The 113,852-nt window shown below is 40.2% G+C and carries 128 protein-coding genes, 2 tRNA genes and 1 other RNA gene (2 of these 131 only partly in view); 34 read left to right on the top strand and 97 right to left on the bottom strand.

The genetic code is table 11. The features are described 5' to 3' along the window. The 8 genes from CXM95_RS05320 to dnaE form a co-directional block, all read right to left on the bottom strand. Window positions 1-272: the start of a HAMP domain-containing sensor histidine kinase gene (locus CXM95_RS05320; protein WP_034872519.1), read on the bottom strand. The gene continues 1,234 nt to the left of window position 1, outside the view; the window shows 272 of its 1,506 coding nt (coding positions 1-272); the start codon lies at window positions 270-272; the stop codon falls past the left edge of the window. 14 nt (window positions 273-286) lie between these two features. Next, entirely contained in the window at window positions 287-973 is a 687-nt protein-coding gene (locus tag CXM95_RS05315; RefSeq protein ID WP_005229193.1) for a response regulator transcription factor, read from the bottom strand. Between the two features lie 139 nt (window positions 974-1,112). Further along, complete coding sequence (gene gndA, locus CXM95_RS05310; RefSeq protein WP_005229192.1) at window positions 1,113-2,534, bottom strand: NADP-dependent phosphogluconate dehydrogenase; 1,422 nt, start codon at window positions 2,532-2,534, stop codon at window positions 1,113-1,115. 183 nt (window positions 2,535-2,717) lie between these two features. Next, a complete protein-coding gene (gene rpmF / locus CXM95_RS05305) occupies window positions 2,718-2,897 on the bottom strand; it encodes a 50S ribosomal protein L32 (RefSeq protein ID WP_005229191.1) in 180 nt (59 codons plus the stop codon). A gap of 56 nt (window positions 2,898-2,953) precedes the next feature. Then, on the bottom strand, window positions 2,954-3,514 hold the full coding sequence (locus tag CXM95_RS05300) for a YceD family protein (protein WP_016619881.1): 561 nt from the start codon (window positions 3,512-3,514) through the stop codon (window positions 2,954-2,956). 195 nt (window positions 3,515-3,709) lie between these two features. Then, a complete protein-coding gene (gene pyk, locus CXM95_RS05295) occupies window positions 3,710-5,494 on the bottom strand; it encodes a pyruvate kinase (RefSeq protein ID WP_008377816.1) in 1,785 nt (594 codons plus the stop codon). An 84-nt stretch (window positions 5,495-5,578) separates the two neighbouring features. Continuing rightward, complete coding sequence (gene pfkA, locus CXM95_RS05290) at window positions 5,579-6,541, bottom strand: 6-phosphofructokinase (RefSeq protein WP_005237177.1); 963 nt, start codon at window positions 6,539-6,541, stop codon at window positions 5,579-5,581. Window positions 6,542-6,702: 161 nt separating this feature from the next. Next, window positions 6,703-10,014: a DNA polymerase III subunit alpha gene (gene dnaE, locus CXM95_RS05285; RefSeq protein ID WP_086299274.1), complete on the bottom strand. Its 3,312-nt coding sequence runs from the start codon at window positions 10,012-10,014 to the stop codon at window positions 6,703-6,705. A gap of 147 nt (window positions 10,015-10,161) precedes the next feature. Here dnaE and CXM95_RS05280 point away from each other — a divergent pair, with 147 nt between their 5' ends. Beyond that, window positions 10,162-10,344, top strand: a complete 183-nt coding sequence (locus CXM95_RS05280) for a YjzD family protein (RefSeq protein ID WP_008377814.1) — start codon at window positions 10,162-10,164, stop codon at window positions 10,342-10,344. Between the two features lie 47 nt (window positions 10,345-10,391). On the opposite strand, the gene CXM95_RS05275 is transcribed toward CXM95_RS05280, so the two are convergent. Both CXM95_RS05275 and CXM95_RS05270 read right to left on the bottom strand, forming a co-directional pair. Then, window positions 10,392-11,597, bottom strand: a complete 1,206-nt coding sequence (locus tag CXM95_RS05275) for a multidrug efflux MFS transporter (protein ID WP_016619879.1) — start codon at window positions 11,595-11,597, stop codon at window positions 10,392-10,394. Between the two features lie 100 nt (window positions 11,598-11,697). Beyond that, window positions 11,698-13,137: an NCS2 family permease gene (locus CXM95_RS05270; RefSeq protein WP_005237180.1), complete on the bottom strand. Its 1,440-nt coding sequence runs from the start codon at window positions 13,135-13,137 to the stop codon at window positions 11,698-11,700. Window positions 13,138-13,398: 261 nt separating this feature from the next. Here CXM95_RS05270 and CXM95_RS05265 point away from each other — a divergent pair, with 261 nt between their 5' ends. After that, the gene (locus tag CXM95_RS05265; protein WP_005229159.1) at window positions 13,399-14,202 is read left to right on the top strand and encodes a Cof-type HAD-IIB family hydrolase; all 804 of its coding nucleotides are present in this window, start codon (window positions 13,399-13,401) and stop codon (window positions 14,200-14,202) included. 54 nt (window positions 14,203-14,256) lie between these two features. Here the strand turns inward: CXM95_RS05265 and asnB are convergent, their stop codons facing one another. Next, entirely contained in the window at window positions 14,257-16,152 is a 1,896-nt protein-coding gene (gene asnB, locus CXM95_RS05260) for an asparagine synthase (glutamine-hydrolyzing) (protein ID WP_061054487.1), read from the bottom strand. Between the two features lie 465 nt (window positions 16,153-16,617). Here asnB and CXM95_RS18820 point away from each other — a divergent pair, with 465 nt between their 5' ends. Beyond that, the gene (locus CXM95_RS18820; protein ID WP_199559935.1) at window positions 16,618-16,767 is read left to right on the top strand and encodes a hypothetical protein; all 150 of its coding nucleotides are present in this window, start codon (window positions 16,618-16,620) and stop codon (window positions 16,765-16,767) included. Between the two features lie 59 nt (window positions 16,768-16,826). Here the strand turns inward: CXM95_RS18820 and CXM95_RS05255 are convergent, their stop codons facing one another. Continuing rightward, window positions 16,827-17,015: a hypothetical protein gene (locus CXM95_RS05255; RefSeq protein ID WP_034872503.1), complete on the bottom strand. Its 189-nt coding sequence runs from the start codon at window positions 17,013-17,015 to the stop codon at window positions 16,827-16,829. Between the two features lie 229 nt (window positions 17,016-17,244). Between CXM95_RS05255 and CXM95_RS05250 the strand changes: the two genes are divergently transcribed. Then, window positions 17,245-17,904 carry an Ltp family lipoprotein gene (locus CXM95_RS05250; RefSeq protein WP_086299273.1) on the top strand — a complete coding sequence of 220 codons (660 nt, stop codon included), beginning with the start codon at window positions 17,245-17,247 and terminating at the stop codon, window positions 17,902-17,904. Window positions 17,905-18,109: 205 nt separating this feature from the next. Here the strand turns inward: CXM95_RS05250 and CXM95_RS05245 are convergent. Continuing rightward, window positions 18,110-18,197 (bottom strand) — tRNA-Ser (locus CXM95_RS05245). A gap of 84 nt (window positions 18,198-18,281) precedes the next feature. After that, complete coding sequence (locus CXM95_RS05240) at window positions 18,282-18,848, bottom strand: TetR/AcrR family transcriptional regulator (RefSeq protein ID WP_086299272.1); 567 nt, start codon at window positions 18,846-18,848, stop codon at window positions 18,282-18,284. A 277-nt stretch (window positions 18,849-19,125) separates the two neighbouring features. Here CXM95_RS05240 and CXM95_RS05235 point away from each other — a divergent pair, with 277 nt between their 5' ends. The 4 genes from CXM95_RS05235 to CXM95_RS05220 all read left to right on the top strand — a co-directional run bounded on the left by CXM95_RS05235 (window position 19,126) and on the right by CXM95_RS05220 (window position 23,112). Next, the gene (locus CXM95_RS05235) at window positions 19,126-19,884 is read left to right on the top strand and encodes a threonine/serine exporter family protein (RefSeq protein WP_016619873.1); all 759 of its coding nucleotides are present in this window, start codon (window positions 19,126-19,128) and stop codon (window positions 19,882-19,884) included. Continuing rightward, window positions 19,881-20,351: a threonine/serine exporter family protein gene (locus CXM95_RS05230; RefSeq protein ID WP_005237187.1), complete on the top strand. Its 471-nt coding sequence runs from the start codon at window positions 19,881-19,883 to the stop codon at window positions 20,349-20,351. The genes CXM95_RS05235 and CXM95_RS05230 overlap by 4 nt, the downstream gene beginning before the upstream one ends. A 188-nt stretch (window positions 20,352-20,539) precedes the next feature. After that, on the top strand, window positions 20,540-21,139 hold the full coding sequence (locus CXM95_RS05225) for a TVP38/TMEM64 family protein (RefSeq protein ID WP_005229140.1): 600 nt from the start codon (window positions 20,540-20,542) through the stop codon (window positions 21,137-21,139). A 170-nt stretch (window positions 21,140-21,309) separates the two neighbouring features. After that, on the top strand, window positions 21,310-23,112 hold the full coding sequence (locus CXM95_RS05220) for a glycerophosphoryl diester phosphodiesterase membrane domain-containing protein (protein WP_086299271.1): 1,803 nt from the start codon (window positions 21,310-21,312) through the stop codon (window positions 23,110-23,112). A gap of 61 nt (window positions 23,113-23,173) precedes the next feature. Here the strand turns inward: CXM95_RS05220 and CXM95_RS05215 are convergent, their stop codons facing one another. The 3 genes from CXM95_RS05215 to gdhA form a co-directional block, all read right to left on the bottom strand. Then, window positions 23,174-23,383 carry a hypothetical protein gene (locus CXM95_RS05215; RefSeq protein WP_016619871.1) on the bottom strand — a complete coding sequence of 70 codons (210 nt, stop codon included), beginning with the start codon at window positions 23,381-23,383 and terminating at the stop codon, window positions 23,174-23,176. Window positions 23,384-23,745: 362 nt separating this feature from the next. Continuing rightward, window positions 23,746-25,092: a glucose-6-phosphate isomerase gene (locus CXM95_RS05210; protein WP_005229134.1), complete on the bottom strand. Its 1,347-nt coding sequence runs from the start codon at window positions 25,090-25,092 to the stop codon at window positions 23,746-23,748. 102 nt (window positions 25,093-25,194) lie between these two features. Then, window positions 25,195-26,544 carry an NADP-specific glutamate dehydrogenase gene (gene gdhA, locus CXM95_RS05205; protein ID WP_086299270.1) on the bottom strand — a complete coding sequence of 450 codons (1,350 nt, stop codon included), beginning with the start codon at window positions 26,542-26,544 and terminating at the stop codon, window positions 25,195-25,197. 160 nt (window positions 26,545-26,704) lie between these two features. Between gdhA and CXM95_RS05200 the strand changes: the two genes are divergently transcribed. Beyond that, the gene (locus CXM95_RS05200; RefSeq protein ID WP_016613916.1) at window positions 26,705-27,967 is read left to right on the top strand and encodes an NAD(P)/FAD-dependent oxidoreductase; all 1,263 of its coding nucleotides are present in this window, start codon (window positions 26,705-26,707) and stop codon (window positions 27,965-27,967) included. 139 nt (window positions 27,968-28,106) lie between these two features. Continuing rightward, the gene (locus tag CXM95_RS05195) at window positions 28,107-29,144 is read left to right on the top strand and encodes a tagatose 1,6-diphosphate aldolase (RefSeq protein WP_005237193.1); all 1,038 of its coding nucleotides are present in this window, start codon (window positions 28,107-28,109) and stop codon (window positions 29,142-29,144) included. Window positions 29,145-29,199: 55 nt separating this feature from the next. On the opposite strand, the gene ybaK is transcribed toward CXM95_RS05195, so the two are convergent. From ybaK to CXM95_RS05180, 3 genes are read right to left on the bottom strand one after another with little or no spacing between them, the layout of a single operon-like run. Continuing rightward, a complete protein-coding gene (gene ybaK, locus CXM95_RS05190; RefSeq protein WP_008377655.1) occupies window positions 29,200-29,691 on the bottom strand; it encodes a Cys-tRNA(Pro) deacylase in 492 nt (163 codons plus the stop codon). A 50-nt stretch (window positions 29,692-29,741) separates the two neighbouring features. Then, window positions 29,742-30,494, bottom strand: coding sequence for a type I 3-dehydroquinate dehydratase (gene aroD, locus CXM95_RS05185; RefSeq protein WP_008377653.1), 753 nt, complete (start codon window positions 30,492-30,494; stop codon window positions 29,742-29,744). Window positions 30,495-30,499: 5 nt separating this feature from the next. Continuing rightward, a complete protein-coding gene (locus CXM95_RS05180) occupies window positions 30,500-31,669 on the bottom strand; it encodes a class I SAM-dependent rRNA methyltransferase (protein ID WP_010749701.1) in 1,170 nt (389 codons plus the stop codon). Window positions 31,670-31,906: 237 nt separating this feature from the next. Between CXM95_RS05180 and CXM95_RS05175 the strand changes: the two genes are divergently transcribed. The 3 genes from CXM95_RS05175 (at window position 31,907) to CXM95_RS05165 (ending at window position 35,361) form a co-directional block, all read left to right on the top strand. Further along, complete coding sequence (locus CXM95_RS05175) at window positions 31,907-33,991, top strand: LTA synthase family protein (RefSeq protein ID WP_016613914.1); 2,085 nt, start codon at window positions 31,907-31,909, stop codon at window positions 33,989-33,991. Between the two features lie 180 nt (window positions 33,992-34,171). Then, a complete protein-coding gene (locus CXM95_RS05170; RefSeq protein WP_086299268.1) occupies window positions 34,172-34,909 on the top strand; it encodes a hypothetical protein in 738 nt (245 codons plus the stop codon). Beyond that, window positions 34,888-35,361 carry a hypothetical protein gene (locus CXM95_RS05165; RefSeq protein ID WP_005237198.1) on the top strand — a complete coding sequence of 158 codons (474 nt, stop codon included), beginning with the start codon at window positions 34,888-34,890 and terminating at the stop codon, window positions 35,359-35,361. The genes CXM95_RS05170 and CXM95_RS05165 overlap by 22 nt, the downstream gene beginning before the upstream one ends. A gap of 117 nt (window positions 35,362-35,478) precedes the next feature. Here the strand turns inward: CXM95_RS05165 and CXM95_RS05160 are convergent, their stop codons facing one another. The 3 genes from CXM95_RS05160 to CXM95_RS05150 are packed head-to-tail and all read right to left on the bottom strand — an operon-like array spanning window position 35,479 to window position 37,983. After that, on the bottom strand, window positions 35,479-36,939 hold the full coding sequence (locus CXM95_RS05160) for a sensor histidine kinase (protein WP_005237199.1): 1,461 nt from the start codon (window positions 36,937-36,939) through the stop codon (window positions 35,479-35,481). Further along, window positions 36,939-37,652 (bottom strand): response regulator transcription factor, encoded by a 714-nt coding sequence (locus tag CXM95_RS05155; protein WP_005237200.1) that lies wholly within the window; start codon window positions 37,650-37,652, stop codon window positions 36,939-36,941. Before CXM95_RS05155 ends, CXM95_RS05160 begins: the two co-directional genes overlap by 1 nt. After that, a complete protein-coding gene (locus CXM95_RS05150) occupies window positions 37,633-37,983 on the bottom strand; it encodes an SdpI family protein (RefSeq protein WP_005237201.1) in 351 nt (116 codons plus the stop codon). The genes CXM95_RS05155 and CXM95_RS05150 overlap by 20 nt, the downstream gene beginning before the upstream one ends. Window positions 37,984-38,128: 145 nt before the next feature. Between CXM95_RS05150 and CXM95_RS05145 the strand changes: the two genes are divergently transcribed. The 5 genes from CXM95_RS05145 to CXM95_RS05125 all read left to right on the top strand — a co-directional run bounded on the left by CXM95_RS05145 (window position 38,129) and on the right by CXM95_RS05125 (window position 40,330). Beyond that, on the top strand, window positions 38,129-38,899 hold the full coding sequence (locus CXM95_RS05145; RefSeq protein ID WP_016619858.1) for a Cof-type HAD-IIB family hydrolase: 771 nt from the start codon (window positions 38,129-38,131) through the stop codon (window positions 38,897-38,899). Window positions 38,900-38,961: 62 nt separating this feature from the next. Next, window positions 38,962-39,325: a transfer-messenger RNA gene (gene ssrA / locus CXM95_RS05140) on the top strand. Between the two features lie 268 nt (window positions 39,326-39,593). Next, complete coding sequence (locus CXM95_RS05135; protein ID WP_086299267.1) at window positions 39,594-39,884, top strand: DUF5960 family protein; 291 nt, start codon at window positions 39,594-39,596, stop codon at window positions 39,882-39,884. 1 nt (window position 39,885) lies between these two features. Then, window positions 39,886-40,152, top strand: a complete 267-nt coding sequence (locus CXM95_RS05130) for a hypothetical protein (protein WP_228079028.1) — start codon at window positions 39,886-39,888, stop codon at window positions 40,150-40,152. Further along, window positions 40,073-40,330 (top strand): hypothetical protein, encoded by a 258-nt coding sequence (locus tag CXM95_RS05125; RefSeq protein ID WP_086299265.1) that lies wholly within the window; start codon window positions 40,073-40,075, stop codon window positions 40,328-40,330. The genes CXM95_RS05130 and CXM95_RS05125 overlap by 80 nt, the downstream gene beginning before the upstream one ends. A gap of 717 nt (window positions 40,331-41,047) precedes the next feature. On the opposite strand, the gene CXM95_RS05120 is transcribed toward CXM95_RS05125, so the two are convergent. From CXM95_RS05120 to CXM95_RS05015, 22 genes are all read right to left on the bottom strand, one after another. After that, window positions 41,048-41,326 carry a hypothetical protein gene (locus CXM95_RS05120; RefSeq protein WP_086299264.1) on the bottom strand — a complete coding sequence of 93 codons (279 nt, stop codon included), beginning with the start codon at window positions 41,324-41,326 and terminating at the stop codon, window positions 41,048-41,050. 671 nt (window positions 41,327-41,997) lie between these two features. Next, the gene (locus CXM95_RS05110) at window positions 41,998-42,885 is read right to left on the bottom strand and encodes a peptidoglycan amidohydrolase family protein (protein ID WP_086299262.1); all 888 of its coding nucleotides are present in this window, start codon (window positions 42,883-42,885) and stop codon (window positions 41,998-42,000) included. Window positions 42,886-42,973: 88 nt separating this feature from the next. Further along, window positions 42,974-43,354, bottom strand: a complete 381-nt coding sequence (locus CXM95_RS05105; RefSeq protein WP_086299261.1) for a transcriptional regulator — start codon at window positions 43,352-43,354, stop codon at window positions 42,974-42,976. A 45-nt stretch (window positions 43,355-43,399) separates the two neighbouring features. After that, a complete protein-coding gene (locus CXM95_RS05100) occupies window positions 43,400-44,182 on the bottom strand; it encodes a C40 family peptidase (protein ID WP_086299302.1) in 783 nt (260 codons plus the stop codon). 37 nt (window positions 44,183-44,219) lie between these two features. Continuing rightward, the gene (locus CXM95_RS05095; RefSeq protein WP_086299260.1) at window positions 44,220-44,465 is read right to left on the bottom strand and encodes a phage holin; all 246 of its coding nucleotides are present in this window, start codon (window positions 44,463-44,465) and stop codon (window positions 44,220-44,222) included. An 11-nt stretch (window positions 44,466-44,476) separates the two neighbouring features. Further along, window positions 44,477-44,941 (bottom strand): hypothetical protein, encoded by a 465-nt coding sequence (locus tag CXM95_RS05090; protein WP_086299259.1) that lies wholly within the window; start codon window positions 44,939-44,941, stop codon window positions 44,477-44,479. A 94-nt stretch (window positions 44,942-45,035) separates the two neighbouring features. Continuing rightward, window positions 45,036-45,176, bottom strand: a complete 141-nt coding sequence (locus tag CXM95_RS18735) for a CD1375 family protein (RefSeq protein ID WP_176285403.1) — start codon at window positions 45,174-45,176, stop codon at window positions 45,036-45,038. A gap of 13 nt (window positions 45,177-45,189) precedes the next feature. Next, window positions 45,190-45,468, bottom strand: a complete 279-nt coding sequence (locus CXM95_RS05085) for a hypothetical protein (protein ID WP_233499093.1) — start codon at window positions 45,466-45,468, stop codon at window positions 45,190-45,192. 11 nt (window positions 45,469-45,479) lie between these two features. Continuing rightward, window positions 45,480-48,656, bottom strand: coding sequence for a hypothetical protein (locus CXM95_RS05080; protein WP_101698910.1), 3,177 nt, complete (start codon window positions 48,654-48,656; stop codon window positions 45,480-45,482). Between the two features lie 11 nt (window positions 48,657-48,667). Continuing rightward, entirely contained in the window at window positions 48,668-51,259 is a 2,592-nt protein-coding gene (locus CXM95_RS05075; protein ID WP_101698909.1) for a metallophosphoesterase, read from the bottom strand. Beyond that, window positions 51,256-52,770, bottom strand: a complete 1,515-nt coding sequence (locus CXM95_RS05070; RefSeq protein ID WP_101698908.1) for a distal tail protein Dit — start codon at window positions 52,768-52,770, stop codon at window positions 51,256-51,258. Before CXM95_RS05070 ends, CXM95_RS05075 begins: the two co-directional genes overlap by 4 nt. Then, complete coding sequence (locus CXM95_RS05065) at window positions 52,767-57,092, bottom strand: phage tail tape measure protein (protein ID WP_233499092.1); 4,326 nt, start codon at window positions 57,090-57,092, stop codon at window positions 52,767-52,769. The genes CXM95_RS05070 and CXM95_RS05065 overlap by 4 nt, the downstream gene beginning before the upstream one ends. A gap of 204 nt (window positions 57,093-57,296) precedes the next feature. Further along, entirely contained in the window at window positions 57,297-57,674 is a 378-nt protein-coding gene (gene gpG / locus CXM95_RS05060) for a phage tail assembly chaperone G (RefSeq protein ID WP_101698907.1), read from the bottom strand. A gap of 62 nt (window positions 57,675-57,736) precedes the next feature. Beyond that, window positions 57,737-58,345, bottom strand: coding sequence for a phage tail protein (locus CXM95_RS05055; RefSeq protein WP_101698906.1), 609 nt, complete (start codon window positions 58,343-58,345; stop codon window positions 57,737-57,739). A 33-nt stretch (window positions 58,346-58,378) separates the two neighbouring features. After that, window positions 58,379-58,774, bottom strand: a complete 396-nt coding sequence (locus tag CXM95_RS05050) for a hypothetical protein (protein WP_101698905.1) — start codon at window positions 58,772-58,774, stop codon at window positions 58,379-58,381. Continuing rightward, window positions 58,771-59,169, bottom strand: coding sequence for an HK97 gp10 family phage protein (locus tag CXM95_RS05045; RefSeq protein WP_101698904.1), 399 nt, complete (start codon window positions 59,167-59,169; stop codon window positions 58,771-58,773). The genes CXM95_RS05050 and CXM95_RS05045 overlap by 4 nt, the downstream gene beginning before the upstream one ends. Continuing rightward, window positions 59,166-59,537 (bottom strand): phage head-tail adapter protein, encoded by a 372-nt coding sequence (locus CXM95_RS05040; RefSeq protein ID WP_194185611.1) that lies wholly within the window; start codon window positions 59,535-59,537, stop codon window positions 59,166-59,168. Before CXM95_RS05040 ends, CXM95_RS05045 begins: the two co-directional genes overlap by 4 nt. Beyond that, window positions 59,527-59,805 (bottom strand): hypothetical protein, encoded by a 279-nt coding sequence (locus CXM95_RS05035; protein ID WP_101698902.1) that lies wholly within the window; start codon window positions 59,803-59,805, stop codon window positions 59,527-59,529. The genes CXM95_RS05040 and CXM95_RS05035 overlap by 11 nt, the downstream gene beginning before the upstream one ends. A 3-nt stretch (window positions 59,806-59,808) precedes the next feature. Further along, on the bottom strand, window positions 59,809-59,931 hold the full coding sequence (locus CXM95_RS05030; protein ID WP_101698901.1) for a HeH/LEM domain-containing protein: 123 nt from the start codon (window positions 59,929-59,931) through the stop codon (window positions 59,809-59,811). A gap of 17 nt (window positions 59,932-59,948) precedes the next feature. After that, window positions 59,949-61,130, bottom strand: a complete 1,182-nt coding sequence (locus CXM95_RS05025) for a phage major capsid protein (RefSeq protein ID WP_101698900.1) — start codon at window positions 61,128-61,130, stop codon at window positions 59,949-59,951. A gap of 3 nt (window positions 61,131-61,133) precedes the next feature. Next, window positions 61,134-61,838, bottom strand: coding sequence for a head maturation protease, ClpP-related (locus tag CXM95_RS05020; RefSeq protein ID WP_101698899.1), 705 nt, complete (start codon window positions 61,836-61,838; stop codon window positions 61,134-61,136). Further along, complete coding sequence (locus CXM95_RS05015) at window positions 61,825-62,994, bottom strand: phage portal protein (RefSeq protein WP_101698898.1); 1,170 nt, start codon at window positions 62,992-62,994, stop codon at window positions 61,825-61,827. The genes CXM95_RS05020 and CXM95_RS05015 overlap by 14 nt, the downstream gene beginning before the upstream one ends. A gap of 83 nt (window positions 62,995-63,077) precedes the next feature. Between CXM95_RS05015 and CXM95_RS05010 the strand changes: the two genes are divergently transcribed. Beyond that, a tRNA-Phe gene (locus tag CXM95_RS05010) sits at window positions 63,078-63,164 on the top strand. 33 nt (window positions 63,165-63,197) lie between these two features. Here the strand turns inward: CXM95_RS05010 and CXM95_RS05005 are convergent. The 25 genes from CXM95_RS05005 to CXM95_RS04885 all read right to left on the bottom strand — a co-directional run bounded on the left by CXM95_RS05005 (window position 63,198) and on the right by CXM95_RS04885 (window position 78,066). Beyond that, window positions 63,198-64,880, bottom strand: a complete 1,683-nt coding sequence (locus CXM95_RS05005) for a terminase TerL endonuclease subunit (RefSeq protein ID WP_101698897.1) — start codon at window positions 64,878-64,880, stop codon at window positions 63,198-63,200. Beyond that, window positions 64,877-65,188, bottom strand: coding sequence for a P27 family phage terminase small subunit (locus CXM95_RS05000; RefSeq protein ID WP_010736761.1), 312 nt, complete (start codon window positions 65,186-65,188; stop codon window positions 64,877-64,879). The genes CXM95_RS05005 and CXM95_RS05000 overlap by 4 nt, the downstream gene beginning before the upstream one ends. Window positions 65,189-65,369: 181 nt before the next feature. After that, complete coding sequence (locus CXM95_RS04995; RefSeq protein ID WP_101698896.1) at window positions 65,370-65,684, bottom strand: HNH endonuclease; 315 nt, start codon at window positions 65,682-65,684, stop codon at window positions 65,370-65,372. Then, complete coding sequence (locus CXM95_RS04990) at window positions 65,681-66,010, bottom strand: hypothetical protein (RefSeq protein WP_101698895.1); 330 nt, start codon at window positions 66,008-66,010, stop codon at window positions 65,681-65,683. The genes CXM95_RS04995 and CXM95_RS04990 overlap by 4 nt, the downstream gene beginning before the upstream one ends. Before the next feature lie 73 nt (window positions 66,011-66,083). Beyond that, window positions 66,084-66,863 (bottom strand): hypothetical protein, encoded by a 780-nt coding sequence (locus CXM95_RS04985; protein WP_233499091.1) that lies wholly within the window; start codon window positions 66,861-66,863, stop codon window positions 66,084-66,086. A 166-nt stretch (window positions 66,864-67,029) separates the two neighbouring features. Then, window positions 67,030-67,269 (bottom strand): hypothetical protein, encoded by a 240-nt coding sequence (locus CXM95_RS04980; RefSeq protein ID WP_101698894.1) that lies wholly within the window; start codon window positions 67,267-67,269, stop codon window positions 67,030-67,032. A gap of 343 nt (window positions 67,270-67,612) precedes the next feature. Then, window positions 67,613-68,083, bottom strand: coding sequence for a hypothetical protein (locus tag CXM95_RS04975; protein WP_101698893.1), 471 nt, complete (start codon window positions 68,081-68,083; stop codon window positions 67,613-67,615). Window positions 68,084-68,246: 163 nt separating this feature from the next. Then, entirely contained in the window at window positions 68,247-68,447 is a 201-nt protein-coding gene (locus CXM95_RS04970) for a hypothetical protein (protein ID WP_101698892.1), read from the bottom strand. Continuing rightward, window positions 68,437-68,922 (bottom strand): hypothetical protein, encoded by a 486-nt coding sequence (locus tag CXM95_RS04965; protein WP_101698891.1) that lies wholly within the window; start codon window positions 68,920-68,922, stop codon window positions 68,437-68,439. The genes CXM95_RS04970 and CXM95_RS04965 overlap by 11 nt, the downstream gene beginning before the upstream one ends. A 298-nt stretch (window positions 68,923-69,220) precedes the next feature. Continuing rightward, window positions 69,221-70,009 carry a DNA adenine methylase gene (locus tag CXM95_RS04960; protein ID WP_101698890.1) on the bottom strand — a complete coding sequence of 263 codons (789 nt, stop codon included), beginning with the start codon at window positions 70,007-70,009 and terminating at the stop codon, window positions 69,221-69,223. 1 nt (window position 70,010) lies between these two features. After that, entirely contained in the window at window positions 70,011-71,249 is a 1,239-nt protein-coding gene (dcm, locus tag CXM95_RS04955) for a DNA (cytosine-5-)-methyltransferase (RefSeq protein WP_101698889.1), read from the bottom strand. A gap of 38 nt (window positions 71,250-71,287) precedes the next feature. After that, the gene (locus tag CXM95_RS04950) at window positions 71,288-71,476 is read right to left on the bottom strand and encodes a hypothetical protein (RefSeq protein WP_101698888.1); all 189 of its coding nucleotides are present in this window, start codon (window positions 71,474-71,476) and stop codon (window positions 71,288-71,290) included. 141 nt (window positions 71,477-71,617) lie between these two features. Next, on the bottom strand, window positions 71,618-71,812 hold the full coding sequence (locus tag CXM95_RS04945; protein ID WP_101698887.1) for a hypothetical protein: 195 nt from the start codon (window positions 71,810-71,812) through the stop codon (window positions 71,618-71,620). Beyond that, window positions 71,799-72,395 carry a hypothetical protein gene (locus tag CXM95_RS04940; protein ID WP_101698886.1) on the bottom strand — a complete coding sequence of 199 codons (597 nt, stop codon included), beginning with the start codon at window positions 72,393-72,395 and terminating at the stop codon, window positions 71,799-71,801. The genes CXM95_RS04945 and CXM95_RS04940 overlap by 14 nt, the downstream gene beginning before the upstream one ends. Before the next feature lie 21 nt (window positions 72,396-72,416). After that, window positions 72,417-72,623, bottom strand: coding sequence for a hypothetical protein (locus CXM95_RS04935; protein ID WP_101698885.1), 207 nt, complete (start codon window positions 72,621-72,623; stop codon window positions 72,417-72,419). Beyond that, window positions 72,623-73,084 (bottom strand): DUF1064 domain-containing protein, encoded by a 462-nt coding sequence (locus tag CXM95_RS04930; protein ID WP_101698884.1) that lies wholly within the window; start codon window positions 73,082-73,084, stop codon window positions 72,623-72,625. The genes CXM95_RS04935 and CXM95_RS04930 overlap by 1 nt, the downstream gene beginning before the upstream one ends. Window positions 73,085-73,087: 3 nt before the next feature. After that, a complete protein-coding gene (locus CXM95_RS04925) occupies window positions 73,088-73,927 on the bottom strand; it encodes an ATP-binding protein (RefSeq protein WP_101698883.1) in 840 nt (279 codons plus the stop codon). Window positions 73,928-73,940: 13 nt separating this feature from the next. After that, window positions 73,941-74,735, bottom strand: coding sequence for a GntR family transcriptional regulator (locus tag CXM95_RS04920; protein ID WP_101698882.1), 795 nt, complete (start codon window positions 74,733-74,735; stop codon window positions 73,941-73,943). 13 nt (window positions 74,736-74,748) lie between these two features. Beyond that, window positions 74,749-75,579: a PD-(D/E)XK nuclease-like domain-containing protein gene (locus tag CXM95_RS04915; protein ID WP_101698881.1), complete on the bottom strand. Its 831-nt coding sequence runs from the start codon at window positions 75,577-75,579 to the stop codon at window positions 74,749-74,751. Then, on the bottom strand, window positions 75,542-76,558 hold the full coding sequence (locus tag CXM95_RS04910; protein WP_101698880.1) for a recombinase RecT: 1,017 nt from the start codon (window positions 76,556-76,558) through the stop codon (window positions 75,542-75,544). Before CXM95_RS04910 ends, CXM95_RS04915 begins: the two co-directional genes overlap by 38 nt. 2 nt (window positions 76,559-76,560) lie before the next feature. After that, on the bottom strand, window positions 76,561-76,755 hold the full coding sequence (locus CXM95_RS04905; RefSeq protein ID WP_101698879.1) for a hypothetical protein: 195 nt from the start codon (window positions 76,753-76,755) through the stop codon (window positions 76,561-76,563). A gap of 11 nt (window positions 76,756-76,766) precedes the next feature. Further along, window positions 76,767-76,991 carry a hypothetical protein gene (locus CXM95_RS04900; protein ID WP_003127764.1) on the bottom strand — a complete coding sequence of 75 codons (225 nt, stop codon included), beginning with the start codon at window positions 76,989-76,991 and terminating at the stop codon, window positions 76,767-76,769. A gap of 423 nt (window positions 76,992-77,414) precedes the next feature. Further along, entirely contained in the window at window positions 77,415-77,609 is a 195-nt protein-coding gene (locus CXM95_RS04895) for a hypothetical protein (protein WP_101698878.1), read from the bottom strand. A gap of 4 nt (window positions 77,610-77,613) precedes the next feature. Further along, the gene (locus CXM95_RS04890) at window positions 77,614-77,847 is read right to left on the bottom strand and encodes a DNA-binding protein (RefSeq protein ID WP_101698877.1); all 234 of its coding nucleotides are present in this window, start codon (window positions 77,845-77,847) and stop codon (window positions 77,614-77,616) included. Window positions 77,848-77,862: 15 nt separating this feature from the next. Next, entirely contained in the window at window positions 77,863-78,066 is a 204-nt protein-coding gene (locus tag CXM95_RS04885; protein ID WP_101698876.1) for a hypothetical protein, read from the bottom strand. A gap of 290 nt (window positions 78,067-78,356) precedes the next feature. Between CXM95_RS04885 and CXM95_RS04880 the strand changes: the two genes are divergently transcribed. From CXM95_RS04880 to CXM95_RS04850, 7 genes are all read left to right on the top strand, one after another. Further along, entirely contained in the window at window positions 78,357-78,668 is a 312-nt protein-coding gene (locus CXM95_RS04880; RefSeq protein WP_101698875.1) for a helix-turn-helix domain-containing protein, read from the top strand. Window positions 78,669-78,752: 84 nt separating this feature from the next. Next, complete coding sequence (locus tag CXM95_RS04875; RefSeq protein ID WP_228079050.1) at window positions 78,753-79,088, top strand: ImmA/IrrE family metallo-endopeptidase; 336 nt, start codon at window positions 78,753-78,755, stop codon at window positions 79,086-79,088. A gap of 92 nt (window positions 79,089-79,180) precedes the next feature. Then, window positions 79,181-79,777: a DUF4352 domain-containing protein gene (locus tag CXM95_RS04870; protein ID WP_101698874.1), complete on the top strand. Its 597-nt coding sequence runs from the start codon at window positions 79,181-79,183 to the stop codon at window positions 79,775-79,777. Window positions 79,778-79,876: 99 nt separating this feature from the next. After that, the gene (locus CXM95_RS04865; protein WP_101698873.1) at window positions 79,877-81,013 is read left to right on the top strand and encodes a tyrosine-type recombinase/integrase; all 1,137 of its coding nucleotides are present in this window, start codon (window positions 79,877-79,879) and stop codon (window positions 81,011-81,013) included. A 249-nt stretch (window positions 81,014-81,262) separates the two neighbouring features. Beyond that, entirely contained in the window at window positions 81,263-82,093 is an 831-nt protein-coding gene (locus CXM95_RS04860; RefSeq protein ID WP_101698872.1) for an acyltransferase, read from the top strand. 44 nt (window positions 82,094-82,137) lie between these two features. Next, complete coding sequence (locus tag CXM95_RS04855; RefSeq protein ID WP_101698871.1) at window positions 82,138-83,196, top strand: acyltransferase family protein; 1,059 nt, start codon at window positions 82,138-82,140, stop codon at window positions 83,194-83,196. Between the two features lie 669 nt (window positions 83,197-83,865). Next, window positions 83,866-84,966 carry a mandelate racemase/muconate lactonizing enzyme family protein gene (locus CXM95_RS04850; protein ID WP_005237206.1) on the top strand — a complete coding sequence of 367 codons (1,101 nt, stop codon included), beginning with the start codon at window positions 83,866-83,868 and terminating at the stop codon, window positions 84,964-84,966. 53 nt (window positions 84,967-85,019) lie between these two features. Here CXM95_RS04850 and CXM95_RS04845 read toward each other — a convergent pair whose 3' ends face one another. Together CXM95_RS04845 and CXM95_RS04840 are read right to left on the bottom strand one after the other, a co-directional pair. Then, entirely contained in the window at window positions 85,020-86,435 is a 1,416-nt protein-coding gene (locus CXM95_RS04845) for a glycoside hydrolase family 1 protein (RefSeq protein WP_101698870.1), read from the bottom strand. Between the two features lie 15 nt (window positions 86,436-86,450). Beyond that, complete coding sequence (locus CXM95_RS04840) at window positions 86,451-87,755, bottom strand: PTS sugar transporter subunit IIC (protein WP_086299222.1); 1,305 nt, start codon at window positions 87,753-87,755, stop codon at window positions 86,451-86,453. Window positions 87,756-87,925: 170 nt separating this feature from the next. On the opposite strand from CXM95_RS04840, the gene CXM95_RS04835 reads away from it, so the two are divergent. Next, window positions 87,926-88,627, top strand: a complete 702-nt coding sequence (locus tag CXM95_RS04835; protein WP_034872495.1) for a GntR family transcriptional regulator — start codon at window positions 87,926-87,928, stop codon at window positions 88,625-88,627. Window positions 88,628-88,676: 49 nt separating this feature from the next. Here the strand turns inward: CXM95_RS04835 and CXM95_RS04830 are convergent, their stop codons facing one another. The 4 genes from CXM95_RS04830 to CXM95_RS04815 form a co-directional block, all read right to left on the bottom strand. Then, window positions 88,677-89,444 carry a serine hydrolase gene (locus CXM95_RS04830; protein WP_086299221.1) on the bottom strand — a complete coding sequence of 256 codons (768 nt, stop codon included), beginning with the start codon at window positions 89,442-89,444 and terminating at the stop codon, window positions 88,677-88,679. A gap of 36 nt (window positions 89,445-89,480) precedes the next feature. Then, the gene (locus tag CXM95_RS04825; protein ID WP_176285399.1) at window positions 89,481-90,392 is read right to left on the bottom strand and encodes a C40 family peptidase; all 912 of its coding nucleotides are present in this window, start codon (window positions 90,390-90,392) and stop codon (window positions 89,481-89,483) included. Between the two features lie 21 nt (window positions 90,393-90,413). Further along, the gene (locus tag CXM95_RS04820) at window positions 90,414-91,487 is read right to left on the bottom strand and encodes a dipeptide epimerase (protein ID WP_086299219.1); all 1,074 of its coding nucleotides are present in this window, start codon (window positions 91,485-91,487) and stop codon (window positions 90,414-90,416) included. 182 nt (window positions 91,488-91,669) lie between these two features. Then, complete coding sequence (locus tag CXM95_RS04815) at window positions 91,670-93,331, bottom strand: peptide ABC transporter substrate-binding protein (protein ID WP_086299218.1); 1,662 nt, start codon at window positions 93,329-93,331, stop codon at window positions 91,670-91,672. Window positions 93,332-94,052: 721 nt separating this feature from the next. Here CXM95_RS04815 and CXM95_RS04805 point away from each other — a divergent pair. Then, window positions 94,053-94,388: an antibiotic biosynthesis monooxygenase family protein gene (locus CXM95_RS04805; RefSeq protein ID WP_061053883.1), complete on the top strand. Its 336-nt coding sequence runs from the start codon at window positions 94,053-94,055 to the stop codon at window positions 94,386-94,388. Between the two features lie 74 nt (window positions 94,389-94,462). On the opposite strand, the gene CXM95_RS04800 is transcribed toward CXM95_RS04805, so the two are convergent. The 15 genes from CXM95_RS04800 to rpsP form a co-directional block, all read right to left on the bottom strand. After that, a complete protein-coding gene (locus CXM95_RS04800) occupies window positions 94,463-95,236 on the bottom strand; it encodes a hypothetical protein (protein ID WP_086299216.1) in 774 nt (257 codons plus the stop codon). A 168-nt stretch (window positions 95,237-95,404) separates the two neighbouring features. Continuing rightward, window positions 95,405-95,632 (bottom strand): hypothetical protein, encoded by a 228-nt coding sequence (locus CXM95_RS04795; RefSeq protein WP_005237217.1) that lies wholly within the window; start codon window positions 95,630-95,632, stop codon window positions 95,405-95,407. Window positions 95,633-95,813: 181 nt separating this feature from the next. Then, window positions 95,814-96,275: a GAF domain-containing protein gene (locus CXM95_RS04790; RefSeq protein WP_008377623.1), complete on the bottom strand. Its 462-nt coding sequence runs from the start codon at window positions 96,273-96,275 to the stop codon at window positions 95,814-95,816. Window positions 96,276-96,441: 166 nt separating this feature from the next. Next, complete coding sequence (locus tag CXM95_RS04785) at window positions 96,442-97,092, bottom strand: NAD(P)H-binding protein (protein ID WP_086299214.1); 651 nt, start codon at window positions 97,090-97,092, stop codon at window positions 96,442-96,444. 130 nt (window positions 97,093-97,222) lie between these two features. Further along, a complete protein-coding gene (locus CXM95_RS04780; RefSeq protein WP_061053880.1) occupies window positions 97,223-97,654 on the bottom strand; it encodes an Rrf2 family transcriptional regulator in 432 nt (143 codons plus the stop codon). A gap of 191 nt (window positions 97,655-97,845) precedes the next feature. Continuing rightward, window positions 97,846-98,250 (bottom strand): VOC family protein, encoded by a 405-nt coding sequence (locus CXM95_RS04775; protein WP_005237221.1) that lies wholly within the window; start codon window positions 98,248-98,250, stop codon window positions 97,846-97,848. A gap of 267 nt (window positions 98,251-98,517) precedes the next feature. Then, window positions 98,518-99,237: an AraC family transcriptional regulator gene (locus tag CXM95_RS04770; protein ID WP_176285408.1), complete on the bottom strand. Its 720-nt coding sequence runs from the start codon at window positions 99,235-99,237 to the stop codon at window positions 98,518-98,520. Window positions 99,238-99,338: 101 nt separating this feature from the next. Continuing rightward, complete coding sequence (adhP, locus tag CXM95_RS04765; RefSeq protein ID WP_086299213.1) at window positions 99,339-100,352, bottom strand: alcohol dehydrogenase AdhP; 1,014 nt, start codon at window positions 100,350-100,352, stop codon at window positions 99,339-99,341. 771 nt (window positions 100,353-101,123) lie between these two features. Further along, a complete protein-coding gene (gene rplS, locus CXM95_RS04755) occupies window positions 101,124-101,471 on the bottom strand; it encodes a 50S ribosomal protein L19 (RefSeq protein ID WP_002357176.1) in 348 nt (115 codons plus the stop codon). Window positions 101,472-101,637: 166 nt separating this feature from the next. Then, the gene (trmD, locus tag CXM95_RS04750; protein ID WP_005237230.1) at window positions 101,638-102,384 is read right to left on the bottom strand and encodes a tRNA (guanosine(37)-N1)-methyltransferase TrmD; all 747 of its coding nucleotides are present in this window, start codon (window positions 102,382-102,384) and stop codon (window positions 101,638-101,640) included. Further along, entirely contained in the window at window positions 102,374-102,898 is a 525-nt protein-coding gene (rimM, locus tag CXM95_RS04745; protein WP_061053876.1) for a ribosome maturation factor RimM, read from the bottom strand. Before rimM ends, trmD begins: the two co-directional genes overlap by 11 nt. A gap of 155 nt (window positions 102,899-103,053) precedes the next feature. Beyond that, the gene (locus CXM95_RS04740; protein ID WP_034878719.1) at window positions 103,054-103,878 is read right to left on the bottom strand and encodes a hypothetical protein; all 825 of its coding nucleotides are present in this window, start codon (window positions 103,876-103,878) and stop codon (window positions 103,054-103,056) included. 86 nt (window positions 103,879-103,964) lie between these two features. Continuing rightward, window positions 103,965-104,222, bottom strand: a complete 258-nt coding sequence (locus tag CXM95_RS04735) for a hypothetical protein (RefSeq protein WP_005228919.1) — start codon at window positions 104,220-104,222, stop codon at window positions 103,965-103,967. Window positions 104,223-104,334: 112 nt separating this feature from the next. Then, on the bottom strand, window positions 104,335-104,580 hold the full coding sequence (locus tag CXM95_RS04730; RefSeq protein WP_005228918.1) for a KH domain-containing protein: 246 nt from the start codon (window positions 104,578-104,580) through the stop codon (window positions 104,335-104,337). Window positions 104,581-104,591: 11 nt separating this feature from the next. Further along, entirely contained in the window at window positions 104,592-104,867 is a 276-nt protein-coding gene (gene rpsP, locus CXM95_RS04725; RefSeq protein ID WP_005228917.1) for a 30S ribosomal protein S16, read from the bottom strand. Between the two features lie 254 nt (window positions 104,868-105,121). On the opposite strand from rpsP, the gene CXM95_RS04720 reads away from it, so the two are divergent. Then, on the top strand, window positions 105,122-105,673 hold the full coding sequence (locus tag CXM95_RS04720) for an NADPH-dependent FMN reductase (RefSeq protein ID WP_016613846.1): 552 nt from the start codon (window positions 105,122-105,124) through the stop codon (window positions 105,671-105,673). Between the two features lie 83 nt (window positions 105,674-105,756). Here the strand turns inward: CXM95_RS04720 and CXM95_RS04715 are convergent, their stop codons facing one another. Both CXM95_RS04715 and CXM95_RS04710 read right to left on the bottom strand, forming a co-directional pair. Next, a complete protein-coding gene (locus CXM95_RS04715) occupies window positions 105,757-106,290 on the bottom strand; it encodes a dihydrofolate reductase family protein (protein ID WP_005237235.1) in 534 nt (177 codons plus the stop codon). Between the two features lie 6 nt (window positions 106,291-106,296). Continuing rightward, window positions 106,297-106,875, bottom strand: coding sequence for a DNA-3-methyladenine glycosylase I (locus CXM95_RS04710; RefSeq protein ID WP_101698869.1), 579 nt, complete (start codon window positions 106,873-106,875; stop codon window positions 106,297-106,299). 100 nt (window positions 106,876-106,975) lie between these two features. Between CXM95_RS04710 and CXM95_RS04705 the strand changes: the two genes are divergently transcribed. Genes CXM95_RS04705 through CXM95_RS04695 form a run of 3 tightly spaced genes read left to right on the top strand, consistent with a single transcriptional unit; the run spans window position 106,976 to window position 109,413 of the window. After that, window positions 106,976-107,362: a GntR family transcriptional regulator gene (locus tag CXM95_RS04705; protein WP_008377404.1), complete on the top strand. Its 387-nt coding sequence runs from the start codon at window positions 106,976-106,978 to the stop codon at window positions 107,360-107,362. Then, window positions 107,359-108,240, top strand: coding sequence for an ATP-binding cassette domain-containing protein (locus CXM95_RS04700; RefSeq protein ID WP_005237238.1), 882 nt, complete (start codon window positions 107,359-107,361; stop codon window positions 108,238-108,240). The genes CXM95_RS04705 and CXM95_RS04700 overlap by 4 nt, the downstream gene beginning before the upstream one ends. 12 nt (window positions 108,241-108,252) lie before the next feature. Further along, window positions 108,253-109,413 carry an ABC transporter permease gene (locus CXM95_RS04695; RefSeq protein WP_005237239.1) on the top strand — a complete coding sequence of 387 codons (1,161 nt, stop codon included), beginning with the start codon at window positions 108,253-108,255 and terminating at the stop codon, window positions 109,411-109,413. Window positions 109,414-109,459: 46 nt separating this feature from the next. On the opposite strand, the gene CXM95_RS04690 is transcribed toward CXM95_RS04695, so the two are convergent. From CXM95_RS04690 to CXM95_RS04675, 4 genes are all read right to left on the bottom strand, one after another. Beyond that, entirely contained in the window at window positions 109,460-109,660 is a 201-nt protein-coding gene (locus CXM95_RS04690) for a CsbD family protein (RefSeq protein WP_008377398.1), read from the bottom strand. A 398-nt stretch (window positions 109,661-110,058) separates the two neighbouring features. Next, the gene (gene ffh / locus CXM95_RS04685; RefSeq protein WP_005228902.1) at window positions 110,059-111,477 is read right to left on the bottom strand and encodes a signal recognition particle protein; all 1,419 of its coding nucleotides are present in this window, start codon (window positions 111,475-111,477) and stop codon (window positions 110,059-110,061) included. A gap of 14 nt (window positions 111,478-111,491) precedes the next feature. Beyond that, the gene (locus tag CXM95_RS04680; RefSeq protein WP_005228897.1) at window positions 111,492-111,830 is read right to left on the bottom strand and encodes a putative DNA-binding protein; all 339 of its coding nucleotides are present in this window, start codon (window positions 111,828-111,830) and stop codon (window positions 111,492-111,494) included. Further along, window positions 111,820-112,293, bottom strand: coding sequence for a DUF523 domain-containing protein (locus CXM95_RS04675; protein ID WP_086299211.1), 474 nt, complete (start codon window positions 112,291-112,293; stop codon window positions 111,820-111,822). Before CXM95_RS04675 ends, CXM95_RS04680 begins: the two co-directional genes overlap by 11 nt. 150 nt (window positions 112,294-112,443) lie before the next feature. Between CXM95_RS04675 and CXM95_RS04670 the strand changes: the two genes are divergently transcribed. Together CXM95_RS04670 and pnpS are read left to right on the top strand one after the other, a co-directional pair. Further along, entirely contained in the window at window positions 112,444-113,148 is a 705-nt protein-coding gene (locus tag CXM95_RS04670; RefSeq protein WP_005237242.1) for a response regulator transcription factor, read from the top strand. After that, on the top strand, window positions 113,148-113,852 hold the start of the coding sequence (gene pnpS, locus CXM95_RS04665; RefSeq protein WP_086299210.1) for a two-component system histidine kinase PnpS. 1,017 nt of this gene lie beyond the right edge of the window; the window shows 705 of its 1,722 coding nt (coding positions 1-705); it begins with the start codon at window positions 113,148-113,150; its stop codon lies beyond the right edge, outside the window. Before CXM95_RS04670 ends, pnpS begins: the two co-directional genes overlap by 1 nt.

Raw genomic sequence — 113,852 nt, 5'->3', positions numbered from 1 at the left:
CGATCATAAATGCTCGTCGTCCCCGCATCATTTTTGGTTAAATTACGATACGTTCGGACCAATGTTAGTTCTTGATCCGAATTGGCTAAACGAGAAGCAACCTCTGACATCGTCCGCTCCACATTGTTTTCTTCTTTAGCGACGATCAAATTCACCGATGTTTTATAGGTGATCACGGCAAAGATCGTAAATACGACGAATATAAAGAAAGAACTTGCGAAGGCCCACTTTACAGTTAAAGAAGGCCCCTTCAGTTCTTTTAATTTTTTCATTCTTTTTTTAAGGTTCACGACCGCATCACATAACCTGTACCACGAACGGTTTGGATATAGCTTTCCTCCCCTGGTACATCAATTTTATTCCGTAAGTAGCGGATGTAAACATCGACAACGTTGGTTTCAACTTCTGTCTCATAGCCCCAGACTTTGTTTAATAAAACATCTCTGGCCAAAACGACATTAACGTTTTCCATTAAAGTCAACAATAGCTCATATTCGCGTTTCGTTAGTTCAATGACATCTGTTCCGCGACGAACGACACGATTTTCTTTTTCAATCGTTAGGTCTCGGTATGTGATCGTGGTTTGTTTTGCAACGTTTTTGTCCCCTTCGATATCGATACGGCGAAGCAACGCACGTAAGCGTGCCAGCAATTCTTCAATTGCAAAAGGCTTCACAATATAATCATCAGCACCATGATCCAAACCTGATACTCGATCAATCACGGAATCTCGTGCGGTCATCATGATGATCGGGGTGTTCTTCGATTGACGCACGCGGCGGCAAACTTCTAACCCATTTAACTCAGGAAGCATCAGATCCAATAAGATCGCATCCCATTCATTATTCAGCGCCGCATCCAGTCCCGTCCGTCCGTTATAATGAACTTCAGTATTATACCCTTCATGCTTCAATTCTAATTCCACAAATCGAGCTAAGTTCTTTTCATCTTCAATGATTAGAATATTACTCATTATTGATAGCCCCTTTATTGATTATTCTGCCTTTAAATTAGACATTATCTGTCTTATTTTATCATGTATCTAAAAAATAAAAAAGAGATTGACCGAAAGTTCTCACTTTCGGTCTTTCTCTTTTGGATTCTCTTAAAGCTTACGCTTCATCATACCATGAATAATGGAAAATTCCCTCTTTATCTGTCCGTTCATACGTATGCGCTCCGAAGTAATCCCGTTGTGCTTGGATCAAGTTCGCTGGCAAACGATCAGAACGATAAGAATCGAAGTACGCGATCGCAGATGAGAACGTCGGCACAGGTACTCCTGCTTGGACAGCTAGTGCAACTACTTCACGTACAGAAGATTGATAACGTTTCGTAATATCTTTGAAGTAGTCATCTAATAGTAAGTTTTCAATGTCGGCATTCTTGTCATAAGCATCCGTGATTTTTTGTAAAAATTGAGCCCGGATGATACAGCCTGCACGCCAAATTTTGGCAATTTCACCAAAAGGAAGATCCCAATCATACTCTTTTGATGCTGTACGTAATTGCGCGAATCCTTGTGCATAGCTCATGATCTTACTGAAGTATAATGCTTCGCGGATCTTATTGATAAACTCTTCTTTGTTTCCTTCAAAAGCAACTGCTTCTGGTTTTGGTAAGACTTTGCTGGCATTGACCCGTTCTTCTTTGTAAGCCGAGATATAACGGGCAAAAACAGATTCAGTGATCAATGGTAGTGGTACGCCTAGGTCTAAGGCACTTTGGCTTGTCCATTTCCCAGTTCCTTTATTACCAGCAGCATCTAAAATCACATCAACGATTGGTTTGCCTGTACCTTGATCGTCTTTGCGAGTCAAAATATCCGCTGTGATCTCAATTAGATAGCTGTCTAATTCGCCTTTGTTCCATTCAGCAAAAATATCAGCCATTTCATCAACAGATAGACCTAATATGTTTTGCATCAAGTCATAAGACTCAGCAATCAGCTGCATGTCCCCATATTCGATCCCGTTATGAACCATTTTTACGTAATGGCCTGCACCGTTTGGTCCAATATAAGTCACACAAGGTGTTCCATCTTCGGCTTTTGCAGAAATTTGTTCCAAGATTGGCGCAACCAATTCATACGCTTCTTTTTGTCCTCCTGGCATGATCGAAGGACCTTTCAAGGCGCCCTCTTCCCCACCAGATACACCTGTACCGATAAAGTTGATTCCTGAGTTTGCCAACTCTTCGTTACGACGAACCGTATCTTTAAAGAAGGTATTTCCGCCATCGATCAAAATATCGCCTTTGTCTAGATGAGGCAATAATTCTTGGATCGTTGCATCTGTCGCAAATCCTGCTTTTACCATTAATAAAATACGACGTGGTTTTTCAATAGATTGAACAAATTCTTCTATCGTATAGGTTGCTTTAAAATTTTTATCTGGATGTTCTTTTACTACTTCTTCTGTCTTTGAACCAGTACGGTTAAATAAGGCAACTGAATAACCGCGGCTTTCGATGTTCAACGCTAAGTTTTTGCCCATAACAGCCATACCGACAACGCCGATTTGTTGTTTTGTCATCTTTCATCCTCCTAAGATTCAATTATCTTTTTCATTATAGCGCAAATGTACCTGCTTTTGAACTATTCTCTTTCGCTGGACAAAAAATATTTCTGAAAAGTTCCATATTCGTCAAAAAAACAAAAAAACCTCAGGCTCCATGGTTAGCCTAAGGTTTTAGAATCCTCTTTCTGAAAAAAGGAATTATGCTTCTTTTGTTGCTACGTCTTTGCCATCGTAATGACCACAGTTTGAGCAGACATGGTGGCTTTTTTTCATTTCACCACAGTTTGCACATTCGTTCAAACCGTTGATTGTCAATTTGTAATGTGTACGACGTTTTGCCTTCTTCGCTTTCGAAGTTTTTCTAGCTGGTACTGCCATTTTGCTACACCTCCTTGTTAATGAACGCAACCTTGAGGCTGCAATTTATTCCAATCCTACGCGTTATCGTCATCTGATTCAGTGAATAATTCGGATAATTTTGCAAGACGAGGATCAACTTGTTGAGCTTGCGCTTCTTTTTGATTTGCAAAGTCTTCTTCTGACAAAACAGCCCAATCGTTGCCAGATGGCATTGCTGAACCTTGCTTTTCTTCTTCTGTCAGGACTTGCAAAGGAATCGCAAGTAATAGGTTATCAGCGACAGATTCATCTAAGCTGATGGTTTGACCTTCAACGATCAAAACTTCTTCTTCGACGATCATTTCATCGCGACGCTGAAATTGCTCTGGTGTCATGAAGTGTTCATCCACTGAAAAATCAAAAGGAATCGCTACAGGTGTCAAAGAACGAGTAGATGGCAATGTCATCGTCGTTTCTACTTGATAGTGCAGCAAGTATCCTTGCTTATCAACACTCATCAGCCCTTTTACTTTTACAGGAGACAAATCAATGATCTGTCCATCGCGTTTTATCAGTTGACTCTTTAAGTCAAGTGTTTCTTCAAACATCAGCGGTGTCTCTTGGTATTTTTTTAATTCCAATAAAGACCATTTCATTTTTATCACCCCTAAGCAACAAAAGCAATTATACAGGGCTTCTGAGGCTTTGTCAATGAAATTTTCTTGACACCTTTTTCATTTTTGATCGTGTCATTTTAATGCCCTTTCTCAAGGGATTTCGACCCTCTCAAAAAAACAACAGGAAGCGCACAACGTGCACTTGCCTGTTGCTTGATCAATCGTTAAAAATCATTAGATCGCTGTTGTTTCTCCACGATAAACGATACCGCGACGAGAATCAAGAGTAACCAATTCGCCATCTTTGATGGTTGTTGTTGCGTCTTTGGCACCAACGATGACTGGTAGATCTTTCGCGATTCCGACAACTGCTGCATGAGAAGTCAAGCCGCCATCTTCAACAACTAAAGCTGCTGCTTTTTCGATTGCTGGCATATATTCTTTATCTGTTGTTGGTACAACTAAAATCATGCCATCTTTTGCTTTCGCAATTGCTTCTTCGGCACTGTGAGCGATCACGGCATTGGCAACAACTGATTTTTCACCAATCCCTTGCGCTTCAAGCAATTTTGATCCGATCAATTGGATCTTCATGACGTTGGTTGTTCCGCGTTCACCAACAGGAACACCGGCTGTGATCAAGATTAGATCGCCTTCTTTAGCAAAGCCTAAATCCACTGCTTGTTTTGCTGCTAATTCAAACATTTCATCAGTTGTTGATGGTTTTTCAGCAACGGTTGGGTAGACACCCCAGTTAAGCATCAAGCCGCGTTTTGTGCGTTCGTCAAATGTGACAGCTAAAATGTCAGCATCTGGACGATATTTAGAGATCATTTTCGCAGTGTAGCCAGATTCAGTCGCTGCAACGATTGTTTTAACCCCTAGGTTTTTCGCCGCACGAGCAACAGATAAACCGATTGTTTCTGTTACATCTGTTTTATCGAATTGGTTGATTTGGAATGTGCTGTTTTCTGATAAAGCTTTTTCAGCTTCAATGTCGATCCGTGCCATTGTTGCTACTGCCTCAACAGGGTAGTCACCGTTTGCTGATTCACCAGAAAGCATTGTTGCATCGGTACCATCAAAGACAGCATTGGCAACGTCAGAAGCTTCTGCACGGGTTGGACGTGGGTTTTGTTGCATTGACTCTAACATTTGTGTTGCTGTGATAACTGATTTACCAGCAGCGTTACATTTTTTAATGATGCTCTTTTGAACCATTGGTACTTCTTCAGCAGGGATCTCAACACCCATGTCACCACGGGCAACCATGATACCATCAGAAACTTTGATGATTTCATCGATATTATCGATACCCTCTTGTGATTCGATTTTAGAGAAAATTTGCACATGAGTCATGTCTTTTTCTTCTAAAATTTCACGAATTTCTAAAACGTCTTGCGCTTTACGTACAAATGAAGCGGCAATGAAGTCGATATCGTTATCAAGACCAAAACGGATATCTTCTGCATCTTTTTCAGTAATACCAGGTAAGCTGATTGATACACCAGGAGCGTTGACCCCTTTACGTGATCCTAACATTCCAGCATTTTTAACAACAACCACTAATTCGCGGGTTGCTTCGTCTTTTTCTTTGATTTCCATGTCGATCAAACCATCATCAAACAAGATGTGTCCGCCCACATGAACATCTTCAAATAAACCAGGATAAGTTACAGCAATTTTTTCTTTTGTTCCTTTGTGTTCTGGATCCATTGAAATGCGTGTTTCATCGCCAACGTTAAATTGGATGTATCCAGCACGACCAAAGTCAGCTTCTGTCGTATTTTGTACAGTTGTACGGATTTCAGCACCTTTTGTATCTAAAAGGATACCGACATCTTTACCAGTTTTCTTCACGGCTTCACGAACCATTGTCATACGCGCTAATTGTTCTTCATGATCTCCATGAGAGAAGTTAAAGCGGAAGACATTCGCACCGGCTTCAATCAGTTGAGAAATAATTTCCACACTGTTACTTGCTGGTCCTAATGTACTTACGATCTTTGTTTTTTTCATTACTAAACGCTCCTATTCATTTATTTAAAATAGCTAATAAGCTTTTTTTACAAAATTACTGTTGCGTTGCTCTAAAAAATCTCTTTAGAATGAGATTTCTTTGTTCAAGTTATACAAGCTAAGATCTGGTTTGTGACGATTGTTTTCAAGGGTTTCGATAATATCAGAAGCAATCATTTCATTGTTTTCGATACCGATACATAGACCGCCTTTGCCTTGTTGCAATAATTCAACGGCATATGAACCAAATTTACTTGCTAACACACGGTCACGAGCGCTTGGTGAACCACCACGGACAACGTGTCCTAGAATTGATACACGGGTATGGAAATCGCCGTATTCAGAAAGTTTGTCAGCAAAATCATTTCCGCCCATCACGCCTTCGGCTAAAACGATCAAGCAATGTTTTTTCCCGCGGTCGCGTCCTTCACGGATACGATCAGCAACAACTTGCATGTCAAAATCATGTTCTGGGATGATGATTTCATCCGCACCACCGGCCACACCTGACCATAAAGCGATATCGCCAGCACCACGTCCCATTACTTCGATCACAAATGTGCGGACATGTGATGTCGCTGTATCACGGATCCGGTCAATCGATTCTAAGACAGTATTGATCGCTGTATCAAAACCAATCGTGAAATCTGTTCCTGGAATGTCGTTATCGATCGTTCCTGGAATCCCGATTGCTGGGAAACCGTGGCGAGTAAGTGCCATCGCACCATGGTAAGATCCATCTCCACCAATCACGACTAGCCCTTCGATGCCAAATTTCTTTAATTGCTCGATTCCTTTTAATTGCCCTTCTTGTGTCGCAAATTCTGGATAACGTGCTGAATATAAGAATGTTCCACCACGTTGAATTTTGTCACCAACATCAGCAACATCTAAGCGACGAATGTCGCCTGCGACTAGTCCGGCATAGCCATAGTTGATTCCGTATACTTCAAGTCCGTCAAAAATACCCTTTCTGACAACTGCGCGAATCGCTGCGTTCATTCCTGGTGCATCGCCGCCACTGGTTAGAATTCCAATGCGTTTCATTATTCTTTCACCTCATCAAAAGATTTTGTTTAGGGAAGCCCCTGTTTGCTAGTTTTCAAGTAATAACCACGAGACATATTCTACCATTATTCCATGAAAATGTCTTGAAATAGTGGGAAAAAGTTGAAAAAAGTGTAAGTTGAATTATCGTTTTCGGAAAATTACTTGAAAATTACATTTCCATTTCCTAATAATGCCTTCAGTTGTGTGACAAAGTTCGGCTCATCCGTTACCCAGTTTTCTTCTGCTAATAACACTTTTTTGCCACTACTTTCATAAAACATCACCACTGGAATATTTCCTTGATGCTGCTTCATTTCCTTCGACAATGCTTGCAGGTGCGACGTTTCGGCTTCAGCAGAAATCTTTAAGTAGCAAGTTTGTGACGCAATTTTATTTTGAACGTTTTCTGCTAAGTCTATTTTATCAGCAATGAGTTGGATTTCACCATTGTAACGACTTACCTCGACCTTTCCTTCAATATAGAGAACAGCATTTTCTTCGATCAAGGAACGCACTTGTCGATAAACGATGGGAAAAATCGTTACTGAAACTTCTTTGCTAGCATCCGTTCCTTCAACAAATGCCATCTGTTCGCCTTTTTTTGTACGTATCTCCCGAATCTTGCGGACATACAAAAGGATGCGGACCCGTTCATTCGGAACCAGATCGGCAATATCGGTGATTTGTTTTAATTGATGCAATTTTTGAAACTGTTCTACGGGATGGCCAGACAAATAAACACCTAAGTATTCTTCTTCCAAAGCCAGTTTCTCTTCCAGTTTGTAATCAGCAACGGCTTCTTCTTTTAAAGCCATGGTTTCTAAGAGATCCAAACTGCCGCCACTATAAGTAATATTTTGGATTTTCCCTTCTAGTTGGATCAATGCTTGTTTTCGATTAGGCGCAATCACATCGAATACACCGATGCTCAAAAGCGGCAATAAATAGTCCAACTTTAACCACTTGCTGTTCCGCTGATTCAAGCGAAGTAAAAATTGATCCATGGACGTGAAATTGCCATGCTCTTTTCGTTCTGTCAAAATGTCTTGGATCATGTCGCGCCGAATCCCTTTGATACTGCTGAACCCAAAGCGGATTTGTTTCTCATTTTGCAGTTGAAAACTAAACCCACTGGTATTGATCGATGGTGGCAATACTTCTACGCCATAACGTGCGGCTTCATTTAAGTATTCTTTCATTTTGCTTGCAGTATTGCGTACCGAGTGCAAGATCGAAGCAAAAAAAGGTGCCGGATAGTGCACTTTCAAGTACGCCATTTGAAAGCCGATAAAGGAATAGGCAAACGCATGGGAACGGTTAAACCCATAGTTGGCGAAGCGCTCAATATAGTCATAGACCAAATTGGCGGTCTTCTCGTCATAATGATTGGCCAACGCACCTTGCACAAAATGGCGACGTTCTTCATCCAACACGTCTTTTTTCTTTTTACTGATTGCTCGCCGCAAAATATCTGCCTGTCCTAGGCTAAAACCAGCCATTTTGGAAGCTACTTGCATGATCTGTTCTTGATAAACAATGATTCCGTAAGTGTTTTGCAAGATTGGAATCAAGCTGTCATCCGGATAAGAGACCCGCTCTTGTCCTTTTTTCCGCTTGATAAAAGTATCAATATTTTGCATCGGTCCCGGGCGATACAAGGCATTGACTGCAGCAATGTCTTCGATACTTTCTGGCCCTAGCTTGCGCAAGACATTGCGTATTCCCGCTGATTCAAATTGGAAGATCCCTGCCGTCTCCCCTTTTTGAAACAAACGCAATGTTGCTGGATCATCAAGAGGAATCTCTTTTTGGGTTACGATTTGTTGGCTGATTCGTTTGATACCTTTCAAGGTATTATCAATGATCGACAAGTTTCTCAAACCTAAAAAATCCATCTTCAATAGGCCAATGGCTTCCACGTCATTCATGGTAAACTGGGTCAGCCAAATCCCATCGCTGCCTTCTTGCAAAGGCACCAAATCAAGCAGATTCTTGTCACTGATCACCACACCGGCGGCATGGGTCGATACGTGACGGGGCAGTCCTTCTAAGATTTTGGCGACTTGAAACATTACTTGATTCCGCTCATTGAACGAAACCAGCTCTCGCAGCTGATTGGATTGTTCATAAGCAAGATCTAAGGTCATTTTCAAGGCATTGGGGATGGCTTTTGACCAGCGATTAGCTTCACTTTGCGAGAGACCAAAGACCCGAGAAACATCTCGCAAAACCATTTTGGCCGCCATGGTACCAAACGTGGCAATCTGTGCCATATATTCTTGCCCATATTTTTGGCGCACATACTGTAAAATCTCGTCTCTGCGATTGTCAGGAATATCTAAATCAATATCAGGCATCGTGTAACGTTCTGGATTCAAGAATCGTTCAAACAAAAGATCGTATTTGATTGGATCTACGTCGGTGATCGATAAAACATATGCCACCAGTGCTCCAGCAGCCGATCCCCGTCCAGCGCCGGTAACGATCTCTTGTTGGTGGGCAAAGTCCATGACGTCCCAAATAATCAAGAAATAGTCATCAAAGCCCATCTTATGGATAACGGACAACTCATAATCCAAACGCTGTTCGTACGCCGATGTAACGTGGGCAACACGCTGAGGCAGACGCTCAAAACAAATTTTCCGCAAATAGTCCGCAGCACTTTCTTCGGCTGGTAGCGGGTAATGAGGCAACAGCCGCTGATGCAGCGGCAGCTCGACGGCGCATTCAGCTGCAATCCGCTGATTATTCATCAATGCCTGCGACGCTTCGCCAAATGACGCAGTCAATTGGTCTGCCGGTTGTAAAAAAAGCTGCGTAGTCGCTTGCTCTTTTGCCTGACGAAAGTCTTCAATTTGCGAACCATCTTTGATATGGGTCATCACTTTGACTGCAAAGGCTTCTTCTTGTGCTAAAGCCGCGATGGGTTGATACGCACATGGTGCAATGTTTTGCTCGTTAAACCAAGCGATCGTTTCTGGATCTAGCCCTTTGCTAGTAATCCCTAAAAACAAGCTCTCAGAATCAAATTTATGGCTGATTGCTCGCAGTGCTTCTTGATTGGCTTCTAGATCATCGTGCTGAGAAGGCAGAAACCCCTCGCCTTCAGGCAGCAAACCAAAGAGATCCTGCAAAGAATCACAAGCAGCTAAATTCAACTGCTCGGTGATCATTTTTTCACTTGATAAACGCATCAAGGTTTGATAGCCCTTGAGGTTTTTGGCAAATACGTACAATGGAAAGGACATTGATCCCTCTCCGAAGGTACAGTCGAACAAAGCGCCAAAAATCGGCTTGATGCCCTGTGCTAGGCATTGTTGATAAAACTCGACCGCGCCATAGAGAACATTATGATCGGTCAGCCCCAATGTCTGATAGCCCATCTTTTTGGCTTGCTCTATATAGTGAGGAATTTTGATCGTACTTTGCAGCAACGAATAGGCGCTTAAGGTGGTGAGCTGTGAATACATTGAAATCCCTCCAAAAATGAAAATTCTCTTTCTTTCTGCTAGTAAATAGATTTGAAAAACAAAATGAAAAAGTGAAAATCTTTACAATAAATATTTTTGTGATAAACTAAAGTCGAAATGGAAGATACGCAGAAAAGAGGTGTCGTCATGCGTTACCTAGTCACTTTATTTTGGACTTTTGTATTAGGTCAAGTCGTTGGCTATCTAGGCAGCTCACTTGCTGGAGCAACTTATGATTTTCAATTAACTTCAATCATCTCTTTGGTCACAGGTGTGGTGATCATTCTTGTTGGTATTATCGCACCAGCGCCTGAAAAGACAAGCCATTAAAAAAAAACCAGTTACCTTTATTGTAACTGGTTTTTTTTTCTTTTCAACTATTCACTGATGTCCGTTTTACGTAAGCTTTTACGGAAATTAAATCCTGAGATAAAAATATTGATCAGTACAAACCCACTAGTTACCCAAAAGACAGCGGGATAACCAAAACCAGCTGCCACCGTTGAACCGACCATCGGACCTAACACTTGCCCAAAGTTAGAAAACATTTGGTTGTAGCTGTAGATGCGGCTGACCCCTTCCATCGGGGTGATCTTGCTGATCAGTGTATTGATGGACGGCATCAAGGCACCGGTAGAAAAACCAAGCAAGAAGCGTAACACGCCTAATTGAAACGGAGTAGAAACAAAGCCCATCGGAATGAAACAGAAAAATGATAGCACTAAGCCCCCCAATAGTACTTTGTGATTGCCATAACGATCACCGATTTTGCCTAAAAACGGCGAGGAGATAATCGCTGAAACACCGGCAACAGAGACGATCAATCCGCTGACGAACAAAATATTGCCCGTATCCCCGCTTAAATCACGAATATACAATGTGAGGATCGGACTGATGCTCGTTACACCTAGCTGTAAAATCAGGGAAGTAATAAACAAGCCAACAAGCAACTGCATATTTTTGATTTGACCAAAAATTTCTTTAATGGAAAGCAGATCGCCCTTTTCAACTGGCTCAAAATCTTCTTGAACGAGAAAAATCGTAAGCAACAGCGTGATTAGTAGAACAACGCCTGTGATAATAAAGACATTTTTCATGCCAAACCATTGCGCCAACGCCCCACCCATCGAAGGACCAATCAAATTCCCTGCGATGGCTCCTGTAGCCAATGTCCCAAGCGCCCAACCGCTTTTTTCTCGAGGCGCCTGCGAAGCGATCAACGCAGTCGCATTTGGAATATACCCCGATAAAATTCCGGTAAAGAAACGCATGATCAATAACCAATAGACATTCGGTACAAAAGCCAAAGAACCCATCGTCACTGTCATCCCCGCAGCCGCGCGAATCATCATTAAACGACGACCTTTTTGGTCTGCTAGATTTCCCCAAACTGGAGCAATGATAGCCGCCGCAAACGCCGTTACTGAGATTGCTAATCCAGAAAACAACTCAATTTGACTCTCTGGAGCGCCTAACTCTTCTATATATAAGGGAATGAATGGCATGACAAGACTAAAACTGGCACCCGTAAAAAAACAACCTACCCATGAAATCAGTAGATTTCGTTTCCAATCAATCTTCATTTACAAACCTTCTTTCACAAATACTATACCGTATCGTGAGTAATAATCAAATAAAAAATCTTTCTGCATTTAAAATACAGAAAGATTTTCATCATTAAACTTAACTGATCAAAGCCAAAATGACAAAGTTCAGGATAAACAACGCATTGACGACCCAGATGATCGGAGACACTTCGTTGGCTTTTCCTTTCACTACTTTCACTAATGCATAGAAAATGAAACCAACAGCGATCCCATTTGAAATACTGTAAGACAAGCCCATAAAAATGGACGCGAAGAAGGCTGGAACTGCTTCTTCTAGATCAGTCCACTTGATGTCCGCAAAAGAAGCCATCATCATTACCCCAACCAAGATCAACGCCGGTGCTGTCGCTTGTGCGGGAACGATTGAGATCAGTGGAGAAAAGATACTGCTGATCGCAAAGAGTGCTGCCACCACAACGGAAGTCAAGCCCGTGCGTCCACCAGCACCGATGCCAGCTGCTGATTCCACATAAGTCGTTGTATTTGAGGTCCCTACGATGGCCCCTACAGAAGTGGCTACGGCATCTGCAAAAAGAGCCTTATCCATCTTCGTATTCAACCCATTACTGTTTTCAACCGCTTCTTCATCTTTTTTCGAAAAGATCCCAGTACGACGTCCGGTCCCAATAAAGGTACCGATCGTATCGAAGACATCTGATAAACTAAACGCTAAAATCGTCATGATTACTTGAGGGATTTTGGCAGAATCACTGAATAGTGAGCCCATTCCTTCAGAGCCAAATGCAGCGCCAAATGTGATTCCTAGTTCGCTGATGGAACTTCCTAATGAATTCCCGTGCCAATCAATGGCACTTAAATCCACCACACCCATCAAAATACCAATGATCGTCGTTCCTAAAATACCAAAAATAATTGCCCCACGAACATTTTTCACCACTAATAAAGTAGTCACTACTAAACCAATCACTGCTAACAAAACAGGTGCATTATTGAAATTCGCCAAAGCTGGGACGATCCCCCCATTAAAATTGGCACTCACAATCGTCTCACCGTCGACAACTGAACCCGTCACTGCGGCAGTGTCTGCACTGAAGTTTAGCAAGTTGGCATTTTTGATCCCTACATAAGCCACAAAGATCCCGATCCCGCCGCCGATTGCATGCTGCATGCTTTCTGGAATCGCATGAATGATCATTTTTCTGATTCGAGTCACCGTGATAAAAATGTTGATCAGGCCGCAGATGAAAACCATCGCTAATGCTTGCTGCCACGTATACCCCAAACCAAAAACAACGGTAAAGGTGAAGAATGCATTAAGTCCCATTCCAGGCGCTTGCGCGTAAGGCACATTTGCAAATAAGCCCATGATCAGGGTACCAATCACTGAAGCGATGATTGTTGCTAAGAAAACAGCTTGAAACGGCATGCCTGCAGCAGATAAAATCGTCGGATTCACAAACAAAATATAACTCATCGCGAAGAAGGTGGTGACCCCAGCCATCACTTCTGTGGAAACCGTCGTTTTATTCTCCTTTAATTTGAAAAACTTTTCCATGTTATGTTTCACTCCTGAACGTTAATCGTTTCTATGAAAAGAAAAAATGAATAATTGCGCTTTTCATCGAACAATTACAAATTATAAGGGAATAATTTTCGCTTTTCAAACCTTTTTCCGAATAAAACGAACCAAAAACGTTTAATGTTCGTGTTTTGCTTTGTAACTATTATGAAAACTTATCGAAAACTTACTTGTATTGTGAAATGACAGAAATATGTTACACTTAAGCCACTACCATAAGAGAATGGAGCGAGTCTTTTGAAACCAAAAATCATCGCCATTGATTTAGATGGCACAACCTTAAATACTGAATCCCAACTTTCCCCTCGCACACGTGAGGTACTGGTTCGCGCCACCAAAGCGGGACACTTTGTTACCATCGCTACAGGAAGACCTTTTCGTATGAGCGATCAATTCTATAAAGAATTGGCGCTCACAACACCAATGGTCAATTTTAACGGTGGGTTGGTCCATAAACCTCGACAAGTATGGGCAAATGAAATGGAGCACTCGATCTCTCGAGAAATTGCGTTTGAGCTCATGGCACAAAAAGAGCAATTGGGGCTGACATTTGTCGCAGCAGAAAATCGCGAAACCTTTTTCATTGATGATTTAAGCGGATTTGATCAACACTTTTTCTTTTCGGGTAATGCTTCCGAAAAAAATCTATTAGCAAATTTAAAAACGGATCCCACTTCATTACTGGTGAAAACCGAAAATGAATTAGCAGAATCTGTTTCTTTACGTATCAAGGATCAATTTGACGATGCAGTCGATGTTCGCACGTGGGGCGGGCCTCAAGCCATCTTAGAGATCGTACCAAAAGGGGTCCATAAAGCACTTGGTCTTTCGGTGATCGCGGATTCTTTGTCTTTGGATCGGCAAGATATCATCGCTTTTGGTGATGAACACAATGATTTGGAGATGCTGGATTATGCGGGTTGGGGCGTTGCTATGGCAAATGGCACGCAACAATTAAAATCGATCGCCAATGATGTTACTGACAAAACCAATGCGGAAGATGGCATGGTCGATTACTTGGAAAAATATTTAGGTCTATAAAAAAAGCCGATGCGGGATTGTCCGCATCAGCTTTTTTTTGCTTCCATATTCAAATCAAAGTGTTTCATAAACGATTTCTTTGGCTTCGGGAATCGATTCATCAATAAAGAATACTTTGTACCAGGTCAAGAATGTAAAGATCGTCCAGATTTTTCGCTGAAGATTCGGTTTTCCTTGGCGATGGTCTTCTAGCATTTGCAAAATCGCTGTTTGATCAAAGAAGGTTGCTGCAAAGTCTGACTCAAAAAGGGCTTTAACTGCTTCATACCCTGTTCCTTCTTTCAGCCATGCCTTGATTGGTACAGGAAAGCCTAGCTTTTCACGGTTTGCCCATTCTTTTGGCAAATGACGGTTTGACGCTTGTCGAAACACATCTTTCGTATTGTTTTGATTGATCAAATATTTCGTCGGGATCGTTTGCGCCAGTTTTTGCATCTCGATATCCAGTAACGGAACCCGTAATTCTAAAGAACTCGCCATGGACATTTTGTCTGCTTTTAACAAAATATCCTTCGGCATCCATTGATGAAGATCCAAATATTGCATCTTGTTGACCTCGTCTTTGAGACCATTGACTTTCTCATAATGAGGCGCAACGATTTCAGCAACAGATGGTCCTTTTTGATACGTTGGTTTTAAAAGCTGTAGTGCTTCCTCTTCTTCAAAGACCAGGGCTTGCCCGATAAAGAAGTCTTGGGCAGGTGCCGTTGCTTCATAAAGATGAATTCGACCATGGAAGTTTTTCATTTTGCCGATTTGACGCCCTAAACGAAAGCGGATGTTTTGCGGCAGTTTTTTCAAGCCTTGGGCAAAAACGCGAACCGCTTTAGAGTTTGTGTGGAAGCCATAGGCAGCATAACCGGCAAATAATTCATCTGCCCCTTCCCCAGATTGAACGACCCGCACTTGCTGTGCTGCTAGGTTGGCTAAAAAGTACAAAGGGACACAGCTTGGGTTAGAATCCGGTTCGTCCAAGTGATACTGAATCAGCGGAAATGCCTCAAAGGACATTTCACCATCGATGACCGCTGCTGTGTTGTTCAAGCCGAGCTTTTCCGTCAATTTGCGGGCTTCGATCGCTTCGTTGTAGGTTTTGTCATCAAACCCAATTGAAAATGAGTGATCTGGGCGCAAGACCGAGGCCACGTAACTTGAATCGACACCACTGGATAAAAATGAGCCGACTTCAACATCACTGATTTGATGAGCGGCAATTGATTCTTGGACTGCTTGATCGATTTTATCGACCCATTCTTCTCTTGAATGATTTTCTTTCACTGAAAAATCTGCATCCCAGTACTGCTTGATCGTCAATCCCTGTTCATTAAACAGATAATAATGCCCTTCTTGCAAACGATGAACGCCTTTAAAGAAGGTTTCTCCGTTCAAAGGCGAGTATTGGAACGTCAAATAAGGTTTCAACGCCTCCTGGTTTAGTTCTTTCTTGAAATCTGGATGAGGCAAAAAGCTTTTGATTTCAGAGCCAAACATGAAACTGCCGTTCATTTGCGCATAGTAATACGGTTTGATCCCAAAGTGATCCCGCGCGCCGAAAAGCTCTTGTTTTTGAGTATCCCAGATGGCAAAAGCAAACATTCCCCGCAGGCGCTGCAACACATCAATGCCCCACTCTTCATAGCCATGTAAGACTACTTCGGTATCCGCATGGGTAGAGAAGACATGACCTGCTTGGATCAATTCCTCACGCAATACTTGAAAGTTGTAAATTTCACCATTAAAAATGATTACTTTTGTTCGATCCTCATTAAAAATTGGTTGTGAGCCACCTTCTAAGTCGATGATCGATAAACGACGAAACCCTAATGCCACTCGGTCGTCGGTAAATTTCCCTGAACTGTTTGGTCCGCGATGAACGATCCGGTCCATCATGCGTTCAATAATGATTTCTTTTTGGTCTTTTGAATTGACAAAGCCGACAATTCCGCACATATTTTCACATCCGTTTTCATAATCCATTTTCATTTTTCTAAAGTAAATCATACCATAGAATTCAAGAGATACGATCTCTTTTTCAAAAAAATACAATCAATATATTTTTGCACAAAACACAATTTGAAGATAAACCTTATGATATCAAGGTTTCCAATCATCTCATACTCTCAATCTTACAAATTTGTTATCTAAGAAAATAGCTATCCTCAAAATTCTTAAGAAATTTTTTATGAATTCTATTTTTCTGAAAATATACAAAGATACTTTTCCCGAATTTACTGACTCCAGCAAACTTCTTTTGCTTCCATTCTCAGCATTGATTTCCTGAAAATAATCAGTCAGATTTGTTCGTTTGATAGTTTTATTGGACTATTGTGAAAAAAAGTGTTATTCTAACTATGGAATTTCGTTATCAACTAACCGTTGCCTTTCAATGACAAGTTTTAAGAAAGGAGAATGACTATGACATTCTATAACACAGATCTACAATATCGTGTAACTCTGGATACCAAATTGAATTTATTTATCGTTTTCGATAAAAAAGATGCGAATCATTTTGCGACTGGAATTACGATCGAGCAAGCTGTACAAGAATTGAAAAAAAATGCATAAGGAGTTTATCCAAATGAAGGATACCGATTCGTACTGAAAGCACCTCGCTAAGGAAATAATTAGCTAGGTGCTTTCTTGTTTTTTGGCTCGCTTTTGTCTGTTGCAGCATCCACTTCTTGCTTCTGTCCACTTTGCTGTTCATCTAGCTGTAAGATTTCATCAACAGATCCTTGCGTAATAAACTTACTCAATCCCTGTGCCGCAACTTTTGTATAACGCATAAAATAATCTTTTTCTTCAAAATCCATCTTCTTGCCTCCTACTGATACAACTGTGCTTTTATTAAGTTTACCATCTATTTCACTAGTCATTCTTGAGCGTCATTCCTTTAATACTTATGAATGATCCATTAATAGCATACACGTTACATTTGTCAAATCATCCTTTTCCTCTATTCATGAAAAGACAAATCTGTTTTCTGGTACAGAACATAGTACTATTGTCTTTTCAGGAGACTTTTATTTAGGAGGAATTTTTATGGCTACGTTTTTCGCCATTTTGTTTTTCATTGGATTGTTCTGTTTCGTTTTTGGCATTGTCTTATTTTATATTGGGCTTGTAAAACAAAATTCAAAACGAGATCGAAACGTTTTGATCATTGTCGCTTCCGCTTTTATTGCCTTGTTTTCTTATGGTGGCTTGTCCTTCTACCAAGATGTGACATCTTTCGATAGCATCACTGCGCAATTAAGCCTTTCTTTACGTAACGAATCAAGGCAAAGCGAATCCTTTGGCGATGCCGCTGCTTCCATGGAACAACCACAAGGAGAACAAAAAGCTGGCAACAACGAAGCAAGTAGCGCACAACAAGAAGAACCCGCGAACAACGAGCAACATACACCTGAACTTTCTCGTGAAGAAAGAAATGCACTGAATCGTGCAGAAAGATACTTATCCAGCAATGCGTTTTCTCAGTCGAGCTTAAAACGCCAACTACTCTATGAAGATTTTTCTGAGAGCGCAGCAGACTTTGCCGTAGCCACCGTGGATGCCGATTGGAACGAGCAAGCATTGAAAAAAGCGATTCGCTACTCGCAAAATTTATCCTTATCGGATGAGCGTGTGGCGAGCCAACTTTCCTTTGAAGGCTTTACTTCTGAACAAATTGAATACGCCTTATCACGTTTGCCCGATTGATTCTTTTCGTTTGTTGCAGGACCACAAGCAAAAAAGATATCGGCAAGTTGACGGAACAATTATGCTGTTTTCTAGACCGAGTGTAGGTTAATCGCTTTTCAGATGGTTATCGATCAACCTCGGCAGTCATTTATATTCTTCTGCCCACAACAAACAAAAAAGCCTATCTCGAAAGATAGGCTAAACGCTCCAAAGCGTTGGTATAAGGAGAGTACAGGATTTGAACCTGCGCGCCGGGATGAACCGGGTCGGCGGATTTCGAGTCCGCTGCATTACCACTCTGCCAACTCTCCATAACAGTTATTTTCGCTAGTTTTACAAAAAATGTCAAGAAAAATCTGCATCCAAAATGGAAATGGATACAGATTTTTTGTTCTTTAATCGAAAATATAGTTTTCTTTCTTTTCGATTACGCCTGCGATCGTCTCGTTGATGATTTTGATGATCTGATCATCGGTGGGTGTGATGATACCCGCCGACATTAAGGAAGCCAAACCAGTCACAACGATCCATGCGCCATTATGTAGTGCATTTATCGCATCTTCGGATAGATCTGCATATTTTTCTTCTGATTTGATCAAGGATTTGAAATAGGTGGATGAAAAATCATGCATCAATTTCCCCCCGCCGTAGTCGTCGATAAAAAGGGCGATGTAGAGATTGTGCTGCTCTTGCGCGAAGCGTATATAATTCAGGCCTAAATCAACAAGTTTGTCTCCTGTTCGAACGACTGGAAAAACATTTTCCGATAAATCTTTGAAAACAGCCTCCACCAAGGTATTTTTTAAGTCCTGCATATTTTCGAACTCAAGATAAATTGGTTGAGTAGAAATTCCCATGTGCTTAGCGATATTCCGGGCCGTAAAGTTGCCAAAACCTTCTCTATTGATCAGTTCATAAGCGGCCTTCAAAATGTGTTCTCTTGTATAGACCTTCCTTCGCATCAATAAATCCCCCTTTTTATATTTATTTAATTGTAACCGAGATATTCATTTTTTAAAAATAAAACACTCCTTCCGTTATCTTATTTCTATTCACTTTGTTCACTAAAAACGAATGTTTAGTAATAGGAAATGTTCTGCTTTTTTCATTTATCACAAAAAATCCAACGGATGGCGTTCTAGTTATTTTTCAAATCTACTTTTCTTTCTTGTTGAAAACTCGCTGAAATTGTACACTAGGAGTGTAGCACGCAAATTCGATTGAAAAAGGGGTTTGGAAATGGCTGAATCAAAAGAGCTATTATTGGAGACCTGCTTATTAGCAGGGAAAATCATGATGGAAAACGGCTCGGAAGTGTATCGCGTGGAAGATACGATGAATCGAATTGCGGCAAACGCTGGAGAGCAAGGGAGTATTAGTTATGTAACAGCAACTGGACTTTTTATGGGCTTACGCAGTAGCCACTATGCACAAGTAGAAAATGTTCATGATCGAGTCATCAATCTCGAAAAAATTGTTGCCGTCAATGGGCTCTCTCGCGCCTATGCGGAAAAGAAACTTTCCTTAGCGGAACTGCATGAGGCATTAAAAAAGGTCAATCAGACAACACCAAGTTTTCCTTACTGGCTACAGGTTCTTAGTGCTGGCGTGGTCAGCAGTACCTTAATGATTATTTTTGGCGGTGCTTGGTTTGACTTTCTAGCGACCTTCGTCATTGGCTGCCTTGGCTTTTTGTGTGCGTATTGGGTCAAGAAACTGATCGACATTCGCTTTTTGGATATGTTTTGTGCCTCCTTACTGATCGGTACTTTGTCTGTCTTAGCGGTCTCTCTTCATATCGCACAAAACGTCGATAATTTGATTATCGGTGCCGTCATGCCCTTAGTTCCTGGTGTAGCAATCACCAATTCCTTTCGAGATATCTTGGCAGGCCATCTCATTAGTGGCACAGCTCGGGGAACAGAGGCCATCTTTACTGCTGCCGCGATCGGTGTCGGCATTGCCACGGTCTTCACCTTATTTGGAGGGATCTCATGACGATTTTTATTCACCTTTCCTTCAGCTTCTTAAGCACTGTAACCTTCGGCATCTTGACCAATATTCCTAAAAGAGCCTTAGTTGCCACAGGCATTGCTGGAACGGTTGGCTGGATGATCTATTGGTCATTGCAAACGATTGGCTACGGTCTAGGCAGTGCCAACTTCTTAGCCGCATTTGCCGTCGGTTGCGTCAGCATCTTTTTTTCCCGCAGAAAAAAAATGCCCATGATCATTTTTAACATTCCCAGCCTCGTTCCCCTCGTACCGGGTGGGCCTGCCTACAAAGCCGTTCGAGAATTCGCTTTGGGCGACAACTTTGTCGGTTTTGAAAATCTGATGATCGTTGTCATCACCGCTGGGGCGATTGCCGGCGGGTTCATGATGACGAGTGTGGTTGAAAAGATCGTCAATCGCTGGCAAGTGAAACGCACAAAAAAACGTCACCCGGATAAAAAAATCTCCTAAAACTATTGGCGCGCAGAAACTATAAATTTTTCTTATTTCAGACTTTAGTACAATGTTTTCTTTTCGGACTTCTTTTATAATAAAGGCATACCTTACAAAACTGTTTGACGTTTGTCATTTGTTTTACTGGATTTTTCTGGTCCCACCCCGTATAGTGAGATTATGAAACATAAAGGAGATGAAGTCCTGTGAGCATAGCAACTTCTCGTCGTATCATTAATACGATTTCTATTATTGGCTTAGGTTTATCGATCGCGTTAACCATCTATTTTATCAATCTAGGTGTTTTTAAAGATATTAATGCACTGCGAGGTCTAGTTGGAAATTCCGTTATCTTAGGACCAATCGTCTTTATCCTATTGCAGATCTTGCAAGTAGTAATCCCGATTATTCCCGGTGGTGTCTCCAGCGCTGCAGGTGTCTTGATTTTCGGTCCTTATCTAGGATTCGTTTATAACTATGTAGGAATCAGTATTGGTTCTGTCATTATTTTCCTGCTTGGCCGACGATACGGTAAACCATTCATTTTAAGTATGATCAGTGACAAAACTTACGATAAATATATCGGCTGGTTAGACAACCAAAGCCGATTTGAAAAACTTTTCGCCCTTGCAATCTTTCTACCGGTTGCCCCTGATGATGCCCTTTGTCTAATGGCTGGCTTGACCAACATGACAGTGAAGAAATTTACGTTGATTATTTTGTTGGCAAAACCTGCTTCAATTTTCTTGTACAGTATGGCATTGATTTACGGTGGAACATTCTTAACTGGTTTGTTAGGCGGATAAGAATCATATGTAAGAAAAACGATCAATTCAGCGAGCCGAACGTAAAGAAGCTGCTTTTCAAACAGGGAACTATGCCTGTGGCAAATGTGCTTCTAAAACTGTTCGGCTCTTTTTTACCGCCTTTCTAGAATAAATTGAACCACAATACTTACTTTGTTAGGATGACGACCATGAATTATTTAAAAAACAGCTTAGTCAACACGTGGGATTTTTTGAAAGACAGCAATGCCTACTTCCGTGATGTTTTATTGATGCACGGTGCCTTGTTGTTCTTAGTGATCCCGATATTATCAGCTTCCACCAAGTTCGTCTTAAAGCGCGGCGGCTTGCCTTATCTTTCTTTCGATAATATCGGTAGTATCTTTACAGATCACCCTGTTGTGTTGCTCTCATTAACCCTGATTTTGCTTTTGATCTTATTAGCCGTCTTTTTTGAATTTACTTTCTTACTGCTGAGTGTCTATTTTATCAAAAAGAAGCAGCCCATCAGCTTGCGGCAATTGTTACGAATGACTATTTTGCAATTGCGCAAATTACGGCCGATGACCTTTTTATTTTTCCTTTTTTACTTCTTACTGATTTTACCCATCGGTGGATTGAGTTTTAATTCGGATTTACTCGCAAAAATCAAAATCCCTGCTTTTATCATGGACTTTATTTTTGCCAATCGTGTCTTGATCATTGGGGCAGTGCTTTTGGTTTATGTTTTGTTGATTTACTTGGGGATTCGCGTGATCTTTGCCTTACCGGAAATGATTTTACGTGATCTGCCCTTTCGAAAAGCGATCAAAGAAAGCCTCCAAGTAACAAAACGCCGTTTTTTTGCCATCGTTGGTCAATTTGTCTTTATCGGTGGTAGTATCTTATTGATCACGACTCTGGGCTTCACGCTGCTGATTACCCTTCAAGCGGTGATTGAAGTTGTTACACCGGACTATGCGTTGTATAGTGCTGTTTTTATTATGACTTTCTTGCAGTTTATTTTGTTACTGAATGTCATTTTATCGACTGTGGCTATTTTTTACATCATCGTTGATTTCATGGATGATGAAGGCTTTTTACCAGAGATCCCTTCGTGGTTCCACCAAGAACCATTGAACCAGCGACATTTTCTAGGACTGAAAAGTTCCTTGTTTACCTTGGTCACGGTACTTTTTGGTGTTGGGGTTAGTCTGTATAATATGAACTATCTGACCTCAGCTGCTTCGATCCATCCGGTAACGATCTCCCATCGAGGGGTAAGCGACGGACAAGGGGTCCAAAATTCCCTTGAAGCGTTACGATTTACTAGTGAGAAATATCAGCCGGACTACGTGGAAATGGACGTCCAGCAAACAAGTGATGGTCATTTTATTGTCTACCATGATTTTTCTTACCGGCCTTTGACAGGCGGCAAAGGAAAACCCGAGCAATTGCCCTTGAGTTACGCCGAATCACTGACGGTTTCAGAAAACAACCAGACAGCCCGTATTCCAACTTTTGACGAGTACTTGGCGCTTGCCAATCAGTTGGACCAAAAATTACTGGTGGAGATCAAAACCCAACAAAAAGATACTGCGGCACTCGTAGATGCCTTCTTAGACCGATACCAAGAGGATTTAGTTGCAAATGGGCATATTATGCAAAGTCTCTCCTATACAGTTGTTGAAGAATTAAAAGAGAAGGCGCCTGAATTGACATCGGGATACATCATGCCTTTCAATGTCGTAGGGCCGCCACTGACCAGTGCCGACTTTCTGACAATGGAATACAGTACGATCAACCGCAACTTCATCGCTTCTGCCCGGACCGATGGCAAGGAAGTGTTCGTTTGGACCCCCAATGATGCGGATACTATCAGCCGAATGCGTTTTTACGGTGTAGACGGGATCATTACTGACCAAATGGGGATTTTAAATGAAGAGTTGAGTTTGTCGGAAGAAGACATGACTTATTCAGACAAACTATTGAATTTCGTGATTGGCGTTGGCTGATCTCACACAAAGAAAAATACTGCTCACGGTGATCCGTTGAGCAGCATTTTTTGCTAGTTGGTTAGGCAACGTTCGTTTGCGTACAAATTTTATTGAAACTGACGATCATCCGACGATTACAAGCTTCTACTTGTGCTTGATCTTCTTCTTCATAACTTGAAACGACGATCAACGCCGTATGTACGTATAGTTTTTCCACCACACCAATCACAGGCTTGCTCGCCCCGACAGGTCGGCAGACATATTTTTCACCGATCGTAATATTCTCCATATCCTCACCTCAACCGTTTTCTTTCATAAAGATATAATAACAAAAAAGCATCATATTGAAAACGTTTTATTTCAATTTATCACGCATTTGTCACCAAGAAATGACAGTTTCGTTCGTTCAAACGCACTGGTTTGTTCGTGCCACTTCTTAAAAAGCATTTTATACTAAAGAAAATCAAAAGGAGATGAGTCAAATGCCAATTATTCAAACCTGTATCTTTGGACTATTGTCTGCTGCGTTGCTTTGGGGATTAAAAGAAGACCGCTGATTTTTTGGATCAACTATCTAGTAACACAACAAACGCGAAAATAAAACAACGCCTTGAGCCAATCAGAACTGGCACAAGGCGTTTCTTTGTCGAATTATAGGCGTTCGTTCAATTCTTTTGCAAGATCTTCGAAACCTGGTTTGCCAAGTAAGGCGAACATGTTTTTCTTGTACGCTTCAACCCCTGGTTGGTCAAATGGGTTCACACCGTTTAAGTAACCAGAGATACCTACAGCGATCTCAAAGAAGTACATCGTGTAACCTAACGTGTACGCATCCATTGTAGGAATTTTTACTAACAGATTAGGTACATCCCCATCTGTATGGGCAAGTAACGTTCCTTCAAAAGCTTTCGTATTAACAAAATCAACTTCTTTTCCTTCTAAGTAGCCAAGACCATCAAGATCTGCTTCTTGTGTAGGGATCGCAATTGATTTGCGTGGTTTTTCAACTTTTACGACAGTTTCAAAGATATTGCGACGGCCTTCTTGGATGTATTGACCAAGAGAATGCAAATCTGTTGAGAAGTTTGCACTTGAAGGATAGATCCCTTTTTGGTCTTTTCCTTCAGACTCACCGAATAATTGTTTCCACCATTCTGAGAAGTATTGCATGCCTGGTTCGTAGTTGATCAGCAATTCGGTTACTTTGCCTTTGCGATAAAGGATGTTACGCATTGCTGCATATTGATACGCTTCATTTTTTTCAAGGTCGTCACTTGCGTAAGCATCGCTAGCATCTGCTGCCCCTTGCATCAAGGCATCGATATCTGCTCCGCTGGCAGCGATTGGTAATAAACCAACAGCAGTCAATACAGAGAAACGGCCGCCGACGTCATCTGGAATCACAAAGGTTTCCCAGTTTTCGGCATCTGCTTCAACTTTTACTGCACCTTTCGCTTTATCCGTTGTTGCGTAGATCCGTTTGTTGGCTTCTTCTTTGCCGTATTTTTCAATCAAACGTTCTTTGAAAACACGGAAAGCGATCGCTGGCTCAGTAGTTGTTCCTGATTTTGAGATCACATTCACAGAGAAGTCACGGTCACCAATGATTTCGATCAAATCTGCTAAGTAAGTTGAAGAAATCGAATTACCGGCAAAAAAGATTTGTGGTGCTTTGCGTTCTTCATTTGGTAACAAGTTAAAGAAAGAATGATTTAAGAAATCAATCGCTGCTTTCGCTCCTAAATAAGATCCGCCGATCCCGATCACGACTAGTACTTCAGAATCAGATTGAATTTTTTCCGCCGCTTTTTTGATACGCGCAAATTCATCTTTGTCATAATTTTTAGGAAGGTCGATCCAACCTAAAAAGTCGCTACCAGCACCTGTTCCTTCGCGTAATTGTTTGTCTGCTGCTGTAACTTGACTTTGCATGTAGCTCAATTCGTATTCGTTCACGAATGGTGCTACTTTCGAATAGTCAAACTTGATGTGTGACATGATTTGTCCTCCTTGAAAAAATAGTTTTTCATACACTACCTACTTTACGTTTTTTTCCAACTTTTTTCAAGTAATTCCTGATAGATAGCCTGTCAGGTGATTTTAGACAAGTCCTTGAGCAAACATTGCTTTAGCAACTTTTTCAAAGCCTGCTACGTTCGCACCTAACATAAAATTATTTTTTTGATCGAAGGTTTCAGCTGTATCACGGCATGCTTCATAGATCGACTTCATGATATCATCCAATTTGGCATCGACTTCGGCTTTTTCCCATTGCAATCGTTGGGAGTTTTGACTCATTTCTAAAGCAGAAACGGCTACGCCGCCGGCATTGGCTGCTTTTCCTGGGCAGTAGAAAATTCCTTCTTCAATAAAATATTCTGCTGCTTCTAATGAGCTAGGCATATTCGCGCCTTCAGAAACGACCCGGACGCCATTGGCTTTTGCACGTTTGGCTTGCGAGAGATCAATCTCGTTTTGGGTCGCACAAGGAAAGGCTAATTCCGCTGGAGTATCAAAATCCCAGACAGTTGCCCCTTCATGATATTCCGCTGTTGGCCGTTCCTTGGCGTAAGCCGTCAACCGTTCGCGTTTCACTTCTTTGATCTCTTTTAATAAGGCCAGATCAATGCCGTCTTTGTCATAAATAAAACCAGAGGAATCAGAACATGTGACAGGGATCGCACCTAATTCTTGCAATTTCTCAATTGCATAGATCGCAACATTGCCGCTTCCAGAAACGATCGCTTTTTTGCCTTCAAATGTTTCACCTAAGTCTGTCAATAAATGCTTAACGAAATAAACAGCGCCATAACCCGTTGCTTCTGTGCGGTTTTTACTGCCCCAGAAGTCTAGTGGCTTACCGGTTAAAATCCCGGCATCGTATTGTTTCAATCGTTTGTAGGCACCAAACAAATAGCCGATTTCCCGACCTCCGACACCAATGTCGCCAGCAGGAACATCTAGGTCAGGTCCGATATGTTTTGACAGCTCCGTCATAAAGCTTTGGCAAAAACGCATCACTTCGGCATCTGATTTGCCTTTTGGATCAAAGTCACTTCCGCCTTTGCCGCCGCCGATCGGCAGACCCGTCAAGCTGTTTTTGAAGATTTGCTCAAACGCCAAAAACTTCAAAATACTCAAGTTTACACTTGGGTGAAAACGCAAACCGCCTTTGTAAGGCCCCATTGCAGAGTTGAATTGAATCCGATAGCCACGGTTTACTTGCCAGTTGCCTTGATCGTCTTGCCACGGGACTCTGAATTGGATAAAACGTTCTGGTTCAGTTAAGAGTGCAAGGATATTTGATTCAATATATTCTGGATGCTCCTCTAAAAAGGGAACGATCGTAGGCAAAAATTCGTCAATTGCTTGAAGAAATTCCGGTTGGTGTTGGTCTTTCTCGTGAATCTTCGCTTGAATTTCTTTCACGTAAGCTGAAGCTTTGGTCATAGTGCATTACCTCCTTTAAGATATTTTCTATTTTAAAGAAATTTTCTGAAATTGCACGCTTTTTTTTAGAATTGTCAGAATTTTTTATCATTCGAAAAAAATCGCCCTCTCCTTTCAGCAGTCATAGGCGATGTGTTACAATCCCAAAGAGGTGAGAAGAATGGAAAAAACCTATGATGTCATCGTTGTTGGTGCAGGTACGAGCGGTATGATGGCTGCGATCACCGCTGCCAAACAAGGTGCTAGGGTCTTATTAATCGAAAAAAACAAAAAAATCGGCAAGAAACTATTGATGACTGGCGGCGGACGCTGCAATGTAACCAATAATCGGCCGGTAGATGATTTAGTTGCTCATATTCCAGGAAACGGCAAGTTTTTGTATAGTACGTTTTCCCAATTCAATAACTATGATGTAATGGCGTTTTTCGCAGACTTAGGTGTCGTCTTAAAAGAAGAAGACCACGGACGGATGTTCCCTGTGACGAACAAATCAAAAACCATCGTCGAAGCGCTGCTTCAAGCAATCAACGATCATCACGTCACCCTGTTGACGAATACGGTCGTAACCAAGCTGATCCATGATGGCAGCCAAATACGCGGCGTACGAACCGAAACCGATGAGTTCTCTGCCCCAAGCGTGATTTTGACGACGGGTGGCCGCACCTATCCTTCCACGGGCGCGACGGGGGACGGCTATAAGATGGCGAAAAAAGTCGGGCATACCATTACGCCGCTTTATCCAACCGAATCGCCGCTTGTTTCAGAAGAATCTTTTATTCAAGAACGGACCTTGCAGGGCATTTCCTTACAAGACATCACCTTGAGCGTCTTGGATCAAAAAGGAAAGCCCATCGTCGCCCATACCATGGATCTTTTGTTTACCCACTTTGGGTTATCTGGTCCAGCTGCTTTGCGCTGTTCCTCTTTTGTGAACCAAGAATTGAAAAAGCAGCAACCAGTGACGGTTGTTCTGGATTGTCTGCCGACGAAAGCCCAGGAAGCCTTGACCCAAGAATTAATTCAGTCTGCGGCTTCGAAGAAACAATTGCCGAATGCTTTAGCTGGCTTTTTGCCTGAGCGCTTGATGACCTTCTTTTTGCAGCAGCTAGACTTGCATGAGCTGGTTGCTGAAAAAGCCTCACCGGAACAGTTGACGGCGCTCGCTTCCTTGATCAAAGGCTTTTCAATCACCATTGTCCGCACGTTCCCATTAGAAAAGTCCTTCGTGACGGGCGGCGGGGTCCATCTGAAAGAAATCAACCCTAAGACCATGGAAAGTAAGAAAATCAATGGCTTGTATTTTGCCGGTGAATTGCTGGATATCAATGGTTATACAGGTGGTTTCAACATCACCGCTGCGTTTTGCACGGGTCATGTTTCTGGAAAAAACGCAGCAGAAACAGCTAGTTATTTCAATTATTGATCGACGACCCGGGTGTTCGCAGCAATATCCTGGCCTGTAGCTGCGAACACCTGGTTCTCCCCCTCTTTTTGCTTATTAGTTGGGTTTTTCTCAAAGTAGGCGTAGACTAAAGATAGCAAGATCGAGGGAGGTTTTTTTTATGAAACGAATTTCAAGAGGTAAATTTGAACGAATGCAAAAACTTTCAAATGAGGACGGTGTGATTGCCGCACTAGCGATCGACCAACGTGGTTCCATGAAAAAAATGATGAAGGCGGCAACTGGACCGGATGACTTTACGATGGAACACATTTATGAATTCAAACAGTTGGTTTCCCAAGAACTGACCAAATATGTCAGCAGTATTCTGTTAGATGAGGAATATGGCTTCTTAGGGATCGAAGCAAAGAATCCCAATGCTGGCTTGATCCTTTCCTATGAAAAAACAGGCTATGATGTCAACACGCCGGGTCGTTTGCCAGAGATTTTACCCAATGAATCGTTGCAGCGCTTGGTGAAAAAAGGTGCGGATGCTGCAAAAGTCTTGGTTTATTATAATCCAGATGAACCCCAAGAGATTTTAGATACCAAACATGCGTTTTTGGAGCGTTTAGGTACGGAGGCACAGGCGGCCGATATTCCCTTATTTGTGGAACCGATCGTCTATGATGATGAGATCACAGATGACAAATCACCTGCTTTTGCCAAGATCAAACCGAGCAAGGTCATCCGAACCATTCAGGAATTGACGAAAGATCACTACCATATCGATATTTTGAAAGTCGAAGTACCGGTTCAGTTCGACTTAGTGGAAGGCTTCCAAAAAGAAGGCTTAGAGGCCGTCTATACGCAAGAAGAAGCAGCCAATTACTTCAAAGAAGCCAGTGACGCCGCGACTCGGCCATTTATCTATTTGAGTGCGGGAGTTCCAGCGAATGTCTTTCGCGATGAATTGACCTTTGCTGGTCAACACGGTGCTAAATTCTCAGGAATCTTAGGTGGGCGAGCAACTTGGCGCGATAGTGTGGAAATCTATGGGAAGCAAGGCGCCAAAGCATTACTGGAATGGCTGGACACCCAAGGGAAAGAAAATGTTGAAGAATTAAACGCCATTCTAAAACAATATGCCACTCCATGGTTTGACTTTTATGGTGGTTTAGAAAATATTGAGGTTTTCGATATTGAAGTAATGGAATAAAATAGTACAAAATAATCCCCGTGAACGGCATTTCAAGATGGTTCACGGGGATTTTTTATTCGTGTTCAGGTGCCAACAAATCGGCAAAGATCGCCCTAGTCAATTGTTGCAACGCTTGTGGGGCAAGCCCCATCTGCAACCCGCGCTTTCCTGCAGAAACCACGATTTCTTCCAGTGTCTGCGCCCCACGATCAATATAAGTAGGAAAGAGCTTTTTCATCCCGATCGGCGAACAGCCGCCGCGAATATAGCCAGTCGTTTCTTCTAAATCTCTCAGATGCAGCATCTCTACTTTTTTGTTTCCACTGACTTTGGCTAACTTTTTCAGATCCACTTCTCTGTTTCCAGGAATCACAGCCACTAGCGGACCTGTTTTGTTGCCCAGTGCCACCAGCGTTTTGTAGATGGCTTGCGGGCGTGCTAGTTGCACAGCGACGGATTGCGCATCGAGATGGTCTTCCGACCACTCATAGGTGTATTCGTTATAAGCGATTTTCTGTTGTTCTACTTGACGGATCGCATTGGTTTTTTGTTTCTTCTTCGCCATTTTATCCCTCTTTTGTTTTGGTTTCTTTTAAGAGAAGGCCTTGGCTGGTCTTACTCATTGAGTGAAAATTCTTGTAAGTAGTTGGTCATTCGTTCGATCGGTATTTGTCCAGGTGCTGAAGCACCTTGCAACGAAGCAAAAGTAAAGACCGAACCAGTCAATGCCCCACTAATCCGGCTGATTTTCCCCAGCTCCCCCATCGACATGATCGCCAACGGCAGTTGGTTGAAGCCACGCGCTTTAGTAATGATCCCCATCAAACGTAAAACATCTTGGACTTGCTTGGGCATCATCGCTAACTTGCCAACATCGGCACCAAATTGATTCATTACGCCGATCTTTAAAATCAACACAGCATCTTCTGGCGTTTTCTCAAAATCATGATTGCTCAATATCAGCTTTACCTGTGCCTTTTTGATTTCTTGAATAAAGGCTCGACCTAAAAATTCAGCTTTCTCTAATTCGACATCGATCCAATCGATCAAGCCTGAATCAGCAGCAGCTAAACACAATTCTTTGTACTGGGTCAATGTGAACGCCCGCTCGCCCCCTTCTTCCAAGGTTCGAAAAGTGAAGAGCAGCTCTTTGTGCTTTAATGTCGTGCGAATATGTGATAACGCATCTAAGACCGCTTGCTGGTCTTCGACATGTTTGTAATGATCAACACGCCATTCGACGATCTGTGCCTCTGATTCCTCAGCAGCAATGGCTTGTTTCAAGATCTCTTCATTGGTTTTCCCAATCAATGGCACACAAATCAACGGTGTTTTCCCGTCTAACGTTACTGGTTTTGATCGGCTCATCTCCTTCACTCCTTTTTCATTTGATAAAAGAATACTTTCAGATAGTTCCCTTCGGAAAAATGCTTATCTACCGCAAAATCAGCTGGTAGACGATAACTTTGAATACATTCATAAGCAACGTGTGCTTTCTCTAAGGATGCTTCGATCATTTCTTGAAACTTCCTCGGTGAAAGATTGGCCGCATTCGTTGAGGCGATCAACAAGCCATCAGGCGCTAAAATCGCCAAACTATCAGTGACTAAGTCGCCATAATTTTTCGCAACCGAGAAGACCTTTTTCTTGTTGCGGGCAAAACTCGGCGGATCTAAAACGATCACATCAAAGCGCAAGTCTTTTTTGCTGGCATAATTGAAGTAATTGAAAACATCCATGACATGGATACGCTGGGTATCTGGATCAATGCCGTTGACTGCAAATTGTTCGCGGGTCTTTTCTAGACTGCGTTTTGCCAAATCGACGCTCGTTGTTTGAGCAGCGCCACCGACAGCAGCAGCGACAGAAAACGCCCCCGTATAACTGAACATATTTAAAACCGTCTTGCCAGCTGCCAAGCCATCAACAAGTTGCCCACGAACTTCTTTTTGATCCAAAAAGATGCCCGTCATTAGTCCTTCGTTCAAATACGTCGCATACGTGACGCCATTTTCCTTCACCAGTAAGGGTTCAGGTGCCGTTTTTCCATAGACCCATGCTGATTCAGGCAGCTCAGACGTAAAGCGGATTTTTTCATAAGCCCCTTTGATCTCGGGAAATATTTGACGAAAAGCCGCCACGATCGCTTTTTTATGTTGATAAAGGGTGGCATTGTACCAAGAAAAAACGACATACTCGCCATACAAATCTACGGTAAGTCCCCCCAATTGATCCCCCTCGCCATTAAACAGACGAAAGGCATCTGTCAGGTCATCTTGATAGTAAGCAATGCGTTTGCCTTTTGCTTTCGCAAAGCGTTGCGCAAAGAATGCTTGGTCGATCACTGTTTCTTCAAAGGATACGACCCATCCGATCCCTTTATTTTGTTCCCCAAGATAGCCGACACCTAAGAAATGGTTGGCCTGATCAATAAAGGTGACCCACTCCTTCGTCTCGATTGCTTGTTGAAGATCTTCTCGTTGGATCAACGGATTCTTTTTGCGAAGCTTCGCTGATCCTTGCTTCGTTAGTTTTATTTTCATGTTCATCTGCTCCATTCATTCTCCTTTTTAGTATAGCAAAAAGCGACAGTATTGTCTGTATCCTTGAAAGTAAAGAAATACTTAATTCCGCGTCATGACAAGGAATTCATTTGACACGTCTTTCACAGCCTAGTAAAATGTACTGTGATGTAAAATCGTAATTTACCGGTTATACTGGAAAAAGAGAGGACGATTCCTTTGAAAAAAAATAAAGTATCCACCTTTGTGAATACAAGAATGGGCTTTTTTTTCCTATTAGCCCTATTATTTTGGCTAAAAAATATCTTTGCCTATATGGTGGACTTCCACCTAGGTATTGAAAGCAGCATTCAGTACTTCATCTTATTCATCAATCCGATCGCAACGACTTTGTTGTTGCTGTCGATCGCATTGTACGTAAGAAGAACCAAAGCAGCTTATATCACGATGCTTGTGATCTATTTCTTGATGACTCTGCTGTTGTTCTCTAATGTTTCGTACTATCGAGAATTCACTGACTTTATCACCATCAACACGATGCTCGGTGTAGGAAAAGTAGCAAGTGGTCTAGGAGAAAGCGCAATTCGCTTGTTCCGTCCCTACGATGTGTTGTACTTCATTGACTTTATCGTGCTGATTGCAGCCTTTTCAATGAAAAAAATCAAAATGGACACTCGTCCTGTGCGGGCACGGATGGCTTTTGCGATCTCAACCTTAGCTGTCATGGTCTTTTCTGCCAATCTTTTCTTAGCAGAAGCGGATCGTCCTGAACTGCTTACTCGAACGTTTTCTCGTGACTATTTAGTGAAATACCTTGGGATCAACGCCTTTACGGTTTATGATGGGGTACAAACTTATCAAGCTTCGCAAGTACGTGCCGAAGCGAGTCCCAACGACATGAACGAAGTAGAGAGCTATGTTAAAGAACATTACGCAGAACCAAATGATGATCTGTTCGGTATCGCAAAAGGCAAGAATGTCATTTATATTCACTTAGAAAGTGTTCAGCAATTCTTGATCGATTATAAATTGAAAGATGAAGATGGCGTGGAACATGAAGTCATGCCGTTTATCAATAGTTTATACCATAGCGATAGTACCTTTAGTTTTGATAATTTCTTCCACCAAGTAAAAGCTGGGAAGACCAGTGATGCCGAAACATTATTCGAAAATTCCCTGTTTGGATTGAATCAAGGAGCGTTATTCACTCAACTGGGTGGGAAAAATACCTTTGAGGCAGCTCCAGATATTTTAGGTCAAACGCAAGGCTATACCAGTGCTGTTTTCCACGGAAATACCGGTACCTTCTGGAACCGAAATGAAACCTACAAACGGTTTGGCTATGATTATTTCTTCGACGCATCTTATTATGATGTCAATGATGAAAATTCATTCCAATACGGTCTACATGACAAACCGTTCTTTGAACAATCCGTACAATACTTAGAACGTCTGCAACAACCGTTCTATTCAAAATTCATTGCGGTTTCTAACCACTACCCATATTCTGAATTTACCAATGAAGAAGGCGGCTTCCCGCTAGCGAACACTTCTGATCAAACGATCAATGGCTATTTCGCAACCGCGAATTATTTGGATAAAGCCGTGGAAGAGTTCTTCAATTACTTGAAAGAAAGTGGCTTATACGAAAACTCAGTCATCGTTTTATATGGTGACCATTACGGAATTTCCAATTCTCGTAACCGTAACTTAGCAGAATTGCTTGGAAAAACAAGTTCTACATGGACAAACTTTGACAATGCCTCGTTACAACGTGTGCCTTATATGATTCATATTCCAGGACAATCAAACGGCGGCATCAATCATACGTATGGTGGCCAAGTCGATGCCTTGCCAACCCTATTGCACTTACTGGGTGTGGATACATCAAACTATATCCAATTAGGACAAGATTTATTCTCTGATCAAAACGAACAACTGGTTGCTTTCCGCGATGGCGACTTTGTGACACCAGACTACACCTACTACAGCAGTACATTGTATGACAATCGTACCGGCATGCCGATCAACGATCCATCCGATGAATTGCAAGCCAAAGTCGATGAATGGAAAGCCAAAGTCGACAAGCAACTTTCGGTTTCTGATCAGATCAATAATGGTGACCTTTTACGATTCTACGCGAAAAGCGGTCTAGAAGAAGTTGATCCTTCGACCTATAACTACAAAGACGCCCTTCAGCAAATGATGGACATTGAAAAGAATCTAGGCAGTGATTCAACTAGTGCCTTTTCTCAAAATGGCAATCAATCGACCGTCGATCTGTATCAAACAAAAACCTTCCAAGAATACCAGCAGATGACGGAACAAGATAGCGGCGAGTAAAGTAAGAACAACCAATAATCAATCCAGTAAGGCACCTGCCTTGCTGGATTTTTTTGCACTATTTGATAGGAAAAAGTCGAACTTTCTTGCCACTTTTTTAGCTTCGATATTTTACTACAAGAACTTCATACTTTATTCAAACTCCCCTTTTATACTATGTACTAGGATGAGGTGACTTAGATGAAAACTATACATTTTGCGATTGCCAGCATTTTTTATCATAAAAAAGCCATGGTGCTTTATACGCTTGTATCCTTCTTTGCCGTGATTGGCTTGATCGTGACGTTTGCCTTGATCTATTCGATGGATCAAGTGATCGCTCAAACAAGAGATCTCTTGGCGACAGAAGATCTGCAAACGAAAGTAGCCGAAGAGATCCAACCAGTCACGACAATCTATCATCAACTGTTCTATTTGATTTTTAGTGCCTTTACACTGGTCTTTATTTGCTTTCAAGTTTACTATCAATTATATAAACGCTCGGAATACACAGCTTGGTTAGCAAGTGGCGCCACCACCAGACAATGGGTAGCGATGCAGATCATTGAAATGCTCTTGCCGCTCTTAGCAGCCGCTGTGATCGCCTTTGTCTTATTGCTACTCTTCCAGCCTTATTTCCAGCGGGAATTACTCAGTGGGCATATCATTGCCCTTGATCGAGAGCGTGCTTCTGATAACTTTTGGGAGGCTGTACAAAGTCTTCCTGGACAAGAATTCGCCATTACGATTCCGCAGAATAGTCAAATTCTGGTCCAAAATGTCGATTTGAACAGCACCACTTGGCTTGCTATTTTATTTGAAAGCACACGCCACACACTTGTCGTCTTACTTGCCGCTGTTACCAGTTTTACTGGTTTGATTGCCAGCGGACATAGTCTGTATTGGAGGAAAAAACAATGGAAAAACCAACTCAGCTAACGAAACCAATTGGTTTCTATTATGTTTCGAAAGACAATGAAACAAAAACTTCTGAATTAAGTTTGCTGCTTTCACAAAAAAAAGCCATCTTGATTCGTGCTCAATGGCCTTCCGTTCCCTTTTTATCCGTCATGGACAATGTATCTCTTGCAAATAAAAAAGGGGGCGATTTAGAGGGTGTTCTGCCTTATGTTCAGCTTCCCTTATCGGCTTTGAAAAAAGAGCGGACAGAATTAGGCCCCTTTGAGGAGATCAAAATTCAGCTGCTCTTAGCGTTACTTTCAGAAAGAGAAACCCTTTTAATCGAAAATGTCTTGAGCACGTTAACAACAGAAGAGGTCCAAATCCTGCTACCTTTGTGCCAAGAAATCGCCGAACAATTTGCTGTTGCCATCTATTTGATCCATGAAGACGAATGCTTTGCCCATACGCCCTATACCACTTATCTATAGTTTACATAGCCCTCATACAAAAAGGCTTGCTTGCAAAAGCAAGTCTTTTTGTTTGGGCTGCTGCCAATGAACCGCAAAAAAATCGACCGGCTAAGCGAATTGCTGCCGGTCGATTCCTTATTCTTCATTTAAGTCGATATCTGGAAAAGAGATTTTAAAGGTCGTGCCTTTGCCAAGTTCACTTTCTACACTGATCTTTCCTTTGTGCAGGCGTACGAGCTGTTCAACGATTGATAAGCCTAGACCTGATTCGCCAAATTGACGGTTTTTACGGGACGGATCGACTTTGTAGTAACGATCCCAAATATTTTTGACTTGTTCTTCAGACATACCGATCCCCGTATCACTGATTTCGATAATCGTTTCTAAATAGCCTTTTTCTATTCGGACCCGAATTTCTCCATCTTCCGTAAACTGGATCGCATTTTGTAAAATATTGACCATGATCTGGACGAAACGATCATAATCCGCGTAGACATCGATTGGCTCGGTTGTTTCTAAAATCAGCACATCTTTGGCAATTTCTGCCTTGCTCTCCAGTTGCGTCAACAGATTTTTGATGGTTTGCGTCGCATCAAATTTTTTGATGACCATCGAGATTTGATTGGTCCTGATTTTTTCGTAGTCAAGGTTTTCGTTGACTAATCGAATCAAGCGATTGGTTTCATTTTTCATCAAGCGGATCGCATTGTCTTTTTGATTCTCAGGAATTGCGTTGTACTCTAAGCCCTCCAATAAGCCATTGATGGTCGTCAACGGGGTACGCATCTCATGAGAAGCATCCGCCATAAATTGCCGACGACGTTCTTCTTGCCGTTCAATTTCTTCTTGGGATTCTTTTAAGGATTTCGTCATTAAATTAAAATCTTCGGCTAATTCATCAAATTCATCCCGATTATGCACCGGCAAGAAAATATCAAAATTGCCATTAGTAATTTCTTTGGTTGCTCGTTTCATTCGATTGATCCGTCTTACTTGGAACGTAGCGAAAAGGTAACTGATCAATAATGAGACAACGATCGAGATCAAACAAACTTTAAACAAGTTTTGATTAAAAGCACTGACAAGATTCAAAATACTGCTTGCCGATTGCGAAACCACCATTACACCGTAAAAATCCGTGCGATTGACAGAAAAAGGTATCAACACATAGGAAGTCAGTTCTTTTTCCCCGTATAAATTTGTGGCGGAAGTCAGTTGTAGACGCGCCCCATTTTCTAAGGATTGCCAGTCTTTTTCAGAGATCGGAAAATCAACAGCATGAGCGGTATCTAGTGGATAAATAATGTCATCAGGACTTTTAAAGAAAGCAAAGGAGATATCTTGGTTGCTCAAAATATTCTCAGCCAAACGCAAGGAATACTGTAGATAGCCATCCCGGGTCATATTTTGCTGTAAATATTCTGAATCACTGATTTGCGAAATCGTCGCGACCGACGAAGCATACCCCATTAACTGCTCATAATTCCGTTCTTGTAACGTTTGGCGTGTCATTTGAGTAAACGCAATACCAATCGTCATCAAGATCACGAAGATCACCACGAAAAATGCAATCAGCTGTTGATACAGGTAGCGCATTAAGCAGCACCCGCATCATCAAATTTGTACCCAACGCCCCAGACGGTTTGAATGATCTGTGGCCCCACTTTTTCAATTTTTTGTCTTAGTTTTTTGATGTGTGCATCAACGGTCCGTTCATCGCCAAAGTATTGGTAATCCCAAACCAGTTCTAACAGCTGTTCTCTCGAAAACACTTGTCGCGGTTTTTTCGCTAACGTATAAAGCAAATCAAATTCTTTCGGCGTCAACCCATCGATGGGTTTGCCATTTAAATAGGCTTCCCTTGTTTTTGTGTTCATTTTGAAATGATCGGTGACGATATCAAAGGTGGCATCGGAAGCTTCAGGTGTTGTTTTTTCAACCAATTCACTGCGGCGGTGTAATGCCTTGATCCGTGCAATCAAGGTCAATGGACTAAAGGGTTTCGTCACATAGTCGTCCGCCCCCATCTCTAACCCGATGACTTGGTCGCTTTCTGAATCACGGGCCGTCAACATAATAATAGGAACTGTACTAGAGATTTTACGAATTTCGCGCGCCACCATCATGCCGTCCATGGAAGGAAGATTCAAGTCAAGGGTGATCATATCCCACTTGTCTGGTTCAGCAGCAAAGGCCTCTAGTCCTTCTTTGCCATCGTATTTAAATACTGCTTCCCATCCTTCATTCAAGAAAAACATTTGCATCATTTCAGAAACAGATTCATTGTCTTCAATCATTAATATATTCATTTTCTTCACCTCTATGTTCTTTATCAAATCGTTGCAGATTTTCTTCGATCAGGCCAAAGATCGGCACGATGAACCAAGGGATCACGATCATTTCAACTAGAAAAAAATTGGTCCATTCTTGCCATTTCAAGACAAACCCAATGAGCGCCATGATTCCGCCAAAAAGCAGAAAGAATCGGGCAGATAGTTTTTGGGCCTGTCGCCAATTGCGTTCATTTTGTTTTGCTAGATAGGAACGGTAGCCATAAATAAGGTTCATTTTTTTTGATGGAAAAAGAAAAAAAGTGAGACCAATCAAGAAAAAAATGCTGCCAATTACTAAAAAAATCATCGTTTCACTCCATTCTTCCTATAGTATACTCGAATTTCTTTCTTCTACCAACAACTTCACCGATTATTCATAAAGGTTTGCCTTTTTTTCAATCTTTGATAAGATTGTGAGTGGACTATGACTATAAACCTTAGGAGTAAGATACATGACCTATAAAGCATTAACTTTTTTTGATCTTGACGGTACACTTTTAGATGAACACTCGCAAATCACTTCGGAAATTGCTGAGGCGATGGCGAGGTTGCGAAAAAACCAAGTACTGCCGATCATTGCAACAGGCAGAACCGAACCTGAAGTTACCGCTATTCGTGAAGCAGCTGGTATTACCTCGAACATCGTCATGAACGGTGCTTTTATCCGCATTGATGGCAAAGAAGTTTTTTCCGATACCCTTGAGCCTGAGCTTTGCGCAAGGATGTACCAAGCCGTCAAAGACAATGGCGATGAGCTGTGTTATTACAATGAGAAAGGCTATTGGGCGACTGGTCACACCGAGGAAATGGTTGGTGCATATAACTACGTCCGTAGCCCTCTACCAGAAATCGATCCTCTGCATTATGAAACTGATCGGACCAATATGTTGTTAGTTTTAGGTGTCGGCAACGATGCTTATTATCATGAGCGTTTTCCCGAACTAACTTTTTATCGTAATACGCCCTTTTCAATCGATGTCGTAAAATCCGGGACTTCTAAAGGGACTGGCGTAAAAACCTTGGTAGAATTATTGGGTCTAGAAGATGTACCTACCTTTGGCTTTGGTGATGGCAGCAACGATTTCGCCCTTTTAGAAGCTTGTGACCACAAGATTGCAATGGGAAATGGGATTCAAGAGTTAAAAGAGCTGGCAGACTTCGTGACCTTGAAAAATACCGAAGGCGGGATCGTACACGCCCTGAAACATTTTGACTTAATCTGATTCTTTGCACACGCACGAAAATATGGTATACTAGTGAATGGTAGCGATACCCCTTTTATCAAGGGGATGTTACGGATTCGACAGGCATAGTTGAGCCTGAATTGCGCTTCGTAGGTTACGTCTACGTTAAAACGTTACAGTTAAATATAACTGCTAAAAACGAAAACTCTTACGCTTTAGCTGCCTAAAAACAGTTAGCGTAGATCCTCTCGGCATCGCCCATGTGCTCGAGTAAGGGTCCTATTCTAAGTGGGATACGTTTTATCTTTCCGTCTGTAAGATAAAAAAGAGATCATCAGACTAGCGATACAGACTGCCTGTCACTCGGCAAGCTGTAAAGCGAATCTACAAATGAGTTGACTATGAGCGTAGATTTTTAGGTAGCAATATGTTTGGACGCGGGTTCGACTCCCGCCATCTCCATAAGCTTAAATCGATTAGATTTTCGTAGTTTTTCCTAAGTGTTCAAAACCTTGTTTTAAAGGGGTTTTGAGCGCTTTTTTTGTATTTTTAGTTCCCCAATGTTTTTCGTAGTTTTTCTTGTTTGGTAGTCATTTGGTAGTCAAATGGTGGTCAAATTTTACCTTCGCATCGATGTGCTTTTCCTCGCTTTTCGTAAATCGTATATCTTAATCTAATGTTCGCTTTACAACGGGAACGTTCGTTCGTATAATTTCGGTAAGGAGTGATTGATATGCAAATACCATTAGCGCATCAAAGAACCTACGCACTAGAAAGATATTATTATGAGTTTATTGAACGGATGGGCCCAGCTCACCTACTATACGATCAATTTGTTAGGACCATGGATAACACTGGAAAACCATTTTTTACCGTTCCTTCAAGCTATTCAAAATATTCTGAGGTGCTAGCTTTTGTTTTTAAGAAGGACGGGGACAATTATCTCTTTGATCATGTCAGAACACAAGATAAGATACTTATGAAGTACGATCCTAATGAAAAATATAGACCTGGCGGGAACTGAAATGAATCTTATTACTCAATACGAGCAAGGGTTCCTATCTCTATCTGAGTTTATAAATGAATTTCCGAACTCGATTTCTGAATCTCAGGAAGCTTTATACGGCTCAAAATGTGTCGAGTTTTATGTCGCTGTCGCATTAGGCAAAACGGATTATCGCTATTATGTACAAGCTTATGGAGGCGATTGTTATGAAATCGATGAAAGGCTATGTATCGAAGATACGTGTATTGAAGATGAGCAAGACCCCTTTGGTGCGGTTCTCGCTTGATGGAGTGAATTGTTTGATTGCTGCGCATAGTTTAAGCTTCTTAGCCGATGTGGATGAGGGAATGCAGATTGTGGTTGCTGGTGAGTATAACCAGCGGAAACAGTTTGTTGTGAAAAAATATAGTGTTCTTGGCAAAACGAAGATTATGATTGAATTTGAAGCAATGAATGTTCGCTAAGCGTATTACTTTTCCTATTAAGTAAATTACTATATGATTATTATGATGACGGAACATAGTTCCACTTGCACGGCATATGAGAATATGCTGTGCTATTTTTTTACAAAACAAACAACCACTCCCGGGGAGGAGTGGCACAATTAGATGAAAAAGTTTTTAAAAGGTAAATTAATTATATTAGCTATTTCCAAATCGTTCAAACCATTTGCTCAAAAATAACCCACCCTCAAGGAGAGTGGGCCTGAAAAAAGATATAAAATGAAATAGCCCCGGTCAAGGCTATGATTTCATTCTACAAGAACATAGTTTTTATTTCAACAAAAAGTCCACCCTATTCTGCCTAGAGTGGACCAAAAGAAAAGTAAACATATGAAAAATTGGATTGGTTGGTATGATTCTACATTACATCCATTATTAATTAAATTCAACAAATTTATGACGATTTTCTAATCAATAATATCTATTACATTGAAACAATGCTAAAATAAAAAAATCGAAGAGTACTAGGCACACTTCCCCAAGCATTACCGCCTAATACTCCTCGTAGAGTATTGCACGCACCTACTAATCTATAGGATAAACTTAGTTAGCGCAAGTAAAACGAATATGATCTATGTAGAAGCCCGCCGAAGCGGGCTATGTATTTATAAAAACCAACCATCTCCATAGAGGAGTAACTTAATTAAATAAAAAATTTTTTTTAATGAATATTGTTTTTCAGATTTCACGCTGGTCAAAAAAAGCTGTATACTTCTCCAAAAGTTTAAAATCCTGCTCAAGATTTTTCCTAATTATTATCTGATCTCCCAAAAAAGACTTTCGAGATGTACGTGCTACCTTATGATAAACATCATTTTTGATTAAATAGTCCAATTCCTTATTAATTGTCTCGAGGTTGCTTTGATCAGACAATGACTGAAAGTATCGTATTGCATTGTACTCCAGGTGTTTTGCACTATTAATTACTTTTCTATAATGTAATTTATCAACTTTCATAGAATCACCTCTAATACAAATCTAACGTAAAATTAATCTTTTATCAAATTTTTAGTTTTGATAAAATAATAATTCCATAAATATGATAATAGTTATGACCAAATTATAAAATAATTTCGGAAGATAAGTAGATAAATTAGACGACTTTCTGAACAATAATATCTATTAAGTAAGAACAATGATAAAATAAATACGAAGAGTACTGGTCGCAGTCCAGAAAACTTCCCCAAGTTTCTGCCTAACGCTCTTTTTTGTGCATGTTGCACTATATAATAATATTTTAAAGTAAACTTTTTTCAAGTGATTGTTTGAGGGAGGAATTTAATATGACTAAAAAGCAAACTATAATATTTATCTCAAAAATGCTCTTGTATTATGTCTTAATTATTTTGTTTGTTTCTTTAATTTCTGGTAATTTTACTTTCTCGCACTTTCTATTCAACGATATATTAAGTCCAAAATCGTTCATTGTACTTTTTGGAATTTTTCTATTTTATAATGAAAAAAAGAAAAACTTTTAACGTAATTCAGGCAGAAGTTGATTCCCCTCTATAATTTATCTGAGTTTATGTACAAGCCCGCCGAAGCGGGCTATTCATTTTAAAAATACCACTCCCATTACGGAGTGGTATTTTTGTGATTGGGATATACTAAACGATTAACTTGAAACGTCATTTTTGAACATCAGTTTCATAGATCCATCCAGAAATACCCTCAAGCTTATACTTACGATAACTAGTACCTGTACCAACATTCACTGGTGCAATATCTATTGTATCGACTTTTTTCACACTTTTTGATTTCTGATCAGATGTCAATAGTGTTCCTTCTACTGTTCTCTGTGCTGCTGCTTTGAATTTGACAATTTCCCCATTAGAAATATAGGTAGTTGTTGGAGACCACTTCTCCAAATCACGTTCTAAGGTCCAGTGATTAATAATTGTAGGTGTTTGAACCTGTTTTACAAACACTAAGTTATGCTCACCATTTCGGCCGGTGTCGTCATACTTAACACCCGTTACTTTTCCAGCAAGTTTCTTGTCGTTATCACTAATTAAGTCACCATTAAAGTAATGAGTAGCATTGTTTTTGATATAAACAACGTCATCCACTTTGTACTTAAATGGAGGATTAGCGCCTTTTAATCGGTAAAAGTATACTGGCAATCCACTATAATCTCCCATCCAATTTGTAGCTGGCGTCGTTACGATTCCATTTTTCCCGCCTCCTAAGGTACAATGAATAATATTTGTACTATCCACAAAAACCCCAGTGTGTCCATCCGAACCGCCAGAGTTTCCCTTGTACCCTGCAACAAAAATGTCCCCCCGTTTCACTTCAGAACGAGTAATCGAAGTAAGCAATTTACCTTCTAGCGCAAAAAGTGAATCTGTATTTCCAATCCCTGTTCCAGAAGGTAAGAAACCTCCCGCAATCAATGAGAAATACACAGCCGAACTACAGTCATAACTATTTGGTCCTAAACGTGAATTCATTGAATAAGTTACTTTACCTTCTCGATCCTTAAACCATTTGATCATATTTTCAATACTAGCCATTTTTAATTTCCCCTCTCTTTTAACCATGCGTCCATGGTGAACGTACGTCCTTAAGTAAAGGATAAACCATGTTAGGTATTGAAAGAGGTCAAACCGATAACCAGCCTAATCTTTTTGCGATTTCATTAATAAATTCTGCATCTCTTCTCTTTATAGTAGATTCGCTTAGGAAAGTTTCCGCAGCTACAATCGCTATACATTTCTTAGAATGGCCGTTGTAATACTTCACATAAAATATATCTCTAACATCAAGTGTTGAATCTTCTAGAACACCATTGACCACTCTTAAAAATGATTTGTAAAACAAAATTTGATTCATTGTCCAACTTGGATTTTCTTCACCTAATGGGTACTCCATATAAGGATTTCTATCAGTTGCAATAATATCCGAGAACTCTCTAAACGTTTTTTCGATTTTTTTATATTGCCATAATATACTGCGAATGTGTGCCCTAGTTTCATTAGTCATGCTAACAACTCCTATCAATGGTTTACAATTATTTACGAAATTGTTTTAAGGTAATTTGTTGTTGTTCAATGCTTTCTGTAGTGCAGAAACCATGCTCGAAACAGGACTAATAACACCGTCTGGCATAGTACCCAATCGTTTTTGGAATGATTTGATAGTCGCTTGGCCCATTAGACCATCTTGTGTTACACCCAAATACTTTTGCAATGCCACAACAACATTTGATCCAATCAAAGAACTATCGAATTGAGCAGCATAAACGTTCTGATTAAATTTTTGCTTGTATTGGTGGCTTATAATGCCATCTTTGCCAGCAGTATCAAAGTATTCTTGCAAGCGTCTCGCCGTAGCATTGCCGAATTGCCCATCGATTGCTAATTGAATCATCTGTGGATTGTTTTCGGTAGGTTTAACATCACCGGATGCAACAATTCGATAAAAATGATGCGTTAACCGGGTACTCATGTATGAATCATGACTATCAGTATGGATTCCGTTCCAATAATACGAACAATGAATGAAACTCTTATTGCTTAGGAAAAGACCTGTATGCCCACCTGACCCATTAGACTGACCAGGAGTACCAGCAACGAAGATATCTCCTCGTTTCACTTCCGATCGGCTGATTTTTTTCAGTTTAGTACCTGACATTGCAAATAATGTTTCTGTGTTTCCCATCGATTCGCTAGGTAAGAACCCGCCAGCTATCATGGAAAAGAACACTGCAGAAGAACAGTCATAGCTTTTAGGACCTAAGCGACTTGTCATTGAGTAGGTTACTTTACCTTCACGATCAGTCATCCATTTAATCATTTGTTCAATATCCATTTTGATCATCCTTTCAATTTAAAAGAGTAGCTAACAGCTACTCCTTCTTGTCGGTAAACTCCTGTCCATCACCATAATCTGGTTTTTGTTCATCTTGATACTGGCTGCTAGCGATATTCAAGAACACACCAGCTAAAGTTGCAGCAGCCGTGATCGTTCCAACAATGATTTCTGTTGAGAATCCATATAAACCACCTAGAGTTACGATAAATGCCGTGACACCCGGCACGCCAACGGTTAAAACTTTTTTAGCTAAATCATACTGTTTATTCGTTAATTTCATGATAGTTCCTCCTAATGTTCATCTATTTCTTTTTGTTGCAAAATACCTTCATCACGTACATTCAAATTAGATACCTTAGCACGCAATGTGTCGCCAGTTCCATTTCCGCCTAGATTCTTATAGGCTTCAAATAGATAATCAAAGTTGTTCAACTCGCCAACAGTGATATACCCACGCTTGATATACTCATCCGCTTTATTCCATATTTGATTATGGAGTGAAGCCTTCTCAGCTTTGACGATTTTCTGGCTTCTGACCTCAGCCATCGCCTGATAATCCTCTACATTTTTAAGGCGTTTATCTTGTTCCGTATTTGCCGTTTCTAAGGCGGTGATTGTTTGTTCCCTAAGATCGTTCTCGGCCCTTTTGGCTTTAACTAGTTTAGTGACCCATGTACCAACTCGCCAAAGGGTAGCCAATAATCCACTACCAAATAGCGCTGCCCAGAAACTATTAATTTCTATAAATTCTTTCATTCTGATTTCCCCCAACTGAACATATGCCACCTACTTTCCTGAAATAAAAAGCAACCGACAGTTAAGCCGATTGCTCCTGCTACTACATATCCCATTACTTTGTTTCTTCTTGCTTTTTTGCGTTGGCGACAATTTCTGCGACATCTTCACGAATTGATGAAGGCACGCTCTCAATTGTTCGTTTGCCTTCAATGATGTGAGTCGCATATAACATTTCTAGTGCTGAATAGTTCATCATTTTTCCCTCCTTATCTGCTTAGTAACATATCAGACAAAGTTAACAAAGCTTCCTCTGTCATTTCCTGCCGTTGTTTCAATTCTTCATTTTCTTGTTTCAATAAATCCAACTCAGACGGTTTAATCTCGGTATTTTCATCAACAATTGATTGAATGAATGCATCCATTTTAAGTGGATCATCCCCAAATTCTTCATGGGCTATTACTTCAAATAAAGAACTCAAATCCTCTGACATTCGTCCATTGATTATACACTCTTCTATATATCTTTCTTTAAACTCATCTAACACGCTATCCCTCCTTATGAAGCCGAATAAACGCACGATAAATTCAGCCATGCACCTATTGGAACATCGATCATAGACGTTGTACCATATCGACTGATTGTAATCTGTCCATTTGATTTTATTTTAAGCAAGAACGTATTAATACCTGAGCCGTTCACCCTGAAGTTTATATCTTGCGTGGGATAAGCCCACTCTGGAACAAACCCCATAACTGTTTCATCAGCTAAATTTAAAGCAACCTTATTCTTGAACGCTCCACTGAGTGTAATAACTCTACCGACTGTTCTTTTAGCTGTGGGAATCCAAGCATTTGAATACGTTTCAAATTCTACTGTAGGACTTAGTAACGTTGGATTTATTGTTAGCAAATCCAAGTAACTTAGGTAAACATTCCCATAAGTTGATGCATATAATTCACTAGCCATGGTAATTCCATCTGGACCATATGATGCATTATTTGATAAAGAAGTATTTGACCTTGTGCCTGCCCTCGCAGTATATATTCCGGCGTTGCTTACGCTCCATGCCCATGCAGGTTCATTTTTAGCAATGTCATTCCATGCCGAAGATGCGAGAATAGTCGGATTAATTATCAACCGGCCATTCAAATTAATCGCCTTCAGCTTCCATTCGGATTCGTAGCTTCCTTCAAGGGTCGTTGTATAATCCATCTCATTACCATCAATTGTAGTTGTTCCCGAATTGATAAATTTAGAACCACTAATAGTTACACCAGATATATTTCCAGCTGTAATATTCCCCAAATTAGCAGTGATTGCAGACAATGTAGTAGCTACTATATTATCTGCTGTAAATATATATAGATTAAACTTGCTGCCATTCCATTGATAGGTAGCCCCGATAATATATCCACTTGCTCCTGTATTTTGCCAAAGCATACCAACATAGGGATTAGTTGGTACTGTCGATTGACTGATTATTCCAGTCGGATCGCCCTTTTCACCTTGTTTTGCTACAGTGTATGAAGTGTTTGTTGTATTATCTGTGAAAGTTAATACTGTCCTTGTCCATAAGAAGCTTCCCGCAGCTACTGTGGGAATTGATGTGGTCCACCCACTACTAGGTGCTGCTGTTCCGCTAGTTGAACTAGCAAAGTTGATAGTTGTACTTTTAATCCCATTACCGGTTGCTCCCGTTGCTCCTGTCGATCCAGTAGCACCCGTTTCCCCTTTTGCTCCCATCTTACCAACTGAATATGCAGTTGAATTTGTATTGTCAGAGTACGTAAGAACAATTTTTGTCCAAAGGTACTGGTTCTCAGAAATACTAGGTATTGAAATACTCCAAGTTCCTGTAGGCGGTGTTGTACCAGAAGTACCAGCTTGATAAGTAGTAGCGCTAGATACGATCCCTTTTCCATTTGTTCCGTTTGATCCTGCTGGACCTGTGGCTCCTTGCTTGTTCTTCACGACAATCATTATTTTTTGAATTGTCACAGCTTTGTACACCGCTTGGTATGTTGCCGTTCCAACATCGGCCGACAAAGCAGTAACTGTATAATGACCTGCTGAATTGATTGTGCTAGTCATCCCAGTTTCAGAAACCTTGGAATACGTCACACCAGATGAAACTTTAGTTTGTCCCTCGTAGATAATAAAATCTCCAAGAGCTTTCGTGAAGTCAGTTACTGTGCCAGATGCATTAGCAGGCACGATAATAGAATCATTTGAAAGATACCCACTGATGACTTCTTTTGCATCTTGTCCGTTTGCTCCGTCTTCTCCATCCTTACCATCTTGACCTGACTCACCTAAAATTCTTTGCCATGTGTATTTGCTGGGATCTTCGCTGTCCGTAGGTTCGTAATCGGTATAGGTTCCGACATACGTAGGGTAGGCGTTGGCAAAGTCGTCTGCTGGGCTAGGCGTGTAAATAGTCCGTTTATCACTTTTTTCGGCTTTCTCACTAGCCCAGCTTAGGGTTCTTGTAACTGCGTTGCTATTTTCATAACGCCCAACTGTGAACCTCAACGATGTAGTATCACTAGGTACAGTAACCATTACGCTACACCACCCAGAAGTTCCCGGATCTAATCGGTTACTTGTTTTATCTTCGTAGCTACCATTAGATGCCCCGGGTCGGTTAAGTCTTACATAAATATAAGCCCTTACGTCTGCTGGAGCTGTTATAAAAGCAGAATAGGTTATTGTATCTCCTGGCTTTACCAAACGATCAGCCCCTACAGCCATCAAAGCATTAGTAGCACCAGTTTTGTCTGGCCAGCCTGAATTTGTTGTAAAGGTCTGTGTATCCGAGGTAGTACCAATTAAAATATTCTCAATTGGATAGGAGCTAGTAAATCTATCCTTGCCATCAGCACTCCAAGCATAAGCCCAATGTGTATAAGGTGTTTTTCCATCGGCACCCGGTGTCCCAGGGATTCCTTGATTCCCTTGATCTCCTTTGTCACCTGTAGCACCATCTTTCACCTTAACAATACTCACTGTATCACTCAGATTGTCCAAAGTTGCGGTAATGGCGATCAGTGTCCAATCTTTATTGGTCCACTGTGCACTTGTTAAAGTTCTGGTGTTACCAGTTCCGCCGAGAGTGATTGCGGTTTGAGCAGTGTTACCAATATAAGGAATAGCAGTGAACGTTGCAGTTCCTGTGACGTTTTGAAGCTTTGCCGATATGTTTATCGTCTGTGTCGTCTTAGGCGTGTCATCGGCATTAAAAGCCATGTTTTCAGCTGAAGCAGTTAGATAAAGCAGTTTGGCATCGGCTCCGTTCGCTCCCATCTTTCCTACAGAATAAGCTTCAGTCTTCGATTCATCTGTATAAACCAGTGTCGTTTTAGTCCAAAGATACTGATTTGCTGATACGATCGGAATCGTTTCTTGCCACCCACTTGTAGGCGGCGTGTTTCCGCTTGTTCCTACCGCATAGCTGATCGATTTATCTTTGATGCCTAATCCAGATTCGCCTTCAGCCCCCATCAGAGTTGGAGTTTGTGTTTCGGATGTTGTGTTATCGGTATACGTTGTGACAACCCTTGTCCAAAGATACTGACCAGCTGGTACATTAGGTCTAGTTGCTGACCATGTAGTTGGTGGGATAGTTCCACTCGTTGATTGTGCATACGTTGCAACCGGTGTGCCAAGTATCCCTCGACCATCATCACCGTTTGTAACTTTGACTAAACTAATTTCATCTTTTACGACAGGCATTTTCCCACCTCCTAATATGTGATAACCTTATCTGATCCTTTGCCAAATCGAATTAAGTTAAATTTGCGCTGCTTAGGATTTAGTACAATTACATCCCACAAATCTTCTTCCAAAACTCCAAGAGGTCTATCTGCTTGGTCTTTCTTAGGGCGACTAACAGAGCAGCCGATAGAATAATTCACGATTCCATTGTCACCTTTCGTTATACGATCGGTATGCGTATGGCCATGCGCTAAAAAAGCAAGCGTTCCTTTGCGACCTTGAAAGTCACAAGAAATACTTGCTTTAAAATCTGTATTTGCACTATAGCTTCGGCTAAACGTCCCGCCGGTGACAAAACCATTGATAATCCCCTCAACCATTTCGTAGTTGTAAGGGTAATAATTCAACGATGTAGAATATCTTTTTCCAAACGGATAGTGCTGATAGATGGATACCGTCATGTCGTCAGGTGTATTCTTCAAGGTTTGGTAAAACCAACTGATCTGTTCTTGTCGATAACCAGCAACGTTTATACCGACATATTTTAAGTAGCCATCCGTATCTAAACCATCTGGTATATCCTGTGGGTTTAATATGATTACTCTATGCTTTTTGTCCGGAACATGGTAGTAGTAATAGCCCATTTTATCAATTGGATTTTCGACAATATTAAATATCGTACTTGGTCTTGTGGCTATTTCGTACATCTCTGTATTGGAAAGCATTTGGCGTCCTTTTCCATGCAAATATTCAAGAGGCTCTTTGGGTTCGTAGTTTTTCACTACTTTAGTGATTGAATTCGTTCGACTATCTCCCCATGAATTATTACAGTGGTTTCCCCAAGTAACGAAGTACGGTGCATTTGATAAACCTAATGTACCTACAGCTTCACGGAAGTTCGCCATAGCGATATTCTTATTTGCTGTTGATCCATCGTGAGTATCACCGTTTAGTACCACATAATCGACATCTACAAAATTTGTTAGTTCAGCAACATTCTTGATATGACTATTGCTGCGACCATAATTTTCTAAATCATCACGTCCAATAGAATCCGTTGCATAATGAGTATCAGAGATATGAATACTAGTGATGGTATCTTTCGTTTGCAAACGAAGTACTTTTCTAGCTGCATCTCTTAGACCGTTCAGAAAATAAATAGCCTGAACAAAATGGTTATCAAATACAGTGAGCGTGCATTTTATGCTTGAAACTTCTGTGAATTCAGTCCCTGATACTTGCACAGTTGGGCCCGCATTTTTATATAATGTTTCCCATGCTGTGTCGTGATTGCCATCTTTATCTACCTTAAACCACAGGATATCCTCGGCTGAAACACTAGAAGTGATATCGACACCGTCTTTATATATCGTTGCAGTGATATTCGTTGTTTTTTCTTCACCATCAACAAAGCTAACACCATTGTCAGAGGATAACTTAACTAAGTACATACTATCTGGTTTATTCATTTGTTGCTGCCTAGCTAACAAATCACTGCTGATCAAGCTTTCTAGAAGTTGATAATTTCCGACAACAGCTTTATTCTCAGATGGATTACTTCGATGAATTTCTTTTGAAAGAACTCTGGCTTTTAGACGTAGCGCCGGGTTGTAATCCTCGTCTACAAATGTTAACCAGTCACCTATCTCAAAATCACCGTCATTGAACAGCATATCGACTTCAGCTGCGAACGTTGGTTGGCACCGTTCTTCTAAAATAGAGACAGCTTCGTTGTAGTTATCTATTTGAGCAGTGCTAGAACTTGCAAACTTGCCGGTGATAAACCCACTAAACCGTTCATTAAAAGTATTTCCACGACCGTAGAGAGCATTTGATTCACGATCATAGACAATGGATTGACCAACCATAGTAAAGAAACGACCATCACCGATCGATATATCATCAAATCCATGGTTCGTATCCTCCAAGGCGGTGATCACGTTGTCAATATCTACAGATTTTTGCAGTGATATAACATCAACGCCAGAATATAAAACTTTGTCCGATTTATCAGCCCCTATTTTATAATAGATGTTTACGAGTTTACGTTTTACTTTTGTATTTTGAAAATCTACTGTGAATTTCATTTCACATCCGAAAGCTTCGCAGACCCTTTGCAGCCTTGCTAGTGGTGTTTCATCACTACTAGTATCAACTAATCGCTTAATATCTCTGCTAATTTCGTTCACACCGATTTCCCATCCAGTATCGTATAACTCTCTCTCAACATAGTATTCGATGTATTGCTCATTGTTACTATCAAAAACAGTCGCTGATCCATTTCTTAGTTCGGTACCAATATCTACACAAGATAGAGGTCGAGTAGTTTCATCCTCTGTTTCAAGTGCTCTGACGAACAAGCAAATATCTTCCCCTTGATCATTTTGAAAAACAACATTGACACCTTCTTTTATCAAAGAAGTTTCAAAGGGTACATTGGGATCATAGTCATTTATCCTTGGTCCAGTTTGCTTGAGTATATCCATAGTCAACGTGTTCAATAGCGTACCGTTAGTCAGTTCTACAGTATGGATGTCATCTGCAACCACAATGCCGTCTGAAGCTTCAGTATCTATCAAAGTCAAAGGGGTAAATTGTTTATCTAAAAAGTGATAAATCATAAGTAACGCTCCCTTATTTCAAGATTCCCAGTAAATGTGCCATCTGAAACTGCAACTATTTCTGTATTTCCTTTTGGTGCAGTCAACACCTGACTGCTTCCGATCACACGGTAACTATCATCTCGAATACCATTGATATACACTCGGTTAGTTTCACCTTCAACGAAAAGGTTGTCTCCACTGTAGAAAGTTTTAGGTATTAGTGATTCTGTTTCAGTATTATATTGTGTAATCCTTGTATGAGTAAGCTTAATACTCATCTCTCGATCGCTTTTCCATTTAGCTGCAAACATATTTATCAAACTAACCGGCAGCATTGCCACGGCATTGTTATACCAGTTTTTTGTTGGAGAACTCCAAGATTCTTTCCATGTAGTTGTATTCAACCTAACAAGACGAAATGTAAATTGATTAGCAACCTTTTTCATAATTATCGCTCCAAAGAACCCGCCGCTTGTCGTTAAGACACTAGCAGGTAGATACCCTTGAAAAGCACGATAATCCCCTACAAAAAATGAATAACTAACTCTATCCTGTTTACTTTCGGTATCTTTCATCTCAAAACCTATCACAAAATTGTTATCCGCATCAGAATAATTAATTTCAAGCAGGCCTTGACATGTTGGACGCTGCGCCGATGTTCCAGTTGGTTTAAACTCAAACCGATGGTACACTTCAAAATCGGTCATCGACTCGGTAAGTAACCTCGTTAATGTTGGCCCATGCCAGTATCCCGGTTTAGTTTCATCAATTGATCCATAACTTGATGGAGTGACATCTTCAGAATTCCATTGCCAAGCGCCAAGAATTTTTGACGTGTTATCTCCGTTGTCATAGTTATGTCGAATACGACCTACATTTGAAGACCACAAGCTTCTAGAAGGCGAACCCATATTATCATTCATAATCTTATCAGAAGCCACAGCATTGTCTTCATCCTCGGAAAATGATGTTCCTAACTGTACGATTCTATCGGACGAAACAAAACCGATAGAATTTGCATCACTTGTAAAAGTAACATTGATATCTATCGGCGTTTTATATGTTCCTGTATTGTTTACTTCTGCTAGCACACCTTCACTTGTTGAAATTATCTGAAATGGTTTTGGTACCATAGCATGCGCTAATCCATCTTCACATAAAAACTTCAACTCTCCGAAAGCCTCTCCTTTGCTATCAAGTGATCGTTTCCAGCTTGATTCTCCTGTTAATTCAACTAACCAGTATCTATCCGGTTCATCTGAGAACCAAAGTCGCTGCCGTTCTTCAGCGAATAACACATTTGCTAAATCATCCTTTGTCTGTCTAAAGTTTCCGCTCAAGGCGTACAATGGCAAAGTGATTATTCTATGTGCAAATCTTTTATTGGTTGCACGAGATCCATTTGCTCGTGCCATCGGAACCAGATCATGTTGCACTTCAGGAAAGAGACCACGATCTGGCTCATCGGTTAAATCAAAGTAATCTGACAAACTGACATCATTTAATTTAATCTCTAAATCGCTAATCATATCGTTCTCCTTCCTGCTTTGATATCATTTAGTTTTTGTTGATTTGTTTGTCTAGTTTCAATTGATTTCATTACGTTTCGTCCATCAAGAATTAGCTGCATATTTCTCAAATCTTCACCGAAGTTTGACATGATATTTATCAGCATCTCAAATTGTTTCGAGTAATCCTGTGTACGGAAATTAATTGAACTTGATTCGGTTGAAGGAGTTAGGTTCCTTAGATTTCTAACTAGAGAAGAATCTTCCGGAATACCCACGCCGTCAGCAAACTTTGGAATACCCAAGCGCCGCATGATCGATTTAGTGAGACTAGCTCGAGCAACTTTCGTTCCTGCAGGAGCATTGGGAATATACACATTTCGACCTTGAGGTATAAATGGTGCTTGACCAGGAAACTGAACCAACTCTTTGTATAATGGTCCAGATTGATCATTTACGATCATATCTCCGCCCGGGTGGTAATTTGTCCCTTTGGCATTTGGAATCGCCGTCTGTCCGGTTCTTCTCCCACGATATTCAACATCGATAACAACATTTTTGCTATATACTTGAGCAATTTCACTTTTTGCTCTTAGTACTTCAGAATAATCTGCTGTTGCATGTAAATGTTTCGCACCAACGCCAGTAGCATTGTAATCATTGATTTTGCTCTTAGAGTTTGCCAATATGCTATTTACATTTGTATTGTCTCCCAATAATCTTTTCAGTTCTGGAGAAACACTATTATATGTTTCCAGCATTTTCTTAGATTGACTAACCGTTAAGGTAGCTGGATCTTCTGCTATCAATCTTTTAACTTCTGGATCAAGTGCGTTATACTCGTTCAATGAAGTTTTCGAAAAGCTTAATGCGTTTAAGAGATCATAATTTTCAGCATTCAAATTTTTAATCTGGGGTTGAAATTGCTCCCACATTCCCAAATTAAGCATTGTTTCTGCCATGACTTCAGGAGTATTAGAGTAAAGGAATGCTTTTTTCTCATCAAATGACATCTCTGCCCATTTTCCCGAGTCTTCTAATGCTTTGTACATTGTTATCGAAAATTCGTCCTGTAGTATGGCTTTTTTATCGGACCAAGCCATACCGTCCCACCAACCATTAGCAATTGCAGCTTCACCGATAACGTCTTTTGCATTACTATCTAAGTCGGCATCATGGACTACTAACTTCAAATTATTCCACGTTATAGAATCTTTAGTAGCTTCTGTAACGACCTCTGCAACATTGGATTTAACTTCTCCAGTCTTTTCATCAAAAACTAAATCATTCCAAGTTTGAGCTGCTTTCTTTCCAGCCTTACTTGATTCTGATGCAGTCCAAGAGATTTTTTCCGCATTCTTTTCTGCATTTGATGCCAATTCTCTTGATAAGTCAGAAGCGCTCTTTAGGATTTTTTCGTTTTCTGCAATTGCACTATCAGCATAATCACCCATACTTGAAATTAGTTGACCGTTTGCAAGAGAGACCTCATTTTTTAATTCAGGATATTTTTTAAGAATCGTTTCCATTTGAGAATCAAAACCTTTTACAGTCGTTGAATTTATCTCATCCCAAGCCGCCAGAAATTTCTTAGCGAACTCACCATCTAAGTTGTATCCCAAATCTTGTAGGTACTTTTCTTTTTCTTGTCTACTTAAAGTTGCATTTTGCTGGGCTATCTGCCTTTGCTTACCTAAAGATTGCAACCACAATTTCGCTTCTTCCTCTGTTGCATTTGCTACATCTGCGTTCATGACTGCAAGTATTTTTTTCTTCTCGTTTGCAGAAACATCTAAAGTTTCAACATATGCTTGAGTTGTATTTTTCGCCAGATCTTGAATAATTTTTGCTTCAGATACACTAATCTCTCGATTGCTATTACTAGCTGCTTTCTTTATCTCTGTGATTCTTGCGGTATTCTCTTGAACTGTTTGTAATGCAGATTCCGCCTTAACTTTTTCGTCTTCTACCATTTCACTGACAGAAGAATTAACAGATTCAGGAAGTTCTTTTATTAATTTATCCAAGCCCTCGACTTTCTTCACAAGGCTGTCTTCAATGGTCTGACCTATTTTCTCAAAATTTGAGATCATAGAGTCAGAGTTAGTGGCAAATCCATCTGCCATTAAACCGAATTGCCCTGATGCTTTTTGCGTATTATCCTGCACTTTTGTTAAGGTGCCATCAACTGCTTCTCCAACATCAGTTCCCCATCGTTGAACACGTTGACTAGAATTCCAAGCTTCTTCACCGAATAATTTCCATGCACCATACCCGACTGCAAGCGCACCACCAACGCCAACGATACCAAGAATAAGCGGACCTAATGGACCGAGCGCAGCCGACATGGCTCCTATGCCTCCAGATCCTGCCGCCCCACTGGCTGCAGCTCCAAATTGTGTCATGGTGCCTGACCCACCTGCTAAAGTTTTTAGAAAGTCATTGGCGGAAATATCTCCATCAATAAATGATTTTTTAACCTCATCGATAGCTTTTTTCTTGGCCATGTTTGCACTTAGATCAATAAAGGATTTTCCTAACCCTCCAATTGTGCCGCTTAATTTTCCGGTAATTGATAACAAAGGGCCAGCGGCCGCAGTAGCAGCTATCAATTTTACGATCATCTGTTGGGTTTTAGGATCTGCATTGCTAAACGCCTCAGCTAGATTACCGATTTGTTTGATTAGAGGTTTGCTCGATTCTAATCCATCTCTTAATGCATCAACAAAAGGACCTCCCAAATCAATAGCAGCATTCACTGCCTCATTTCTAAGCATTTTTAGTTTGGATTCCGTTGTTTCGTAACGCTTGCCAGCTTCTTCAGCAAGTGCAGTATTTTCTCCGAATGCTTTGTTACCCATTTCTACCGCCCCAGCAAATACTCCGCTGGCATTAGCTGCACGCAGCAAACTGTCTCTTAACCGAACTTCAGTTATACCCATGTCATCCAACACACTAATTGCAGACGAACCTTGTTCTTCGGCTTTCCCTAATCCTTCGACAAATTTCATAATTGCTTCAGATGGATTAGATTTGAACATTTCAGCAAATTTGTCACCAGTCATTCCGGCAACATCAGCAAACTGTTCCAGGCTAGTTTTCGAATTGTCAGCTTCTTTATACATCTTTTTAAGTTCTGCAGATGTAAATCCCATTTCTTTGGAAACACCAGTTAGTTCTTTGCCACCATTTCGCACCGCTGTTACTAATCTTTCCCAAGAAACACCTTGATCCTCGGCATGTGCTTTCAACTCGTCAAATGAGCCCGCTCCTTTTTCAACAGCTAATTGCATATTAACCATCACTTTAGAGAAGGCAGACCCACCAGCTTCCGCTTCAATACCAACAGAACTTAATGCTGCTGCAAATCCCAAAATGTCGCCTTCGGACATACCAATTTGAGCACCTGCACCTGCTAACCGTAATGCCATCGCCGATATTTCAGATTCTGTTGTTGCAAAGTTATTACCTAGATCTACTAATGCAGAGCCAAGGTTACTAAATTTGTCTTGTGACATTTGAGTAATATTAGCAAAACGAGCCAACTCAGTAGCAGCGGTTTCAGCGCTCATGTTTGTTGACTCGCCCAAATCAATCATTACCTTGGTAAATGCAGAAACATTTTCTGTTTGAATTCCCAATTGCCCTGCAGCTTCAGCAACGGCTGCAATCTCACTATGAGTTGAAGGTAATTCATTCGCTAGATTTCTCAAACTAGCTTCAAGATCATCATAGGAATAAACAACGTTGCCATTGCTATCCACCACTTCATCAGATGTTTTCTTTACACCAGCGAAAGCTGATTCCCAACTAATAGCAGCAGCGGTCACGGCAGTCACACCAGCCGCAATGGGTAGTGTTAACCCTTTAGTCAAACTAGACCCTATTTCACCTAATCTTTTTCCATTGGTTACTAAAACATCGCTTGCTTTATTGATTGAACCAGTTAAACCTTCGTTTCTGACTTGATAATCTGCAATCGCTCCTGCGGTATTTTGTAACTGTAGTTTATAGTTTGCCAGTTTACCGTTAGCATCTTGTAATTGGTTGGCTAGCCGCTTAGTGGAGTCTGTAGCTTTACCGTCAACAAATGAACCATCATAAGCTTTCTTGAGGGCGGACACTTGGTTTTCTTGTGCTTTGATAATCTGTGTTAAACTATCGTATCGAGTACCTAATTTGCCAAGTTTGTTTCCTGCCAAATCAGCAACTTTCATATTTGCTTGCATTTCTTTCGCTAGGTATTGTACTTGTTTTTTAGAATTAGCAACGCCTTTCCCAAAATCAGCATCATCCAACCCTAGCTTTATGACCATATTTCCTAATGGAGTTGCACCAGCCAAATCATCCGCCCCCTTTCACTAAATCAGCCAATGGCTTAATTTCTTTTTGTTTCCTATTCTGCTTTCCTTTTGGCGTTTGTTTAAACATAATTTCATAAAGGTACAGCGTATCTGTATTCAGAACGTCATTGATCGTCCAATTGGGATAAATATTCAATATAGATCTCACAACATCTAGCTGTAACTCATGATGATCGGACGAACTTATTTTCCGTCCTTTTTTCCTTTTGGGTCTTTCTTATCTGTTGAATCCGGTTCATCCACTGCCTTCTCGTAACCTAAGACTCGATACATAATAATTTCCATGATCAAATCTTTGTCCCATGTATCAATCCCATCTAAAAGGACAGTTCCTGTTAAATCTTTATCATCAAACAAGCCTGCTACAAACTCAGCACGGAATTCAGTAAGCGCTCTGGCTGAAGGAGCAATATCATTGCCATCGTCATCTTTCTTAAAAAGTTTTGCTTCGCCATCCGTGTAATCCAAAGCTTTTGAATAAGGCACGTGACTTTGAGTGAAGGTCTTTCTTGTTCCATTGATCATTAAATCTAATCTGATTTCTTTTCCAATTTCTGACATGTATAATTCCTCCTATTAATCAAAAATAAAAAGGCTAGTCCGAAGACTAACCTTTCCCATCATTATTTACCACCGCCACTTGGAGGAGTATCATCACCAAGAACGGCTGTTTTCATTTTCGTAACTGCTTCTGTTCCGAAAGCACGCAAAACTTTCACTGTCTTTTCATCCGTGTCGATTTTGACTTTTCGAGAGATTGCGTTGTAAACATACTCGCCAGCTTCTGGTGTAAAATCTTCATCGTTTTTAGTGGCCAATGAAAAACCATCACGATTAAACGAACCGGCTACCATAGCAAAAGCTACTGGTTCGCCATATAAATCCTCCGCTTCGGCTACAGCAGCCATATATGGAGGCTCTGTTTCGTCACCAAAACCGTCGATACCTTCAGCCATTTTGATCAATCCTAAGATTTCTTGCTCAACTTCTACAGGTACATCTAGCAGACCGAAATTTGCGGCTACTGACCCAGTTCCTTTTCTAGCCAAGTAATATTCAACGTTACCAGCGAATACTTTCACCGCTTCTTTGGATAATCCAGTTAAGTCGAAGGCAGTAGGTCCACCTTCTTTTTGTTTACCTTCTAAAATGTGAATTTTCGCTGTTGTATCTGGTTCCAATGCTGTGGTAAGTTTTCGAACCGATAATTTATCAAAGCCATAAGTTTCCATTTATAAATTCCTCCTAATAAAAATAGACACCGATTAATAATCAGTGTCATGAATTTGTGTGTGTTTTCGATACCGCCTTGCATCAACAAAGCGTTTTGTTTCAGGGAAATATTCGTCAAGCCCACCGTTTAGCTGAGCGTATCCAAAATCCCACATCGCAGCTTTCACTGCTTTAGCAATTTCTTTCGTCAAAATCCTTGATTGAGTTTCAACGTTAATTTGATAACTGAACGTTTGCGACATCTCTTTGTTGGCAGCATAGTAAGCACTCGTTGGCGGTCCAAGTGGTGTATCGATGATAATAAAAGGTTTGGTCGAATCGAAGCTTTCAGGTACTTCATAGAATTTGATGTTCTTTGTAGTCACCTCTTTTGCAATCGTAGGATCAGCAGATAAAACATTGTAGACTTCCATCATCATATCTTTCATCGTGCTAACTCCTCCAATTCTGACCGCATCTCTTCAAATGCAGATCCTTCTGTTTTGTCAATAACCCCTTGTAATTTTCCCATCCCTCTAGGGCTAATGTACTTACCAAACCGAGTATAGCCAAATTCATTCAAATGCACTAAGCGCCATCTCGAACCTTGCCCCCAACCAACTTCGATCGTTTTAGGCGGTCCTTTTTTTACTCCGGAAACAATTACTGTGTCATGCGTTTCACCTGTATCCATGTAACTGGATACCGCCTCTTGCACATCTTGTTGCAGTTTTTGCCCATAGTTCTTAAGCGACTTATTTACGATTCGGTTGGTTCTTGACGGACCAAGCTTGGCTTCGAGATTCTTTAGTATCTCGTCCACGCCTTTAACTGAAACGCTCATGAGGTCACCCCCAAGATGATTTTAAGAAAATCGTTATTCTCAACATCTGGCGCAAAATCTACAATATCCCACACATCATCTTTGTAACGAAAATCATCCAAGACCACTTTATGAGCATTGTTTGGTAAGTAGTCAGTAAATGGATCTCGAATCTTGATAGTGACAGCTTTCTTTGTTCCTTTTCCGCTAAGGATATCTCTATCCTTAGAAGAAGGATTGTAAACTAAGCAAGTGCAGTAATACAATTTCTTGTTTTCTTGTTCACCCGGTTCAGGTCCATCGTTTGGTTTTACTTCAAAAAAAGTAACCGGCGTATTCAAATCACCGGCTACAATTTCAGGTCTTTCATATTTTGTTTTAATCGGCAACTTGATCACCTACTAAATCTATCGAAGCATCCATAATCATCATCCGAAAGTTATCATAAAAGTATTCGAGCGCCTCGTTTCTTAAATAACGTGTACGCTCATAGACCAACTCTTTGCCCTTTTCATACTTTGTAGGATCGAAATCTCCAATGATCGATTTGATATCGACAAACCCACTTTCCAGTTGTTTTCCGATACTTTTATCTTCGGATGAATGAAAAATACGAAAGCGATCTTTGAATTCATCAATAAACACTTGATCGTTCATTCGTCATCCCTCCAATAGATTAATTAAATCTTGCTTCTTAGCGTTGCTTGCATAATCAATTGCACGCTCGTCTAACAACGCTTTTAGTTCTGGAACCGTAAGGCTATAATAGTCTACAGTCGCCATACGAGCGTTAGGCGTTGTTACTCCCCCGATCCACCGTCAACAGTTGCTTCAGTAAAATCAAGATCATATACTTGTGCAGCATCGTTATTCGTTGGATATCCATTTCCTAACATATCTACAGCATAAAGAGTAGCCCGTTTCATAGCAAATGTTTCTTTGTATACGTAGACTCTTTCCGCTCTAGATTGTGTGGCATCATATTCTTTTCCAACATATGAAATTAACTTACCTTCGGGTACATCGACAGATTCGATAATATGATCCAAACTGATAAATGGCATCGTTGTTCCATACACATTATTCAAGTTTGCTAAAGTGACACGGACAATAATATCCCAGTAGTTAACCGGATTAACAATCAAATATACATTTCCTGCTACAGAACGATATTTAGTTTCGCCATCATCATCAGCATCAATTTTATAGGTGTATTTAGATAGAACTTTCATTACTTCACCTAACTCACTGACGATCTTATCTTTAGCAAAGGTCAAAGTTCCAGCGCTTGCTTTGTCAGGGTAAACACCGCCTGTTACGGCACCATCTAAATCTTTTGTTAAACCGATCGGTTCGTTGTTACCTGTTCCCACAATGACTTTTTTCGCCCAAACGTCACGAACAGCTTCGCTTAAAGAAAGGTTGATAAAGCGATCGATCCACCGAGGTCCTAAGTCTAGCGTATCATTCGAAATCAGGAAGAATGCAGTCAATGCAAGTTGGACAAACTCGGTTGCGCCAAACTCAGCGTCTAATTGACCTTCAAGGTCTTTATGCAATGGACCGAAAACTGCAACACCTTTACGACGAGCGCGAATAACTTTAACTCGTCCAACGGTTGGCGTAAAGTTGATAATATTTAGGATTGGATGATCATTTTGTAAGTTCTCAAATACACGTTCTAGAATTGTTTCTGGCCAAACTAATTCTTGATCAAACCCACCAGTTTTAACTGCTTCATTGTAAAATTTCGTTTCTTCGGCAGTCAGAGTAGGAATTCCACGAGCTTCTAAAACACGGTTGTCAGTTACGTTCTTCAATTCTTCGTACTCAGCACGTACTTGTGCACCTGCATCTTCTGCAATGGCAGTGACATAAGCTTCTAAAGCATCATTTACTTGTTCAGGTGTTGCGTCTTCTTTTGCAGAGATAGCGTTAAAGATTTTCTTCGCATCTGTAGTTTTGTCTGTAATTTTTAACATAATTTATTCTCCTTTTCGCAATCGTGCGATTAATGATTTTGGTTTTAGTTCTTGTTCCACTTGATTTGTTACAGGTTGGCTTAAATTAGCCATCGCAACAGCGACAGCATTTTGAATCATAGATGCAATATCTTGTAATTCTTCTTCCAGTTCGGCACGTTTCACAGAATTAGCAAATCCGAATTCGACTGCTTCGTCTGCCGTGAACCATTTTTCTTCATTCATCCATTCACGCAACTGATCAGCTGATTGACCGGTCTTGTCTGAATAAATAGCTAAAATTGAATCATCAATTGTTTCTAAAGCGTTCAGCGTTTTTTGAATATCCTGTTTATTACCCCAAGCAAAGGTAGAAGCTTCGTGAATCATCAATGAAGTGCCAACATTCATGATCACTTCGTCAGCGCCAGCAATGATAAAAGTTGCGGCACTGGCTGCCAAACCAGTTACTTCGACAGTGACATTTGATGGGTGATCTTTTAGGTAGTTGTAAATTTCAATCCCTTCAAACACATCGCCGCCAGGACTATTCAGTTTGATCACAATATCATCTGTGACTGTATCCAGTGATTCTCGGATATCTTTCGCATTAATTACATCATCGTCACGCCAATATTTCTTTTGGACATTGCCACTCAAGGTGAGAATGTGCTTACCATTTTGGATCTCGTTGGTAAATTGAAACGGTACTTTTTTAATTTCCGGCATTTTCTTTCTCACCTCCCTTCACTTTTTCATAGTTTTTAGTCATAATCAGTTGTTGCCCTTCACCATTTGGCAATGGATCATAGTCTGTCACTTCACGCACTTCATCACGCAAGAACGTTCCGGAAGAAACGATCTTATCGATCTGAGTAGCGCTTTCCAGAATGCTGACAGGCAATACTTTAGAAACTTTGATACGTTCGCCGTTCTTATATTCTTTTTTAGTAATGATTTTCGCCATTAATTCATCCTGAAGCTTCTTCATCAACGGTGCCAGGCACAGCTTTCTAAAGGCTTGAAGGTTAGAATCAAGTTCAGCTTTTTCACCATAAATAAGCGCCGTAGGAACTCCTATGGCGTTAGCTACATCATCGATCAACGATGTTTTCATTTTGTTTAGCTCATCAAGTGATTGGTTGGAAACCCCTTGTTTGTTGGTGTATTCCTCATACTCGAATCCTTTGATCTTTGCTACAATTGCTACAGATTTTGTTTTGAAAGCATTATAGACCTTGTCAATATACTCTTGTAATCTTTGACTTCGTGTCTTACCATCTTTTCCTTTTTCTTCATTAATACTTCCGGTTGAATCGATAGACACCGATCCACGAATTTGATTGTTTCGCATTGCAATTTCAATGATTCGCCCAAATAACTCAGAATAGTCCTCGAACAAGCCCTTTGTAAAACGATCAAGTTTATCATTGTTGTATTCAATGTAGATCACATCTGACATATTGAAGTTTTTTTGAAACACATAGTTCTTTACAGTTACGCCAGTGAACACATCATCGTAAACGGCATATTCCGTACGAGAAAAATCATCAGCTATCAGCAATTGGTTATCTTCAGTAAAAATGACCAGCACTTCGTTGTCGTCCATAAGTCGGTAGAAAAACTTTTCCCAGAACGTTGCAGCCGACATATCATTGTTGGGTCGAACATTCAAAATGTATTCCCAGTCAGCAGTACCATCTTTGTTTTTGAATTTTACTTCCAGCGTGGACATTGTCCTTGCGACAAAATCTAGCACTGTATTCTTTGCCATAATTTTCAGATATGCTCGAGCGGACTCATCATCACCATAGACGAGATCTGGAATCCAGTCTGAAGGTTCTTCATTACGTATGGACTGCTTAAAGACATCAAATAAACTCACATATTTTCACCACCTTTCAAATGTATTAAGAATTCAGATTGACTAATAAAAAAAACAATGATATTATTTATGCATATTATTACGGAAGGGTGGCCGAGTGGTTTAAGGCGCTGCACTGAAAATGCAGTAATCGGGTTTCCGATTCAGGGGTTCGAATCCCCTTCCTTGGAATTATTCTGGAACGCTATTGCGTTCCTTTTTTTTTAGAATTCAATTTCATCCAACATATCAAACGCATCTTCGTAGTCATAGTCAATGATTTCATCAGCACGCCAAAGGCAGTATTCAAAAGCCTTGAAACCGTCTGTCTTACGACGAACCTCTTCTTTCTTCTTGTACAATTTATTTCCATCACCATTAGTCTTAACTAGTACATTGTTTGTGTACCAGCGCATCAATGGATTATCACCAAAGATAATGTGATTATTTGCGAAAGCATCTTCAATTCTAGGTGCTAACAGATTATCTGCTGCTGTTGGATTTCTAATCACTTCGATTTCAAATCCTTCCTCCAAAAACAATGGTCGCAATAAATCCATACGGAAATTATCGGCTACTATTTTCGTTATGCCGTATTTTTCACGTTGCTCAACAAACCATCCGACAACTGTTTTAGGATCGATTGTTGGTCCATCTATGACCGTCAGCAAACCTTTCTCTTCCCATTCCCTTATTGGTGCAAATTTTTCTTTTGTAGTTTCAGAAGCTTTACGAGAATACCCGTAGTAAATGTCCACAAATTGCTTTCTAACGAACGAATGGGTCTTGAATACATAATCATCCCCACCACGAAACAAAAGCCCACAAGCGGCGAAATCACGCAGACTGGCGTAGTCTAACCCCCCAATGGCTTGTTTGCCGATTAGGTTTGTTGGGAATGGTCTGTTTGTTGCCAGAATCTCTTCACGACTAGCCACCGATCGTTCTAAGTCTGTGACAGGTAAATTCATACGTTTAGTCATGAACTCTTCTCGGTTGCTTGGGTCATCTTCCAAATCTTCGTATTCTTCCATAACCGTTTCGTAAAGATTGTCCGCATACTCAGATAGTGGCTGATGAAACATAGGATTGGCTAATTCCCAGTTGTCAGGATCATTGACCTGCTCCTCTGAGTCCAGTTTGCAAATGAAAGGAAAAAGAGCATTGAAACGGACTGAGCCGCTCAACACTCTTTTCGCTTTTTCTTTCATGTTGTCCAAGAATCCCTCACGAACATAACCGTCAGTACCCACATAAAACTCCCTCGGGTTCGGGCGTTTACCAAGCCCACTAATATGGACTTTTACATCTTTGTTCGATTCGTATCGATGGATTTCATCAAAAGCTACTGCTCCATCACGCAATCCATCTTTTGTATCGCCATTACTAGTACGGAATTTTATTTTGCTTCCAGTCTTTTTGCTGGTGATCACTGACTTCCCATATTCGAAAGCTTTTTGTAATGTCTTATTCCGTTTGATTGTATTGTATATCTCTTCGAATGAAGTTTTCGCTTGATCCTCACTATTGGCAACGATCGAAACGTTGTAGTCCATGATGCCGTGCATTTCAGTCTGAAGGAAATTCAGCACGACTGATAACAATCCGTTTTTACCACCGCCACGACCAAACATCCAAAGGAACTTTCGGTAGACATTCCGGTCATTCTTTTTGAAATAAAAAAAGATAAATGCGATTAAGAACTTCTGGAATGGCTGCATTGGGAAATACCATTTCTCACCATAAGCAATGCACTTATCAATCATCACATCATCGAAGTAAACATCATCCCGACTAAGAACATCACGTTCTAAATACTCAATTAACTCTGCTCGCTCTTTGTTAAACTTTATTTTCCCCGATTTGAATTGTTCGATATAGTAATCAACGTGTTTTTGATGAATCATGTTAGATCACTCTCATCGTAATCATCTTGATTATCAGTGACTACTTTACCGTTCAAATCATCAAGGTTAAGGTCTTTACCAAGAGCAATAATTGCACGAGAAATCGTAACTTTTTGAGCGATTGCTGGGTTAGTTTTAAGATACGTTTGAGTGCCGTTAAAGCCTTCGACAATTGGTCCGTATTGCTTAACAGCTTTATCCATTTTTCGATAAAGCCTAACTAAATCAAGGTATCTCTCAACTTTTTCAAGTTCCATCTGATCGTTTACGTCAATCTGTCTCAGCAACTGTTTCTTTAAATCTGACATCTTCAAAGGCTCTCACCCCCCTAGCAAAAAAATTTTAGTCATAAATTTGGACAGTTGACCCCTCCCACCGGTTCCCTAGATTGGGATTTGACCCCAAAATAATTCGACCGGGGGTATGTTAGTCCCCACTTCGGCTTACTTTTCTGTTCATTTTTGGGATTCTGTTTTCTTAGGTAATCACTCACCACCACTCATCATCCCACTTTCTCTTCTTTGGTTGCCCACGATAGTTCATCCGATCGTGTCGCTTGTTGTGGCAGTCCTTGCATAACGTTCTTAGATTTTCTGGATCAAACGCAAGCTCTGGATTTGTTTCTAACTCTTTTATGTGATCGACTTCCAGTATCGAATCATATTGTGTGGTCAGTCTGCCTTCGGCTTTACACCATAAACATTCGTAGTGATCTCTCGCAAGTATTTGCTGCCTTAGATTGCGCCACTTGGTCGACCCATAAAACCTAGCTCGATCTGCTTTGGTTTTTACAACAGGTATCATTGTTCTTTGGCTAATTGCTCTGTGTAGATAGTGATCAATGCACGCTGAACTTGTAAGATTTCATCTACCCCAAGCTGAGTAACATCCAACTTCATTCGCTCTTTCAGAAGCGTTGCATTAACAGGTGCCTCAAGCGATCGCTTCATCGTGTAGTAATTCAATGCAGCAAGCTCATCTACCTTCAGTCCGTAAGCCGTAATGATTTTCCAGAACAGATCAGCAATAGTATCCATGTCCTTCTCGCCTCGTAACTGAGTTAGGATCTTGATAAAGTCATCTTGTTTCACTGGAACTGATTTCTTTTTATGGTCCTGCGGTTCCTTCATGCTCTTCTCTCCTTAAATCAAAGTAAAAAGCCACTCGAAATGAGTGACTTTGTCAATAATATTTATATGGTAGCTATCTTCCCTCTTTAGCTTTATCCCATTCTATTTTTAAATATATTCCAATAATTTCAGAAAAATTATCAATCGCTTCATGATAATTTACCAATCTTTTAGTTAAATCTTCGTAAAGTTGTTCATTACTATTAACATTGATTTTAATGGACATATAATCATCTAAATCAGATCCATTTAATTTCTCTTTAGCTTTTTCCTCGGAGTCTATACCATTAAAAATATAATCCGCTTCTTTTAATGAATTAATTTTTAAAACCTTAAATACATTTTTTCTTGATTGTAAAATATGCTTGTAACTTTCACTCTGATATAACTCGATTAAACAATTTATATAACGTCTAATAAAAATGTGTTTGTTTTTGTTATCATTTTCATCATATAGTACTCTTTTACCTTCACTTTCCACTATTATTTCATTTTTTTTTACATATATTTCTGTTTTAATTTGCTTTTTTTCGCTTGTATTAAAAAAAAGTTTTAGTAATTCGGAGACCTCTTCAACCTTTAGCCATTGTTCTTGGAAGACTACTCCATCTTTTTGTAAAGAGAGCAATAGAGAAATAAACTCGGATGATTTTTGTCTTACTCCGTTTATCCATTCTATTCTTGCTTTTGCTTTTAAATTAGCATCTATTTGTTGTTTTGCTATTTTTCTTTGTGTGTATATATTCATAATTACCCCTACAAACACAAGAGTAGCAGAGATAGCTGAAACAGTAGCTGAAATAGCTGACCAAACAATCTCTCCATTTGAATCATAAAAAATATCTGATAACATTTTATTGCCTCCGTTAGTTTTATTTTAATTATCTACTAACTATCAATATCTTTCAACATAAGATCAGCTTTGATCAAAACTTTCAAATCAGATAGTTTCATTTTTGATATTTTCACAATTTCCTCTCAAAATAAAAAGACCACTCAGCGAGTGATCTTTACCATAATTAATCATTTCTATTTTCAATAGCTTGAACTAACGATTGTAAAATATCGCCAAATCCGGATAATTGTTCATCTTTCGTATCATAATCGTTAATCTTTGCAATAGCTAAATAGAGTTCTAAAGCTTCAGATGTAGAAATATTCAATTCTTTAGCTATTATCTGCATGTCTTTACCAAAGGAGATTACCCCTTCAACAGATAGATGGTCACGCCTTGGTTGCTGATTAAATAATGTTCCCAATTTTTCACACCTCCATTCAATAAAATTTTACATCTTCCAAGAAACAGAAGCAATCTAAAATAATACAAATACATTAAATAAAAAATAATTCCCAAAATTTTTGGCATTAAACAAAAAGACAGCACTAGCGAATTTCGAAATGAGATGATCCACCTCTTTCAAAAAAATGTGCTGTCTTTTTTATCCGTCAAAGAAGTAAAGCGATGAGGGATTAGCCCCCTTTCGGTATTTGGATTAGTGTGAGTAGTCCAATAACCGTCTCTCCGTTTCTTCTACACTATTACTATAACCCGTTTAAATCAAGAAATATACACAGGCTTTGAGGTCGCATTTTGTGGCAATGTTAAAACAAGCTCAACTGATCTTGGTCTGCTGAATAATAATCAATTTCTTCTTGCTTCTTCAAGCGTTCCTCTCGCCGTGCCTCATACTCATCAACAAATGACAATGTCTTTCGAATCTCAGTATGCCTCTTTCTGATATAAGATACGCTGTAACCTGTCTCATCTGCTATATCATAAACATCCATGTCATCAATATACTTTAATTTAACAATTTGATTGTCTGCACCGCTGAACGAATCAATCAATTCCATCAGCTCAATTTTTTCTTTTTCAAGCAGCTCTAATTCATTCTCTATAATCCTGATGTTTTCTTCCAACGATGATGATCTTGAATTTTTTTCAAGGCGCACGTTTGCTAAATCACCGTTGACCCATCGATCTAATTCCAACCTACTCTTGTTAAGATTCCATTTCATGAAGAGTATTTGTTCTTCTATGTCTTGGTAGTTTTTAAGCCATTGAAATCTCACAAACGCCACCCCTTTATGGTAAAATAGTCTTGTCATAGGTCACTTACCCAAAGGTAGTGGCTTTTTTATTTTCCTTCTCTATCGTCCATCTTCTTTCCAACAATGACTGCAACGACCATTATCATTACGAATCCTGTGAACACTAAAACTGCAACTGTCATAATCATCCCCCACTTTCCATCGCATCTCGCACCAGCGGATCATTGATAATAATCTTGTACTTCATCTGCTCATGCTGCAGTTGTTCTTGTAACTGCTCAATCTGCTTCTGTTGGTCCACTATTGTATAGGATAGCCAACTTAGACCTGCGATTGTCAGCAGTATTGATACAATAGCTAGTACTGTATAGTGATTAATTTTCATTGGCTTTCAACTCCCAAAATGGTGCCAATTTATATAGTTTTCCGACTTCTCTATTCAGCGAACGAACCATACTTTCTAGTACAGTCGCCCTTGTTCCGATCGTGACATTTCGCTTTTTGGCTTTTTTAACGCTTGTTATGCCGATGTTGTGGCTGAGTTCATCAAAAATCAAAATGCCCTCATAATAGTATTTCCAACCTAAATCGTGATTGGCTTGGATCACTTCCCATAGTTCGTTAGTTACCACGAGATAGTTATAATCACCGATAAACGTTTGACTTGCCCTTGATTTCAAATCAGCTAGCGTGACTTTGATCTCATAACAGCGAATCGTGTTATCTGTTGAATACGTGATATAGTCCACTCGCTCTTTGCCGTACCAACCGATAGTGACTTCAAAACATCCGAAAACACCCATTTTATTTGTATAGTTCCATAAGCATTTCTCTGCTTGTCTGGTCAAATCTGTCTTCAATTGATCACTCCTTCAGTTTGCTATCGCTGACGATTGCGGAAATAATTGTGTTGCCACATCCTCTCTTTACCATAGTTAAATTTTTAATGGTCTACTTTTAACATTGAATGATATACTAAAAAAAAGGAGTGATTTAAATGTGGCTTTTCAGTTTAGTTTGGTACATTTTCATTGGTTTTTGTTTATATTGGGTCATTAGACTTGCTGTAAAACACGGTATTAATGATTCAAAAAATTAAATTCTCATTTTTTACTACTCTTCCCTTAGAGTAGTTTTTTTATTTCGTCGGATAGCTGACTAACCAAATAATGACAGCTGACCGTTTGGCTCAAAATTGCACCAAAGTGTTTCTAGCCTACTTTGACCGGCTTCTGCATTCGCTTGAAATTGTACTTTGTACCATGAACTTAATATGTCATCGTACATTTCACATTGATACCCGCTTAATATCGCTTTGCATTTAAAATCAGATGAAAGGAAATCCAACAGCTGTTCATGTTGTTTATCTTCAAACTCCGTTTGATAAAGCCTGCCTTTTCTGGTCGCCATCACATACGGTGGATCGATATAGGCAAATACAGTTTTGCGATTGTATCTTTGAAGTAATTCAATTGCATCTTGATTTTCTATTTGCACTTGTTTAAGCCGTTCTGCGACTTCAAGTATCCGCCCTGGTATTTCATTCCATTCATGAATCTTGCCGCCTATCTTGTCGATATTACTTCTCCATCCAGTTTTATGTTTCTGTATCCCACCAATAGATTGCCAGCTTTGGATTAAAAATGTCCTGGCATCTTCTATACTATCGCCCACAATCTGTCCGCTCAACTGGTGCTCCAATCTGCTATGAGGTGTTAAATAGACAGCCTTTGCTAACTCCTTAGGATTATCTCTGCACACTTTAAAAAAATTATAAACACGTTGGTCCAAGTCATTTATTGTCTCTACTACGGACAGCGATTTGTTAAATAAGACAGCTCCACTGCCGAAAAAGGGTTCCACATAAGTCGTATGCTCTGGAATCATATCGACAATTAAGTCCGCCATGCGCCATTTACTTCCGGGATAATTTAATATTCTTTTCACCTCATACGAGCCTCCTTGCTATATCGTGTATCACTGGCACAGTAACTGAGTTGCCTGCTTGCTTATATAGTTGGCTATCGGAATTAACTTCTTTTGCACGATCGAATGCCCAATCTGGGAATCCTTGCAGCCGCCAACATTCTCTAGGTGTTAGTTTTCGAATCTGAAATTCTTCTGTAACTACAGCTTGCTTTTTTCCTGTTAGTAAAGTATTGGCAATACCCTTACCAACTCGCCCCCGTCTTGTTTCAGAATTTGGATGGCTGATATTGATTGAATCTCCTGGCAGGGCTTGTGCGTAACCTTGTGCAGTTGCTTCTTTTATTAAAATTGCGGCATCATGGTTCTGCGACTTAAGTGATCTGCTTAGTCCAGGCAGCACACCACGACTAAACCTTTCGGAATCATTCGTATAAAGACCTCCGACAACCATGACACCATGACGATCCTGAGCCGTTAGCGTGAACATTTCTTCACCGTCTTCTTTGAATCGTCTGCCATTCTGCCGTTTTTCAGTACGATCAGGCGTTAATACTGGGATAGCTATCTGCTTAGGTCCTTTATAGTCTGTGGCTGTCAAAGCACCCACTAAGCCCTTAGAGCTATAAACCACTTCTCTTTGTCCCAGCGAAGATTGATATTTTCTTTTTGTTGACCCTACAATATTTATTCTTCCAGATTCTTTATCAATGCCTCCACTTTCTCTTTCGAAAGGAAATACTTGCTCGGTACGTTCTCCTCTAAGATGTCCGACAACGAAAACTCGCTCCCTGTTTTGCGGAACGTAGTCTTTAGAGTTATGCACTTCCCATTCCGCATCATACCCGAGTTCATCCAAGGCTCGGAGGATCGTCTCGAACGTAGCCCCTCCTTCGTGATTGAGGAGTCCTTTGACGTTCTCAAGGAATAAATAGCGTGGTCTGAGAATAGATGCGAACCTTGCAATCTCAAAGAAGAGAGTTCCTCTAGTATCCCCGAAACCTTGCCGCTTTCCAGCGATGCTAAAAGCCTGACACGGAAATCCTCCACAGATAATGTCGATATCTCCGATTCCTCGAATAAACTCATCTGAAACTGATGTGATGTCATGCATCTCCACCTCTCCTTCTGTATTATGAATAGCTTTGTAACTTGTTCGAGCAAACTTATCTATTTCACAAAAGCCGACACATTCATGACCGGCTTGTTCCATTCCAAGACGGAAACCGCCGATACCTGCGAACAGATCTAAAAATTTCATTTTCCGTCTCCTTTCTAGTTGGTTATTTTGGTGGATAACTAACTCTCAACCTTTTCAAAAAGTATCGAATAATCATCGATCTTTAAAGATTTGGCAATCTCTGCAACTGTCCGTAATTGAATGCCTGCTCTTTTCTTTCTTGCATTTTCATGAGTTTCTCTTAGAGTTAGATTTTTATTTTTCAAGTGCCAATCAACGTTTGTCCAAAACACTTCGAGAATATCCATTTCCCCACTCCTTCGTTTCTTTACGAACAGCAGTACCATCTTTATTGCAGACCGGACAGTTACTTGCTACTGCCCGGCCAAACATATCTTTTCCCCAAATAATCCTTTCGTCTTTACATCGATTGCATTTCATAGGATCACCTACTTAATCTGGTTACTTTCCAATAAGTGAAGGTACAATAATCCAACATCGATCAATTTCTCATTTATGATTTGAGCAACTTCGCTAGGCTTAAACCCTTTGCCGAAGAGATCTTTTGCTTGGTTAATCACGCCAACGCTCCAATAGAATTTTGAATCTTCCAGAATAATTATTTTGCCGTCACTCTTCTCCATCCGAATCACCTGATAATTCTTTGAAGATCACTTCATCTTTTTTCTTGCTCCAAGTATCAGCGAATGGTGCGAAGTACTGACGAGAGATTTCAATCTGATCAATCAATGCATCTTCAGACATTTCATAAACAGCTGCAACTTCAGAGAGTTTTTCTCCGTCTTCAATTTGAATTAAAACGTCACGAGGATTGATAGTGATGCTGTCTGGTAACGGTAACAAGGTAGCGGTTTTGATGAATTCATCAATAGTATCTTTGGAAACTTGAATCTCAACCATTTCAATTTCTTCAACACCATCACCAACATCTAAAGATGTTTGTTCTTCCTTCAAGACTTCAATTGTTCCATCGCTATTTACTGCATAATTGACGTTCGGACGTTTAGTCTGTTTATTGATAGGAAGCGTGTAGCCGACTGTTTCAGGTTGGATCGTAACTGATACCGTCTTGCCTAAAAAGTCGCTCAAATCGTCATAGCGGCCTTTCAGCGATCCGTTGTTTACCACTAGTAGCACTTCTACGTTTCCGTTAGATTTTGATGTAGCCTTTTTTACCTCTGGTCGAAAGTTTACTTGTTTAGTCATTTTTGTTTTCCTCCAATTTTTTTATAAAAGATTTTTTCTTGATCGAATTGCAACTAGCTTTGATTGTTTCTTACTGCTGCGTTCGTTTGCCGGTCGTGTTTGCCACATCTGTTCTAGCTTCCGAGCAAGTGTTATTGCTTTCGATTCTGTACAGGTTTGGTTGATTTGATATTTCACATCGCCATTTACGTCCAGAAATTGAACATTCCATTCTTTAGACTTCTCCATTACTTGGTTCCCTCCAATTTTCTCTTGCGCCGATCACTTGCTCTTTTGCGCTGCTGACGAGCTGATTCAAAGCAACTCATTTCCTCAAATCTATTTGTTTTAGAATTGAACTTTGCGAATGTCACTGGGAACCCGTATCGGTTTGCAAACATCTTCATTTTCAACATCGAGATTGCATCTTGATACCCTTTGACATCAACTACCTTAACAAGCTTGCCTTCTTCATAAATGACGAAATCCGCTCGATAATGTATTGGTGCTACCTTCAAACCATCACTATAAAATCCCTCTTGCAAGATCATATTTTTTTGCATTTCGCAAAAATTATCTGATATTGGTAGAAAGCTCATCCCTTTTTGTTTCAAGATTTTGTAGTATCTGGCTTCGGCTTTTGAATCAAAGAGAATGCCATCTACTTCATGTTTAGTATTTCCGTACTTACTTCTAGTTTTTGTAACCAATAGCTACACCGCCCTTAATCGTTTATCTGCTGTATTTACGAACTTAAATGCGAATCCTTTTGAATTTTTGAATAATCGAGATACTATTCTTTCTCCATATGCGTTCTTCATTTCTTTTCCAGTCAAATTTGTAGTTAAAATGATCGCCTGATTTTGACGAGCTTCTAAAATCGAGTTCAATGTGTCATTATTGAAATTCGTACTACTGCTATAGGTAGTTCCTCCTAGTTCAGACCCCAAATCATCGATCACCACAAGATCGGCTGTTTTAATGTCTTTCATAAGTGAACCTTGAATTTCCTTTCTCAATTGCTCGTCATTGAATGAATACTTGATTTGCTCCAACAATTCACGATAGCTAATAAACAGACATTTTTTGTCGTAATCTGACCGCTTAATAATTTCCCAAGTAGCAGCCATGGCTAGATGACTTTTACCACTACCTGACTTTCCATTCAAAGCAAGGTGTTTGGGTTCACCACTCAGTACAGCCTCTACAAAACTTTTCGTGATATTAACAGCAGTCTCTGTTTCAACATCAATAATTTTGTAGTTATCAAAAGAACAGTCAAACAAAGATTTGTCGGTAATCACTGACCCAAATTTAAAAAAATTGAGTGTTTTGTTTTTTAGGCTTTCGTTGTAGATGCGTTCCGTTTGAATATCTTCTTTGCGTTTAAGATCATAAAAACCACATTTCATACATGTAGGCGCACATCGTTCCGAACCATCTTTATTTTTTGCACGATAGCCATACAAGTTACCGCCGCACTCTGGACATTCGCCCCTTACAATGAGTACTTTTTCTATCAGAATCTGCATACCTTTGGCTATGCTTTCCATTTTTCACCTCAATCTATATAGGCAGATCATCATACTCATCTGAACCTGTATTTTGTAGTTTGTTAGTTCCGCTTGTTGTTCTAGGATTGTCCTTTTGAGCTTTCATTTTGTCAAAATGCTTTCTTAGACTTGAAGGTGACAAAACAACAGTGCTCCAAAATTCATGTTGAGAAGCCCACACAATCATTTCTTGAACTTCTTTTCCTGATCGTTTGTCTGATTCGATTGTTAAACGAATTGTATTCGCCCAATCATCAAGGTTCGGTTCTTTGATGTCTTGGTTCTTTCTGATTAATTTGAAAAGAGTTTTTGCAAGAATTTTATTAGGGTCGTCGTCTTCGTAGACACGCTTTTTGCGTGTGTTACGAGGACTATTATTATTCTTTTCATTCTTCTCATTCTTTTCATTCTTGTTTATGTTCAGTTCGTTGTCCTTCTGATGTTCAGACCGTTGTTCAGTTTGATGTTTTTTTTCTTCTGAAAAACCTTGATAAACGTTGTAGTTATTGATTTTGTACGTTGTCCCAGTTTGCCTTGATTTTTTTAAAGAAATCATGTCGTCATTAACGAGTAAATTTAGAAACTTTCTAACGGTATTTCTACTTACTCCCCAGCGCTCTGATAGTTTTTGTTCAGATGTCACACGTTCCCCTATGCCAACAGTTCTTATTGAATCGTTAAAAAGAATTTTCCTCTCTTTGTGGTTAGCCATTAGAATCAAATCAAGCCACCACTTTAAATAGTGGGGATTATCCCATATCCAATTATCAGTAATTGTTCGGTGAAGCTTGACCCATCCTTCTGCCATTTAAATCACCACCTTACAAGTCGTTCATACTTGTAAATCCGGTTATTCGTTGATTTGCCCGGCAATACTCACAAGTTCCACAAGCTTCTGGTTTTTCTTCACCCATTTTTATCCGTTGAATACGATCAATGTTGTCTCTTAAGTTGATTAACTCGAATGACATTTTGTCCTCGTCTAAGTTGATCAACTTCGCTTCGCTTGGTGTCTGCTTAGAAACTGCAGCGATTATAGGAACGAAATCTTTTCCGTATTGTTGTTTGAGTAATTCGCAATAAACAGCCATCTGCAAGACGTACCCAAAATTCTCAATGAAGGTGCAGCGTTGACCGTAAACCTCGTTCCATTTTCTTTCATGAATATCTTTACTTGTTTTGATATCTACGAAATAGTCATCTTCGAGATTTAAACAATCAATTTTCCCCTTCCACTCGACACCAAATAGTTCCCCAGTTACGATCACTTCTTTTTCACCTTGGTATAAATTCAGAAACGCATCTTCGACAATCAATCGGTCGATCATCTGATCAGCGATCTTGAAATCTTTCAAAAGTCCATAAGGTTTTTTAGAAGAAAACATCCTGTTTTTATTTTCTTCCTTGAATTTTTCATGAACCGTTAGATCCTCAAAATAAGAATGGACGTAGTTTCCAACTAGTAAGGCGATTGGATCAGATGACGGTTGCCAGTCACCTTTTAGTTTGGCTAAAGCAGCCGCAGGACATTTAAGGAAATTTTTGTATTGAGATACCGACATGTATTGCCAGTCCGCTTCATTGCTGTAGTAATTATCATCAGATAGTTTGATCTTAGAACGGGTAATCTTCTTCTGGGAGGATTCCTTCATCTTTGACACCTTCCTCTCTGTCAAAGTTAGGAATGATACCAAGATCACCTTGAACAGGTTCTGCTTCTTCGACTGATTTTTCTAACGATTCCAAATCAACTGGTTGCTCGTCCGCCTCCTGCTCAAAAGCTTTTTTAGGCTTCATCAAATTTTCGACTGCATGCTCTTCTTCTACTGGTTCTGCTTGCTTAATGCCCATTTTCTGTTGTAATTTATTTTCGATTGCTTGAACCTTTACTGGTTCTGCAGGTTTAATTTGTCGATCATCAAATTCATTTTCAAGTGTATCTTTTGCAGCTTGAACGAATAAATCATTGTCATTGCTCGTGTTGATTAAAGCTTTAGCTGCTCGGTTGATTACCGTACGCTTTGCCATTTCTTCTGGAAATTCTTTTTGAGGTCCAGATCCCTTCATTTTTGACTTAGCCCAACTTTGATCAATTTGCTTCTTGGTCATGACTGTTGTAGTCTCTTTGCCATTGGCAAGCTTGATCACTACATAAGCAGCAACAATTTCGTTATCTAGATTTTCAAAACTGGTATCGTGTTTGGTGACTACCATATTCGGCCCATCCATCCCCACTTGAAAATCATCGCCTTTTCGAACAACTACAGGGGTAATGTCAGCTCCACCTGTTACACGATCTAGAACTGCCATGGTGCCAAAATATGAACGCATAAGCTGTACTTTGTTTCCATACTTGATGAAGTAGCATTGTTTCTTCGCAGGCGATAATCCTTGGATAACCATGTCCAACAAGGCATTGGAAATTGATGTCTTCGTTTCTTGGTTGTTAGCAGCCGCTTGAAGCAAGTTACCTGCTGTGTTATTTGTAAGTTCAAAGAAAGCACTCTTCAATGCATTCTGTGGGCTGTAATTTGGTGGCATTTCTAACCCTTGATCTTTTAACCGATCTAGATTGCCAATTACTTGCTCATCTAATGAACGTTGGGTTGTTTGAGTTAAATCATTTGCCATTTTTAAATTCCTCCAATATTTATTTTTCTGTAGTTTTCGTTTACGTAGTCGATGATCTGATCTTCATGAACTAATCCCAACTCAGTTGTGTAGACGGTGTCGCCTTTGTATAGTGGATCGCCTTTCCAATCAACGGCGATTTGATTTGTTTCAGTTTCAGGCTGTTGACGAGCACCTAATGAATCAAAAACATTCATATAATCACCTCTTAAAATTCCCAAAACAATTTGTAACGTCCGTCTTGTTCTACCAGATTGTCCACTCCTTCGTTCTGAAGTTGAGACAAGAACCCTGGCGTTAATCCTTTACTAGCGATTGTGATGCTTGTGCGCCCTTGGCTGGCAGCAGTCATGATGTTATCAATTACTCGCTCTTGAGCGTTCCCAAGCATTGCTGTATAGATGTCATCGTTAAGTCCTGTAATAGTAATCATTTGAAAATTTCTCCTCTCGTGCTACAATGTAGCCAGATATGTTTTGTATGCGACTCTTTGCTTGCCGGCGGAGTCGCTATTTTTTTGTGTATACTTTCTTGACTTCCTTGAGACGTCTGCCACATTTCGTGCAGTAGGGACCTTTCCACGGCTCACATTTTTTCAATACTGTAGCATTGATAAGCGTTGTTCTATTGCAGCTCTTGCATTGGAACTGATGAAGCTTTTCTTCTATTAGCATTTTGTACTCCCCTCCTTAGCCGTCTTCTATAAGCAATCTCGTCATATTTTATTAGCCACCACATGATTGACACTGGTAATGCTACGACCGCCCAATCTGGCAGCTGTTGATAGTTACCGAACCAAACGCCCAAGAAAAATATAGTGATGATGAATGCTGATCTTCGTAAACCTTTCATAAAATCACCTCAATTCTATTTGCCGATTAAGCCGATTCTGATAAATCAACTCTTGGTAACTCCTTAATTCCCGAATCGATAAATCTCGTTGTGTTTCAGTCAGTGGTACTTTCCGATCATTAAGTTGATCGTGAATGATTCTCATCTTTTCTTTGATGAGACCGTGGATCATAAGTTCTTGTTTCAAGGTGTAGATCATACAATCACTTCCCGATCCCGATTTTGTGTTCTTCCATGAAAGCATCGATATCTCGAACATCATATTTGGGGTTACTCTCATCATCAAATACGATTTGTTTCAGTCCTCGCTTAATCCATGCATTCATAGTCTTTGGACTTGTCCCAGCGTAGATACAAGCCTCACGCTGATTCAGGTAGCGCTTAGGAACGTACTTTTTCAAAATAAGTTGAATGGTTTTTTCATCAATTTCAGGCATAATCTACCTCCTATCTCAAAGTTCATACATCGCTATAATCGAATCGATAATCTTGTTAGCTTCGGCGGATGTTCTCTTGCCATTTAAAATTAAAGACAGGTAGCTCTTATCGATTCCAAATCTGTCTGCAAGCATCTTGTATGTTAGGAAATTTGAATTTTCAACATACGTTCTGATTTTTTCTCTATCTTTTTGTGTAATTTCCGCAATGTCAGCCATTTTAAAACTCCTTTCCCATAAACTTGTAAACAAATTTAACAACAATGTATTAAACTTAGTTGACTATTTTAACACGTAGTGTTAAAATCTAAACATAGTTAAATAAGACTATAAAACATTGAATTAAAAGCTTTCTTGGCGGTTGGCATTTTAGTATCAATAGTGTTTTTGTTGTCTTTTTAGTTGTTAAACTTGTTTACAAGAATGATATTAACACTATTTGTTAATTTAATCAACTATTTTTAACAAATAATGTTAAATATTTTTTCTTGAACGAAAGGAATATTGATATGACAACGTTTGAGAGAATAAAAGAATTAGCAAAGAAACAAGGAAAATCATTAAACAAAGTTGAAGAAGAATTAGGTTACGGAAAAAATGTGCTCTATAGGTTAAAAAACTCCAACCCCTCTGCGGAACGCTTACAGGAAATTGCAGATTACTTCGATGTAACTGTCGATTATCTTTTAGGTCGTGAAGAGAAACCGAACTTGGCTGAAAAATATGGTATTTTTGCATTCGATGGTGAACCTGTGACAGATGAAGAGGTTGAATTTTTAAAATCTGTTTTGGCTGCGAAGCGTGCTGCTGAAAAAAAGTAAAGTGATGTGATGTTTGTGTTTGAGGTCAATCGGCATTTACTAAAGCTAGTAAATGATATGGGTTTGGATTTATATTTTGTGGAAATGAACCGAAGTGGTATTTATTATGCAAAGGAAAAAGCTATTTTTTTAAGCGATAAACTACTTGAGAGTAATTCTGATTTTGAGGTATCTCATGAGTTAGGTCATTGTATTAAAAAGCATGAAGAACTTTCTGCTTATTATAATGCAACAGATTACAGTAGGCGAAAGTTAGAATTTGAAGCTAATCGGATAGCCATAGAAATACTTTTGTTTATCTGGTCAAACGAATATGATCTAGAAAGAGAGCAACTAAATGCAGTAAAGTTTATGGAGTATTACAACATACCGTGGAATCTCGAAAGTTGCGTTCGAGAAAGCATGCTAAACTATGGATAAAAAAATACCCCTACCGAAGTTACAGCTTCGATAAGGGAAACTCATTTCTTAGAGATTACAAAATTATTATATCAGAGAAATGAGGAAAGAAAATGAAAAAAGTAATCTTTGGGGTTTTGTTTAGTGCATTGTTACTTTCCGGGTGTAGTGGACAGAATGGTCAAGCAGGAGCATCAAACGATTCAGATTTACAGGATACAGTGGATAGTTTAACAACCGAGAATTCAAAATTGAAATCAGAAAACAGTGAGCTATCTGAACGAATAGCAAATTTTGAGAATTTATTTGAAGGCACATCTGCTACCCAAGAAGATGGCAGCTCATCATCATCGACGAGTTCATTTAAATATGGAGAATCTGCTGACTTTACAACTAATGAAAGGATTACTGTTACGGAAGTAAAAGCAGACGATTCAGTATCTTTAAACGATCCTAAAGAAGGTGAGCATCCTGTTGTTGTGACAGCAATAGTAGAAAATACATCGAACGAACCAATAGACTTTAATGCGCAAACATTCGATCTGTACGATGGAAACTCAGAATTAGCGACTTTCGATGCTTCCACATATTCAAACAATATCCCTAATTCTATTGCAGGTGGTAAAAAAGCAACAGTGGTTATGCACTTTTCTTCCAAAGGGAATGCACCATATTCCGTTACTTATGGTCCTGCTACATGGGATGAATAAATAAAAAACACGCCCCTCTTTCTTGGCAGTCAGGGGGCGTGCAAACAAAAATAACCAATAGGTTACGCCTATTGTAACAAATTCTAGGAGTTGAAGCAATTGGCTAGGAAAGAGCAAGATATCCGAATAAAAGAGTACATCAAAAAAAATGGCGAAAAAGCTTATATGTTTAAACTGTACCTAGGGACAGACCCAGATACAGGAAAGCCAATTCGCACAACAAGGCGTGGTTTTAAGACAACAAGAGAAGCTCGTTTAGCAATAGCTGATTTAGAAGTAAATGGTATGCAAAAACAAGAGGTTGCTGAGGAACCAGAGATTCAAACGTATGAAGAAATATATGACTTGTGGTATGAGGAATACAAATCAACAGTTAAAGCCTCAACTCTTTTAAAGACCGAACGTGTTTTTAAGAATCATATACTTCCTGCCTTTGGAGAAAGAAATATTCTAGAAATAAAGCCTATGGATGTACAAACCCAAATGAACATTTGGCATAAAAAATTGGTACGAGCAAGCATGGTCATGAATTATGCTGGTCTAGTTTTTGATTACGCCATTCGTATGCAGCTGATCAACATGAATCCAACTAAGGTAATAAAGAAACCTGTTAGAAAAAAAGAAGTAACCGAGGATAAGGATTTAAACTTCTACGATAAAGAAGAGTTAAAACAATTTATGTATGCTTTAGAAAGTGATAGCAATTTTAGAGCATATGCATACTTTCGTCTCTTGGCTTTCACCGGAATACGCAAAGGTGAATCACTAGCGCTAAAATGGACTGACATTGATTTCAAAAATCAAACACTCAACATTAATAAAGCTGTATCAAGAAGCGCTAGCGGACTTTATATTCAAACTCCAAAAACTCCTTCTTCTATTCGAAGGATTTCATTAGATGACAAAACGATCGCTATATTAAAAGAGTTCAGAAAGGAATCTCCGGATGGTTTAATCTTTCAAAGTGAAGACGGTGGAATTCTTTCACCAGCAAAACCTAGAAAATGGTACTTAGTTACAATGAAAAAATTACCCGAAGATTTTAAACAGATCTCAGTACATGGTTTTCGTCACACCCACGCTTCTCTCCTATTTGAAGCCGGGGCATCTATCAAAGATGTTCAATCGAGATTAGGTCATTCAGATATTCAAACAACAATGGATGTGTACACTCACGTTTCAAAAACTGCAAAAGAACAGCTAGCAAATAGATTCAATACTTATGTGGATTTTTAATATTGGTAGTCAATTTGGTAGTCAAAAACTTGAAAACATTATATTATCAACATTTTATCGACTCCCGCCATCTCCATTTTTGTGTTCTACACGCTTTTAGAAAAGATAAGAATTGTTGTTAAATCAACGTTCTTACTTTTCTTTTTTTTTGAAATCAAAAATAGGAAATAAAGTGTTTATTTTTCTAAAAAAATACTATGCACTATACGCATTTCTGATAAAATTAATCAAAAAGAAAAGAGGTCTTTTATGGAAAAAATCGCTTCTACCGACGACTTAAACAAATTGAAAAACAACCATATAATCTTTCAGCAAGGAAATATACAGATAACTAATTCCATCATATCTTTTTTGGGTACTAACAACATTTTGGTGGTTGAAAAAGATGCAAACATAATAAATGCACGAATAAGTTTTAAAGGAAACAATTCAATTATTTTTATAAAAAAAACGAAAAATAATCGGATTAATATGACTATTGATATATATAACGATTCCTTTTTCTTCATGGACAAAGGTTGCTCTATTAATATGAATATTAAAATTATAATATCTGAAAACAAAAATATAGTTATTGGTAAAGATTGTATGTTTTCTCAAGAATGTTGGATAAGAAATTCCGATGGTCATTTAATATATGATATTGAATCATGCAAAAGAGTAAACATCAGCAGGGATATTATTATTGGGGATCACGTTTGGGTTGGTCAAAATGTAAGTATTATTAAAAGTCCTTTTATAGGATCGGGATCTATTTTAGGAATGGGGAGTGTAGTGAAATCTCGAGTGCAAAGTAACTCTATTTACGCCGGTAATCCAAGTATACTTCAAAGAGAAGATATTTTTTGGGATCGTACCTCTGCTCAACCATTTAGTGATTCTGAAACTACCAATTCATTGAAATACAAAAAAAGTAATTCAGACTATATATTTAAAGGAGTTGATAATTCTAGTTATTGGCAAACTAATATAAATGAAATTGCTTCAATCAATGAATCTCTAACAAAAGTAAAAGCTATTTCCAGTATATCTGATTTAGATAGTCTAATAATTCATTTCCCCAAAATAAAACAAAATTAATTTTTCAGCATATTTAAAAAAATTGGAAACGGGAGTCTTATCTTATGACTTATATATTATTTTTCTTTTTAGCTTTGTCTATCACCGGAATTAATTTCGCCGAACCAAATAAATTTAATGATGACTACATGTCAAAAAAACAAACAACTACAATAAACGGTATTTTCGTATTCTTGGTATTTCTTTCTCACGGTGCACAATATATATCCTTGGACGGTGCCCATAATGAAGTTTATGTTCTGCTACGACGATTTTTGGGTCAAGCAGTTGTTACTACTTTTTTATTTTACTCTGGATTTGGAATGATGAGTTCTATTCAGAAAAAGAGTCAAAACTATATTAAAGAAATGCCAATAAAAGCTTTTAAGCTTTTGATTCAATTTGATGTTGCAGTCATATTTTATCTGATAACAAATATGTTTATCGACAGAAACTTTCCTTTAAAAACCATACTGCTATCTTTCACAACATGGGTTTCTATAGGTAATAGCAACTGGTATATTACTTCAATGATCATATTTTGCCTATTGATTGGTTTAGCTTTTACAATTTCAAGAAAAAATTATTTTGTAGGAATCATTCTTACTACTCTATTCACTATATTGGTAGTTTACTTTCTTATGCGAATTGATCGTCCGGCATATACTTATAACACAATGATTTGCTTACCGGCTGGCATGATATTCGCTTATTTCAAGCCCACATTTGATAAATTGGTAAAAAACGATCTAACTTATCTCATTTTAATACTATTTACCTTTATAATTTTATCTTACAGCAGAATTCATATTACTTCTGGAATCCAAATGTATTCAATTTGGTCAATATTTTTTGCCTTTTCTTTTGTTATTTTTACAAAAAAAATTAAACTTGAGCATACATTTATTGAATGGTTAGGAAATCACATTTTTAGCATATATATTCTACAAAGACTTCCAATGAATATTCTCCATTATCATGGAATAAGTACTAGACATCCTTTTATATTCATCGGTATTAGTTTTTTTTCAACTTTAATTATTGCTATTTTGTTTGATAAATATGTAATGAGAATCGTCAATTTGGTTATAGATAATTTAAGAAAGAGAATTTTTCATTCATGATTTGTTTTGCTTTTTTTATTATCCACTTATTTTTGAAACTAACATCGAACTGATATGTCATGTTCCTACAAGAATATAAAGATTATTATTTTCAAAAGAACATCTAATAAACTATCGCTTTGCTAGTCTAAACGACAATGGCTATCCATATCGGAATGAGAAAAGTCTTTTTTCTTCCTTACTACAAGTTACTCTCGCTCGCTTTATGAAATACAAAAGAACGACTGAACCAAAGAAGTTCAGTCGTTCTTTTGTATTTCACTTGTCGTTGAAGAAAGATAAGAGTACTAGGTATCCCAAATAAAAGACTTCCCCAAGCTTTCATCTGCCCCAGTACTCTTCATTGCTCGTTGTTAAGATAATCATAATACAAAAATGATTTTTATTCAATAAATATGTCTATAAATTACATTAAATACCTTTTTATGACAATTTATAAGGTTTTCAATTCATTTCTTATAACATCTCTCCAATTTCTATTTATATTCTGAAGAGGTCCTTTAGCTTCGCTCCTAAGTGAATGACCTCTTAAAAAGAGACATTCTTGTTTCCTAAGTATTGAATTTGAGCGATTTTTGTCTTGTCAATCTCGCGTTCCCATGCTAACATGATTATGCAAACGTTAACATTAAAATGCACACGTGAACATTAGTTTGAGGAGGATTTTTAATGGCAAAAATTACAGATGTACAAACAGCGTATTATCGGATACCTCTTCCGGAAATCATGGAAGATGCGAAGCACGGCTTACACACCCACTTTGAAGTGCCTATCGTCAAGATCGTTACTGATGAGGGACGTGAAGGTGTGGGCTATACGTATACTGGTGGCTTCGGTGGCGAATCGATTGCCAAACTGATCGACAAAGAACTAAAAGCAATCCTCTTAGGGAAAGATCCAGCATGTGTGGAGGCCTTGTGGGATCAGATGAACTGGGGCATTCACTATGTTGCCAGAGGCGGTTTAGCGAGTTTCGCCATTGCGGCTTGTGATATTGCCTTATGGGACTTACGCGCGAAAAAAGCACAAGAACCCCTCTACAAACTTTTAGGCGGCGCAAGTAACAAAGTCAAATGCTATGGTGGTGCGATCGATCTAAACTTTTCTCTTGAAAAACTCTTAGCCAATAATCAAAAATATTTAGACATGGGATTAAAAGCGGTCAAAATCAAATTGGGCCAAAAAACACTTGCCGAAGATATTGCTCGAATAAAAGCGGTCAGAGAATTGATTGGTCCCGATGTTGTCTTTATGGTGGATGCCAACATGAGCTGGTCTGTTGAAAAAGCGATCAAAGCCGCCAAACTGATGGCGCCTTATGACATTTTGTTCCTTGAAGAACCAACAATCCCCGAAGATTACGAAGGCTACGCTCGTATCGCTAAAGAAGGGCAAATTGCAGTCGCAGGCGGGGAAAACTTGCGCACCCCTATTGAGTTTGCTCATATGATCAAATATGGCAATGTCGATTTTCCACAACCCGACGCTTCCAATTGCGGTGGGATCACCGGCTGGTTGAAAATTGCTGCCTTAACACAAACAAGTAACTTATCTGTTTCTACACATGGCATGCAGGAATTACACGTCAGTCTACTGGCGGCGATGCCTAATGCTGGGTATCTTGAAATGCACAGTTTTCCAATCGATCAATACACCACGAGACCATTAGTGATCGATCCATCCGATGGCCGTGCGATTGCACCAGAAGAACCAGGGATTGGTGTCATATTTGACTGGGAGAAACTTGCTCCTCATAAACAACCCTTTTAACTGAAAACCCACGATTATTTCCTTTAGGATTAGGAAATAATCGTGGGTTTTTATTACAGAATCAATGGCTTTTCTTCAAATGGAAGCCACCGTTCATCAATAAGGGAACGATACCAAGCGGCTGATTTTTTTAATGACCGGGTCCGTTCTTCATTTAACTCAATTCGGACGAGACCATAGCGGTTCTTAAATGCATTCATAGGTGAAACACAATCGGTAAATGCCCAAAGCATATAGCCTTCGCAGTTGGCACCTTCCTCGACGGCTTTTAGCAGCCAGTAAAGATGTTCGGTAATAAACTGAATCCGATAATCATCTTGGACTTGACCTGTGGCATCCATATACTGTTCTTCATTTTCCCGCCCCATACCATTTTCAGTGATCAGCCATGGAATATTGCCATAATTTTCTTTAAGATAATTAGCCATATCGTACATGACCTTCGGATAGATTTCCCAGCCACGGGAGTTATTAATTTGTTTTCCTGGCAAATCAAATGTCTCATAAAACATTTCTGGATGAAATGGTGTATCCGAATGCCATTGATATCGTGGTGCCCGCACGCGTTTCGGGTAGTACTGATTGACACCTAAGAAATCCACCGTATGGGTGCGGATCGTTTCCAAATCTTCTTCTGTCGGATCAAAGTAGATGTCATAGGTTTGGCAAAGTGTGATAAGTTCCTCTGGATAATGACCTTTGACCATTGGATCAAAAAAGATCCGGTTGAAAAAGAGATCATACATTTTTTGCGCTTTTTGATCCTCCGGTGAGGAAGAGCGTGCGTAAACCATTTCTGGATTTAGCACACAACCGATGCGCCCCTCGTAGCCCTTTTCATGATAGACAGCCACCGCTTGGGCGGACGCCAATACTTTGTGATAGTTCCAAAGCATCCATTTTTTTGTGTTTTGCTCATGGGGCCAGCGGATCGCATCGAGATAGCAACGAGTCTGAATAACGATCGGCTCATTGAAGGTAAACCACTGTTTGACTCGATCACCGTAACGCTCGAAGGCGATTTCGGCATAACGGGTATATAGATCGACCACTTTCCGCGAGCTCCAGCCATCATAGGCATCCATCAAACTAGCTGGCAGTTCATAATGTTCCAAACAAAGCATCGGTTCGACGCCAGCCGCAAGCAATTGGTCGATAAGCTGATCGATATGAGCAGCATAGTCTTCGTCAACGATCAGCTGTTCATGGTCGGTAAAGAAGCGCGCCCAGTTGATCGATGTTCGGTAATGGGTCAAATGAACCTCCTGCATCAGTTCAACATCTTCCGAAAACTTTTCCATAAAATTCGTCGCAATAGCCGGCCCATAGCCATTATGCCAAACAAAGCGTTCTTCTTTGTACCAGCGGTCGAGATACGAATCTTGCCCTTCTCTCTTTCCCTGCCAGCCTTCTGTCTGCCAAGCAGACGAAGCAGCGCCTAAAATAAATGTCTCAGGTATTTTTACCATTTTTGCAAAACTCCTTTATGCAACTTCATTGGTCGTACGATTCATTACCAAAACAAAAGGCAGATAGATCAAAATCGCTACGATAATACAGATCACTTGCGTGATGACAGCCCCGATATCCCCAGCAGTAGCTAGATAAGCATTGACGATCGGTGGCATCGGCCATGGGACCATTACCACCGCTTTAGCGGCAAAGCCTAGGCTTGTCGCCACGTACCCAATCGTTCCTGTTACTAACGGTGTGAGGATAAAGGGAATCGCCAAAATGGGATTCAGCATGATCGGCATTCCGAAGATCACTGGCTCATTGATATTGAAAATCCCAGGTGCTAATGACAATTTAGTGATTTGGCGCATATCCTCTCGTTTACCGACGATCAAAATCGCAATCAGCAAACCAATCGTCACGCCAGAGCCGCCCATACTCATATACATATCCCAAAACGGCATCGTAATGATATTGGGTACTTCTTTTCCAGCTTCAAAGGCTTCCGTGTTGACGGCAATCGCTGCCAATAACAATGGTTCTCGAATGGGTTTGACCATCTGGTTCCCATGAATCCCGATCACCCAAAAGACTTGTGCGATAAACATCAACAACAAGATGCCTGGTAAGCCTTGAACGATTCCTTCCAGTGGGCGTTGAACCACGTTGTAGATGATATCGTAAGCATACATTCCTGTGAGCGCCTTGATAGCAAAACCAGCGGTGGCGATGATGGTCACGGTGAAAATCGTTGGAAACAATGCCGAAAAACTTGCCGAAACATTCCCTGGAACACTATCAGGCATCGTGATCTGCAGCCGTTTTTGTCTTCCTAGCCATGCATAAAGCTCGATGGAAACGATTGCAACGAACATGCCTAAAAATAGACCTTTCGTGTCCGTGTATTGCTTAGCCAGCACGTTTTCGGCAACCACCGTCGCATCTTCGTGCAAAAATTCAAAGATCATTGGATTAACAGAAAGATAAGACATCACGGCGATGATTCCTGGAAAGACCCCAGAAATCTTATTTAGTTTTGCTAGCTCAATCCCAATCAGAAACACTGCATAGATCGTTAAGAAACTCAATGTCACATAACTGACCGCAGATGAGATTGGTTTTAAACTTTCTAAAAAGCGCAGTACCTCGATTTGTGCCAATCCATTTTCAGCATCAAAAACCATTGCTGAAAATAATGTACCAAATGCCCCTGTAATGATTACTGGAATCAAAGCAGCAAAGGCATTTTTAATGACCATGATGTAGCGTAAATTGTTGATCCTGTTGGCAAATTTTCCCAAAACGTCAGCGAGTCGATCCATAAATCCTTGCATAAAACTCCCTCCTATACCCTATTCTTCAATTGGTAGAAAACGATTACATTACAAATGTAATTCATTTCTTGAAGAATGTAAACGCAGGAAAAGCCTTTAAAACAGGGTATGTAAAGCTCCACGTTTACATACTTCGTTTTATCACTTATTATTATTTTGAGGTGAAGCAAATGGCGAACTACCATGACATCGCTGCCGATTTACGGAGCAAAATCAATCACGGGTTTTACGAAGAAGAGAAAAAATTGCCGAAGCAATCCGAACTGGCTGCGGATTATCAAACGAGCCGCGTGACGATTCAAAAAGCATTGAATATTTTACAAATGGAAGGCATTATTTACGGTAAAAAAGGCACGGGTACGTTTATCAGCGATTCCTATTCAACCTTCGATTACAACGCCAAGATCAATCGCGGGCTGACCAAGCGCCTTGGAGAAACAGGAAAGATCACCAGCAAGATCATTTCTTTTGCCATTCTTTTTCCCGATGAGAAAGAACAAGAAAAACTAAACATTCGCAGTGACCAGCAAATTTATGATATCGTTCGTTTGCGTCTATTTGACGATATACCCGTTGTTTTAGAATATACCATCATGCCGCTTCATGTCATTCCTGGCATTACCGAAGAAGTCTTAACCTCTTCCGTCTATAGCTACATCACGAACCAACTCCACTCCTCGATTGGAACATCTGTCCGTCGTATCAAAGCGGATCGTGCAGACACCTACGACCAGCAATACTTAGCTTGTGCTGCCACCGATCCCATTTTAGAAGTGGAACAAACGGTTTACCTCGGCGATGGGACGCCTTTTGAATTTTCCCAATCACGGCACCGCTATGATATGGGGGATTTTATTGTTGTAAATAATTAATACGCTGCGGATCGAGTGCCTCTGATTGAGGGTCGATACGCAGCGTATTTTACTTAAAATACTGCTGATAGACTGTTTGACCAATTTCTCTTAGCCAACTGATCCCTCGGCCACTACCGGCTTTATCATAGGAAAATGCCGCAATGATGATCGTCGTTTCATTGGCTTGTAAATATGCTACATCGTGTTCGATGCGGTCAAGACGACCTGTCTTATTAAAAATGCGGCAAGAAGGCTGCGCAGTTTCAGCAAAATTCCCCGCTAATCCATCTTGAAATTGCTGCTGATTTAAAGGTGAAAATCCTAGTGCAGCTTCTTCTCGTTCCACACACCTTAGTAGCAGTTTGGCAGCCACCGAGGGTGTCAAGCGGTTCTCTTTGTCTTTGATCGGTCGCATCATATACCGTTCAAATTGGATCTCCGGCTCCTGAATCCATGCCTGAAGCGTGGGCAACCCTACTAAGTCCAATAGTACATTGGTCGCAGTATTATCAGATACGGCGATCATTGCCGTGAGAAGTTCACTGATGGTCCAACCTTTCTTCTGAGGAAAAAGACGGATCACCCCAGCACCCCCTGTCAGATCAACAGGGTTCACACAAATTACCTGTTGGGGATCGATCTTTTTTTCGATGATTTGTTCAAGATAATACGCGTACAAAACAAGCTTACTAATACTCGCTGCCGAAAACGACTTTTGACCCTGATAGTCAACAAGACATTCCGTTGGCGTACCGATCCATACCCCCATTTCCAACGTTGCCTGGTAGTTTTTTAGAATAGGATCAATTGCTACACGCAAGTCATCTTTTCCCATCAAATGCCCCTTTCCTTACGATCATGAAAAGAATGTTCATGAGTATTCCTGTGATTCATTCGGCTGGTTTTGCCAATAACGCGCCACAACTGCGAGTTCTGGTTCATAATTAGAGCCAGTGATTTTGGTTTTCATGACCCGTGACCCAGGTGTTCTTGAATGAATCATTTCGTCATCCCCCAAATATAGACCGACATGATGGACTTCGCCTTTTCCTTCTTCATAAGCAAACAACAGCAGATCCCCTGGTTGTGCCTGACTGTAAGGTACGATGTTTGCTTGTTGTGCTTGCTCGATCGTATCTCGGGGGATTAAAATACCATGAAGTCGATGCAGCGAATACATGAATCCAGAACAGTCAAAGCCACTGCCGCTAATGCCTGCCCAGACATAGGGCTGGTTTATAAATTGTTCTGCCAAGGCTATTATTTTTTCTGGGAGCTTTGCCCATGTGTCCGATAGGACGTGAGCAAAAGCTTTAGCGATCGTTGCTGGTCCATTAGGCGTAGCCACTTGATAGGAATCTGCGGTTTCCCCAACAAGTGGTAAAACTGTTCCAAAAGAAACGAGTCGTGTGGTCGAGTCAAAAACAAGCACGGCTTCTTTTACAATCACACCAATCCTTCTTTTAGCTATTGCATAGTCTGGTGGCAATGGCTTCAATACCTCGTTCGGCAGATAACCAAGATACCCGAGTGGGTGTTTATTGCTTATTTGATCCAAGACGATCACATGGGACCAACCATCCGTTTGGGCGATGACTTCTACAATCGTCCCATATAATACTTCGGAGTCCACTAAGCTTTCCTGATAAAGCCGCATCGTATCTTCATCAGTCAAAAAAGTGTGCAGTGCTTCTAAAGGAAATGCTTTGATTTTTGCTAGTACTTTGTTTTCTTTGGGTTCCTTCCATAAGAAGGAAGAGCTAGCCTGAACAATTTGTTTCATCTTTGCTCCTCTCATAACTGTTTATTCGTTGATTCCTAGTCCGATGCGTTCGGTGACGCTCAAGCTTCCTGGACGCTGAAGAATCCCTTGCATTTCAGGGGAAGTCGTTTGGGTCTCCCACATAAAAGGAACATCCAGATCATAAAATTGGACATCCGCCATCCCCAAGGCAAAATGGGCGGCTGCAGCCATTCCCCCATACCCTTCAATCATCGAACCGACCATCACCGGCATTTGATGCTCTTTTGCCAATTGATAAATTTTTTGTCCCTCTTTGATCCCGCCGCTTTTCATCAATTTAATGTTCATATAATCGCAGCAGTTTTCAGCAATCAAACGTTTGGCATCCTCATAGGAAAAAAGACTTTCATCGGCCATGATTGGAATCGTCGTACGAGCAGTCACATAGCTGAGTCCAGCAAAATCATGGGCTTTTACTGGCTGTTCAACAAACTCGATCGGAATGTCTTGCCATTGGTCTAAAATCTGCACCGCTTCTTCTTTGGTCCAGCCTTGATTGGCATCAATTCGAAAGGGGATCTTTCCTGCCAAGCGTTCATTGATGCAGCGAATTTTCGCAACCTCCTCTTCGATCGCGCCTACTCCTAGTTTGATTTTCAAGGAGCGAAATCCCGCCTGGACTTTCGCTTGCGCATCCTGCAGCATCTGCTCCTGTGAACCAACACTGATCGTATAGTCGGTTGTCAGTGTATTGGCAGAACCACCTAAATAGCGGTAAAGCGGTAAGTTAGCTACTTTAGCCAGTGCATCGTGCAACGCGATATCAATCGCCGCTTTAGGGCTCGTATGATGCTGGATCAACGCATGAAGCTCATCCATTACCAGCAATTGGGCATCTACCTTTCTACCTAACAGGAAAGGGGCAAAAACAGTTTCGATATCTTTTAAAATACTTTCTTTTGTATCACCGGTGATCACTTCGGTAGGTGCTGCTTCTCCGATGCCAACGATCCCATTGTCAAAAGAAAGCAGCACTCGAATCACTTCGACGGCGTGCACTTCTCTGAGCGCCGTTTTAAACGGTGCATTCAGCTGGATCGGAATTAGCTTCGTTTCAACTGCTGTGATTTTCATTCGTGTTCCTCCCAAAAGGAAAAGCCGTTCTTATCTAGCTGGAATGAATGATTCCTCTTCACTGCTAGATAAAGAACGGCTTTATTCCTTGCTCTAGTTGCTGAACGCTTGGCGTTCCTCTTTTCTGCAGTACTGTTTGACTACGTCAGTCGGTAGATGTATGAAAGAATTGTTTTTTTTACTTATTCTTCGACAAACACATTTTTATAATCATAGGCAGCACCGACACTATGAACGATGAGGCCTTTGATCTTAGGCGACCGCAGATGTGCTTCTGCACTTTGGAAAAGCGGTATAACGCCCAAATCTTCATTTAAGATTTTTTCTGCTTCCACCATATTTTCCCAACGGGCTTCTGGGTCGTTGGCATTTTCATTGGAGGCTTGTTCGATCAATTGGTCGTATTCATCATTTAGCCATTTCCCACGATTGTAGGAACTGTCTTTTTTGAACAATTCCAAAAAGTTGATTGGATCTGCATAGTCCCCGATCCAATTGTTCATGACCATCTCAAAATCGCCGCTATTGGAACGATCCAAACGAACAGAAAAAGGAACGTTTGTGACTTCGACAGTCAATCCATCCAGTGTTTGCTGCAAGGTTCCTTGAATGTATTCCGCCATTTTTTTCGATTGGTCGGTATCTGAGGTCAGCAGTTCAAAAGACAATGTATCGATACCCAGTTCTGCCTTGGCCTTTTCCCAATACTCTTGGGCTTTTTCTTCGTCAAAGGCTAACGTGGTTGCCGCATCCTCTACAAAGTCAGCTTTTGTCTCTGGATTGAAAGCTAGGTCAGAAGGAACAAAACCGACAGCCGGTAATGAGCCGTTGCCTAAAATATTCTCAACGATTTGTTGCCGATTCATGCTATAAGAAATGGCTTGCCGCAAATTTGCATTTCGAAAAGGCGAATCTTCTGGTGCTTGATTCATTTCTAAATACTGAGTGGTTGCACTAGGCTGAACAATGTAATCAGGATGATTCACATTCTGCATCGCCAATTCACCGCTTAAAATAATGTCATCGGCTTGTCCGCTTTCGTACAAGTTATAAGCAGTCGATGAGTCTTTCACGACATCGAAATTAACTGTTTCAAGTTTGACTGAATCGGCATCCCAATAATCCGGATTTTTTTCCAATGACCACTGGATATCGGTGCCTGGGCCAGCATAATTGGTCAATAGGAATGGTCCATTGTACGCCGCGTTTTCACTTGTTAAGGCGTATTGATCACCAAATTCCTCCACGACACGTTCGTTTTGTGGGAAGAAGGTTGGAAAAGCCAGTAAAGATAAAAAGTAAGGTGTTGGTTTTTCTAACGTGATTTTCAACTCATGATCATTGACTGCTTCGATCCCTAACTCGCTTTTATCTAGCGTCCCATCTGAAATAGCGGCAGCGTTTTTAACGGGTGCCAGCATATAGGCATAATTGGAAGCAGTGGCTGGATCAACTGTTCGCTGCCAACTAAAAACATAATCAGCCGCAGTAACTGAATCGCCATTGGACCATTTTGCCTCTTCCCGCAGTGAAATGGTGTAGGTCAGCCCATCTTCACTGACTTCAGCTTCTTCACTTGCCCCGGCAATCACTGGAACATTGTTCTCATTCAAGCGATAAAGGCCTTCATAAGCATTGTTCAGAGTAATAAAGCTATAAGAGTCGGTTGCTAAAGAAATATCGGCACTGCCCATCTCCGCCGAAAGTTGCACATTGATCACTTGCTCTACAGAAGAAGCTCCCGTTGAATCCGTCTCATTTTCTTGCGTGCCATTTTGACAAGCTGCCAAAAAGAAGCTGCTAAGTACTACAAGCATTAATGCATAGTTGGTACGTTTCCCCATTCTCACTCATCCCCTTCTAACATTCAGATAATTCAAAAAATTCTGTTTGTTGTACCGAGTTTACCGCAAGTTTATACAGCCTGTCAATTTAACGCGACGAAAAAATGTAAGAGGTTACACCGAGATGTCAGTTTTCCTTATTCTTTATTCCTTAATGAAACAAAGCCTATTGTCTAGCAACTATCTTTGAAAAATCTGCCGCTCTAAGAAAGCATACAAAAAAGTTCTGATCTCCTACTGATCAGAACTTCGAATGCAATCTTATACAGAATGAAGCATAAAAACGGATAAAAAAACTTCCACTATTTTCCTAACATTTCTTTCCTAACATTTCAAAAAAAAGACGCAAATTTCGTCTTCATAGCGCTTTCTCAGAACCTTCCCACTTTTTTGCCTTTCAACTCAAGGAACAAAAGAAATCTCCTCAGAAAGCAAAAAAAACGTATCTATTTTAAAATGGGAGTGGTACACTAAACAAACGAAGAGTACTGCACGTGAGAAAAGAAAGACTTCCCCAAGTATCCATTTTCTCCAATACTCTTCGGACTCTTCAGTACGTATATTAATTATACGTACTTTTTTCATTTGTTCAAGGCTTTTGAGGGATTTAATCAAAAAATGACTATCGATAAAAAGCTTAAAAGATTCCATAGCTAATTGACAATCATTCTCAATTAGCGCTATACTAAATGAAATCACTCACAGTTAAAGGAGGAATTTCATGTATATCCGTACCGTTGCGTTTGAAGTCATTCCAGAAGGCAAAGACATCTTTCTTGCTAAAATGAAAAAAGATTCCGCCTCAATGAAAACATTTGCTGGCTGTCACTCTGCTGAAGCTTGGTTTTCAGAATCAAAAGACAGCCTCGTTTTCCAGTTGGTGTCAAAATGGACTGAGAAAAAAGCCTTTCAAGCTTGGTTAAAACGTCCCGAACATTTGCAAAAGCACCGAGAGGCGTATCGAGCAGAAAAAGAAGGAACTGCAAAACCGAAACTTGTTTTGTCCAAGACCGGTCAAGAATTTGTCTTGATCGATGAAGAGGCTACTCCTAGTTAAACTATAAGAGCGATCCACCAAAGCAGATTGATTTAGCTATGGTGGATCGCTTTCTTGTTCAGTGCCTCTCTTTTCTACTCCACCGTTCGCTCGTTCAAGGTTCTTCCTTGCTGATCTTTTAATTGCAGCCAACCATTGGTGCCCCCATAGTAAAGAAACATGCCTACCTCGTTGACACTTTTTAATACAACGTCTTCAATCGTGTGTCCCTCTTTGATCGCTGCTTGGTTTTCTTGCCGAATTTTTTCCGCTAAGCGAGCAGAAAAACCAACCGAGCCGTTTTTATTCAAAGGAATCTCTTGACTCAAAATTGCGCCTTTTTCAATTCGAACCTCGTTGCGTTTTTGCCAATAGACCCTTGCTTTACTTCCTTGATAGTCAACCATGAAGGGTTCATCTTGTAACTCTTTTGACCATTTGTGTCTCGGTTTGCCCCCTTTTTTTGCCTCTTTTGTCGTCTTTTTGCTCGTAGATCCATAGCCAAGAAAATCGATAAAACGATCAAATGGTTTTGCGCTAGCAGCAATGGTTTGCTGCAACTCTTGGGGTATGCCGATGGATGCTTTGGACCCATTGGTTAACTGATATTGTTCTTGATAATAGGCTACTAAGTAAGGAGCCATGATCTCCCAAGGTGGTGTGAGGATCATCAAGCGGTCGTATTCTAACTGGTCGTCAAAGGTTTTATCGTCTGCTACTGAGAAAATTTGGCCGTCTTTGATAAAAAATAGCACAGTATTTTCTTTGACTTGCGCTAAACTTCCCTTAACAATTTGCAGTTGGCCTGCTTCATTCGGCCATTCAAAAAGCAACTGCTGTTCCTCAACGATCGTCTTTTTTAGTTCCATCCTATTCCCTGCTTTCTGTTGTTTTCTCGCCTATTATAGCACTTCTTTTGCTAGGTGCCTGAGTCTAAGAATCAAAAAAGAGACTGCTTCTGAGAAACAGTCTTTTTTTAAGGGAATTGGTTTACATGCATGGTTTCATTTTATTTTGATTGGGTGATTACCAATGGATCAGCTAAAAAAGCATTCAACTAGCGCTGGTTGATAGATCTCATTGTATTTTGCAACTACTCGTCCGCAACGTTCTTCGATATCTTCATGATCGATCCCATCGTAGCGGATCACATTTAATACGACACACCGTTCCATTTTTCTGACCACTTCACCGATCACGCGGCTTTGTAAGCCGACTGGTTTACATTCATATGCTTTACCTAATACAATAGTTTCTGCTTCCATAATTCTCTCCTTAAAAACTCATTTTTCTAATTGTATTATCATATTATCATCTAATTTTAATTAAATAAAGTAATATGCCCGACATTTTTAAATAATAACTAAAAAAAGCGTTCATTATTCAATGAACGCCCCACTTAAAAACATTATGTTGTTTTATAGTTAAAATTAAAAAACAAGTACTTTATTGACGGCTTGCTACCAATAAAGCAGCAAATTCTTCCAGATATTTCTGATCGATCGCATCATAGCTGTTCGTTTTTCCACTATCGATATCCAGCACTCCAAGCAACTGATCATCAACCACCATGGGAACTACGATTTCAGACATCGCTGCTGAGTCACAAGAAATATAATTTTCATGTTCTTTGACATTGGGTACGATCAATGTGGTTTTTTTCTCTGCTGATTCCCCACAAACCCCTTTGCCTAATGTGATTCTGGTGCAAGAGACTCTTCCTTGGAATGGACCTAAAATCAGTTCGCCTTCTTCAAACAAATAATAGCCGGCAAACACTGTATCTTCCAATGTTTCATTCAGTAAAGCAGAAGAGTTGGCTAGGTTGGCGATCCAATTACTCTCCGCTTCTAGCAACCCTTTTAATTGCAGAAGCATCAATTCATACGCTTCGATTTTTTTATTCATTTTATCACCTCTGTCCTTGATTATAAGCAAAGACAGAGGATTTGTCTTGTCTAAATTATTGGGTATTGGAAACAAAAATTGTGAAAAAAGAAGTTGCCTGAAACAGTCTACTTGCCAACCTATGCAGCTATCGATTCTGATCGATTGGGTCAATCATTTGTTGAACCTACTCTGCATCAATCACAGTAAAACGAGTATTTTCATGTTGCACTGTTTCAATTTCATCAAGAATTGCTTTGGCTAACGTACCGCTGGAAGTTACTGATTTCTTTTGGTCGTTGAAAAGCAAGTGATCTTTGCCTAAAATCGCTGGTTTAGCTGGTCCCTCTTGAAATAGATTTCCTGGAGAAATCCCGACCCAATGAACATTTTTGACGGTTTCTAAAAAGAGATATTCATCTAACTGATTTTCTGGGATCGCGATCCAGCTTTCACTTCCTGGGGCTTTTTTCAATTCGGTAAGATTGCGTTCACCCGCTTCATTGAACAAGCTGCCAGCTCCTAAAATGAAGAACAAGCGCGTGGTCTTTTCTCGAAACAAATGTACCAATTTTGCTGCCAGATCCACATGCAAGTACGCTTGGTCAGGACTTGTCGCAAACGCATCGACCAACACATCAAATCCGTCGAGGTCTTCTTCTGTTAACGAAAAAGCATCTTTTGTAAGTGTTTTGACTGTATCACCAAATTGTTCTTTGGCTTTAACTTCATTTCTAACAATAGCAGTCACTTCATGTCCTCGCTGTACTGCTTCTTGATAAATAGCTGAACCTGCATTTCCTGTTGCGCCAATAACACCGATTTTCATGATAATCATCCTTCCTCATCTTTTGTTTGACTAAAATAGTTGTTACTAATCAAGTTACAACTAGAGTATAAAAGAAACTTTCTTTCCTGTCAAGAAATTGCTTAGCAGGTGAAAGTTCTTTTTACTGTGTTGTGTCCGTTCAATCTACTTGATCGGCCTCTCCTTGAATGCCTTCAATGATTGATTGCAGCGAGATGGCGCTCATCTCTTGCTCGATTTTCTTTTGCAGCACATCATAGGTTTCTTCTAATACCCCTTGGATATTCCCCCCAATTAAGCAGTTGGGGTTGGTTTTTTTGTCTGCATGTAAAAGATGGTGATCTTTTTCAACACTCGCATAAATGTCTAACAAAGAAATCTCATTTGGTTCCTTCGTTAGTTTAGGGTTTGGTTTTCCTCTTTGGCTTTCGATCAATCCAGCAACCCGTAAATCACTCATAATCCGGCGAACATAAGCAGGATTCGTTTCAACGCTCTGGGCGATCCGATCACTTGATAAATCAGTTCCTTTAAAGAGGTGGATGTAAGCGAGGATGTGAATGGCGTCGCTGTATTTGGTTGAATATTTCACTTCGTCTCCACTCCTTTTTCTTGTATCATACCTCTTTTTTAGCATTTAGACAAAGGGGACTGATCAATCTTACAAAACTCAAGAATCCCGTCAAAAAAAACAGCCCTCAAAAAGTTAGCACAAAAGCCTAACTTCTTGAAGGAACTGCATACTGAACCACTTTTTTACTTTTTATTTAAACGATCACTTTGCTAATAGCCATTCATCCATGCTGATTCAAGCTGATTGCCGTCGGGATCAACGATTTCATAGCCGACCATCATATCCTCTGGAATCCCCATATCAACTTGGAACGATTGGCCACCATTTGCTTCTGCAATCTTTGCAAAATTCTTCGCTTCTTCTGGCGTATCAAAGCTAAACGCGATCAATGCACTACTCGTGTTCTTCGTATCCCCAATACGTCTGCCATTCAGAAACTGTTGATAAAACTCATGTTCTAACAACATTATCCAAATCGATTCACTCCAAACCATTCCGCTGCTAGTCTCGTTTGAGAACTCTTCATTTTTGACAAATCCCAACGCTTCATAAAAGGAGGTTGCACGTTTGATATCAGTGACAGGCAAATTTATAAACACCATTTTATTCGCCATTTTCTTGCCTCTTTTCTTTGATAAGTTGTATTGATGAATCCGCTCTCATTATAGCATCTATCGTTGGATTCACAAAAACATCAGACCTTATCCTACGCCGTTGGTTTCTATCAGCTCATTCAAAACTCGTTTTTCCAAGCAAAAAAACCTTTGCATGAAAGGCCTTTTGCTTTTATCACCTATGGAAAAGTAACCAGATACGCATCGCATAGAAGCCATTTTTTCGCTAATCAATACAACTGCAAGCTGATCTGTTTTTTTCAATACTTAAAGCTCAAGTCTTGAATCGATCACGGTAGCTTTCCCACGATAAATTTTTCGATACTCTTTTGGCGTATAAGTAGTTGCTTTTTTAAATTTCTTACTAAAATAATTTGGATCATTGAATCCTGCTCTGACAGAGATTTCACTGATTGATCGATCACTCGTTGATAGTTCTTTTTTGGCAACTTCAATACGATAAATCATCAAGTACAATGAAAAGGTCATTCCTAATGTATTCTTGATCAAACGACTGGTGTGATACCGGCTTAAATGCAGGTGATCTGCTAAAGTATCTAACGTAATATGTTCTCTATAATTTTCATGAATATAGCGCAATATCTTATGTCTTAAAGAAAGCGAAGGAGAAGCCTCATTATTTTTCTCGATGTGTAGCAAGGAAATCTGATTGATGGATTGAATTCCCCGATCCAATGCATAAACAAAATCATTTGTGATCGGTTCGACCAAGTAATCAATCAAGCCGTAACGCAACGCTTTTTGAGCGGTAGCAAAACTTTCTACAGCAGAATACAAAATTGCTTTTGCATTAGGGCAAAATGAAAGCAATACTTTATATAATTCAAAAGAGTCCTCTTCGCCATCCGCATTAATCACTGCAATTTCAACCGGCTGCTCAAGACAGGTACGCTGAAGCGCTTTTTTTGAACAAACCGTCGGAAGCAAGATGACATTTGGAAAATGACGATCGATCAAACGAATCATATCGTTAACTGCTCCATGCTCTTTGCTATCAATGATCAATAAGTTACACACGAAATCTTCTCCTTCGTTTAAAATTCACCCGTTGGTTTTTCTATTTCTATTTATTTCTCTTGAAAATCAATGACCATTCGCCCTTTGATTTTTCCTGAAAGCATTTCATCAAAAATATCATTGATCTCTTCTAACTGACGCATGACAACTTTTGGAACGACTTTTCCTTCGGCTGCGAATTGGAAAGCTTCTGCTAAATCAGTCCGTGTTCCAACAAGGGAACCGACGATTTTAATACCGTCCAATACAAGTCGAGGAATGTTCAAGTCCATGCTTTCTGGTGGAAGACCAACCGCTACAATCGTACCACCCGCACGAACGGCATCGACAGCAGAATTGAAGGCTGCTTTTGAAACAGCTGTTACTACAGCTGCATGTGCGCCGCCGGTTGCTTCTTGAATGATTTTTGCCGCATCTTCTTTCGCAGGATTGATCACAAGGTCAGCGCCATGATCTTTTGCAAAGTCCAATTGTTTCTCGTTGATATCAATCCCAATCACTTTTGCATTAAAGACATTTTTTGCATATTGCAAGGCTAGGTTTCCTAATCCTCCTAAACCATAGATCGCGATCCATTGACCTGGTTTAATGTCAGAAACTTTTACCGCTTTATATGTGGTTACACCTGCACAAGTAATGCTGCTGGCTTCAGCAGAACCTAAGCCCTCTGGTACCTTCACTGCATAGTCAGCTACAACGATACACTCTTCAGCCATACCGCCATCTACAGAATATCCGGCGTTTCTAACGGAACGGCATAATGATTCATTCCCGTTCACACAGTATTCGCATGATCCACAGCTTTCATATAACCAAGCGACACTTGCACGGTCACCGATTGCTAGAGAAGTAACATCATCACCGATCGCGACCACTTTACCGATTCCCTCGTGACCGAGTACGATTCCAGATGCATCTCCGAAGTCACCATCTTTTACATGCAAGTCCGTATGGCAGACACCACAACACTCCATTTTCAATAATGCTTCATTCGGACGAAGCGCTCTCAATTCTTTTTCCTCAATTTTTACAACCTTATCGTTTGATACTACAGCTGCTTTCATAAAGACACCTCTTTCAATTCATTTAAATAAAGAACTTCCTTTTATTTGTGAAGTAATTAACTAACACGAAGAGGTCAGCAATAGCTAGATAAAAGAAAGTTCCCTATCGAGAAGGTTACCATAGAAACCATCAAAAAAAGGGGAATATATTGCTTTTTTTCTGTAATCATTTATGAGAAAAAAATAATGAAATAATTCAATTTTTTTTCTTATATTTCAAATTCAATAAACTACAAGGACTAAAAAAGCAAAAAAAACCATCATATAAATAACAAAAGTTTTAATAAAACCTATCAAGAGGAAATTACATAAACATGTAATCTTGGTCTTCCCCATTATTCTCTAATCCTTTTTTATCAATTCGGTGATTTACGATTTATTTTCTTTCAGGCACTGAATATCATATTGGTATTTAACGTGATGTCCCTCATCAGTGTTTTTCTAACAATTTTACTCCCTTTTTTCCTTCTCTGCACATAAAAGCAAATAATGCTGAAAGGTGATCGATCAAACAATCTTCAACCTGCAATCTGTCACTATCGGATAGCCGATAAATGTCCACAAAAAGTTTCAGTCGATGGCATTGTGTTTCACTCAGACGACTGTTCCCATCAAAATACAAGGGTACCCAGTGGTATGCAGCAATGATCCCCTCCTGTTCTTATAGTCGTTTCATGATTTTATCACAACGAATAGAAAGTTTTTGTCACCTCAGACAAAAGAAAAAAGCCCTTGAAATCAAGGGCTTTTGCTTCATCTGATAATAAATGATTAACGACGAATTTCTTTGATACGAGCTGCTTTTCCGTGTAATGCACGTAAGTAGTACAATTTTGCACGACGTACTTTACCGTAACGAACAACTTCGATTTGTGCAACACGTGGTGTGTGCAATGGGAAGGTACGTTCAACACCTACACCGTTTGATACTTTACGAACTGTATAAGTTTCGCTGATACCAGCACCGCGGCGTTTGATGACAACACCTTCAAATAACTGGATACGTTCGCGAGTTCCTTCGACAACTTTCGCGTGAACGCGAACAGTGTCCCCAGGACGGAAAGCTGGGATGTCAGTACGTAATTGTTCTTGAGTTAGTTCTTGAATCAATGGATTCATGTTTATCATTCTCCTTATTCCCAAACATTCTTAAAGCATGAAAGCTCCAGCGGAACATCGTAATAGTTGAGTTTACACTCACTGAAACATCTTACCACAGTCGACCACAGGCTGTAAAGAGAATTTTCTTGTCATCGCGCAGAATATCAAAAAAACTGGCACTATTTTAGTTGCCAGCTTTCGCTTCTTCTTCAATTTCTTTTAAAAGCTTCTGCATTTCTTCCGTCAACGGATAATTTTCTAGCATATCAGGTCGGCGCTGAAAGGTGCGGCGCAATGATTCTTTTAATTGCCACTGCTCGATCAATTTATGATTGCCATTCATCAAAACTTCTGGTACTTTCATGCCTTTAAACTCTGCTGGGCGTGTATATTGCGGATGTTCTAATAAACCAGTGGAATGAGAATCGGTTTGTGCGGAGGTTTGATTGCCTAAAACTTCTGGTAATAGTCTGACCGTCGCATCGATCATGACCATTGCACCCAATTCGCCGCCAGTCAAGACGTAATCTCCCAGTGACACTTCATCAGTGACCAATGAACGGATTCGTTCATCGTATCCTTCATAATGACCACAAATGAAGACGAGGTGCTCTTCGGTAGAAAATTCTTCTGCCATCTTTTGATCAAAAGGTTTCCCCGCTGGGTCTAAAAGGATCACGCGTTTCTTCGTTTCTGGTGCTGCTTCTTCGATCGCTTTGATATTGTCATAGACAGGTTGGACTTTTAATAACATTCCTGCTCCGCCGCCATAAGGATAGTCGTCCACTGTTTGATGTTTGTTGTCGGAATAGTCACGGAAATTTGAGACGTTGATTTCTAACAGTCCCTTTTCCCTTGCTTTGCCAATGATCGATTCTCCTAGAGGACCTTCGAACATTCGCGGAAATAGTGTCAATACATCAATTCTCATCGTCTAACAACCCCTCTGGGATTTCCACAATGACCTGACCATTTTCAAGATCGATCGTGTGGACAACCGACTCGATATAAGGAATCAAGGCATCCTTCTTCCCTTTTCGTTGAACGACCCAAACGTCATTGGCACCTGGTGAAAGGATCTCTTTGACTTTACCAATGATTGTGCCATCTTCTTCGACGACTTCCAGACCAATAATTTCATGGTAGTAAAACTCATTTTCTGCTAAATCCACCAAATCATCCTTGGTAACTTTTAAAATGCCGTTACGAAACGGTTCAACATCGTTAATATTGGGATAGCCCTCAAACGTCACTAAATCAAAGTTTTTGTGTTTGCGATGACCTGAAACAATCAATGTTATTGGCTCTTTATTTTCACGAAAAAGTGTCAATTCGGCCCCTTTACGGTAGCGTTCTTCTGGAAAATCCGTTTGTGATATCACACGTACTTCTCCACGGATTCCATGTGTATTGACGATTTTTCCTACGTTTAAATATTCTGTCACGTTCGTTCCCCATTTCTTCTAACTTCTGTTCTATTTTAGCATAGCAAAGTAGCGAATTCTAGCCGTTTCCTAGCGCCCCATGTTTTCCTCAAAATCATCGCGCGAAAAATGCCCCTTCGACGCTTGATCAAAGGGGCATTGTCCTAATATGAACCTTATTGATTCATAGAAACGGCCATTTTCAATGCTGAACGTGCATCTTGATGTTGCACCGTTCGAAGGGTCTTTTCTTGTTGCCAAACCACTGTAGTTGCTGTATGGTCATTTTTTCCCATATCGATAGTGATTTGACCGACCTCAGGCGCTGGGAGCATAGCTTCTTCCAGATACGCTACCACTTCTTTGGCAACCGGAACTGGATCTTGTTCCTCTTGATTGACTGCTCGAACAGTCAATGACCAATTTCCTTCTTGCCAGCTCAAATAACTGGAACCAGCAGCTCCTTGCATATGCCCAGTAATGCCATATCCGAGATCAACGGCTTGTCCGCCATCATCAGCTGTTACATTGACCGCTGCAGCAGCTTCATCCGCTGATTGATAGTCTTTTGATTGAAAAGCAGCAATCGGTGTTTCCTCGTTCAAAGCCTTGTCATTGAGAGGCAGCTGCTTATCAAGTCCATAATAAAGAATCGAAGCATCGGACTGACTGCCAGCTGTGGCCGCATTCAACACTTTACCTGAAGCAAGTGGAATGTCCTTGGGCAAGACAAGATCAGGGAATGCCGCTTGTATTTGAGCGTAGATATCTGCAGTACTATTCGTGTTTGAAGAATCCCTAGAAGCCGCCTGACTAGAAGACGTACTTGATTGACTTGTTTCTGATTGACTACTTGCTTGCGTTTGGGTACTTTCCACCATACTCGTCGCTGTTGTTTCGGCACTACTGGCTTGACTGGTTTCTGGTTCCTGTTGATTATTGCAGCCAGCTAAGGCGCCCATCGTCAGCAGCGTAACGAATAATCCTAGTTCTTTTTTCATGATGTTCCCCTCCTTATACAAAGAATACCCCTCAATAAAAAAAATGACAAACAAGTCAGATTGTCTGTCATTTTTTTGTTGATTTTTTAAAGATTTGTCACCCAATTTTGCAGTGATTGAAAGCCATCCTTGATCCATTGCCAAACTTGATTGGCGATCGTCGATAGGTCGCCCCAACGAAAGTTTTGTGTCCATTGGTTCAATTGCGTCATGATCTCCTCACGATAGACCCAAATTAAAAAGAGCAACAACAAGATCCCTAGCGTTCGCCAAAGAAAAGAACCAATTTTATAAATAAAGACGAGGATCAAAAGAACGACGATCCATGCGATTAGTTGAGACATACAAGCACCTCCTCCTTTTGATTATCTCAAAACCACCTTTTTTTGTCCTCCATCTTAAGCATGAATTTTACAAAAAAAGCATTCCTCAAAGAGAAATGCTTTTCATTCTTGCTTATTTACCATCAATGATATTCAAACGAACTTTTTTTGGTCCATTTGTCCGTACACTGTAAACGATTGTTCGAATTGCTTTGGCAACCCGACCTTGTTTACCGATGATACGACCAATATCCTCTGGTGCCACAGTAAGATTATATTCCAAGAAATCATCTGACTCTACCAGCTCAAGCTTGATATCCTCAGGTTTGGTAACAAGTGGTGAAACGATCGTTAAGACTAATTCTTGCAAATCTTTCATCCAAAGTCACCTTATTTCTTAGTGAATTTTGCTTCGTGGTGTTTTTTCATAACGCCTTCTTTAGAAAGGATGTTACGAACTGTATCTGAAGGTTGCGCACCTTTAGATAACCAATCAAGAACTAAATCTTCTTTGATTGTCACTTCAGCTGGGTCTAGTAAAGGATTGTAAGTACCAACTGTTTCGATGAAACGTCCGTCACGAGGAGAACGTGAATCTGCTACGACGATACGGTAAAAAGGTTTCTTTTTAGAACCCATGCGTTTTAAACGAATTTTTACTGCCATTATTTACACCTCCATTGATTTAATCACAAGAGCTAGTTTAACAGGTTTTTCCGATGGTGTAAAGAGTTTTTTCTTTACAGCTAAAAAAAGTTTCTTCTTTCTTATTTTCTAAGCATGGTTATCTTTTGCCAGAATGAATCAGGACGCGTATCATTAGTAATAGAGAAACTTTTTAAAGTCAAATCGTTTTATTTGCACCATCCACTTACTTTTGGTAAGCTTAATGAGTAGAAAACAACAAGGAGGAAATTTACATGACAAAAAAAATTGGTTTTATCGTCGGCAGTTTACGGGAAGGATCATTTAATAAACTCGTAGCGAAAAAATTCGCATCATTATTACCAGAAGGTTTTGAAGCATCTTTCATCGAAATCGGCAACTTGCCTTTTTACAATGAAGATTTGGAAGTTGAAGGAAAAGTTCCTGCTGAATGGACAGCATTTCGGGAAGCATTAAGCGCCGTTGACGGGGTCTTCTTCTTTACACCAGAATACAATCGTTCTGTTCCTGCAGCATTGAAAAATGCATTAGATGTTGGTTCTCGTCCTTACGGTGCTAGCAGTTGGGGTGGCAAACCAGCTTTGGTTGTCAGCGTTTCTCCAGGAGCGATCGCTGGGTTTGGTGCAAACCATCACCTACGTCAATCATTAGTCTTTTTGGATATGCCTACTCTACAACAACCAGAAGCCTATATCGGTGGAATCACCAACTTGATTGATGAAAACAACGAAATCAACCCAGATACAGTAAGCTTCTTTGAAACGATCATTGCAAAATATATTGAACTCTTTCAACGATTCAACTAATTAAGAATCCAAACAAAAAGACCAAGAAACTCGGCACTGAGTTTCTTGGTCTTTTTACTGTGAAGAATAATCGTTTGCGCTTTTTACTCGCTGCCTGACACAGACTTTCGGACAAAATGAAGTTCTGTCAGTTCCCCCATCTGTTTTGTTTCAACAAACGTCAAGCGTCTCGCATAATCCCCCGGTTCAAACAGTCGCTTGCCCTCTCCTAAAAACACCGGCGCGATTTGAATAAACCATTCATCGATCAAATCAGCTTCCAGCAATGGTTTTAATAAGGAACCCCCACCTACTACCCATACGTTTTCCTCTTGTTTTAATGCTGAAACAAATGCAACTGGATCCGTTGACACTAGGGTTGCATCCGGCAGCGGCTCTTTTCGGGTACGAGAAAAAACATAGTTGGTCTTTTCAGGATATAGCAGTCCATCATCCATCAGTTTTTTTGCTTCTTGATAGGTCTTTCTTCCCATCACGGTCGCGTCGATGGTTGCAAAAAATGCTTCATAGGTCGTTGCAACACCGGTATCAGTTTGAAACAGCCAGTCCAGTTGATCCTCCATACCTGCTAAATAGCCATCGAGGCTGATTGCACCATAAAATACCACTTTTCCCAATTAGGCTCACTCCTTTATTTTTACGTTTGCTTCTGACCTTCGACAAACACAAGTGACTAAGTGATCATTAACCATGCCGACCGCTTCCATAAACGCGTAAATAGTTGTCGTTCCGACAAATTTAAAGCCTCGCTTTTTCAAGTCTTTTGCTAGCTGATCGGAGATTTCCGAATGGGTCGGTACATCGGATTGCTGCTGAAATTCATTGATGACTGGCTCATGATTGACATATCGCCACAAGAATGCGGAGAAACTGCCGTATTCTTGCTGGATTTTTAAAACTTCTTGGGCATTGATGATCGCTGCTTCAATCTTTCGTCGATTGCGAATGATTCCTGGATTCATCATCAGTTCTTCCACTTTTTCTTCCGTATAGTTCGCTACTTTTATGATATTAAACTGATCGTATGCTGCATCGAAATTCGCCATCTTGTTTAAAATCATTTGCCAGCTCAATCCTGCTTGATTCATATCTAACACCAGTTTTCGAAACAACTGCTGATCCTCATACTCAGGTTTTCCCCATACCGTATCATGATACTCCTGCATTGCTGGTGTACTGTTGGCCCATTCACATCGCTCCATTGTCCTCATCAGCTCCTTTTTGTTTATTTTATCATAAATGACTTTACTTCCACCAGTGTACTACGTATACTAGTACACATAAATGAAAGGAGCTGATTTTGTGGTTCGCATTAACAAAGCCAGCAGCAAACCTTACTATGAGCAATTGGTTTTAAGTATCAAAGAAGATATTCTGAACGGTGTTCTAACCGCCGGAGACCAAGTACCTTCGGTTCGTGAAATGGCCAAGCGCCTGTTGATGAATCCAAATACCGTCAGCAAAGCCTACAAAGTATTGGAAAATGAGCAAGTACTTGTCACCATCAAAGGAAAAGGCACCTTTGTGAAAGTTACTGAGGATCTGCCACGCGATGAGATTCGGATCTTACAAGTGAAAGAACGTTTGAAAGAATTGGTGATCGAAGCACGCCATTTACAGATCAGCATGCGTGAGCTGAGCGATTGGATGAATGGCTTTGAACAAGAGTTAGGAGGCGATCCACAGTGAAGATCGAGCATGTGACCAAGAAAATGGAACAAACAATTGTCTTAGAAAACGTGAACTTCTCTTTGGAAAAAGGAGAGCTCGTAGGATTAATCGGCCGCAATGGTTCTGGGAAAACCACGTTGTTTCGGACGATTGCTGGGCATTATTTACTAGATGATGGGGAGATTTCCATCGATAACCAACGCCTGGATCAGCATCCGCAATTAAAAGAACAACTTTTTTATATTGATGAAAAAGAAAACTTTCTTTCGGCCTACTCTTTGAAAAAGCTCAATCAATTTTATCGGCTTGCTTATCCAAATTTCGATCAGAATCTTTACTTAGAATTGATGCAAAGTCACGGTCTTCCTCTGACGCTTTCCTACCGACGGATGTCAAAAGGTATGCAAGGTCTTTATAAAATGATTCTTGCGATCGCCTCAAATGCGACGTTCTTACTGTTAGACGAACCTTTTGATGGGCTTGATGTGATCGTCCGTAAAAAAGTGATTGGATTATTGCTGGAAAGCCTCAGCGAGTCGAATCGTACCGCCTTAATCGCTTCTCATAATCTAAATGAATTAGAACATATTATTGATCGTGCCTTGTTGATCAAAGGGAAAACGATTGAAGGAGACTACCGTTTGGAAACGATTCGCGAACAATCTCGCAAACTCCAACTCGTCTTTCGCAGCAAACAGATTCCTCCCCTTATCAAGCAGCACTCCAAGCTGATTCAAAAACAAGGTCGAGTCTTGACTGCTTTGTTTGACAATTACACAGAGGAGCTGGCGGCTGAGATCCAGCAACTTGATCCTTTGGTTTTCGAAGAATTACCTTTGACTTTGGAAGATCTGTTTGAAGCAAATTTACGACAAGAAGCATTGGTGGAAGGATAGAGGTGGAAAACGATGTTAAGCAATATATTTAAAGAACGCTACGGTAAGCTGTTGATCGGTTTTTGTTTTGTCGTGCTCTTCATGTATCTTAGTGCTGGCTGGCAATCACAAAATTCTTGGCACCAGCAAGAACGTTATTTGGCATCTGAGGAATTTATCAAAGATTTTAACGAAAATCGAGAATACTATGTCAAAAGCTACAACGGTGAAACCCCGGTTTACTTTGATTCGGCAGCAGAGTACCGCGATGCGGTATTGACAATCAACAAAGAGTACTCAGATGATTTTTATTACAATCGCCCGTATATGACCACCATGAATCAATTTGTGATTGTCTTCCTGTTTATTTGGGGCTTTTTGTCCTTTTTTGTCGATGGCCGCACCAATTTCAATCGCTTTTTATTTGCTTTACCCTTTAGCAGAAAGCACGTCTTTCGCAAGAAACTGCTTTTTATCGGCTTACCCTTGACCGCTTGTTTAGTGTTGGGCCTGTTAGGTCATATCCTGATCGAATACACAATGATCCCGGCTCGCTATCTCGCTGTGCCGCTTCAAGACGTGCTGCTTTCCGCCCTTAGTACTTTGGCAACGAATCTACTAGTATTTGCTGTCGGCATCTTGTTGGGCGTTTTACTGGGGAATCTGTTTACTGGCGTGCTGTCGGTGTTCTTCACTCTTTCTCTAGGAACAATGGGGTATAGCTTTTTCCAATGTACCCGCGAGTTTTTTAGTTTTGTATTTCTTGGTCATGGGGATTTTCTGCTTCCTTTTCAAACGTGGATCGATTGGCCGCAAGGATATGTCTATCCTTGGTGGCTACTGCTCCTTTACCTCGGTTTGAGCGGCTTGCTGATTCTTGCTGCCGAAAAAGTGTTCTCGAAAATTTCTTTAGAAAATGACGGTGATTATTTAACGATCCCTAAATTGCGCGCCCCGGTTTATTGGCTGCTTTCTTTAGGAACCTGGTTCTATCTATCCATGATTTCTTATTACCCGCTAGAAATTTTTTACCGTGATCTCTATGAGGGGTATGATGTCAGTCTTTGGAACATCATCCTTCGGCTTGGCTTGTTGCTGGTTGCTTGCTTATTCATCAGTTTATTGCTTGTCTATCCTAAAGCACTGATGAATTGGTGGTACAAACGAAAAAACAAACAGGTCAGCAATATTTAAAAAAGCGTCCCTACAACAAGAAATTGTTGCCGGGACGCTTTTATGTTTAATGTTTAGGTTTGTCGTCGTCTTTTTTGTCAAAGAAGTCATTTACTTTGCGAGAAACATCATCCGCAAAATCTTCAACCTTATCTTTGGCTTTCCCATATTTATTTTGGGTTTTCCCTTTTAACTCCTCGGAGTCATCTCCTGTAAGTTTCCCTTTTGTTTCGGTTACTTTTCCTTCAATGCGATCCTTGTTTGTCATCGTAAAAACTCCTTTCATACTTGCTATAAATTAATAGTAGCATCATTTGCCAGAAAGCACGAATGTTCTGCTTCTATCTTATCCTTTGAGTTGTCCGCAACGATAGTTCTTCGCTATTTTTGACTCTTGGACGATTTAGGATATTCAGTAGAAAGCTGGCTTTCTCTATAAAAAGGGATGTTCTTTAGATGTTCTATTTGATGTTCTTTGAAGGAGTTCATTTAAAGAGGACACTGTGAACATAAAAAAACCATGACCTGAAAGAAGGCAATCTGAGGAGCTGCAGCTGCTAGAATCAGGAGGTACAGCTTCTCGATTTGGTGTCTTTTCAGGTCATGTTTTTTTTAATTGTACCCTAAGAGAAGGTTCGGTTCTTAGTTCCTATCAGTGCTAAACGATTATTTGCGTTTTTTCTTTTTCTTCTTTTGTTTTTTGACCATACGATTCATGGCCATTTTTCCAAGTTTCCCTTTGACACCGCCGCCAAACATTTGATCCATGCCAGGAATGTTCATATTCCCTTTGCTCATTTGCTGCATCATTTTGCGGGATTCTTTAAATTGTTTGATCATGCGATTGACTTCGACGACACTGTTGCCAGAACCGGCGGCAATCCGGCGACGACGGCTTGGATTTAACAGATCAGGATTTTCACGTTCTGCTGGTGTCATGGAATAAACCATGGCTTTTTGACGGGCAATTTGTTTTGGATCAACTTTGACGTTCTCGATGCCAGGCATTTGGCTCATTCCCGGAATCATTTTCAAAAGATCTTCAATTGGGCCCATGCCCATGACTTGATCGATCTGTTCAACAAAGTCATTGAAGTCGAAGGAGTTTTCCTTCATTTTTTGAGCAAGTTCTTCTGCTTTTTTCTCGTCGTAATCTTGCTGTGCTTTTTCGATCAAAGTCAGCATATCACCCATACCGAGAATCCGACTAGACATCCGATCTGGATGGAATACTTCAAGGTCGGTCAATTTTTCACCGGTACCAGTGAACTTGATTGGAGCGCCAGTAACTTGACGAATTGACAATGCCGCACCGCCACGAGTATCGCCATCTAGTTTGGTGATGACTACCCCTGTGATCCCCAGTTGTTGATTGAAGCTTTCCGCCACGTTGACAGCATCTTGTCCTGTCATCGCATCCACTACCAGTAAAATTTCATTTGGCTGTGCCAAGTCCTTGATTTGTTTTAGCTCTTCCATCAAGTTTTCATCGATATGCAAACGACCTGCTGTATCGATCAAGACATAGTCATTTTTCTTTTCCCGAGCCAAAGCCAATCCTTGGCGTACGATTTCAACTGGACTGACATCAGTTCCCATATCGAAAACAGGTACATCCAATTGCTGACCTAATACTTTCAATTGGTCGATCGCGGCTGGACGGTACACGTCACCGGCAATCATTAATGGACGTGCGTTTTCGGTTTTGATCAAGTGATTGGCTAATTTCCCAGCAAAGGTGGTTTTCCCTGCCCCTTGCAGACCAGCCATCATGATAATCGTTGGGATCTTTGGTGATTTTTCAATCCCAACTGTTTCTGATCCTAACGTTTTGGTTAATTCTTCGTCAACGATTTTAACGATCTGTTGCGCTGGAGATAAGCTTTCTAATACTTCTACCCCAACTGCCCGTTCACGTACATTTTTGGTAAACTCTTTCACAACTTGCAGATTGACGTCGGCTTCTAATAAAGCTAGACGAATCTCACGCATCATTTCTTTTACATCTGCTTCAGATACTTTTCCTTTTCTGCGCAGTTTGCTCATTGCCTGCTGGAGGCGTTCAGTTAAACTTTCAAATGCCATTTTTTTTCATTCCTTTATTCTTCAATTTCTTGGAGCTGTTGAATAAACCCCTGTAAGGTTTCGTCTTTTGGATAGTGAGTTTTCGTATACTCGCTTAGCTGATCCAGCAAGTCTTCCCGCATGATATAGTCCGAAAACATATGTAGTTTTTTTTCATAGTCTTCTAAAATACGTTCGGTGCGTTTGATGTTGTCATAGACTGCTTGACGGCTTACTTGATACTCTTCAGCGATTTCTCCTAGAGAAAAATCATCTGCGTAATACAATTCCATGTAATTCATCTGTTTTTCTGTCAATAACGTGGAATAAAACTCAAACAACGCATTCATGCGATTGGTCTTTTCAATTTCCATTTGCTTCCTCCTGTTTTGCAAGCCATTCGACATCGGACAAAACAGTCATGCCTTGTTGCCGAAAATACGCACAAGCGACACCGATCCCTGTTCTTTTGATTCCAGTAAAATTGCCATCATAAATCATCTGACTGCCACAAGAGGGACTGTTCTCTTTTAGGATCAGTTGAGTGATGCCTTGCTCTTGTAATTTTTGATAAGCAATTTTCGCGCCGGTAGTAAACTGTTCGGTCACGTCTTCCCCTGAGATGGTGACGACCTTCGCTCGTTGCGCCCAAACGTCCACCCCATCGCCACCAACGATTTCGGCCGGTTCCCGTGGGATCGGCAAGCCGCCAAGAACTTCTGGACAAACCATCATTGCTTGACCTGCTCTTACCAGTTCGATCAATGGTGGCACTGCTTGGTGTTTTCCATCATAACGGCAAAGTACACCGCCTAGACACGCACTGATTCCGATCATATAGCACCCTCAGCTTTCCTATGAAATCGTCCTTTATTATAGCATTTATTTAGTGGTTGCAATAGTACCAATTGTCTATTCATGCTAAAATAGGACTTGTTCGTTGAAATTTAATCGTTTCTTGAAAAAAAGAAGCTAAAGGAGTTTGCCATGAAAAAAATACTCGTTGTCGATGATGAACCTTCCATCGTCACACTTTTAACCTTTAATCTAGAAAAAGAGGGCTATCAAGTCGTTTCCGCCTCAGATGGTCAAAAAGCCTACGAATTAGCCTTGTCTAAGCCTTTTGACTTTATCATCTTAGATGTCATGCTGCCGAATATGGACGGCATCGAGATCACGAAGAAATTGCGTCAAGAAAAAATCGAGACCCCGATCCTCGTCTTGACCGCAAAAGATGATCCAATCGATCGGATCTTAGGCTTAGAGATCGGCGCCGATGACTATTTGACGAAGCCTTTCAGTCCTAGAGAGGTATTAGCTAGAATGAAAGCCATCTTCCGTCGTTTAGAACCCCGTCAACAAACACGAGAAGAAGATCAACCTGCAGAGATTCTGCAAGTCGGTGGGATCCAAGCAGACCTGACGAATTTCCAAGTCAGTGTGGATGGTGAGAAAATCTTCCTAACGCCAAAAGAATTCGAGCTGCTAGTTTACTTTATGAAACGAAAAGGTCGCGTAATCGATCGCGATACCTTGCTCAATCGCATTTGGAACTTCGACTTTGATGGACAAAGTCGAATCGTGGATGTTCACATCAGTCATTTAAGAGAAAAATTGGAAGCTGATCCAAAACGGCCGGAATACTTAGTAACGGTTCGGGGATTCGGGTATAAATTTCAGGAGCCAGTCTAATGAAAAAACGCTATGGCTATGGTTTATGGTCGATCGGTCTATTGCTGATTTTTTTCCTGTGCTGGCAAGTTCTAAGCAGTTTTTACCGTCAGCAAGTCATTGCCCAGCAAGTGGCTTTTCTCCAAGAGAAAGCCACCGTATTTTTGAATCTATCAGATAATCAAACCGCCGCCTTAGAACAGTTTGCGGATACCTATGTTGAAGATAGCAATAGTCGCATCACTTTGTTAGATGACCAAGGTCAGATCATTTTCGATACCTATGATCATACACTGCATGAAAACCGCTCCAATCGTCCAGAAGTCCAAGCCGTTTTGCGCGGAAGCTCCGTCGGTCAATCGCTGCGGGAAAGCGACACCTTGCATGAAGAATTGCTTTACGTGGCGATTCCTGTCAAAGAGGATGGAAACTTGACTCAAATCTTGCGAATCGCCGAACCGACCGCGGCTTTTTTTGCAAAAAATGAAGGAATCAAGCAGTCGATCTTGATTGTCTATCTTGTTTTTTGCTTTTTGATCAGCCTATTGATTTTCCATACCTTGCGCCAGCGAAATCGGCCGATCCAAACGATTCTGCCCGTCGTAAAAAAAATGATCACCTCGCCCGATCAACAAGCAATCATTATGCAAGAAACCCCTGAACATGATGAGTTGTATCAACTGATCAATCAGCTGAGCGAGCAAATGAGCCAGACCTATCGTGCC

The organism is Enterococcus sp. CR-Ec1 (assembly GCF_002850555.1).
GTDB lineage: Bacteria > Bacillota > Bacilli > Lactobacillales > Enterococcaceae > Enterococcus_D > Enterococcus_D entomosocium.
This window is presented reverse-complemented; position numbering and strand designations above follow the sequence as displayed.

Excerpts from the sequence above, each read along its gene's own strand:
- CXM95_RS05315 (WP_005229193.1), bottom strand. The coding sequence starts at position 973 with ATGAGTAATATTCTAATCATTGAAGATGAAAAGAACTTAGCTCGATTT.
- gndA (WP_005229192.1), bottom strand. The coding sequence starts at position 2,534 with ATGACAAAACAACAAATCGGCGTTGTCGGTATGGCTGTTATGGGCAAA.
- rpmF (WP_005229191.1), bottom strand. The coding sequence starts at position 2,897 with ATGGCAGTACCAGCTAGAAAAACTTCGAAAGCGAAGAAGGCAAAACGT.
- CXM95_RS05300 (WP_016619881.1), bottom strand. The coding sequence starts at position 3,514 with ATGAAATGGTCTTTATTGGAATTAAAAAAATACCAAGAGACACCGCTG.
- pyk (WP_008377816.1), bottom strand. The coding sequence starts at position 5,494 with ATGAAAAAAACAAAGATCGTAAGTACATTAGGACCAGCAAGTAACAGT.
- pfkA (WP_005237177.1), bottom strand. The coding sequence starts at position 6,541 with ATGAAACGCATTGGAATTCTAACCAGTGGCGGCGATGCACCAGGAATG.
- dnaE (WP_086299274.1), bottom strand. The coding sequence starts at position 10,014 with ATGTATTCACAGCTCACCACCTTAAGCGCCTATTCGTTGCTGCAAAGT.
- CXM95_RS05280 (WP_008377814.1), top strand. The coding sequence starts at position 10,162 with ATGCGTTACCTAGTCACTTTATTTTGGACTTTTGTATTAGGTCAAGTC.
- CXM95_RS05275 (WP_016619879.1), bottom strand. The coding sequence starts at position 11,597 with ATGAAGATTGATTGGAAACGAAATCTACTGATTTCATGGGTAGGTTGT.
- CXM95_RS05270 (WP_005237180.1), bottom strand. The coding sequence starts at position 13,137 with ATGGAAAAGTTTTTCAAATTAAAGGAGAATAAAACGACGGTTTCCACA.
- asnB (WP_061054487.1), bottom strand. The coding sequence starts at position 16,152 with ATGTGCGGAATTGTCGGCTTTGTCAATTCAAAAGACCAAAAAGAAATC.
- CXM95_RS18820 (WP_199559935.1), top strand. The coding sequence starts at position 16,618 with ATGACATTCTATAACACAGATCTACAATATCGTGTAACTCTGGATACC.
- CXM95_RS05255 (WP_034872503.1), bottom strand. The coding sequence starts at position 17,015 with ATGGATTTTGAAGAAAAAGATTATTTTATGCGTTATACAAAAGTTGCG.
- CXM95_RS05250 (WP_086299273.1), top strand. The coding sequence starts at position 17,245 with ATGGCTACGTTTTTCGCCATTTTGTTTTTCATTGGATTGTTCTGTTTC.
- CXM95_RS05240 (WP_086299272.1), bottom strand. The coding sequence starts at position 18,848 with ATGCGAAGGAAGGTCTATACAAGAGAACACATTTTGAAGGCCGCTTAT.
- CXM95_RS05235 (WP_016619873.1), top strand. The coding sequence starts at position 19,126 with ATGGCTGAATCAAAAGAGCTATTATTGGAGACCTGCTTATTAGCAGGG.
- CXM95_RS05230 (WP_005237187.1), top strand. The coding sequence starts at position 19,881 with ATGACGATTTTTATTCACCTTTCCTTCAGCTTCTTAAGCACTGTAACC.
- CXM95_RS05220 (WP_086299271.1), top strand. The coding sequence starts at position 21,310 with ATGAATTATTTAAAAAACAGCTTAGTCAACACGTGGGATTTTTTGAAA.
- CXM95_RS05215 (WP_016619871.1), bottom strand. The coding sequence starts at position 23,383 with ATGGAGAATATTACGATCGGTGAAAAATATGTCTGCCGACCTGTCGGG.
- CXM95_RS05210 (WP_005229134.1), bottom strand. The coding sequence starts at position 25,092 with ATGTCACACATCAAGTTTGACTATTCGAAAGTAGCACCATTCGTGAAC.
- gdhA (WP_086299270.1), bottom strand. The coding sequence starts at position 26,544 with ATGACCAAAGCTTCAGCTTACGTGAAAGAAATTCAAGCGAAGATTCAC.
- CXM95_RS05200 (WP_016613916.1), top strand. The coding sequence starts at position 26,705 with ATGGAAAAAACCTATGATGTCATCGTTGTTGGTGCAGGTACGAGCGGT.
- CXM95_RS05195 (WP_005237193.1), top strand. The coding sequence starts at position 28,107 with ATGAAACGAATTTCAAGAGGTAAATTTGAACGAATGCAAAAACTTTCA.
- ybaK (WP_008377655.1), bottom strand. The coding sequence starts at position 29,691 with ATGGCGAAGAAGAAACAAAAAACCAATGCGATCCGTCAAGTAGAACAA.
- aroD (WP_008377653.1), bottom strand. The coding sequence starts at position 30,494 with ATGAGCCGATCAAAACCAGTAACGTTAGACGGGAAAACACCGTTGATT.
- CXM95_RS05180 (WP_010749701.1), bottom strand. The coding sequence starts at position 31,669 with ATGAAAATAAAACTAACGAAGCAAGGATCAGCGAAGCTTCGCAAAAAG.
- CXM95_RS05175 (WP_016613914.1), top strand. The coding sequence starts at position 31,907 with ATGGGCTTTTTTTTCCTATTAGCCCTATTATTTTGGCTAAAAAATATC.
- CXM95_RS05170 (WP_086299268.1), top strand. The coding sequence starts at position 34,172 with ATGAAAACTATACATTTTGCGATTGCCAGCATTTTTTATCATAAAAAA.
- CXM95_RS05165 (WP_005237198.1), top strand. The coding sequence starts at position 34,888 with ATGGAAAAACCAACTCAGCTAACGAAACCAATTGGTTTCTATTATGTT.
- CXM95_RS05160 (WP_005237199.1), bottom strand. The coding sequence starts at position 36,939 with ATGCGCTACCTGTATCAACAGCTGATTGCATTTTTCGTGGTGATCTTC.
- CXM95_RS05155 (WP_005237200.1), bottom strand. The coding sequence starts at position 37,652 with ATGAATATATTAATGATTGAAGACAATGAATCTGTTTCTGAAATGATG.
- CXM95_RS05150 (WP_005237201.1), bottom strand. The coding sequence starts at position 37,983 with ATGATTTTTTTAGTAATTGGCAGCATTTTTTTCTTGATTGGTCTCACT.
- CXM95_RS05145 (WP_016619858.1), top strand. The coding sequence starts at position 38,129 with ATGACCTATAAAGCATTAACTTTTTTTGATCTTGACGGTACACTTTTA.
- CXM95_RS05135 (WP_086299267.1), top strand. The coding sequence starts at position 39,594 with ATGCAAATACCATTAGCGCATCAAAGAACCTACGCACTAGAAAGATAT.
- CXM95_RS05130 (WP_228079028.1), top strand. The coding sequence starts at position 39,886 with ATGAATCTTATTACTCAATACGAGCAAGGGTTCCTATCTCTATCTGAG.
- CXM95_RS05125 (WP_086299265.1), top strand. The coding sequence starts at position 40,073 with ATGAAATCGATGAAAGGCTATGTATCGAAGATACGTGTATTGAAGATG.
- CXM95_RS05120 (WP_086299264.1), bottom strand. The coding sequence starts at position 41,326 with ATGAAAGTTGATAAATTACATTATAGAAAAGTAATTAATAGTGCAAAA.
- CXM95_RS05110 (WP_086299262.1), bottom strand. The coding sequence starts at position 42,885 with ATGGCTAGTATTGAAAATATGATCAAATGGTTTAAGGATCGAGAAGGT.
- CXM95_RS05105 (WP_086299261.1), bottom strand. The coding sequence starts at position 43,354 with ATGACTAATGAAACTAGGGCACACATTCGCAGTATATTATGGCAATAT.
- CXM95_RS05100 (WP_086299302.1), bottom strand. The coding sequence starts at position 44,182 with ATGGATATTGAACAAATGATTAAATGGATGACTGATCGTGAAGGTAAA.
- CXM95_RS05095 (WP_086299260.1), bottom strand. The coding sequence starts at position 44,465 with ATGAAATTAACGAATAAACAGTATGATTTAGCTAAAAAAGTTTTAACC.
- CXM95_RS05090 (WP_086299259.1), bottom strand. The coding sequence starts at position 44,941 with ATGAAAGAATTTATAGAAATTAATAGTTTCTGGGCAGCGCTATTTGGT.
- CXM95_RS18735 (WP_176285403.1), bottom strand. The coding sequence starts at position 45,176 with ATGAACTATTCAGCACTAGAAATGTTATATGCGACTCACATCATTGAA.
- CXM95_RS05080 (WP_101698910.1), bottom strand. The coding sequence starts at position 48,656 with ATGCCTGTCGTAAAAGATGAAATTAGTTTAGTCAAAGTTACAAACGGT.
- CXM95_RS05075 (WP_101698909.1), bottom strand. The coding sequence starts at position 51,259 with ATGATTTATCACTTTTTAGATAAACAATTTACCCCTTTGACTTTGATA.
- CXM95_RS05070 (WP_101698908.1), bottom strand. The coding sequence starts at position 52,770 with ATGATTAGCGATTTAGAGATTAAATTAAATGATGTCAGTTTGTCAGAT.
- gpG (WP_101698907.1), bottom strand. The coding sequence starts at position 57,674 with ATGTCAGAAATTGGAAAAGAAATCAGATTAGATTTAATGATCAATGGA.
- CXM95_RS05055 (WP_101698906.1), bottom strand. The coding sequence starts at position 58,345 with ATGGAAACTTATGGCTTTGATAAATTATCGGTTCGAAAACTTACCACA.
- CXM95_RS05050 (WP_101698905.1), bottom strand. The coding sequence starts at position 58,774 with ATGAAAGATATGATGATGGAAGTCTACAATGTTTTATCTGCTGATCCT.
- CXM95_RS05045 (WP_101698904.1), bottom strand. The coding sequence starts at position 59,169 with ATGAGCGTTTCAGTTAAAGGCGTGGACGAGATACTAAAGAATCTCGAA.
- CXM95_RS05035 (WP_101698902.1), bottom strand. The coding sequence starts at position 59,805 with ATGAACGATCAAGTGTTTATTGATGAATTCAAAGATCGCTTTCGTATT.
- CXM95_RS05030 (WP_101698901.1), bottom strand. The coding sequence starts at position 59,931 with ATGGCGACTGTAGACTATTATAGCCTTACGGTTCCAGAACTAAAAGCG.
- CXM95_RS05025 (WP_101698900.1), bottom strand. The coding sequence starts at position 61,130 with ATGTTAAAAATTACAGACAAAACTACAGATGCGAAGAAAATCTTTAAC.
- CXM95_RS05020 (WP_101698899.1), bottom strand. The coding sequence starts at position 61,838 with ATGCCGGAAATTAAAAAAGTACCGTTTCAATTTACCAACGAGATCCAA.
- CXM95_RS05005 (WP_101698897.1), bottom strand. The coding sequence starts at position 64,880 with ATGATTCATCAAAAACACGTTGATTACTATATCGAACAATTCAAATCG.
- CXM95_RS05000 (WP_010736761.1), bottom strand. The coding sequence starts at position 65,188 with ATGTCAGATTTAAAGAAACAGTTGCTGAGACAGATTGACGTAAACGAT.
- CXM95_RS04995 (WP_101698896.1), bottom strand. The coding sequence starts at position 65,684 with ATGATACCTGTTGTAAAAACCAAAGCAGATCGAGCTAGGTTTTATGGG.
- CXM95_RS04990 (WP_101698895.1), bottom strand. The coding sequence starts at position 66,010 with ATGAAGGAACCGCAGGACCATAAAAAGAAATCAGTTCCAGTGAAACAA.
- CXM95_RS04985 (WP_233499091.1), bottom strand. The coding sequence starts at position 66,863 with ATGTTATCAGATATTTTTTATGATTCAAATGGAGAGATTGTTTGGTCA.
- CXM95_RS04970 (WP_101698892.1), bottom strand. The coding sequence starts at position 68,447 with ATGAAAATTAATCACTATACAGTACTAGCTATTGTATCAATACTGCTG.
- dcm (WP_101698889.1), bottom strand. The coding sequence starts at position 71,249 with ATGAAATTTTTAGATCTGTTCGCAGGTATCGGCGGTTTCCGTCTTGGA.
- CXM95_RS04950 (WP_101698888.1), bottom strand. The coding sequence starts at position 71,476 with ATGGATATTCTCGAAGTGTTTTGGACAAACGTTGATTGGCACTTGAAA.
- CXM95_RS04945 (WP_101698887.1), bottom strand. The coding sequence starts at position 71,812 with ATGGAGAAGAGTGACGGCAAAATAATTATTCTGGAAGATTCAAAATTC.
- CXM95_RS04940 (WP_101698886.1), bottom strand. The coding sequence starts at position 72,395 with ATGACTAAACAAGTAAACTTTCGACCAGAGGTAAAAAAGGCTACATCA.
- CXM95_RS04935 (WP_101698885.1), bottom strand. The coding sequence starts at position 72,623 with ATGGAGAAGTCTAAAGAATGGAATGTTCAATTTCTGGACGTAAATGGC.
- CXM95_RS04925 (WP_101698883.1), bottom strand. The coding sequence starts at position 73,927 with ATGGAAAGCATAGCCAAAGGTATGCAGATTCTGATAGAAAAAGTACTC.
- CXM95_RS04920 (WP_101698882.1), bottom strand. The coding sequence starts at position 74,735 with ATGGCAGAAGGATGGGTCAAGCTTCACCGAACAATTACTGATAATTGG.
- CXM95_RS04915 (WP_101698881.1), bottom strand. The coding sequence starts at position 75,579 with ATGAAGGAATCCTCCCAGAAGAAGATTACCCGTTCTAAGATCAAACTA.
- CXM95_RS04910 (WP_101698880.1), bottom strand. The coding sequence starts at position 76,558 with ATGGCAAATGATTTAACTCAAACAACCCAACGTTCATTAGATGAGCAA.
- CXM95_RS04905 (WP_101698879.1), bottom strand. The coding sequence starts at position 76,755 with ATGAATGTTTTTGATTCATTAGGTGCTCGTCAACAGCCTGAAACTGAA.
- CXM95_RS04900 (WP_003127764.1), bottom strand. The coding sequence starts at position 76,991 with ATGATTACTATTACAGGACTTAACGATGACATCTATACAGCAATGCTT.
- CXM95_RS04895 (WP_101698878.1), bottom strand. The coding sequence starts at position 77,609 with ATGATCTACACCTTGAAACAAGAACTTATGATCCACGGTCTCATCAAA.
- CXM95_RS04890 (WP_101698877.1), bottom strand. The coding sequence starts at position 77,847 with ATGCCTGAAATTGATGAAAAAACCATTCAACTTATTTTGAAAAAGTAC.
- CXM95_RS04885 (WP_101698876.1), bottom strand. The coding sequence starts at position 78,066 with ATGGCTGACATTGCGGAAATTACACAAAAAGATAGAGAAAAAATCAGA.
- CXM95_RS04880 (WP_101698875.1), top strand. The coding sequence starts at position 78,357 with ATGACAACGTTTGAGAGAATAAAAGAATTAGCAAAGAAACAAGGAAAA.
- CXM95_RS04875 (WP_228079050.1), top strand. The coding sequence starts at position 78,753 with ATGAACCGAAGTGGTATTTATTATGCAAAGGAAAAAGCTATTTTTTTA.
- CXM95_RS04870 (WP_101698874.1), top strand. The coding sequence starts at position 79,181 with ATGAAAAAAGTAATCTTTGGGGTTTTGTTTAGTGCATTGTTACTTTCC.
- CXM95_RS04860 (WP_101698872.1), top strand. The coding sequence starts at position 81,263 with ATGGAAAAAATCGCTTCTACCGACGACTTAAACAAATTGAAAAACAAC.
- CXM95_RS04855 (WP_101698871.1), top strand. The coding sequence starts at position 82,138 with ATGACTTATATATTATTTTTCTTTTTAGCTTTGTCTATCACCGGAATT.
- CXM95_RS04850 (WP_005237206.1), top strand. The coding sequence starts at position 83,866 with ATGGCAAAAATTACAGATGTACAAACAGCGTATTATCGGATACCTCTT.
- CXM95_RS04845 (WP_101698870.1), bottom strand. The coding sequence starts at position 86,435 with ATGGTAAAAATACCTGAGACATTTATTTTAGGCGCTGCTTCGTCTGCT.
- CXM95_RS04840 (WP_086299222.1), bottom strand. The coding sequence starts at position 87,755 with ATGCAAGGATTTATGGATCGACTCGCTGACGTTTTGGGAAAATTTGCC.
- CXM95_RS04835 (WP_034872495.1), top strand. The coding sequence starts at position 87,926 with ATGGCGAACTACCATGACATCGCTGCCGATTTACGGAGCAAAATCAAT.
- CXM95_RS04830 (WP_086299221.1), bottom strand. The coding sequence starts at position 89,444 with ATGGGAAAAGATGACTTGCGTGTAGCAATTGATCCTATTCTAAAAAAC.
- CXM95_RS04825 (WP_176285399.1), bottom strand. The coding sequence starts at position 90,392 with ATGAAACAAATTGTTCAGGCTAGCTCTTCCTTCTTATGGAAGGAACCC.
- CXM95_RS04820 (WP_086299219.1), bottom strand. The coding sequence starts at position 91,487 with ATGAAAATCACAGCAGTTGAAACGAAGCTAATTCCGATCCAGCTGAAT.
- CXM95_RS04815 (WP_086299218.1), bottom strand. The coding sequence starts at position 93,331 with ATGGGGAAACGTACCAACTATGCATTAATGCTTGTAGTACTTAGCAGC.
- CXM95_RS04805 (WP_061053883.1), top strand. The coding sequence starts at position 94,053 with ATGTATATCCGTACCGTTGCGTTTGAAGTCATTCCAGAAGGCAAAGAC.
- CXM95_RS04800 (WP_086299216.1), bottom strand. The coding sequence starts at position 95,236 with ATGGAACTAAAAAAGACGATCGTTGAGGAACAGCAGTTGCTTTTTGAA.
- CXM95_RS04795 (WP_005237217.1), bottom strand. The coding sequence starts at position 95,632 with ATGGAAGCAGAAACTATTGTATTAGGTAAAGCATATGAATGTAAACCA.
- CXM95_RS04790 (WP_008377623.1), bottom strand. The coding sequence starts at position 96,275 with ATGAATAAAAAAATCGAAGCGTATGAATTGATGCTTCTGCAATTAAAA.
- CXM95_RS04785 (WP_086299214.1), bottom strand. The coding sequence starts at position 97,092 with ATGATTATCATGAAAATCGGTGTTATTGGCGCAACAGGAAATGCAGGT.
- CXM95_RS04775 (WP_005237221.1), bottom strand. The coding sequence starts at position 98,250 with ATGGCGAATAAAATGGTGTTTATAAATTTGCCTGTCACTGATATCAAA.
- CXM95_RS04770 (WP_176285408.1), bottom strand. The coding sequence starts at position 99,237 with ATGATTCGTTTGATCGATCGTCATTTTCCAAATGTCATCTTGCTTCCG.
- adhP (WP_086299213.1), bottom strand. The coding sequence starts at position 100,352 with ATGAAAGCAGCTGTAGTATCAAACGATAAGGTTGTAAAAATTGAGGAA.
- rplS (WP_002357176.1), bottom strand. The coding sequence starts at position 101,471 with ATGAATCCATTGATTCAAGAACTAACTCAAGAACAATTACGTACTGAC.
- trmD (WP_005237230.1), bottom strand. The coding sequence starts at position 102,384 with ATGAGAATTGATGTATTGACACTATTTCCGCGAATGTTCGAAGGTCCT.
- CXM95_RS04740 (WP_034878719.1), bottom strand. The coding sequence starts at position 103,878 with ATGAAAAAAGAACTAGGATTATTCGTTACGCTGCTGACGATGGGCGCC.
- CXM95_RS04735 (WP_005228919.1), bottom strand. The coding sequence starts at position 104,222 with ATGTCTCAACTAATCGCATGGATCGTCGTTCTTTTGATCCTCGTCTTT.
- CXM95_RS04730 (WP_005228918.1), bottom strand. The coding sequence starts at position 104,580 with ATGAAAGATTTGCAAGAATTAGTCTTAACGATCGTTTCACCACTTGTT.
- rpsP (WP_005228917.1), bottom strand. The coding sequence starts at position 104,867 with ATGGCAGTAAAAATTCGTTTAAAACGCATGGGTTCTAAAAAGAAACCT.
- CXM95_RS04720 (WP_016613846.1), top strand. The coding sequence starts at position 105,122 with ATGACAAAAAAAATTGGTTTTATCGTCGGCAGTTTACGGGAAGGATCA.
- CXM95_RS04710 (WP_101698869.1), bottom strand. The coding sequence starts at position 106,875 with ATGGAGCGATGTGAATGGGCCAACAGTACACCAGCAATGCAGGAGTAT.
- CXM95_RS04695 (WP_005237239.1), top strand. The coding sequence starts at position 108,253 with ATGTTAAGCAATATATTTAAAGAACGCTACGGTAAGCTGTTGATCGGT.
- CXM95_RS04690 (WP_008377398.1), bottom strand. The coding sequence starts at position 109,660 with ATGACAAACAAGGATCGCATTGAAGGAAAAGTAACCGAAACAAAAGGG.
- ffh (WP_005228902.1), bottom strand. The coding sequence starts at position 111,477 with ATGGCATTTGAAAGTTTAACTGAACGCCTCCAGCAGGCAATGAGCAAA.
- CXM95_RS04680 (WP_005228897.1), bottom strand. The coding sequence starts at position 111,830 with ATGGAAATTGAAAAGACCAATCGCATGAATGCGTTGTTTGAGTTTTAT.
- CXM95_RS04675 (WP_086299211.1), bottom strand. The coding sequence starts at position 112,293 with ATGATCGGAATCAGTGCGTGTCTAGGCGGTGTACTTTGCCGTTATGAT.
- CXM95_RS04670 (WP_005237242.1), top strand. The coding sequence starts at position 112,444 with ATGAAAAAAATACTCGTTGTCGATGATGAACCTTCCATCGTCACACTT.